The following is a 115,343-nucleotide window of genomic DNA, read 5'->3' on the forward strand; positions in this document are numbered from 1 at the left end:
CGATGCCTACCTTCACCAGCCCAGGCCAGGACCGCAGGAACCGCAACGCCGCCTGGTAGCCGGCCGCGGTCGCTGGGACCTGTACATCTGCCAGTCGTCGTCCGGTGGCATCGATCGCTGCGACGTGGTGGGTGTCGGCGTGGGTATCGATTCCGCCGTAGACCTCGAGGTGATCCTGATTCACCATGGGACTGCGCCCTTCCATCTTGTCGGGTGCGCAGTCCGGCCGGGCGTCAGTCAGTTCACTATCGGGGATCTCGCCAGACTCCTATCAGGACATGACGGCCCGCCGGGCTGCACTCAAACGAGTGAGCCGAGCCGGTCGACACGTCGCAGACAGGACAGCCACCAACCTGCAGTGGCGTCAGAAGAGCCGTGAGCCAGACCCGCCCACCAGACCCATCCTGCGCCCACCGAGCCGAGACCGTCACGCCCATCAAGGAGTCAGACCAACCGGTCCACGAGATCCATAGTGAAGAGCCACAACACCGGCCACGCCTGTCGCCGATCGCGTGCGTACGCCCTTTGCGGTCCGCAAAAAAATGAGTACGCTCATTAATGTGAGCGAGGTGCAGCAGCTTTCAGAGCGCGGACGGCGCCCGGGCGTTCGGGAGATAGAGTCCCGCCGCGAGCAGAACATGCGGCTCAAGCGGGAGCGAATCTTTCGCGCCGCGTCCGACCTGTTGCGTGCGCGCGGGTTCTCCGCAGTGACGACGCAGGAGGTGTCCGCCGCGGCCGGGGTCGCAGCGGGGACCTTGTTCCGGTACGCAGCGACCAAGAGCGAGTTGCTACTCATGGTCTACAACGAGGCACTCCGGGCATCGATAGATGAGGGCGCCGCGCGTGCGGCGTTGACGCCGGATCCTGCCGCCGCGGTCTTCGCCCGCCTGCACCCGCTCGTCGTCGCTGCCGCACGTGAGCCGGAGAACAGTGCTGCGTACCAGCGGGAGCTGCTGTTCGGCCCTCACGACGCGAAGTTCCGGGCCGAGGGCATGGCGTTGATCTTCGAGCTCGAGGCGTCCCTCTCCGACACGCTACGACGCGCCGCTCCGACCCTCAGCGACGGGGAGGCACGCGTCGCAGGATCCTCGCTGTTCGCCGTAACTCATCTCGCGATCGCTCGGATGACGGCCTCGGACATCCCCGAGGCTGACGCGATCGACGACCTCAGACGTCAGGTCACGCTCATCGTGACCGGCGTGCTGCACACACCCCGGCGGCCGGATCCGCCGCCCGAGAAGGAATGAAGGAAACAGAACAATGAGCAACATCACACACGTGACCGTCCTGGGAACCGGAGTCCTCGGCACCCAGATCGCCTTCCAGACCGCCTACAGCGGCTTCCAGGTCACCGCATATGACATCAGCAGCGACGCCATCGAGGCAGCCAAGAAGCGGTTCGACGCTCTCGTCACCACCTACAAGGACGACGGAGTCGCGGGGGCAGCCGAGGGGAAGGCGGACGAGGCGCTCACCCGCGTCCGGTTCTCCTCCGACCTCGCCGACGCGGTCGCGGACGCGGATCTGGTCATCGAGGCGATCCCCGAGGTACTGTCCATCAAGCAGGACACCTACCGAAGGCTCGGCGAGCTCGCACCGGAGAAGACGATCTTCGCAACGAACTCGTCGACACTTCTGCCCAGCGACCTCAAGGACTCCACCGGACGCCCCGCCAAGTTCCTCGCGCTGCACTTCGCGAACCGGGTCTGGAAGTTCAACACCGCCGAGGTGATGGGCACCGCCGACACCGATCCGGCCGTGTTCGACGAGGTCGTCGCCTTCGCCGGCAACATCGGGATGGTTCCGATCCCCGTGTACAAGGAGAAGTCCGGCTACGTCCTCAACTCGCTACTGGTGCCGTTCCTCAACGCCGGGTACGCACTCGCCGCCGGCGGATACGCCGAGCCGAAGGACATCGACAACGTGTGGCGGATCGGCACGGGAGCGCCGATGGGCCCCTTCCAGATCACCGATGTCATCGGCCTGGCCACCCCGTACAACATCCTCGCCCACGGCGGGGAGGAGGACCAGGCGCTCGCGGCCTGGCTGAAGAGCGAGTACATCGACCACGGCAAGCTGGGCGTCGCCACCGGCGAGGGCTTCTACACCTACAACTGACCCACGACCGCGGCAGAACAGTCCACGAGAGGACGTGCAAGCCAGATGTACTACAGCAGTGGAAACTACGAAGCCTTCGCCCGCCCCCGCAAGCCCGAGGAAGTCGAGAACAAGACCGCCTGGTTCGTCGGCGCCGGGCTCACCTCGATGGCCTCGGCGGTGTTCATGATCCGCGACGGGCAACTCTCCGGCGACAAGATCACAATCCTCGAGCGCCTGGACCTGCCCGGCGGCGCGCTGGACGGTATCAAGAAGCCGGACAAAGGGTTTGTCATCCGCGGCGGGCGCGAGATGGAAGACCACATGGAGTGCCTCTGGGATCTGTTCCGCACCATCCCGTCGCTCGAGGTCGACGGATCCGTCCTCGACGAGTTCTACTGGCTCAACAAAGACGACCCAACTACTCACTCAACCGGGTCACACACCGGCAGGGCGAGGAGTTCGTCACCAACAATGAGTTCGGCCTGAGCGAGAAAGCTACGAATCGCTCGTGCTGCCCATGTACCGCTGGCTCCTGGACCAGGGCGTGAGATTCGAGTTCTCCACCGAGGTCACCGACATCGACTTCGTTTTCGACGGCGACCGTAAACAGGCCACCCGCATCCACTGGACAAAGGGCGGCGTGCTCGGCGGCGTCGACCTCGGTCCCGACGACCTCGTGCTCGCCACGATCGGTTCGCTCACAGAGAACTCCGACGACGGCACCCACCACAATGCGGCCAGACTCGACGAAGGTCCCGCGCGGGCGTGGGACCTGTGGCGGCGCATCGCGGCCAAGCACCCCTCTTTCGCCAACGACCCGTCATCGCTGCGACGCGCAATGCGTCTCCCGTCACGGCAACGGATCGCAACCACGACCCGCCCACGGCGCCTCGCGGGACGGAGGGCAAGTTGACACAGTTGCGCTGCCATGGAACCGCGCTGGCTCTCTCGATGACCACCGGTGAAACAGTGCCGCTCCAGGCTTGCGCCTGGTGTTGCCTGGCCTCCTCGTGATCGGCCCGTCGGGGATCGTCAACGTGGTGCGGGTGTCGAGGCGGTCGGGTCCGACGGCTCGGCGGGGCGCGATCGTCTCGTGTGTTGGCGGACTACGGGAGCTTGGACGCGAGGACGTCGGCCGCCAGGATCTCGGGCGCTGCGCCGAGGAGGTGCTGGTTGGCCATCAGGGCTGCGACGATGGCGCCGTTGGCGTGGGCGTCGCGAGCGGCCTCGTCGGGGAATGCATCGAAGATCCAGAAGGTGTCGGCGTGGGTCCTAGCCGCGAACCAGACAATCGTTCCTACTTCTTCGTTGGCGAGTGCGACAGCGCCGGCGAGCAGATCGGCGAGCGCGTCGTGCTGTCCATCGGCCGCGACGATCTTGGCGACGAATGCATACGGAAGTGATGCTGGTGTGGACATGAGGGGTTCTCCTTGAAGTCGGGGTTCTTCGTGGGGCGAGTTCAGCGTATGACGAGCGAGGGCCGGTGGGGAGTGGCGTATACGACAGTATTGCTATTGTTCGCGCCATGCGTATCGGACTGATCGCGATCGACGGCTGCTTCGGTTCGGCTGTCGCGTCGGTCATCGACATCGTGCGGGTGGCCGACGGAGCCCGCGGCGATGTCGACCCGCGGATCGACCCGATCGAACTCGCCATCCTCGGACCGAAACGGCGAGTGACCACGACGGCATCGATGACCCTGTCGGTAGACCACCCGCTGTCGGAGTCCGGAGAGTTCGACGTGGTCGTCGTCCCTGCGCTTGGAACCCTCACGGCCGCCGCTACCAACGACGCCCTCCAGAGCCGAGATGCACGTTCGGTCATCGCCTCACTCGGGCGCCTCGACGACGCGACCACCCGGATCGCCGCGGCGTGCACCGGCGTGTTCGCCGTCGCCGAGACCGGACGGATGCATCATCGGCGGGCGACGACCAGCTGGTTCCTGGGGCCGGAGTTCCTGAAGCGCTATCCGACCGTCGCCCTCGATCTCGACACCATGGTCGTGGTCGACGGGAACCTCGTCACCGCCGGCGCCGCGTTCGCCCACATCGACCTCGCGCTCTCACTCGTGCGATCGATCAGCCCCGACCTGGCCCAATATGTCGCCAAGCTCCTCATCATCGACGAGCGTCCGTCGCAGGCGGCCTTCGTCGCCTACGAACATCTCCGGCACGAGGACCCGATCGTCGTCGAGTTCGAACGCTTCGTGCGCGCCCGCCTGGACGAACCGTTCAACGTCGCCTTCGTCGCGCAGTCGCTCGGCACCAGCCGGCGCACCCTCGAACGACGAGTCCGTGCGGCGCTCAACCTCACTCCGCTCGGCTTCGTCCAACGGCTTCGCATCGAACGAGCTCGGCACCTCTCAGCAACCACGGACCTCACCTCCGCCGAGATCGCGCTACGGGTCGGCTACGCGAACGCCGAGACTCTGCGCTCCCTCCTGCGCAGGGAGCGACGCCGTTCCTGACCTATCGCCATGCCTGTAGCCGGTGTCCTAGCGCTCGGTTGGAACCACCTCTCAGCACGTCGCGTCGACGCTCCTGCGTCGCCCCTGGACGACCCACTCGACACGCCCGCAGCACAGGCCATGTGACGTGCCCCGGCTTCCGGACGGTCGGGGTTGGGTGGCTGTGATGTCGCTGCGTTCTCGTCGAGGAGGTCAGCAGACCCGATCAGGGTCGATTGGGATGAGCCGCGAAGGCGGTCAGGTCAGGGCGGCCGAAGCCGGCCAGCGGGGTAGCGTCGGACACGTCGAGGTCCTTCGGATGGATGGCGTAGGAACCTCCATCGTCGGGAGACCTCGACGTCTATCTGCGGACCGACGCGCCCGGCCGACCTACACCGTCATCTGGGAAAAGCCTGTAATGGTCGCACGGAATGCTCAGGCTGGGGAGAAGCGGTAGAAGTATTTGGTGACGTAGAGTTCGTCGACGATGGTGGTGACCATCAGGATGAGGTCGGGGCCGTCGGTGAACAGGTTGCTGTTCATGTCGAGGTCGCTGTCGGAGTACTTGCTCACCCAGGTGCCGTCCACGAGTCGCTCCATGCGGAGATATGGCGCCACGCTGCTGACGATGCGTCCGTCCTGGTCCTCGATCGAGTCGGTCAGGACGCCCTGCTCCTTCTCGGCGGAGGTCCAGGGGACCTTGGCGCCGCCTCGCATGGAGAAGTGGACCTCGCCGTCGGAGTCGGTGATCTCGAGCGTTTCGCCTCCGGCGGGGGAGATGGTTTCCGGGGTGTAGAGCGAACGGTCGCGGAAGATGATCGCGTAGCTGCCCGAGCGGTGTCCGGCGTCCTGTTCGGAGAAGCCGGTCAATTCCCACCGGCCGAGCAGCGCTGTCGGGTCAGTCGTCTGGGGAGCGGGCATGCCAAGTCCTCTCAGTGGGGGTCGGGTCAGGGGGCCAGCGCGGCTCGAAGCTCCATGGAGTTGTCATCGTTGAAGCGCCAGGCCTCGGCTTCGTTGCCGAGGTGGTAGGTCACGGTTGCGGACTTCGCCTCGAGGTCGCACTGGATCACCCCTGCGACAGGTTCGCCGGGTTGGTCTTCCCGGTTGTCGAGCCAAGTGTTGTTGACTACCGCTTTTAGAATCCCAAACGTCTTGGGGTGGATGTCGCCGACGTTATCCTCACGCTGAGGCCCATAAGCGGCGGCAAGGAGTTTTATTGTGTTTGACTCGTAAAAGAGGATAAAGGCAGCGTGGTCTGCGGGATATTCGGCGAGAAAATAGCGGTCGTTGGCGAGTTTCTCGACAAGAGCTTCGACTGTTTCGTTATCAACTGTCAATGTGGTTGGCATTGCTGTATCACTTTATCTTTGATCGGCTAAACGTTTGGCCTGCCTCGTTTTTGAATCTCTCGGTTATGGTTTCGGGGAGGCCAAGTGAACTGTATCCAACGGTAACTTCTGATGCCCGAGAGCCATCCGGTGGGTGGCTTAAAACTATCTCACCTCGGACCACCGCCGAGGCTCGATCCTCCAGCCCGAGATCGAGTTCGTGCTGGTTAGCGTTGATTCGTTGCTTAGCAATCTCGATCAATGCCGCAAGCTCGCCGGGCGTGTGGGCCGAGCCGATGTGCGCGATCATCTGGCGCCGACCGCGGATCTTCTCCCAGATCTGCACGCCGATGGCCCCGGAGGCGGTCTTGGACTGCACCACGTACAGATCCACCTCCTCCAAACTCCGCTCGATTAGTGACCCGCGCGCCACATGCTCGAACTCGTGACCTGCAGCGATCCTAACGAATTGGCTAGAAACGACGTCAACTTGTGGAACTCAGGTCTGACACGGGGTGATCCTCGCTGATGCCCTGCACCCGTTTGACGAATTCGTCGCCGGGCTGAACCTCGACTGCGTCGACACTCTCGTCGGCTCGTTCCTCAGCGTCGAGTGCGGTTTCGAGCACGGTCTTCGTCAACTGCCCGAGCAGTCCGTTCGGGCCCATCAGTTAGACGCCTTGTTCCTCGGCCTGGGCCAGTAGTTGCTGCGCCAACTCCAGCTGGTTCATCTCGTCCGCCATGGGCTCCAGTGTTTCCGTCATGGTCGATCCTTCCGCCAAGCTCGCTGCTCGGCGTGTCAGGCCAACCCGGATCACGTCAACACCGACATCCCCGAGCCGGTGACCGCAGAAACGAGCCTGCCCCGCACTCAGGCGGGGCAGGTTTCGATTTGCTCAACTTACGTGGAGCTAAGGGGACTCGAACCCCTGACCCCCACACTGCCAGTGTGGTGCGCTACCAGCTGCGCCATAGCCCCTTGCACGGCCCTGACGGGGACCGCCACCGAAGACTACAGGCGAGAGCGTGAACTCTCGCCTGTAGCGATCTTGTGGAGCTAAGGGGACTCGAACCCCTGACCCCCACACTGCCAGTGTGGTGCGCTACCAGCTGCGCCATAGCCCCGTATTCGGTTGTACCGTTGCGCTCCGGTTGACCCCTTCGCGCTGAAAGAAAACTACACCATCGCGCTCGACGCCAACAAATCGGCTGGTAGACAGCGTGACTGTGGCGGGAGCACGCACCGTGCGCAGCTCCCGCCACCGCTCCGTCTATCCGACGAGTTCGGTCACCCAGTTCTCGTCGCCGAGGGCGTCGATAACGGTCCCCTCGTACACGACAGCCGGCGTGCCGGCCGCTCCGGTCGTCGCGAGCAGACGGCGTCCCGCCTCCGCGTCGGCCGAGGCCTGATCGATCCGGGCGCCGTCGGTGATGCACTGCGCGACGTCCTCGGAGGCACCCGCGTCGCGCGCCATCTGCGCGAGACCCGCGTTGTCGATGTCACCGTCGCCACCCTCGGCCGGTTGGTTGTCGGGCGACAGCAGGGCGTCGTGGAATGCGGAGAACGCGCGGGCATCGCCGCTCTCGGCGACGCACTGCGCCGCCGCCACCGCGCGGGTCGAGTAGTCGCCGCTGCTCGACGCCCGGTCGAGGAAAGCGAGCATCCGGTACCGGATCGCCAATTGGCCGTCGTCGATCGCCTGGGCGAGCTCCTGCGAGTGCTTGTGTTCGAGTTCGGCGCAGTAGGGGCACAGCGGGTCCTCGAACAGGTCGACGGTCCGTGGGGCGTCGGGGCGGCCCAGCAGGATTGCGCCGTCGTCCTCGATCGACACTTCCACCGCGCCGTTCCGCACGGAGCCGTAACCGTCGTTGCGGGGATCGCCGCTGCCCGACGACCACAGGACACCACCGATGACGAGCGCACCGATCACCAGGATCGCGATGCCGCCGAGAATGTAGGTGACCCTGTTCGACGTCGGCTGCGGTGTGTACTTGCCGGATGAGACCTTCTTCGCGCTCACGGATGCTGCCCTCTACTGCTCGTCGGTGGGGAAGGACGATCTCACTCTGCCATCGACGGCTGAGGGGCCGCTGAGAGGGAAGCACATGAACCCGGACCGAGCGCGAACCAGGTGCGCGGCCGGACGACCAGCCATATCGACATCGCCAGGAAGCCGACGTCGCGGGCGATCTCGATCGCGTAGTCGCGGCCGTCGACGCCCTCGACCACACCTCCTCCCCCGAAGCAGCCGCAATCGATCGACAGGCCGCGCGCCCACGCCGAGGCGATCGCGGCGACGAGCGCGACCAGCCCCAAGGCGCTGACGAGCGCTGCGAAGCGCGTCGCGAGACCGACGAGCAGGACCAGGCCCAGGGCCAGTTCGAGAACGGGGAAGGCGGCGGCGAACGGCCGCACCCAGCCGGTGGGCAAAATCTGGTACGCCCGTACCGCCACGACGGTCTGCGTCGGATCCGAGAACTTCACCCAACCGGAGACGAGCCACACTGCCGCCAGACCGTATCGGGCGAGCGTGGAGACGAGACCGACCCACATGCCGGCGACAATACCGGGCGGTCGTCTCACCGCGCCGTGTCGTCGGTCACCTGTGTCGCCTGCTCGACGACCCGGGGGCGTCCGACGACGAACCACGGCAGCGTCGCCGCTAGCATGATCACACCCGTGACCGCGAAGGCCGTCGAGTAGGACAACCGGTCCGCGAGGAAGCCTGCGGCGACCGGACCGATCACCGCGCCGACATCGGCGACCATCTGGAAGGTCGCGAGCACCGGCCCGCCCCGGGCCTTGCTGCCCACGACGTCGGCGACGGCGGCCTGCTGCGAGGGATTCGACAGCCCGGACCCCATACCCGCCACGAACGAGGTGATGAGGAACCAGACGACGCTCTCGGTGAATCCCATGGCGATCGTGCTGACCCCGCACACCACCAGACCGGCCAGGACGAAGGGGCGCCGCCCGAACCGGTCGGACAGCTTGCCCGACTTGATGAGGACGAGTGCGTTGCCCACCGCGAAGGCGGTCAGCGCGACACCCGCGAACGCCTCACCCTCGTCGAGCGCCTCGACGACGAACAGAGGCACCATCGCCACGCGGACCCCGAACACCACCCAGCCGTTGGCGAAGTTCGATCCCAGCGCCGCGCGGTAGACCGGCGAGCGCAGCGCGTCGCGCAGGCGCATGACGGGCACGCCGTCCCCACTGTCGGGACGGGCGAGTTCCGACGAGCGCAGGCTGATCCCCACGACCGAGGCCGCGACGAGCAGCGCCACGGCGTAGATGAGAAAGGGTGCGCGCAGCCCCAGTCCGATAAGGGCACCGCCGAAGAGCGGGCCGAGGATGTTGCCCATGAGGAAGCTGGTCGCGTACAGGCCGGACACACGCCCGCGGGCGTCCGGGGGCGCGATCCGCACGAGCAGACCGAGCGCCGACACCGTGAACATCGTCGACCCGATGCCGCCGAGGGCCCGGAAGACGAGCAGCTGCCAGTAGCTCGCCGCGAATGCGCACGCGCCCGTCGACAGGGCGACGATGAGCAGGCCCGTGATGTAGACGGGCCGCTCCCCCAACTTCTGCACCAGCGACCCGCTCGCGGGTGCGAAGAGCAGTCGCATCGCCGCGAACGACGACACGACGACCGTCGCCGCCGTCACACCGACGTCGAAGCTTCGCGCGAATTGGGGCAGCGCGGGAGCGACGAGACCGAAGCCGAGCGCGATCACGAAACTCGCGACGACCAGAACCCAGATTTCCCGCGGCAAAGCCGCATCACGTGTCCGCATGATGCCCACGATGTTAGCGAGGCGCACGACCTCGCCCGGTCGCGCGGTGGGCGAGCGGGCTCAGGACAGGACGGACGAGACGAGTTCGCGTGCCGCCTGCTGGACCTCGGCGAGATGGTCGGGGCCGCGGAACGATTCGGCGTAGATCTTGTAGACGTCCTCGGTGCCGGACGGGCGGGCGGCGAACCACGCGTTCTCGGTGGTGACCTTCAGGCCACCGATCGCGGCACCGTTGCCGGGTGCCGCAGTGAGCGTCGCGGTGATCGGTTCGCCGGCGAGCTCGGTGGCGCCGACCTGCTCGGACGACAGTTTCGACAGCACCGCCTTCTGCTCGCGCGTCGCCGGGGCGTCCACGCGCGCGTAAGCGGGGTCGCCGTACCGATCGACGAGTTCGGCATAGTAGCGGGACGGGCTCTTCTCCGTCACCGCGGTGATCTCCGCCGCGAGCAGGGCGAGGACGATGCCGTCCTTGTCGGTGGTCCACACCGAGCCGTCGCGCCGGAGGAAGGACGCACCGGCGCTCTCCTCCCCGCCGAAGCCCAGCGAACCGTCGCTCAGCCCGGAAACGAACCATTTGAAGCCCACCGGCACCTCGAGCAGGTCGCGGCCGAGGCCGGCGGCGACCCGGTCGATCATCGACGAACTCACGAGCGTCTTGCCCACCTTGCTCGACTCCGCCCAACCGGGGCGATTGCGGAACAGGTAGTCGATCGCGACGGCGAGATAGTGGTTCGGATTGAGCAGACCGGCGTCGGGGGTGACGATGCCGTGCCGGTCGGCGTCGGCGTCGTTGCCGGTCGCGAGGTCGTAGGCCTCGCGGTTGCCGATCAGCGATGCCATGGCGTTCGGCGACGAGCAGTCCATGCGGATCTTCCCGTCGGTGTCGAGCGTCATGAACCGCCAGGTGGCGTCGACGAGCGGATTGACGACGGTGAGGTCAAGGGCGTGCCGTTCGGCGATCTCGCCCCAGTAGTCGACGCTCGCACCGCCCATCGGGTCGGCGCCGATCCGTACCCCGGCAGCACGGACGACGTCGAGATCGACGATGTTCGGCAGATCGTCGATGTAAGCGGCGAGGAAGTCGTGTCGTCCGGCGGACGCGAGCGCCGACGAGAGCGGCACCCGCTTCACCCCGTCGAGTCCGGCGGCGAGCAGTTCGTTGGCGCGAGCGGCGATGACCGACGTCGCGTCGCTGTCGGCCGGACCACCCGACGGGGGGTTGTACTTGAAGCCACCGTCGCGCGGAGGATTGTGCGAGGGGGTGACGACGATCCCGTCGGCGCGGGCACCGGAGCCGGAATTGTGCTGCAGGATCGCGTGACTGACGGCCGGAGTCGGGGTGTAGCGGTCGCGGGAGTCGACGACCACTTCGACGCCGTTCGCGACGAGCACTTCGAGCGCGCTCGCCCAGGCCGGTTCGGACAGGGCGTGCGTGTCGCGGCCGAAGAACAGCGGGCCCGAAGTGCCCTGCTGGGCGCGGTATTCGACGATGGCCTGGGTGGTCGCGAGGATGTGGGCTTCGTTGAACGCACCGTCGAGGCTCGAGCCGCGATGACCGGACGTGCCGAAAGCCACCTGCTGCGAGGCGTTCTCGGGATCCGGTTGCACGGTGTAGTAGGCGGTGACAAGGTGTGCGAGATCTTCGAGATCCGCCGCGGTGGCCGGCTGTCCCGCTCGTTCGTGCGCCATGTGCTCTCCTCGTCGATGGTGGTGTTCTCATCTTGCCGCCGATCCGCGGCACGCGCGGGATGAGTACCCCGATCCGCGCGTCGGTACGGATACTGACGAAAAGGTCATCACGGCCATGGGACCAAAGTTTCTGACCCGAAAGTAGTATTGGCGTTCACAATTAGGTGGGCTAACTTCAGTGAACGAAATGAAGACGATGCCGGGGAGGACATTTTTTCGTTTCGCTCTCGCTGTTTCGGCGCCGTCTCCGACGTCTCCGGGACCGACAGCGACCGTGCCCGTCGTCGAGAACACTCACCCTCTGAGTCTCGACGGCGGGCACTGCCGTTTCCCGAGGCTGCCGATCAGGCTCACCCGGACAACAAGAAACCCGGGTAGGTGATCGATGGTCGATCACCTACCCGGGTCGATGGTGGAGCTGCCGGGAATCGAACCCGGGTCCTCCGCCGCCTCGCGAGGGCTTCTCCGTGTGCAGTTCGCTATGTCTCTACTCGGATCTCCCGTTCTCGCGAACAAGACGAGATGACGATCCCAGTCGCTGTTTGTTGTCCCGCACGTCTCCGCGACCGAGCCGTACGGTAGAGCTCTCTAGTCGATGCCAGGATCCGGGTCGAGAGCAAACCCGGGCTGACAGAGACGCGCTCGCTTAGGCAGCGAGGGCGTACTCGCGCTGAGTGGACTCGGCGCTTAATTGGTTGCAGCGACGCTTACGGTGGTCTCTTGCCTGCACCGACACGCTTCCCCTTGCTCAACGTACGCAGTCGAAACCGTTCAGCCCCGTACGCGCCTGCGACCTTCGCAGGACTACCTACTGTAACGACCCGAAGGCCCGATGTCATTCCCACTCTCGAAAACGATTCGTTGCCGGGTCATGAGCCTACTCACACCGCCGCTCACCGGCAACGGAACCGGGTCGGGGTGACCCGAGTCCGGCGTCGCCGGGTGTCACCCGTAGCGCTCCGTCCGGTGACGCGCTTTCCACGATGCCGGGTCCAGCGCCTCCAGGATTCGTGTTCTTCCCACCCCACCCCGGATCAGCCGGGCAGGCTGACGAGTGCGACGGCCAGTCCGGCTGCGAGCAGGCCGAGCAGTTTCACCCGGCTCACGTGCTCTCCGAGCACGATGACGGCGAGTAGCACCGTCACCGCCGGATACAGCGCCGCGATCACGCTCACCAGCGACAGCAGGCCGTGCTGGTAGGCGAACAGCAGTGCACCGTTCGCGATCACGTCGATCACGCCGATCCCGATCAGGATCGGCAGGAGCGACCGGATCGGCCACACCACGGTGCGCCACGAGAAGGCGATCACCAGCCAGACCACGAGGGTGGCGGTCGCGCGGGAGGCGGCGAGCGGCCACAGGCCGGTGCCGGTGCCGACCTGACCGAGGCCGATGAACGACAACGCGAAGGCGATGCCCGATCCGACCGTCCACCACGCGATCCTCGACGTGAAGCGCGGGTGTCCGACACCGGTGACGGTTTCGTCGGATTCGCGGCTGACCAGCCCCACCGCGATCACCGCGACGACGATGCCGAGATAGGCGAGCAGACCGGGCCGGTCCCCCGTCGCGATCCCGAACAGCACGGGGATTCCGGCCACGACGACAGCGGTGACCGGTGAGACGACCGACATCGGCCCGTTCGCCAGTGCGAGGTAGAACCACCAGACGGCGATGCCGCCGGCCACGCCCGCTGCGGCACCCCACGCGAGGGACGCCGCGGTGAGGTCGCCGCCGACGATCGACGCGGCGATCAGGGACACGACGAGCGAAGCCGGGTAGGTGACGGCGACGACGCCGAGTGCGCTCGCGCGACGGGAGGCGGCACCCCCGGCGAAATCGCTGAGGCCGTACCCGACCGCCGCGAGAAGCGCGAGCGCGACCGCGATCAGCGGCTCATGCCCTTCACTCGCCGGCCGAGCTCGCGGGTCACCTCACGTTCGGCGGTCCGGCGGGCGAGATCCTGACGCTTGTCGTAGTCCTGCTTGCCCTTGGCGAGCGCGAGCTCGACCTTGACCTTGCCGTCGGAGAAGTACATCGACAGCGGCACGAGAGTCTGGTTGCCCTCCCGGGTCTTGCCGACGAGCGCGTCGATCTCGCGACGGTGCAGCAGCAGCTTGCGGGTGCGGCGCGGAGCGTGGTTGGTCCACGTGCCGTGCCCGTATTCCGGAATGTGCAGACCCCGCAACCACACCTCGCCGTCGTCGACGGTCGCGAATGCGTCCACCAGGGAGGCCTTTCCCTCCCGCAGGCTCTTGACCTCGGTACCGACGAGGGCGATGCCCGCCTCGTAGGTGTCGAGGATGGTGTAGTTGTGGCGCGCCTTCCGGTTGGTCGCGATGACCTTCCGGCCCTTTTCCTTCACGTGCAGGCCTTTCCGGTCCACGATCGATCGAACAGAACACCGTCCAGCATAGGAACCTCGCACGACACCTTATTCACGCACGTACAGACGCAAGGTCACATACGAGGTGAGAGCGGCCATTCCCACGCCCACGAGGACCAGGAACGGCGAGACCAGAAGGATGTCGCTGTCGGTGATGCGGGCGACGATGTTCGCGTCGTAGACCTCGGTGAGCATGTCGTCGACGAACATGCTCTTGGCGACGAAGAGTCCGCCGATGGCGAGTGCGGCACCCACGATCGCGGCGATCACCGCTTCGAGGAGGAAGGGCAGCTGCGTGTACCAGCGAGTCGCGCCGACCAGCCGCATGATGCCGACCTCGGTGCGGCGGGTGAAGGCCGCGATCTGCACCATGTTCGCGATCAGAAGCACGGCCGCGATCGCCTGGATCGTGGCGATGGCGAACGCGCCGTTGCGGATACCGCCGAGCACGCCGAACAGACGCTCGACGAGATCCTGCTGGTTGAGCACGCTGTCGACGCCGGGCCGGGTACCGAAATCGTCCTGGATCGCCGCGAATCGATCCGGATCGGACATCTTGATCTTGAAGGAGGCAGGGAAGCTGTCGGCACTCACGAGTTCGGCGAGTTCGGGCTGATCGGCGAAGACACGATCGGTGGCGTCGAGGACGGCGTCGTCGCGGCTCAGGTACTGGACCGACACCACGTCGTCGGTGCTCTCGAGGTCGCTGCGCAGGGTGGAGCAGAGATCCTGCTCGCACTCCGGATCGAGCGAGGAGATGTCCTCGGTCAGGAACACCTGCACCTCGACCCGGTCGAGGAAGATCCGTTCCGTTTTGCCCGCCATCTGGACCACGAGCAGCCCCGCACCGAACAGCGCGAGGGAGATCGCCGTGGTGAGGATCATCGCGATGGTCATGGTGAGGTTGCGGCGCAGGCCGGTGGTGACCTCGCTGAACAGGAAGCTGGCACGCATCGGGTGGGATTCCTTCGGTTGCCTGGTGGGGATGCTCGGGTGACGGGATCTAGCGGCCGACGCCGTAGACGCCGCGTGCCTCGTCGCGCACGACGCGTCCGAGATCGAGTTCGACGACCCGTCGCCGCATCGAGTCGACGATGTGGTGGTCGTGGGTCGCCATGAGCACCGTCGTGCCCGTGCGGTTGATGCGTTCGAGCAGCAGCATGATGTCCTGGCTGGTCTCGGGGTCGAGGTTGCCGGTCGGTTCGTCGGCCATCAGCACGAGCGGCCGGTTGACGAACGCACGCGCGATCGCGACACGCTGCTGTTCGCCGCCGGACAGTTCGGCGGGCAACCGGTCGGCTTTGCCGGACAGTCCCACCAGGTCGAGAACCTCCGGCACCGTCCGTTCGATCACTCCGCGCGGCTTACCGATCACCTCGAGAGCGAACGAGATGTTTTCGGCGACCGTCTTGCGCTGGAGCAACCGGAAGTCCTGGAAGACGCATCCGAGATTCTGGCGCAGCTTCGGTACGCGACGCGCCGGCAGCCGGTTGACGTGGAAATCGGCCACGTGGATGTCGCCGGTGGTGGGCTTCTCCTCTCGCAGGAGCAACCGGAGGAAGGTCGACTTCCCGGATCCGGAGGGACCGATGAGAAAGACGAACTCGCCCTTCTCGACGTGCACCGAGACCCCTTCGAGCGCGGGACGCGTGGACGTCTTGTAGGACTTGGACACATTCTCCAGCCGGATCACGTGGACATGCTAACCGTTACCGGACGGTGACCTACGGCACCGGCTCGTCGGTGCTCTACGACGACGGAGCGTCGGTGTCCTCGGTCACCGTCGGATCCTGCTGGTCGTTCAGTCCGGGGATCGTGGGCAGGTCGAACGGGAACTGCCTGTTCGTCGTGGTGGGGGGCGCTGTCGTCGTGGCATCCTGCGGCGGCGTCCCGCCCTGTTCCCTTCCCGGCACGCCGGTCGCCGTCGTCGGCGGGAAGGTCGACGAGGTCGTCGGCGGATAGGGCGTGTCGGTGGTCTCCGGCACGGACTTCTCCTGCGGGGCCGTGGTCGCCGGCGGCACGTACGGCACGTAGGGCGTCTCGGAGATGATCACGGCGGTCGACGGCGCATCGGGGGTGTCCTCGGGCTGGTTGAGGAACAGGTAGGTCACCCACAGCGCAAGCCACAGGGTGCACAACGCGAAGGTCGTGGTCCTGATCCGCCCACCGAGGAGGTGCGACGGGATGCGCCTGCGGTGCTTCTCCTCCGGCTCGGTGGCCGCGCCCCCACCCGACGTCCCTCCACCCGGTGTCACTGTGCCTCCACTCGATCGACCACGCTGGCGGTGTCGAGCTGGGGCGTGACGGTGATGCCCCGTTCACGCAGTGCTCGCGCGATCCGCGCACGCAGCAGACGGCCCACCTGGAACTGCTTGCCGGGCAGCGTGCGCGCGACCATGCGGACGCTGAGCTGATCCACCTCGAGGCTCTCGACACCCATCACACTCGGTTCGTCGAGCAACAGCTCCCGCAGGCGGGGTTCCTTGTATGCGGCGACACCCAGTTCGCGCAGCATCTCGGTGACGTCGGCGATGTCGGCGGTCACCGGGATCGGCACGTCCACCACGGCGCGCGCCCAGTCCTTCGACAGGTTGACGGCCTTGTTGATCTGCCCGTTGGGGACGGTGATGACCTCACCCGCCGTGCTACGCACCCGGGTGACGCGCAACGTGACGTCCTCGACGGTGCCGATCGCGTCCTCGGACGCACCGGTCACGGAGATCTGCACGGTGTCGCCGAAGCCGTACTGCCGTTCGGTGATGATGAAGAACCCCGCGAGGATGTCCTGCACGATGCGCTGGGCACCGAAGCCGAGCGCCGCGCCGAGCACGGTCGCCGGCGCGACCAGGCTGCCGATGGGCAGCTGCAGATAGTCGAACACCTTCAGGGTCGCAACGATGTACACGAACGAGATCGCCATCCACGTGACCACCTGGGCGACCGAATGGCGATGCTTCGTCGCCTCGGACCGCACGAGGTCGTCGGACTGCGTGTAGCGCTCGTCGATGCGGCGCGTGATGCGGCTGCCGATCCAGGAGACGAACCGGGCGATCAGAACCGCACCCAGAATCGTGAGTGCGATCAGCAGCCCGCTCGTCGACAACCAGTCGAGCAGTCTAGCTCCGGGAAGAAACGGCACAGGCCCCTCTCCTGTTTCCGATCACGATTTCTGCTCTTCTCGCATACGCCAGCGGATGCCCGATTCGAGGAATCCGTCGATGTCGCCGTCGAGCACCGCCGAGGGGTTGTTGACCTCGTACTCGGTGCGCAGGTCCTTGACCATCTGGTAGGGATGCAGCACGTACGAGCGCATCTGGTTGCCCCACGAACTGCCGCCGTCGCCCTTGAGCGCATCCATCTCGGCGCGCTCCTCCTGGCGCTTGCGCTCGAGGAGCTTGGCCTGCAGGACACGCATGGCCGCGACCTTGTTCTGCAACTGCGACTTCTCGTTCTGACAGGTGACGACGATGCCGGTCGGGATATGCGTCAGGCGCACGGCGGAGTCGGTGGTGTTGACCGACTGGCCTCCCGGGCCGGACGAGCGGTAGACGTCGACGCGGACGTCGTTCTCGTCGATGTCGATGTGGTCGGTGGTCTCGACGACGGGCAGCACCTCGACCTCGGCGAAGGAGGTCTGGCGGCGGCCCTGGTTGTCGAAGGGGCTGATGCGGACGAGACGGTGCGTGCCCATCTCGACCGACAGGGTCCCGTAGGTGTAGGGCGCCTTGACGGCGAAGGTGGCGGACTTGATGCCGGCCTCTTCCGCGTAGGAGGTGTCGTAGACCTCGACGCCGTAGCCGTGCTTGTCGGCCCAGCGGATGTACATACGCATGAGCATCTCGGCCCAGTCGGCGGCGTCGACGCCACCGGCGCCCGCGCGGATATTGACGAGCGCGTCGCGCTGGTCGTACTCGCCGGACAGCAGCGTGCGCACCTCCATCGCCTCGATGTCGGCGCGCAGGCTCTCGCGTTCGGCCTCGGCGTCGGCCAGGGCGGCGGTGCGGGCCTCGCCCTCCTCGCCCTCGGCGAGCTCGTACAGAACCGGGAGATCCTCGAGCCGCTGGCGCAGGCCCTCGACCCGGCGCAGCTCACCCTGTGCGTGCGACAGTTCGCTGGTGACCTTCTGGGCGTGGTCCTGGTCGTTCCACAGCTCGGGGTCGGCGGCCTGGTGTTCGAGTTCGTCGATGCGCCGTCGCAGCTCCTCGACGTCGAGGACCGACTCCACGGTGCGGAGGGTCGTGTCGAGCTCGGTCAGGGCTGCGGAAACATCGGGATGCACGATTCAACAGGTTACCGGAGCGACGAACCGGCCCGCCGTGGGCAGCGATCGACACGGCAGGGCCCGGTCGGGTCGAGCACCGCGCCGACCCCGGAGTGGACGGCAAGCTGCTCGGCCCCGGACGACGGCGGCTAGCGTTTCCGCCATGACCACCGACTACACCGCCGACCTGGACCTCGCACTCCGACTCGCCGACGCGTCCGACGCCATCACCCGCGACCGCTTCGGTGCGCTGGACCTGAAGGTGGACGACAAGCCGGACCTGAGTCCGGTCTCCGACGCCGACCTCGCCGTCGAGCGCGCCATCCGCGAGATGCTCGGCGAGCAGCGACCGGACGACGCGGTGCTCGGCGAGGAGTTCGGTGGCGACGCGGTCTTCCGCGGGCGGCAGTGGGTCGTCGATCCGATCGACGGCACGAAGAACTTCGTGCGTGGCGTACCGGTCTGGGCGAGCCTGATCTCGCTCCTCGAGGACGGTGTGCCCGTCGTGGGCGTGGTCAGCGCCCCGGCACTGAACCGTCGGTGGTGGGCGGCCGCGGACGGCGGCGCCTGGGTGTCGCACGACGGTGCCGAGCCCCGGCGCATCTCGGTGTCGGAGGTGACCGACCTCGCGTCGGCGTCGCTGAGCTTCTCGAGCCTGAGCGGCTGGCACGAGCGTGGCATCCGTGATCGTTTCGTCGCCCTGACCGACGACGTGTGGCGGGTGCGCGCCTACGGCGACTTCTTCTCCTACTGCCTGCTCGCCGAGGGCGCCCTCGAGATCGCGCTCGAACCCGAGGTTTCGCTGTGGGATCTGGCCGCGCTCGACGTGCTGGTGCGCGAGGCAGGTGGACGGTTCACGAACCTCGAGGGTGCGGACGGTCCGCACGGCGGCAGTGCGGTCGCGACCAACGGCACGCTGCACGACGAGGTGCTCGGTCGACTGAAGTGAGTGGCCGGCCCCACGCACGGATGGTCACGCGTGGGGCCGGGTTCGTCAGCGGACCGGGAGATGCACAGCGGTCTCGAGGTCGGCTTCGTTCGTGACGCCCGGATCATCGAGATAGACGTTGAAGTGGTGGGTGGCCACGTCGTCGTCGACCCGGGCCGCGGACAGGCCGTGTTCGGTCAGGAATTCGGCGATCGCCTCGTGGGCCCGCGGGATCGATTCGGCGTACGGCCCGGTCACGGTGGCGACGACCGCCCGGCGTGAGGGGAACTCGTGGACCGTCAGCGGCTCGCGGGCCGTGGTTCCCGGCGCCACCGGCAGGAACACCGATTCGTCGACGTCCGACTCACGGAACTCGCCGTCGTGTTCGATGCATCCGCCGGGTCCGGTCGGGACGATGCCCTGCTCCTGCAGGGCGGGCATGAAGCGTTGCCACAGTTCACCTTCGGCCGAGTAGTCGGCGACGGTGCCGCGGAGGCAGACACGCCGAAGCCGACGTCGCGCAGGCGCCGAATGCGCGCGGCATCGGCGGTCTGCTCGGGGAGGTATCGGCGGTAACCGCTGACCTCGTCGACCACGGCGGGGATCAGCACTCCCTGCGAGTCGTAGTGCCGCAGCATCCGCACGCTGATCCGGGTCAGGGACGAGAACTCTCCGATGGACATCAACCTGGTGGTGTCGGCCATGGCGCCGAGTCTGCGACCTCACACGGTGTGAGAGTCAACTCGTGCTCGCGACACAGCGGACGATGCTGGGCGACACGCGTCCACCGCGGAACTTACTGCGCGGTAGACAGTGACCTTACTCAGAAGTAAGATCGGGAGTGTCCGCTGCCGCATCGAGAGACTTCTGGTGATCATGAGCAAGCAAGACAGCGTGGGCCGCCACACGCCTCGCGACACGTCCGCCGTCGGCCTCAATCCGATCAAACGCGACGCCATGGGTGCTGCCATGCGCGTGCTCACCCGGATCACGGGTTCCGAACTGGCCGACCGGTACAAGATCCGCGAGACGATCGACCGGATCACGTACCAGTCCACGAAGACCGGCTTCAAGACCCTCGGCGCCGCCACGCGCACCTTCAAGAAGATGTCCGGCGGCGCGAGCGGCCCGCAGCGTCTCACCACCGCGAAGAACGCCGACTTCTTCGATCTCACCCCGACCGACGATCAGCAGATGATCACGGAGACGGTGCGTGAGTTCGCCGCCGAGATCCTGCGCCCCGCCGCGCACGACGCCGACGAGGCCGCCGCGGCCCCGGCCGATCTGCTCGCGCGCGCAGCCGAACTCGGCATCACCATGGTCAACGTACCCGAGGCGTTCGACGGCGCCGCCGACGAGCGCGGCGTGGTCACCAACGTGCTGGTCGCCGAGGCCCTCGCGCACGGCGACATGGGCCTGGCCCTGCCGATCCTCGCGCCGAGCGGTGTGGCCGTGGCGCTCACACAGTGGGGCACCGAGGACCAACAGAAGACCTACCTGCCGGCCTTCGCCGGCGACGATGTCCCCCAGGCGTCGGTCGTCATCGCCGAGCCACGCGCCCTGTTCGATCCCTTCGCGTTGCAGACCAAGGCGGTGCGCTCCCCCAGCGGCTACCGGCTCAACGGCGTGAAGTCGTTCGTCCCGGCGGCGGGCAGCGCCGAACTGTTCGTCGTGGCAGCCGAACTCGACGGTAAGCCGTCCCTCTTCCTCGTCGAGGCGAAGAGCAAGGGCGTCGTGATCGAGGCCGATCCGGGCATGGGCCTGCGCGCCGCCGGACTGGGCCGCCTTCTGCTCGAGGACGTCGCGGTGCCGGAATCGGCACGTCTCGGCGACGACGACGCCGACGTCCGCGCCGAGCAGTACGCCGACGCCGTGCGCCTGTCGCGCCTGGGCTGGGCAGCTCTGGCGATGGGCACCGGTCAGGCCGTGCTCGACTACGTGGTCCCCTACGTCAACGAGCGCGAGGCGTTCGGCGAGCCCATCAGCCACCGGCAGGCGGTGGCGTTCATGGTGGCCAACATCAAGATCGAGCTCGACGGTCTACGTCTGGTCACCCTGCGCGGTGCGTCGCGGGCCGAGCAGGGCCTGTCGTTCGCTCGCGAGGCGGCCCTGGCCCGCAAGCTCGCCACCGACAAGGGCATGCAGTTCGGCCTCGACGGCGTCCAGTTGCTCGGCGGCCACGGCTACACCAAGGAACACCCCGTCGAACGTTGGTACCGCGACCTGCGAGCAATCGGAGTCGCCGAGGGCGTCGTCCTCGTCTGATCGGCCCGACCCGAACAAGGAACCTGTGATGATCAATCTCGAACTTCCCCGGAAGCTCAAGGCTTCCGCGAACCAGGCCCATCAGGTCGCCGCGCAGATTTTCCGGCCGATCTCCCGCAAGTACGACCTCGCCGAGCACGAGTACCCCGTCGAACTCGACACCATGGCCGCGATGGTCGAAGGGCTCAACGACTCCGGCCAGGGCGCGGCGGGTGCCGCGCTCGGCCGCGACAGCAAGGCCAAGCAGGACGGCCCCGCCGGAAATGCCAACGGCGGCAACATGGCCGGACTCCTCAATGTCATCGAGACGTGCTGGGGCGACGTCGGCCTGACCCTGTCGATCCCCTACCAGGGCCTGGGCAATTCCGCGATCGCCGCGGTGGCCACCGACGAGCAGCTCGAACGCTTCGGCAAGGTGTGGGCCTCCATGGCAATCACCGAGCCCGGTTTCGGATCCGATTCGGCGGCCGTGACGACCACGGCCGTGCTCGACGGCGACGAGTGGGTCCTCAACGGCGAGAAGATCTTCGTCACCGCCGGTGAGCGTTCCACGCACATCGTCGTGTGGGCGTCCGTCGACAGGTCGAAGGGCCGCGCCGCGATCAAGTCGTTCGTCGTGCCGCGCGAGGCTCCCGGACTCTCGGTCGCGCGTCTCGAGAAGAAGCTCGGCATCAAGGCATCCGACACCGCGGTGCTCGTGCTCGACAACTGCCGCATCCCGAAGGACAACATCCTCGGCTCCCCGGAGGTGAACACCGAGAAGGGGTTCGCCGGGGTCATGCAGACCTTCGACAACACGCGTCCGATCGTGGCCGGCATGGCCGTGGGTCTCGGTCGTGCGGTACTCGAGGAACTGCGCACGATCCTGAAGGAGGCGGGCGTCGAGGTCTCCTACGACATCCCCGCGAACAACCAGCATGCCGCGGCCGCCGAGTTCCTCGCGCTCGAGGCCGACTGGGAGGCCGCCTACCTGCTCGCGCTGCGCGCGACGTGGATGGCCGACAACAAGAAGCCCAACTCCCTCGAGGCGTCGGTGTCGAAGGCGAAGGCCGGCCGCACCGGCACCGCGGTCTCGCTCAAGGCCGTCGAACTCGCCGGAACCTACGGGTATTCGCAGCGGCCGCTGCTCGAGAAGTGGGCACGCGATTCCAAGATTCTCGACATCTTCGAGGGCACCCAGCAGATCCAGCAGCTCATCGTCGCTCGGCGGGTGCTCGGAAAGTCGTCCTCCGAACTGAAATAACGCTCGGGGCATGGGGTCCGTCCGCGGGCGCCGGAAGGATGGGACCGGTGTCTGCGCACGGTACCGGACGTGTCGGAGGATCCATCGAGGTAGAGCCCTCGCCGCAGGTACGGCGAGGGCTCTACCCGTTCCAGGAAGATCATCCGTGGAAGATTGCCTGGAATGTGAGCTACGTCACGGCTACTGTGTGTGCTGACGCCGACACACAGCTAGGGGGACGGATGCTCGGTCAGGACATTCTCGGCAGGATCACGAGTGGGCGGATCACGCTCGACGACACGATCGGCCAGGTCAAGGACACCATCGGATCACTCGCGGTACTCCATCGCGCAGGTCTGCTGCACTTTCCGCGCGTGGACCACAGCATCGGGACGATCATGGCGGCCAACAAGTACGGCCCCTTCGCCGGCGCCGTGCACGCACAGGCCGAACGCGGTCTCGACGCCGTCGCCCTGATCGACGAGGCCGGCGATGTCACCTACAAGGAACTCGAGGCCCGCTCCAATGCCCTCGTGCGTGCGTGGCAACGCGCCGGGGTGGAGCCGGGATCGGTCATGGGCATCATGGCCCGGAATCACCGCGGTCTCGTGTTGACGATGCTCGCCACCGCCAAGCTCGGTGTGCGACTGGTGATGATGAACACCGGTTTCGCGCCGCGGCAACTCGTCGATGTCGCAGCGCGCGAACAAGTCTCGACGTTCGTCTTCGACAGCGAATTCGCCGAGGTCGCAGCCGCGCTCCCCGACGACGTGCGCCGGTACGTCTCCTGGGCGGACGACGAGGTCCCCGGCATCCCGACGCTGGAGCAGTCGATCGAAGGGCTGGACGGCTCGTCCCTGCCCGCGCCGGAGGTCTTCGGTGGATTCGTATTGCTCACCAGCGGCACCACCGGCACCCCGAAGGGCGCGCCGCGCGGCCGCACGTCACCGTTCGCGTCGGTCCAGTTCCTCGATCGGGTTCCGCTGCGCCCCGGGCAGACGATGCTCATGGCCGCCCCGGCCTTCCACGGCACCGGCGTCTCGCAGTTCGCGCTCGCCCTCGCACTGGGTCAGACCGTGGTGATGATGCGGCGCTTCTCCCCCGTCGACACCTTGGGCCTCGTCGAGCAGCACGGAGCGATCGTGCTGGTGGTGGTCCCGACGATGCTGCAGCGGATCCTCGACCTCGGACCGGAGAAGATCGCCGAGTACGACACCTCGAGCCTGAAGATCGTCTTCTCCGCGGGTTCGTCGCTCTCGCCCGACGTGTGTCGCCGGACGACGGAGGCGTTCGGACACGTGCTCTACAACCTGTACGGCTCCACCGAATGCGCCGTCGCGACGGTCGCGACCCCCGACGACATCCGGCAGGCCCCCGGCACGGCCGGTCGCCCTCCCGTGACGTGTCGGGTGGTGCTGTTCGACGACGACGGCAACCGCATCACCGAGCCGCACGTCCCCGGCCGCATCTTCGTCTCGAGCGGCCTGTCCTTCGCCGGCTACACCGACGGTCGCGACAAGGAACGCATCGACGGGTTGCTGTCGATCGGCGACATCGGGCACTGGGACGAGAACGGCCTGCTCTTCGTCAACGGTCGCGACGACGACATGATCGTCTCCGGCGGCGAGAACGTCTATCCGCTCGAGGTCGAGAACCTGCTCGCCGAGCGGGAGGACATACTCGACGCCGCCGTGGTGGGTGTCCCCGATCCCGAGTTCGGGCAGCGGCTGCGAGCCTTCGTGGTTCCCTCCCCCGACTCCTCCCGCAACGCCGAGGACATCAAGGCGTTCGTGAAGTCGAATCTCGCCCGGTACAAGGTTCCGCGCGAGGTGGTTTTCCTCGACGAGCTGCCGCGCAACGCCACCGGGAAGCTGCTGCGCCGGGTGCTGGTGGAGATGGATCTGCCCGAGGATCCCGAGAAGGGGTACACCACCGCTCGGGGGTGACCCCCTCGAACGAACGAAGGCCGGTCGTCCGAGACGACCGGCCTTCGTGGTGGTAGTCCTCGCCAGCGCTAAGGCCAACACCCCAGATAAACTCAGAATGAGCGATGACCAGGGAATATCGGAACGTAGGCCTTTCCGTTCGCGAATCACGGCACATACCCGGGCCGAGGCGATCGAGCTGTACAACTCTGGCCTCAGTGCGTTGGACGTTGCCGAGCGACTCGGCATAGGCAAGTCCACGGTACTCAAGATCCTGAAGTGCGAAGGGGTAACTGTACGACCGCGAGGAAAGCGAATCACCTGACATCCTCACTTCTGGCAAGACCGCACTGTCGACACTGACATCCAGGAAGAGCTTGGCCGGCAGAATACTTAACTCCTGAGCGACGAAGCGCTGCTTCTATCTCGCGGTGACGTGCCACGCTCGCGGAGTACTCATCAAGCGTCTGACCGGTCCGCGTAAGGTAGATAATGAGATCAGCGATTGAACCAGCAATACGCTCAAGATCGGGCTCAGGACGTCGAACACTTCGAATACTGTATCGGTGCGGGCCGATATTGTTTCTTGAATGCGATGATGATCGATGCTTTGACATTTGCAGATGGTTGCGACTCCCTGCATTTACGTTACCCCCCGCAAAGTCAATAGATCTATATTTCGTACGATAGAGTGGTAAAATGTGAATATGGCCGAAGAAAACAAGTTACGTCAGCTATTTTCCAGACACCAAGAGTTGCTGGTCTCCGCACTTGGCGTTAGCTCAGTCCATGAGCATCCCGTCGCTAAAGGCGACAACTCAGAGCTGGCATGGAGAGAAATGCTTTCAAAGCATCTCCCCAACCGGTACCAAGTGGCAACGGGCATCGTAATTGATCACGAAGGTACCGAAAGTGACTATATAGATATTATTATTTTTGATCGATATTATTCACCCATTGTTTTTCATTTCAATGACGTACTGTACGTCCCAGCCGAGAGCGTATTTGCGGTTATCGAAGCTAAACAGTCACTCAATAAGAGTCATGTGGACTACGCCAGCAAGAAAGCCAAATCGGTTCGTGCGCTCAAGCGAACTAGTGCCCCAATTAGACAGATGAATAGCACCCTAGCAACTAAGGCGGATACTAAACAAATACTGGCTGGAATTGTAACAACTAAGTCCGACTGGTCTCCCGCCTTGGGGGATCCATTCAACCGTGCTTTAGCCGAAGCGGCAAAAACCTCACCGATCGACTTTGGATGTTCTCTTAATGATGGTTCCTTCTCGATAACATACAATGACGCCGGAGAGCCAACGATCGTGAAGAGCGATAGCAACTCGTCGCTAATCAGCTTTTTCGTGGGTCTCGTTTCAGAGCTGCAAGCAATGGGAAATCCGCCGGCTATTGATCTTCAGAAATATTATCAGCGGAGCTAGCCAGTCGAGCCGTACACAGCTTTCCGCGCTTGGCAACGTAAGGCCTTAGGGTTCCGTCGGATAACCGGACCATAAGTACCAATGGCTCCTGGTACTGCTTCGAAGAGCAAGTTAGAGACTGTAGGTCAGTACTTGATGCACCTACTGGCGCAGGATGCGAATGCCAGTCACCTACATAACCAAGGAGTTGATCTCGACTAGCTTCCAGCAAGGCGTCGAGTCGTTTCTGGGCTTCAGCTTCTCGTCTCGTCCAGCTTGTCTCAGTCGCTGCGCTGTCAGCGAGCACGATCACGGTGTCGATCACTATTGAGTCGTGTTCCCACCAGCCGAGCAAGAGGCCGCCAGTCTCCTTCGGCGCAGCCAGTTCAGCCGCGCTGTGCATTTTTCTTGCCGCTGCTCGACTGACTTGAATTATCATCGGACGCTTCAACAATTTTCCCAGAAAGGTTTTCATGCCGAGGTAACCGTTCCTATGCTGCGATAAGGCACGTCTACCTGCGGCTTCATAACATCGACGATAGTGGCAGGCAATGACGAATAACGGTTGAGTTCGTCAAGCGCCACCTGGCAAGCGATGTTGGCGGCTCTTGCGACTGATAGCGGCGGCGTCATTGAGACGGGACTGCCGCAGCCTTGTTCATATCCAGGCTTTTCTTCGCCGGTGATGTCGAGAGGAGCAAGATGTCTCTCGCCATCTTCCAGGGGGAATCGGTCTACTCGCGCGATTCCGCCCTCCCGTTGCACGCACACAGATACTAAAGCTTTGTCCTGAATCTCTGACGCCCATCGCAGTAGTCCGGTAGCCCTGCCATCGGCAGTGGCATCTATGACTAGATCATGTGAAGAAGCGAGCTCTAATGCGTACTCTGGAGTGCTCACTCTAGCGACAAGCGCGTGGACCGTATCTATCGCCAGCCCAACGGCAGCAAGTCTCATACGGACCGCGGTGGCTTTAGGTGCGCCGACATACTTGTCGTCCACAGTATGTCGAATAACGTTACCCGGCCTGTACCGCTCGGGATCGATAAGAGTCAAGCGTCGAACACCCGAGCGGTACATGAGTTCGGCTACATGTGATCCAATTGCACCACAGCCGACTATGGCGACCGTTTTCCCTTCATATTTATTAGCCTGGGTTCCAGCGCGGAGAGTTCGAGTTCTCACGCTTGTGTCGGCACCCTCACAAGACTTCAGCAGTAATGAACCATTGGCATCCCGTACTACTGAGAGAACGATCGCCGCACGACGAACTCCTCGCTGGTATCGCATGAGAACGAAACACGAGTTTCCTTCGTGGACTATGGCCTCAAGAGTTTGTAGCGCATCACCGACTGTGCGTTGTAGATCTGCCCAACTAGAGATTGGTTGCGATATCGCGCCTACTTCGACCACCCACAACAGGTTGCGCTCACGCCGTCGCACACCATGCCGCTTCATGCGTTCAGCGCTGGGCGTCCACCGAAGTTCATCGACGACGCGTACCACTCCAAGATCATTCTTGACGGTACGGTAGAGCCTTTTGTTCTGTAGTGCTGTGTCGTCGTAAAGAACGAACTCATCGGCCGCTGGCAGATAGCGCTCAAGGTCTGCGTCCTCATCACCAGGCCAGCCTCTTGCGGTTGCCGTAAACCATCCACTGATCTTTTCAATGCACTGGACAGGATCACGCCACGGCGCGTCGTGGACGGGGAGGTCGTTCGTCCAAAGGCACAGCTGACCGCTTCGCTCAATATGGAAGGTTGGAACGAAGCCTTCGCCTGCGTCGATGATCGACACAAGTGGAGGTGCGAGAGGAAATGCGTCTGGAATCGCAAGGGCTACCTGCGCGTTCCGCGAGCTCCCGTTCTCGTCCACCCACGGTACTGAACCCTGTAGCGTCTTGCCGTCATCGGAGAAGCCATGTCTTACAAGGGCATCCCTAAAAGAGTCACGCTCTTCAACTAATGCAGCAAGGTAGTCTCCGCTAGGCGTATCGGTCATCTCCCGCCGGCACCCTTGTTGCGCCACTTGTCACCGCGGCTAGGTTCTTATGGCTTCCGTCATCGTTACAGTAGCTAGGAAGATCGAAGACATCGTCGCCATCAGATGTCTTTCCGAGCAACTTGCGCCACTTCACCGCAGAACTACAGTTATCCTCATCTGCTAGCGCGTCGGCAGCCAGATCGGCCGCCTCTCGCATCTTCTCTTGAGCGTTCTCGAGATCGCGATCAGTTGCTTTGGTGGAAATCTTCTGTCCAGGCAGAGTCGGATCGTCAAGTCCATCTCCAGCGACAGTCGGCAACATCTCAGCTATGCCGTTGAGTGTGAGTGTGAGGTACTCAGCAACAGAAGTTGCTGACGGGTTCTCATTTTCGAAATACCAATAAGTCATGAGTTCAAAGAACAGACCGCCCGGTTGATCTGCTAGCCACGTTCGGCGCACCTGACGTACAAGCTTCACGATCGGCACATATATGCCCGCGCCGTTCAGTTGAAACTCACTATTTTTCTCAGTCGTCAGATCATTCAGCTTTAGCGGGTTGGTTTCGACCCACTGAGCGCGCTTCGCATCCTCGGGTTTGTTTGGGATTTCCCAATTTTCCCCACACGCCCTTGCTGGTACTGCATCAACCGTCAAATTAAAATCTGGGAAATCCACTTTAATGGAGCGATACTGTTTTTCGATACGGTCTTCGCCGTACTCCTCAGTAAGAACTTCCTCAAAGGAATCTAGGATCGAACCGGGGGCGAGGCTGGCGTCTACATTGGTCAACCGTGCGAATACATCAACGTCTTTCACATGTTTGATCGAGACCTGTCGTGCGTATGACCCAATTAGCACAGGGTCGATCCCTAGTTTGCTCAGCTCGTCATCGGCCTTGAGAACGTCTCGTACCTCCGCATGAGCTTTGGCTGCGTTCACCTTGTCTTCGTCGGGCTCGATTATCGTAAGCGCGTCATCGAATCGTCCTGCTAGAGTCGCCATTCCGTACCCCCTCCCGGCCACGTCTACGAAGTTCGCTCGACTGGCGCTTGATTATTAGTTTGAGCTCATTGTACCTGAGTATATATAACTAAACAACATGTTTGTCATTAGCACAAGCGCTATAGTCTCAGGCGAATACGCTGGACTCAGTCTCGCGCCTCGTAAACAAAGCTCTCCAGCATCAAAAATAGGGGAACAATCCCCATCGATTGCGATCGGAAGACTGCGCCGATCCACTACCGCCGCTCATATTTCTAACGTTATTAGTCTGCTCCAATAGTAGTTAGAACCACTCGCAAAAGGGATAGGCGTCGGGACGATCGACCTACATAAACACATTGCTCATTTCGTTAGAACACAAAAGCGACCCCTGTTACGAGGTCGCTTTTGATAATGAAAATCATTTCTGGTAGTCCTCGCTCAAGCCAAGACCAACACCCCGAGGGTTCCCGATAGACGTCCCAACCTGGCAGGTCCCCGATAGTCGGTCCGGTCGTTTCTAGAGCCGGTTCCTCTGTGCAGTCGATCAGTCGATCTCGCACGCCACGGGCTGGTGCCGGTGGGTGCATCCGGCAGCGTACTCGGCGGGGGTCTTGTACCCCAATGCCGAATGACGGTGTCGGTGATTGTGGTCGTCCTTGAAGTCCTCGATCACCACCCGGGCCTCGAGCAGAGTGGGCCAGTAGTTGCGGTTCAGACACTCATCGCGCAACCGGTTGTTGAACGATTCGATCAACCCGTTGTTCCACGGCGTACCCGGCGGAATGTAGGACACCCCCACCGACCCAGCACAGAAGTCCCGCAGCGCTTCCGAGATGAACTCCGGCCCGTTGTCCATGCGCAACACCAGCGGCGGCCCACCCCACATCGCGAACGCCTTCTCCAAGCCTTCGATCAACCGCCCGGCGGTGATCGAGCGGTCCACGATGTTCAACAACGACATCCGGGTATGTTCATCGACCATCGACGCGATCTTCACCGTCTTGCCGTCGACGGTCGAATCGAACTGGAAGTCTAATGCCCACACCACATTCGGAGCATCCGCGTCGACGACCGGAACGGAGGACAGGCCGGCACGTTTGCGGCGTGGAGCACGCCGGACCTGCAATCCTTCTTCTTTCCACAGGCGTTGCACCTTCTTCTTGTTCACCTCGATGCCCTGGTCGTAGCGCAGCCATGCCCACGCCCGACGAAACCCGTGCCGCGGATGCTTGCGGGAATACCTGCGCAACTCTGCGCGCAGATCGGCGTCCGGGTCGCCTGGTGTCTGCGCCATCGGCAACCGCCGGTAAACCGATCGGGAGAGCCCAACGACCTTGCACGCGAACCGCTCCGACATCTGTAGGGTGTCGGTGAGCATGGTGATCGCGGCGCGTTTGGCGGTCGGGCTTAGAATTTTCCCTTCGCGATCTCCCGCAACGCGTCCTTCTCCAACTCGGCATCTGCGAGCAATCGCTTGAGCCGGCTGTTCTGCTCCCGCAGTTCCTTGAGCTCCTTCGCCGCATCGGCATCCATGCCGCCGTATTGACGACGCCAGTTGTACAGCGTCGCCGCCGACACCTCGAGCGCGGCGGCGATCTCCTCGCCGTTCTTGCCTTCCGCGGCCAACTCGTCGGCCCGGCGCAGCTTGCGCACGATGTCCTCGGCCGAGTGACGTTTGCGTCCCGCCATGATTCCTATCGTCCCTTCTTCGCCCTTACCAGGGCAATCAGGACTCTAGAACAACCCGGACCAACTCACAGGGGACACGCCAAACCAAGCCCTACCGGAACGTCAACGTCTCCGATCGCGAATCACGGAGCAGACGCGGCGCGACGTAGTGCAGCTCTACGAGAGAGGTTTGACGGGTCGAGCGGTAGCCGAGGAGGTCGGGATCGGACGAACAACCGTCCTGAAGATCCTCAGGGCCGAGGGCGCTGCGGTGCGGCCGCGCGGGGCGCGATACTAGCTGCTAAAACCCGTACTTCTCCTTTCGAAGACGGAACGCCCTTTCTCCACCCTCCATCACAGTTGTGATTGCATCCCGAATCTCGGGTTGGTCAATCGCACCGCTGGACTTGATGGTCCCCGCCGACTGGTCACCCGCCGTGGTGTAACCGCACACAAGAACGAGGTCCGCGTCGCCGTTCACGACAAGGTTGGCATTGTGGCTTGCGAGAATCAGCTGCCGACGGCCCTTGGCCGCCCAAATCTTCGCGACGATGTGCTGCACGGTCTCGCTATCTAGGTCCTCTTCCGGCTGGTCGATGAGCAACGGCATCCCATCTTGCGTCAAGAGGGTCGTCAGAAGTGCAGTGGCTTGTTGACCCGCCGAAGCAGAACTGAACGGAATGTACGTTCCGGGCTTGCTCTGGTACTCGAAGACCGGCTGGTCTACGAGCGGCGTGAGCGAGAGGTCTAGTGGCTCGTCACGCAACCTTGGCCGGATAATACGGGTACTCGGTCCACGATCGGATCGGCGAGTCCGGGGCGAATCGGGTTTTCGGTTCGGCACGGGCATTGCGCCACCGCATATACGCCGCGATCGCAGCGTTCTGCTCGGTGTGACTGCGGTGATCGGTGCCGTTCAGGGCGAAGTACCGCAACGCCGCGAACTCGGATTCGATCCAGTTCAGCCACGACCCGTAGGTCGGCAAAAACACCAACTCGACGTCGTTGTCCGCCGCCCACCGGCGGACGGACAGGTGCCGGTGCGGGGAGAAGTTGTCGAGCACCACGTACAACTTCTCCCCGGGCCACCTGGCCCGCAACACCTTCAGAAGGTCGAGGAACTCGCCAGCTCGTTTACGAGGCCTGATTCGGTAATACATTCTGCCACTCGATAAATCGAGCGCGGCGAGCATGTGCATCACACCGTCGTAGCGGTGATACGTCGCCCGCAACCGAAGCGGAGACGTCGCCGGCCGCCACGATTTCCCTTTCCGGGGTTGCAGGTTCAGCGGACCGAACTCGTCGACACAGACGACCCGGCCGTCGGCCGGCGGGTGATCGTAGAGAGCGAGGATCGTGCGCATCTTGACCAGGAAATCCGGATCGGTCGAGGCCTTCCACGTCGTGGTCGACTGCCAGGTGACCTTGCCGTCGCGCAGGATGCGGCGCAGCGTCTCGCGACTGATGGTCGGCACGATCTTCTGCGCGATCAGGTGCTCGGTCAGTTTGGCCAGACTCCAGGTGGAGAACGCGGTGATCTTCCAATCGGCGGGGGACGTCCGGGCGATCAAGCAGATCTTCTCGCGAGTCTGCTCATCGATCGTCTTCGGCCGTCCCCCGTTCCATTTTGGGTGCAACGCCTCGAATCCCTGCTCGTTGAACGCGTGGACGACATCGCGGACGTAGTCGTCGCTGACCTGCATCAATGAGGTGATGTCCTTGACGGTCTGGCCTTGGGCGGACATCAGCACCACGATGGCTCGTCGCAGTTTGATCGGGTCTTTGGCGGTGCGGCTGATCTTCTGCAGCCGGCGGCCTTCCTCCATGGTCAACGATCGGACGAACACGCTGGGTTGACGTGCCACGACCACCTCCTTGTCTCGACTCGGAGACAGTCTGCCGTGGAGGGGGTGGTCAGCTGGGGATTACCCGGTCAACAATCCATGACGAGCCACTAGCCAACCTTCGGGTGTGACCTTCGGCTTGATGCGCTGTAAATCCTGCACCGTGAATCCGAGCCGACTGAGAGCCGGAGTCATTTCTGAGGTGAGCTCGGCGTCGGGTTCGAGCAGCATGACAAGCTCCAGCTCCGCCAGGATCGCTTCCCAGGTAGTGACGGGCTCCTTGTCGGTCGCGAGGACGTCGAAAAGGTTCTCGATCTTGTTGCCTCGCAAGCCGGATCCAGTCACAAGACCCCTGAACTTTGACTGCACCTCAGCGAAGTTGTGTCCGACATCGAGGGATGCACGTATCAGTTGATCTGAGGCCGCTGACAGCGCGAGGCATTGCGCCTCAAGGGCTTCTGACCGCTCTCTATTCAGCTCTCGAAGCTCCTCGCGCAATCGACCATGCTCGGCTATGGGATTTCCTAGGCGCCCATATTCGAGCTCTTGCATTCGTAGGAGATCGGTCGCAGTCTTGATTTGCGTTTCCAACTCCGCGAGCTGACGCAGCTTGACCTCGTGCGCGGTCGATCGTTCCTTTACCGCGCCATACTTTTCGTTGAATACAGCCAGTCGGTCGGTCACGGCACCAAGGCTCGCGTCGATCGTTCCAGCTGGCGCCACGGCAACTGCCAGGCTATCACCGGTCGCTCGGATAGCGGCCTCGGCTTGCTGAAGTGCTGCGTGGATCGCCGCCACGGCGGCGTCCAGGTCCGCCTTGAACTCCTCGGGGGCGCCTTCTGGAACACTGATCTCATCGATAGCCCTCTGGTACGTCGATCTGAGTGTTTCGGTGCCCTGTTCGAGTGTTGAGAGTTGTTGGCGCCACGTAGCCACAGTGGTTGCAGAGTGATCGTGCCCCGCCTTCTGATTAAGTAACGTTCGATCAGCATCGCTCAGACCCGTAAGGCCGTCTCGCAGCGCCTGCGCCTGGCCAGTCAGAGACTTGATGCGCGCCCTTGATTGCTCCGCTTCCCTTGCCACGCTTCGGTGTCGCTGCAGGGTGCCGTAGTTCTCGCGAAGTCGCCCCTGGGTCTCAACGTGGCGCCGGTCGATGTCTTCGAGCTGCCGAAGGATTGGCGCCTCGAGAAAGCGAGTGAGTTCGTCGAGGCGGATCGCCACGCTCGACAGCTGCTTCTGGCTATAGGCCTGAATCGGCAGCAACCTCTGCACAATCGTCTCGTGAACGGCCTCGAAGTCTTCGTCTCCGACCTTGAGCTCGAATTCTCCTGACTTAGCGTGCCTTCGAACGACGTGTGGAACGTCGTTGATTACGAGGTGGACCTCGACCACCGCGTCGTACGGTACGAGCGTCGCATTAATGAGGCGGCGTTGCCGTGCACGCGGGTCTACAAGCTCGTCTTCCTCTCCGGTGTTCGCAACCTGATCACCAAGCGCCCATCGCATATAGTCGAGCACGGAGGACTTCCCGGTGCCTCGTCCACCGATGAGCGCGGTGTACTGCGGGTTCAGCCGTGAGTCGAGTCGCCCCATAAACTTGCTGTGCGACACAACGACGCGCGAAATCCATACGTTAGGGACCGCGGGTTCAACTTGCGAGATCCGCGACTCGCGAGCGAGGCTCGCTTGTCGGAGTGCCTCGGCGGTTGGGCGCGACCACTTCACCCAGGTTGCAGTGCTGCCGAGTTCGGCAAAGTCAGATCTCCGCGAGTCGGACGTCTGGAACAGCGCGATCGCTCGATCTCCCCAATTTTTATCGAGCCCGTCGAGGATCTTTGCCTCGCCGATCTTCTTCTCAAGGATCGAGATGGAGCCGTCAAGATAGCCGCCGACACAGACAGAGAACGCATCCTTGTACTTGTCCTGGAAAGATTCCCGAAGAATCGTCTTGTGCCCCTTAGGCGTGACGTTGGGAAGCAGGATGTAACGGCCCTTGATCCAAGGCTTCATGTCTAACTGGGCGCAGATCGTCGAGAAGCTGTCGGAACTCGGAAGAACGGTCGTCGATGGCAGCATTGTTGCAGCTGGATCGTACGGTTCATGGTGAAGTGCCTTCAGTACATCATCGAGGCGATCGAGCGGGAAGTCAGCGTCGAGGATCAGGATCGCTTGACACGGGAGGGCAAGAGTTAGCTCAAGGGCAGGAAAGACGACGAGACGTTCTTTCTCGGGGACAGGGAGGCCGCTACTGTCCACCTCGCTGAGTGCCGCCTGCCGGACGTAGGGGTACATCGCGAAGTCGTGGTGATCGGAGATTGCCACCGCGTTGAGCCGTTTCTCGCGCGCCGCTTCGACAAAACTATTGGCCCACGCGATGCGCTCAGGTTCGGCCGTAGGGCGCGGCCCGTCCCAGTTTGTGTCACGCGGCGTGTGGACCTGAAAATCTGCCCTGTAGTAGTGCGTGCCGTCGTCTTGAAGGTCAATCCGATTCAATGGAGTCCTCATCCTTATTCGGCTCCCTGGCTCAGCCCGAAGAACCGCTCGAAGAATGCGGCCAGCTTCTGGATCACGCGCTGCTTCTTCTCGCCATGCCCGCCTGCGCTCGCGAATCGAGACGCAGGAGGCAGGACCTTGGTGATCGCGGTGCCAGTGGTACGGAGTGTGCCGTCGCGAAACGCCGTCTCGACGAACGCAAGGGTGTTATCAGCGCGGAGATTCTCGTCTTCGATAATTTTTGCCAGCTCAGCTTCACGCTTGGCGGCGATGAATGCCTGCCACTCCTCGTCGATCGCGCCGTTGACCGATACGGAGTCGACGAAGTCCTCGATGAGGTCCTTCTTGTTGCGCAGAGTCGGGCTGGCATCGACCGCGCGGGAGATCTCGGCGCGAATCTCTTTATTTTCACCGTCGCCACCGTGTTCCGCGCGGTATTTGGCGACGAGCATGAGGATGTAGTCGACGTTGATCTCGACCTGTTTGATCAGTTCGACTTCGAAGACCACGTCGTCATTGATGATTTCCTTATCGGCGTCCTTGTCTTTGCGGAACTCGGCGTAGAGGTCGAGGTAGACACTGCGGTAGTCCTGGCCCTGGCGCTGCGTCAGGATCTCGTTGCCGGCGAAGTCGTCAAACGAGGTGAGGATGTTCTCGAGCCGCAAAATCTGCCCAAACAGTGCGATGAATGCCTTCTGCGCGGCCTCCCCGATGATCGGTTGCCCAAGCGGGAACGCCGTCAGCATCTCGTTCACTTTCTCGGAGTACTCGCTGTAGTACTCACCGTACGGTTTGAGGATCACCACGCCACGAGCGTCCTTGTTACCGAATAGCTCCAGCGCCTTGTTCGTAGCCTCCTCCAGATCGCGGAAGGCCACGATGTTGCCATATGTCTTCACCGAGTTCAGGATTCGGTTGGTGCGGGAGTACGCCTGGATCAGACCGTGTGCACGCAGGTTCTTGTCCACGAACAGCGTATTCAACGTCGTCGCGTCGAACCCGGTGAGGAACATGTTGACCACGATCACCAAGTCGAGCTCGCGGTTCTTCAGCCGCTGCGACAGATCTTTGTAGTAGTTCTGGAACTTGTCGGCACTGGTGTCGTAGCTGGTGCCGAACATCTCGTTGTAGTCGATGATTGCGTCTTCGAGCGCGGAGCGTGCATCGGTCGGCAGCTCGTCGGTCTCGAAACCTTCGTCATCGATAATGCCGTCGTCGACAGCGTCGTTCGCACCGTACGAGTAGATAAGCCCGATCTTCAGCCGTCGATCCGCCGGCAGCTTGTCCTGCTCCCACTTCAATACGTTGTAGTAGATCCGTGCTGCTTCGATTGAGGCGGTGGCGAAGATGGCGTTAAAGCCACGCACCCGTTTGCGCTCGCGCAGCGCTTCGGCCTGGCGCCGTGTGCGGGTCGCCTGCGGCACGTTGGTCACCACGGAGTGCTCGTAGCTCGACGACCGCTTCGTCTTCTGATCGAAGTGCTCCAGGGTGTACTTGACGATCTCACCGATGCGCCGCGGGTCGAGAAGTGCCTTCTCCCGATCGATTGCCGAGACCTGCTTGTCCTCGGGGTTGCCGACCTTGATCGTGTTGATGTAGTCGATGCGGAACGGCAGCACGTTCTTGTCGGTAATGGCGTCCACGATCGTGTAAGTGTGCAGCTTCTCACCGAAGGCCTGCTCGGTGGTCTTGAACTGCGGATTGCCGCCACTGCCACTGTTTTCGGCGAAGATCGGAGTGCCCGTGAAGCCAAACAGGTTGTAGCGCTTGAATGCCTTGGTGATGTCGGTGTGCATGTCACCGAACTGCGAACGATGGCACTCATCGAAGATGATCGCGACGTGTTCACCAGTGATTGCGTGGTTCTTATTGGCTTTGATGAAGGTTGAGAGCTTCTGGATCGTCGTGATGATGATCCGGGCGGTCGGATCTTCCAGCTGCTTCTTCAGCACCGCCGTTGAGGTGTTGGAGTTCGCCGCGCCCTTCTGGAAGCGGTCGTACTCGCGCATCGTCTGGTAGTCGAGGTCCTTACGGTCGACGACGAACAGCACCTTCTCGACACTCGGTAGTTTCGACGCGAGCTGTGCCGTCTTGAACGATGTCAGTGTCTTGCCGGAGCCGGTGGTATGCCAGACGTAACCGCCGGCTGCGACGGTACCGAGTTGCTTGTAATTGGTAGCGATGTCGATCCGCTGCAAGATGCGTTCGGTCGCCACGATCTGATAGGGACGCATCACCAGAAGGAGCCGATCGGCGGTCAATACGCAGTAGCGCGTGAGGATGTTGAGCAGGGTGTGCTTGGCGAAGAAGGTCTTCGCGAACGCCGTCAGATCTTGGATCGGCTTGTTCTGTGCATCCGCCCACCACGATGTGAACTCAAATGAGTTCGAGGTCTTGCGGCCCTTGCCGGGTTTCTGCCCCTCCTTTAGGTGCTGGCTGCGAGTGGTGTTCGAGTAGTACTTCGTCAGCGTGCCGTTGCTGATGACGAAGAGCTGTACGTACTCGAATAGCCCAGAGCTCGCCCAGAAACTGTCGCGCTGATACCGATTGATCTGATTGAACGCCTCGCGGATGTCGACGCCGCGCCGCTTGAGCTCGATGTGCACCATCGGCAGGCCGTTCACCAGAATGGTCACGTCGTAGCGGTTCACATACCGCCCTCCTGAGCTCTGCTCGTCAGCAGGATCGGCGCGATCCACCTCGTACTGGTTGATGACCTGAAGTCGGTTGTTGTGGATGTTCTGCTTGTCCAGGAGCGTGATGTTCTTCGTCGAACCGTCGTCACGCTTGAGAAGTTGGACGTGATCCTCTTGGATGCGCTCCGTCTTCTCGGCGATGCCGTCGTTCTTCCCAGCGATCTTGTTCTCGAAGAAATCAGTCCACTCCGTATCCGAGAACGTGATGTGGTTCAACGCCTCCAGCTGGCTGCGCAGGTTCGCGACGAGCTGTTCTTCCGACGTGATCGCCAGGTAGTCATACGCCTGCGACTCCAACAGCTTGACCAGTTCACGCTCCAGTGCGGACTCCGACTGGTACGCGGCCTCCGAGGTCGCATCTGGCACATACTCGGCGACGACCGTACTCTCGGCAGAGACAGCGATCGGGTCGTACTTGCGCGGCTTCGCTTCGCTCATGCCGTGACCTCATCGAAGGTCAGCAGCTTGTCGCGGTAGTACTCGTATTGCTTCCGGCGTGCAGCGAGCTCGGCGGGCAGGGCGTCGTTTAGGTCGCCAACCAGCAGATCGAGTTTTTCGAGCAAACCAATAATTCTGTCCTGTTCGGGCAATGCGGGAATCGATATTGGCCAATCACCCAGATTCGCGATCGGAATTCGATCGACCGTCGATCCGCGGACTGTTCGTGCCGCGAGGACGGACTGAAACTGAGGGCTAAGGTATGCAATGGTGAGAAATTTCGGGCGGACCTTGTCGACCTTAGGTCGCAGCAGACCCATTCTCCTACCAAGCGCAGCGGGCTCATCTAATTGCCAGTAGGCAGCCTGTCCCAGCCGAGTCTCGTAGGAGAATAAGGTGTCGCCCGATTGAGGCGCGACGCGCTTAGTCCACCTCGGAAGGTCCACTTCCGAGAGATGCGCTGACGATGTGAAGTCGAAGCTTCCGTCCTTCAACGACGAGATACTCAAGTACCACGGACCTTCAGTCGTCTTCTTCGGAGTCGCATGGGGTCCGTCGAACACCTCAGCGAGGGCGCCGACGGTTGTTTCTCGCCATTCGGGTGTCGGACTCAAGATCAGGGCCCGATAGTGCTCGTATTGGCGGCGGCGTGCTTCCAGTTCTGCTTCCAGTTCTGCTTCCAGTTCCGCTTCCAGCTGAGTGAACTGATCCAATATTCGCACGATTTCCTGCTGCACCTCTAGAGGTGGCACGGGCACACGAAATGCGCGGATCATCGTCAGATTTAGGCCACCGCGCGTACCATCACCCGACGACACATCACGCAAGCGTGAGTACTGAGTCTTTAGAAAGTAGAACAAAAAGTCACTATCAAGTTCCGTGTTCGGAACGATCGACGCGAGCGATTGATTCGTACAGCACTCGAGACGAGTGCGAGCAACCGTCCCGCGAGTCTTGCCCTGACCAGCAAGCGCCATCACCACGGCACCAGCCGGGATCATCTTGGTACTACAGGAGTCGTATCCAGACTGCGTGATGAAAGTGTCAGCTTCGTAGATTGTCCCCTTGTTGACCTCACCAGAGCTCAACCACGGGATTGTGCCACCAGTCCAATACGCCGCTACAGACTTCGACGGTGTTGCACCAGGAGTTACCTCGCTAGTCTCGCCAATTGTCTTGAACGTAACTCCGCTCGGGCAGAGTTCTGAAATCAGTTCGTCGATGCGACTCACCTCGAACCCTCCAAGTCAGCGACGATCTCATCGATAGAGATGCGCAGTTCTTGCTGCCGTGTGACGATGCGCGCGATCTCCGCGTTCAGCGCGTCAATGTCGATAACCTCGCGGGTGTCCTCCTGCTCGACATAACTGGACACGGCGATGTTGTAGCCGTTGAGCGCGATGTCTTCGTTCGACGCAAGTTTCGCGACGTGATCGGCATCGGTACGGGCTGCGAGGGTGTCGAGGATGTGCTGCTGATTCTCCGGTAGCAGCTTGTTCTTGTTGCCGACACGCCTGCACTCCGCCGACGCATCAACAAACAGCACGCTGTTGTCCTTCTTGGACTTCTTGAGCACGATGATGCAGGTAGCGATCGTGGTGCCGAAGAACAGATCTGGCGGCAACTGAATGACCGCATCGACGTAGTTGTTGTCGATCAAGTACTTGCGGATCTTCGCCTCGGCGCCGCCGCGGTACAGTACACCAGGGAACTCGACGATCGCCGCCGTGCCGTTGACGGCCAACCACGACAGAATGTGCATGGTAAATGCCAAGTCGGCCTTCGACTTCGGCGCCAGGACACCCGCAGGGGCAAACCGCTCGTCGTTGATCAAGAGCGGATTAGCGTCGCCCTCCCACCTGATCGAGTAGGGCGGATTGGAGACGATCGCCTCGAACGGCTCGTCATCCCAGTGGTGCGGGTCAGTGAGTGTGTCCCCGTGCGCGATGTCAAACTTCTCGTAGTTCACATCGTGTAGAAACATGTTGATGCGGGCGAGGTTGTAGGTGGTCAGGTTGATCTCCTGGCCATAGAAGCCACCCACGTTCTCTTTGCCAAGGACTTTGGCGAACTTCAGCAGCAGCGATCCTGAGCCGGCGGCCGGATCGTAGACTTTGTTCACTCGCTTCTTGCCCGCGACCGTAATCTTCGCCAGCACCTCCGAGACTTCCTGCGGCGTGTAGTACTCACCGCCGGATTTGCCGGCCTGGGAGGCGTACATCTGCATGAGGTACTCGTAGGCGTCACCAAAGAGATCGATTGAGTTGTCTTCGAAGTTACCGAGCGGCAGGTCCCCGATCGCGTCGAGCAGCTTGACCAGCTTCTCATTGCGCTTCGCGACCGTGTTACCAAGCTTCGAGCTGTTGACGTCGAGGTCGTCGAACAAGCCCTTCAGGTCGTCTTCACTGTCGGTGCCAACAGCCGAGCCCTCAATGTTCTTGAAGACCCGTTCGAGGGTTTCGTTCAGGTTTGCGTCTTGCGACGCACGCTCACGGACGTTCTGAAAAAGCTCCGACGGCAGGATATAGAAGCCTTTTTCGTCGACAGTGTCTTTACGACCGAACTCAGCATTCTTATCGTCAAGCTTTACGTAATCAAAGTCGGCGTCGCCGGCTTCATGCTCAAGCTTGTTCAAATATGCGGTGAGATTTTCAGAGATGAACCGATAGAACAGCATACCGAGTACGTAGCTCTTAAAGTCCCAGCCATCCACGCTGCCGCGCAGATCGTTTGCGATTCGCCAGATCGTCTTGTGGAGCTCGGCGCGCTGGGCTTCTTTGGTGGTCGGTGACATGTTCCTCGTGCTCTCCTGCGAACGCTGACGCGTGCCGCCGTTTCAGTTGAATATCATTTTCAATTTTAGCATACAGCTGCCTCATCCTCGCAGGTCAGCGGCGCGATTGCACCTCGCGCCGTCCCCGCGACACCAAGGACAGATCGAGCTTACTGATCTACTCGGACACGTCGGCGGGATCACCACGACTGTTACAGCTCGTCGTCAGTCGCTGCCGACACCTCCCGCATGCCGTTCGTGCAAGGAGATCGCACCGTCAGCTCGCCCCAGACGGCAGCGAAGATCGTTCGCTGGCGGCCTGCTCAGTGTCGCCCTCATTTTCAGCCGGCGGCGCGCAATCACCCATGGCAGCACCGTGGGCACTCATTCTGGCTTCCCTAGTCATCGCCGTGACGATCCAGACCGAATGATTTGCGCCTACATCAAGACCACGTGAGCCGGTACTCGCCGCGCCACCGCACGTTTCTGTTGGCTCTCGCAGTTAGACTCCCGTCTTGTGTCTACCTCCGCGCCCGGCATCGGCGAGCACTGGGTTTACCGCAAGAGCGACAATGCAGCCTCAGAACGCGTCAAGATCTTGGGCCTCACCGAACAGGGCCGGAAGCAGCGTGCCGAAATTAAGTTCGTCGACGTGTCCGACCGTGTGGAAACCGTGCCGCTTAATCGGCTCCGTACGCCGTGGAGCAACGTGCAATCGTTTGACGAGAGCATGGCTAATTGGGAGAAGTTGGCAGCGCCGGAACTTCATGCGGTGGAGGAGGACGCCATTGGTGAGGTATTTGGCGAGCTTTTCCCGGAGTCGGTTACGACAATTTACGATCGGCGCCCCCACTATGTGGTCTCGATCCACGACGCGGCAACCTTTGAGGACATCGTCGGCTGCTCGATCGCTGACATCGCGCGCCAGTGCTTTTCGTGTCGCGAAGGGGACACTGTTCTGCTTTGTCGAAACGGCGCCTTGCTCAGTGCGGAGCTGGCCTGTCGACGCAACTCCCAACCCATCCTCGATATTGTCTTCACCGAGGAAACCGAGGCGCGTGAAGCATGTAAGCACGGCCGGAGCCGCGAGTATGGACGGCGTGCCAATGATTCCGACCGAACCTCACCCTATTGGGAATGGGACTGGTACCTCGAACACACCCGGCCCCGTCTGGAACTGCTGCGGCAATGGTGCGGCTTTCGAGCTGTCACTGCCGACGAGCGGCGACGGGCGGCTGAGAAAGAAGCGCGCCGTCTCGACCTACTCCTGACCAGAGCGATCGACACCCTCAAAGACCACCACGAGTTGCTTGCAAGCGTCCTTGAACAGGAGCACGAATCCGAGCGGATCACGCCCGAGCGCGTGCGTCCGCAGATTGACCGACCACTGCGACCAGATGAGATGCCGGTGCGGGAAATCAAAGTTCGTTCGCGGCGATGGTGGTAGCCGAGGCTGAGGGCGCCTTGCGCTGGTCTCGGTTCATCAGCACGCACACAGCCGCGAGAGCCATTTCAGTATAACGGCTCTCGGCGCTCTCCGCGGCCAATAACCTCTATGCATTACCGTACAGTCGCATATGCTTGCGGGGACAAAGGTGTTAATCATGGCCTTGCGCAAAACCGTCGAGTATCTCGATGATATTGACCAGACCACAATCACCGAAGGAAAAGGCGAAACGATTCGGTTTGCCGTTAACGGCGTCTCCTACGAGATCGACCTCAACAACAAGAATGCGAAGGAATTCCACCGAAAGCTTGACTACTACATCGCGCACGCGACACAAATCACCGACCACAAGCCGAAAGCGCCCCGCACCGCTCGCGTGAAGGTGAAACGCGATCCCTCGCAGACCAAGGCGATTCGAGAGTGGGCGATCGCACATGGCTACAACGTGGCAACACGGGGTCGTATCTCTGCCGACGTCAAAGCCGCTTTCCACAGCGCGCGGTAGTCGCGGCGCAAGGCATTACTCCGCGTGTATCTCGACAGGCACGGTGGCAAAGTGCCCCGAAAGGAGGTCCATCTTGCGCAGGTAGGCCGGCGCGATCGTCAAGTGGATACGTACGGTCTCCTCGTCGACGCGACGCCCGACCAGGGGTGTCCGATCTCGTTGCGGGTCTGCCGGATCCAGAACGGCATCCCATCTCGTGGCGAGCGATCTGGTAAGTGCCACGATCTCTGCCAATTCGAGAAGTCGTTTCACATGCCAAAATCTGATTCTCAGGTGCGGTCGAGATTCACCCTGTTCACCGCGCCATCATGAACTGGGGATGCTCCTCCACCTCGCGTTCGAATCGAGCACGCACGCGTCCAGTACTGACATGAGTCACTACGGCCCTCAAAAGTTCCGTGCTGCCGCGACCATTCGCTGTACCGGAATAGGAAGCAGACTAGCGACGGCGGTCTCGTCGAGCAATTTCACGAAGTTCGTCCAGACCTGCTTGCGGATGTCAGCCGCCGTGCTTCCGTGAATTGCCGCAAGGTTGTTTTCTACATCCATGACCGCACCAGGCTGCCTCGGAATCGGTGAGCCCCGATCACCGGATGGATGATCGGTTTCGGTTAGGATCCGATCAAGCGGTATGGCGGAGATGTGGTCGGGGTGTTTCATACTCGCATTGTTAACAGAGAACCAGCAGCCAAGCTCAAGAGCACGACGTGTCTGGGTCTCGTTGCCGCGCCACCAGTGCAGGACCGCACCCTTGATCGGGTGTCGTTCAAGGACATCAAGAGTTTGGCGTGGAACAGCCGCACTGTGGATTGACGTGATCCGTGGTGTCGTTCGCAGAATATCTAGGATTGAACTGAACACGTGCATCTGCTCGTCGAGCGGCACCTTCGAATGTCGATCGAGACCAACCTCGCTGACATAGGGCGCGGATGAAATCAGTGCCGCGAATCTCGCAGAGTCGTAACCGAGCTGGGCCTCGGGAAGCCGTGGGTGGCACCCCACGCCCCAGATCGTTACTTGGTCACGGCGTTTCTTCGCGGACTCGTACTCGTCCAAAGATCTGGTTGCCGCGAAGACAACTGCACCGAGCCGCTCAAGGTCTGCCGGTTTCGTCCTTGTATTGATATGCGCGTGGAGATCGAGGGGGGGAAGCTGGGGCGCCATCAGAAGAGGCCTCGCAGTTCCTCGACGCCCCGCTGCAACAATGCAAGTGCGTCCTGAGCCGCGTAATCGTCAGGCAGCGACATGGTCATCACATCTCGCGGGCGGACGCCATGATGTACGAAATCCCGCAACGGCTCCGCGATCGACTTCTGCCGTACAAATTTGTCATACCGACCGCTCGGATCGTCGGAAAGATAGGTGGTCACATCAGGAACACCAGAGGCAATGAAGGCCGCCCGTCGAACGAGACAGCCGAAGCACACGCCACATGATGAGCCAACTGGGGCGCCGCTGTAGCGCGCGTCCGTGTGCGAGCACGAATTGGTGCTGCTCAGGAACTTCGACGCCGTATTGATACCGACAGTGTCCGCAACACGGCGGAACATCTCACCCTTGGTGAGGCTTTCGAATGGATTCTCGATACGACTGTGGCCGCCCACGTTCTGTACCAACTCCGCCAGTTCGCGCAGAAAGCGTGGGTGGGTGGTGTGCGTCGACAGGCTGCCCCGACGATCAGGGCCGAGCGGTGGGTTCAGTGAGGCGAACCCGTTCTCGGCGACCCAGAGCGTTGAGCCCGCACGCTCCGCAACGGCGAGGCCGAGCGCGAAGAAGAGGAACGATCGGGACCGAGTCGATGGCTCGCTACGGAAGGACCTCCCATTGAGACGCTTTGAGGCACGGTGTAAATGGAATTGATGGTGCACCTGTTGGAGACCTGGGACAAGCTCAGCAATCGCTTTAGCGACACCTTGCTGCACGGGCGAGATCGAGGTCGAGCTGTAGTGCGACACTAGAGACTGGGAGTGGCCCTCCCCCAACTCGACAGCGGAGAGCAGAGCACCAGCTGCCGAGTCCGCTCCGCCGCTGAGTAGTACCGTGCGGTCGTAACGCTGCTCCTCGATCGGGAAGCCGACCTTCTCGGCTGCAGGCGCCTGGGTGAATCTGAAGGTCCAGTAGTCGCCTGACAGAAAGCCGACCACATGGGCGAGCTGCTCAGCGTGGGACTCCCAGGTTGCGGGATCAGCAACCTGCACCGTGAGGTCGAAGTCTCGCGCGTTCCAGCTCGAGCCTCGGGCTTTACGGAGCACTGATCGATCGGCAGCAAGGACACCAAGGGCGATTCGGACCAGATCCACATTGCGCGGGTTCACCGCGCCGAGCCCCGACAGGTGAGGGTCAACGACACCGGCGAAGCTCGTGCGTCCGCTACGCTTCCAAAGGAAGACCTCGTCGAAGCTGCCATTCTGTAGGGCGTCGTTGGCGTCGGTTTCTGAGAGACTGAGCAGTAGCCGACTCATGCCGTAACTCCAAAGATTTTCCCGATGTCACGGATGCCGTTCTCGATTGCCTGCGACATCTGCTGTTCGGTCGCACCGCTAACGCTGAGCGTCGCCTGAGCCGCGTACTCCGCCGCCACATCTCGAATCTGCTGCTCAAGATTGCGCCGTTTCTCAAAACTGGCGTCCTTCGCATAGATGGTCGAAGACACCTCAGTGAGCGCGGTCTCGGCAATCGTGGTCTCGATCGACTTCCTGACCACCTCGTCTGGTGTCGGTGGTTGGTCTGCCGGCTGCTCCAGAATCCACTCAACGACAATCGAGACAATTCCGCGCTCCTCGGCGTCGGCAATTGTGCTGTCGGGTTGTGCCCCAAAGGCAGCCTCAATGATCTTGAGCCCAACAGCCACGGGATCGCCAAGTCGTTGGAGCTCGTCGTAATTGAGCCCTGCCTCGCGCAGCGCTTCACGATTGCCGGATGAGTAAGCAAGCGCCAGGCGTCCTGCACGACCAGCTGCGCGCGACACACGGCCGACGGATCGGGTTGCGCCACCAGACGAGCGGCCGCCTCCGCCGCCTCGGGTAACTCCGCCACCTCCACCTCCGGGGCCATCACTACGACCACCACGTCCACGCGAGTTGAGCAATACGCGCAGAGCCGGGCTAATGTCGACTTGGGGCTGCTGCTGCCCTGGCGCGGCCGCGTCGTCCAGCCACGCCGCGATGTTGTCGCGAAGGTCGCTCGGATCCTTGCCGCCGCTACCACCAAACGAGCTGCTAGTTCCCATTGCCACTGCTCCATGCAGTCTCAACGATGTGTACCGACGTCTGAAGCTGCTGCTCGTCCGACCCTGCCTTCCAGAGCTCAAGCACCGGCCGGTAGATATCTGCGTCCAGTGGTCGGAGCTTGATGATCGTGGCTGGCTCGACATTCCCGGCAGGAATGCCTCTCAGCGCAACCACGACATTCGGCTGGATTGCGGGTTGTTGCACGGCAAGGCGAAGCAGACTTTCAACGGTGAACTTTTGGAGGCTTGGTTGGTCGCGGGTTCGACGGCCAAGATGTCCGACCAAAATCTGAGCATCCGCCTCCGGCAACAGTCTTAAGGTCTCATCGGTGACGCCTGCCCGGTCAAGTTTCAGACTCGAAGTTAGCGCAATTGCAAGATCGCGGAGTCGCTCGGGAAGCCCCGTATCGATAACCTCGATCTTGGCGAACGAGGCCGCCAGATAGAGGTAGCCCGCGATAGCCGAAGCATCAAGTGTGGGCGGGAGCTTTGCCCAGCGGCGGAGTGTGTCGCTAAAGTCGTCGTTGCGGGTGGGCTGCTGCGCCGGCTCTTCCAGAGCAGTCTCGCTCTCGTCCGAGTTCTCCTCGGATGGTTCTGACACCTCTTGTTCACCAGTTTCGGCTCGGCCGTTGGCCGCAAGATCGAGCGCCTCAAGCTTGTCGCGGAGCTGATTGGATGCAAGCCACCCAAGCACCGTCTGGAAGTCATCGGTCAGGATGCGTTCCAACACCATGAGTTTGGCGACCTCATCGGCCTCAAGCTCGAAACCACGACGCTTTGCAATCGCCTGGCGGACGTTGAGGTCGTTGAGGAATCGCTTGATGCGTCGTGGATTGCCATGAAACTTCTCGTAGAGGATCGGGGTCAAGCGCGTGGCTGTAACCAGATGCTCCGCTAATGCACTGGCGTCGTCGACCCCAAGATCATCCAGACTGCCGCCATCAATGCGTAGCTCGTCGCATCTGGTGACGAAACTCTCGTATGCTACTTCATCGTCTCCCAACTCGGCCTTTGCCAGTAGCAGGAAAAGGTAGGCCTCGGTGTCGAAGCGGCTCAGTGCAGGAAGCGGAATGGTCGTTTGGACGATCTTGTGTAGATACAGCTTGGCTGGATCCTCATCCTCGTTCTGCGGAGCTGCTGTCTTGAGCTTCTGCTGGATTGCTTCAGCCACGCGGTCCTCGTCGGCCGCGATGATGAACGACATGCCCTCTACCGAGAGGAAGAGGCGGATCGCCTCAAGCGTCTCGACGACGGTGTCAGGTAGGCAGCGGTCGAGATCGTCGACGAGCACGACGACTCGTGACAGGTGCTCCAGCGCAGGATCGGCCAGTAGCTTCTCGAACTCGTCGCGGAAGGCGGCCATGCCCTTCTCGTTGTCGAGGCTCTCAGGTTCGTCACTGACAAGCCCGAAGACGTCGTCCATCTTCGGTAGTTGCATCGTGATGGCGGTCTTCGTTGCCATCTTGACCGCTTTTGACCAGTTGACTTTGCGAACCAGCTTCTTGAAGGCGTCCAGGCCCAGCTTGCCAACGGGGTCTTCCTCGTTGAACTCTTTGCCAAGCGCGCCCAGCACCTCAGCAATTAGGCTTTCTTTCGGCCCCACCGCCGGGTCGTAACGCCACGGTTGTGTCGGGATCACAAGAACTTTGCCCGGAGTGGTGTTTGACCGCTCAATAATCTCTGTCTTGATCAGCTCAAGGACACTCGTCTTGCCACTACCCCAAGCACCCGAGAGCCCGATTGCTACCGGATCAAGTCCGTCATCAAAGATCGCATCCGCAGCGGTCTCAGCTACAGCCTGAAACGCCAGCAGGTCCTGGGTCGCCGGCTCATCAGACCAGAGCGCATATTTAGACGACGGCATATTGTATTGGTTCTCCTCCACGCCACAGGCGCGTCTTCAATTATCGTCGGGTTAAGCTCACCGTACCGGCGAACAGTGCCACTAACTCCGGCCGGTGTCGCGTGTAATGGCAGATCGTGGTCACCGCACCACAGGGCTGGTCTGCTTCGTGTCAGACCTCGACCTCTCACGAACACGATGCTGTTACACGTCGATGATCACTCTGGCGAGTCCAGATCGTCTCGTCGTGAATCCGATACGGAATCCGATTCCTTTTAAGGCAATCGAGGTAACGACCTCCGTCATCCGGGGCCAAATTACTCATCGCCAACGGTGATGAGAATGGCTCAAGCTCGTACCGGACAATGTCCATAGCAGCAACAACCAGTAAAACTAGCAGAATAAGGCAGATAACTAAACGCCGCTTGGCACGCAGGACTTTTAATGTCATGACAATTTAATTGTACGAGATAGTGCGGATTAATCAATATCAATCCGCACTATCTCGCTTCTTTCATGTACTTATCGGGCGTAGCCCCCCTGAATACCCTCAAGACCGTACAGCGTGTAGTTTCTCGCGCGGGACTCACACTCTTTGAGGACGTAGCCCCATTGGTCGCGTGCGCCGGACCTAACCGCAGCCGCCCCGATGCCAGCGCCGACGAAGTTGTTCCATTCGTCCATCGCCCTCTCGGCTGCTGGCTGCCCGGCGTCGTACTCCTCGTGGGCAAAGCCGACACGGTAGGCATCTTGCTGTCCAATACGCGTGGTCAGGGACCCAATCCATGCGCAGTGTCGAAACGCATCGCCCATATTGTTGTGGTGGTTCCGGTTGCCAAACTTCCACATGGTGACATCCTCGGCCCAGGTCCTCGCATCTTGCACGTGGACGCAGGAGACGCCGTTGAGTACCGCACAGTCGACTGCCTCATCCAGTACATCCGCCTGCGCACTGGGAGCAAGTAGTGCTGTAAGTGGGATCGCCAGAACCGCCACGGTGATGCCGCTTGCGAATCGCCGTCTCCAAGTATGCATGTGCCGCACCTTTCGGTCTGTGCGGCCGTCCGCCGGGCCGTGACCGAAGCCAAAGGTTTCGGCCCGGCGGCGACCTTTTCAATAGGGTGCCCGTTCGGCCGGATCTCCCCGGTTGCAGCCGGTAAGGCGAGATCGTGGTCGAGGAGGCGGTTCACAGATTACAGCAGTGAGATTCGCTCCGAAAGACCAAAAGACCTCCCCGCTGCAACGGGGAGGTCTAGGTGCAGGCACGAGTCCTGCGCTGCCAGGGTGCCAACACGCAGCCCGGGCTCCTATTGAAAACGTCTGCCGAGGCGGACCACATCAGGGTAAAGCTTGATGCACAGTCAGGGCAACACGCGACATGCCTATATCAGGATTTCATTGTCATTCATCGACGAGCAGCCCGATTGGCTCGACCCCCAGCTGGTCGGCCAGATGCTCCACCGTTCGCAACGTCAGGTTGCGTTCGCCCCGTTCGACACTGCCGAGATAGGTGCGATGGACACCAAGGACATCCGCGAAGGCCTCCTGGGAGTGGCCGCGCTGCAACCGGATTCGACGCAGGTTGCGCCCCACGACCCGCTGTAGCTGACCCTCCATAGTGAGGATTTACGTTTCCGCGGTGCTACTTGAAGGTCTACAGACTTATAAGTAGCATTTCACGAGACCGGAGCAGAAGGGAGATGATCATGGCTGGCGGAGACTAGAGTTCGACCCAATCGCTCAGGCTGCCTCGCGGCGTTCGTCGTGGGGCAGTTCTGTGTTCAGGGTCCAGGTGAAGGCGAAGCCTGCCTTGGACATGAGCCACCCTGGAGCCTCGACCGCGATGACCCGGCCAGGCACCGAAAGTGGTGTTTGCGATATTCGTGGCGGCACCAATGCACCAACGGTGTCGCTGACGCGCATGTGCGCGATGTCGGTGTTGGTGTAGTCGAGCGTCAGCGACACGTCTCGTCCCGGCTGAGGGAGTTCGAAGAACAGGCGGTGCCCCCATGTCGGCGTCACGGTCCGGAACAGCTGGCGGATACGAACCGGCTTGCCGTTCAGTGCCGCATCGCCGAGATGGACGGTATAGGTTTGCCCGGTCTTCCGTGCTGTGCGTCGGATCGGCTGTAGCGCACCGTCGACCGCGAGTTCGAGTAGTTCGTAGAAGTCGCGGTTGCTAGCATCCATGCCGGGGCGTGCCGTCATGAACCACGCCGAAGTGGCTGGTGCATCCAGCACCAGATCGTTGTACTCATCACGATCTGACACGCAGGCGAAGCGCCGTACCGGTCCCGATGGCACCGTCGTGTACTCCCACTCCACGACGACGTCGAACAGAGGAGCACCTCCGGTGCTCCTCTCTGATGCATCAGAGAGCCGAATCCGCACCTCAACGTCGTGCCAGCGCTCGGCAGCGCGGATGGCTTGGTCGCGGATGTCCCGGTAAATCTCGTGGGCGAACTGCTCATCGCCAAGCCGCAAGCTCATGACATTGGAGGCAATGTCGTCGAGGAGTTCGGGGTTGGCGACCCGCTTCAGATCCTCAGGGTGAATGGCGAACCCTTCGACCACAGCGTCGCGCATAGCCGGCGCCTGCTCCTTGATGATTGCGCGGAACTGCTCCACCGTGGCTTCTTCTTGATCCTTGCGGAAGCTGTACTCGAAGAGCGTGCCGAGCACACCGGCACCAAAGAGGGTGCCGCCAAGTTCCCCAAGCGGCAGCGCATGCAGCCAATTCCAGGTGCCGAGGTCGACCTCGGACAACCACCCGTTGGCCATCATGAGGAGAATGCCGGAGAGCGTCAGGGCTACCGCTAACAGCGCCGCTTTCGTTTTGCGGAGTCGCGCGGCCAAAGACGTTCGTTGTTTTCGTGGCATTACTTGCCACTATTGTAACAAATCCGCAGGTCAGGGCCTATAGCGTATTTCTTCCATTAGTACTGTCAGGCGGACGCCAGTAATCCCATGATGTGCATATCCCGTCGCTTGCCAGCGACCAGATAGCGGCCACGCAGCGTCGCTTCATGCACGAATCCGAGGCGGTGAAATAGCCCCAGCGATGGTTCGTTGCCCTCGACGATCCATGCTTCGATCCGTTCCAGGCCAAGGTGACCGAAGCCCCAGTCGAGCATGTCCTGCACCGCCGAGCGACCGTAGCCATGCCGCCGCTCGTCCGGCCGCCAGATGCACACGCCAACCTGGGCCACGCGGTTCCGCCAGTCGATGGCATGGAGCGAGCACTCGCCGACCAACTCACCGTCAGCACCGACGAGTACGAAGCTGTACTCCGTGGCCGGCTGCGGGCCGGACGTGGCCGCGACCTTGCGGCGAAGCTCGGCCGGGCTGCGCGGTCGCCAGTATGGCGGACCATACGGCGCTAGTTCCTCCCAGTGGGCACAGGAGGCGAGCACCTGCGGGATGTGTTCCTCGGCCAAGGCCTGCAGTACGACTGCCATGACGGCTCCCCACCCGATTCATCCAATGCTTTTACCTGCTCGTTTACCGAATGCTACTTATAAGTCTGCATACCTTCAAGTAGCGTAAAAAGACGCTCGACGGCGTGCCAGGAGGCAACCTCCAGCGGGCAGTAGGTGCGAACCTGCGCGCGCGTATCGCATGGAGCGGGGGCTGCCGCAGGAGAAGTTCGCCGACGTGCCAGCGGTTCACCGGACGTACATGGGTGGGCCGGGAAGGGGCGAGCGCAATCTGACACCGAGAAGGGTGGAGCGGCTTGCGGAGAGAATGGTCATAAAGCCAATGAATCGGATGCAGTGACACCGTCGTAGGTTTCATGCGCACCACCACTGACCTGTGCGTTCTCCTCGTGCCGGTCGTTGCCAGCCTTTCTGGGAGAAAAAGTCACATGAAGGTAATCTCACCCCAGGCCTACACTGCACTCCGCGAAGCTCTGCCGCTCATCGCCTGGTACAAGCCCGATTTCGAGACCTATCTGCGCGCAGCCTTCCGCAGCCACCCAGCGTTGCTCGTCGGTCTTAACTTCCAAGCAGCAACGAAGCGCGAGCTCGCGAGCCAAGTGATGACCCGATTGATGAGCGACGCACCAGGATACCAAGACGTCACGGTCGAGCTCATGTTGGACATCGCAAGCATGGAGCGATTCCCTTATGTCGAGAAAATCAAAGATCAAGCCGACCGTGAAAAATGGCTAGAAAAAGCCGAAATCGCCGTTGCCGAATTGCGGCGACACACCAACGGATTCAAACAGATCCGTCAACAGCATGAGAAGCGCGATGCCGCGCGAGCCGAACACGCCAAATTAATAGTCCGCATCAAGCAATTCAGCGATGACATCGCACAGGTCAGGGCAGAGTTCATGAACTTGCACGCTATGACAAACCCCCAAGAGCTCGAGGTCAAGTCCAGATGCGTGGTGTAACGAGGTCGCCGCGTGATTCCTCGGGTGGTTATGCGGTCAGTGCTGGTGCAACCTCCTCGGCGGGTTCGGTGGCGGTGTCGGCGGGTTTGTCGCCTCGGGCCTGGGAGAGGACGTCGAGGCCGAGGTAGCGGCGTCCTTCGATCCACTCGTCGTGCTGTTCGGCGAGGACGGCGCCGACGAGGCGGATCAGGGCGGTGCGGTCGGGGAAGATCCCGACGACGTCGGTGCGCCGGCGGATCTCCTTGTTCAACCGCTCTTGCGGGTTGTTGGACCAGATCTGCCGCCAGATCTGCTTCGGGAATCCGGTGAACGCGAGGAGATCGGCCCGGGCGCCGTCGAGGTGGTCGGCAACCCTCGGGAGCTTCTCGGCGAGGGCTTCGATGATCCGATCATATTGTGCGTGAACAGATTCCGAGTCAGGCTGATCGTAGACCGAGTGCAACAGCGTGCGCACCCACGGCCACGACGTCTTCGGGGTGACCGCCATCAGATTCGTCGCGTAATGCGTGCGGCAACGCTGCCACGATGCACCGGGCAAGGTGGCGCCGATCGCCGCGACCAGACCGGCATGGGCATCGGAGGTCACCAACCTCACCCCGGATAACCCGCGGGCGACCAGTCCGCGGAAGAACGTGAGCCAGCCGGCGCCGTCCTCGGCGGAGGTGACATCGATGCCCAGGATTTCGCGGTAGCCGTCGGCGTTGACCCCGACCGCGACCAGGGCGTGAACGTTGACCACCCGGCCGTTCTCGCGGACCTTGAGCACGAGGGCGTCGGCGGCGACGAACGTGTACGGGCCGGCGTCGAGGGGCCGGCTGCGGAACGCCTCGACCTGCTCGTCGAGCTCCTTCGCCATGACGCTGACCTGGGACTTCGACAACGAGGTGATACCCAACGTCTCGACCAGTTTCTCCATCCGGCGGGTCGACACCCCGAGCAGATAGCAGGTGGCGACCACCGTGGTCAGGGCACGCTCGGCACGCTTGCGGCGCTCGAGCAGCCAATCCGGGAAGTAGCTGCCGGACCTCAGTTTCGGGATGGCGACATCGAGGGTTCCGACCCGGGTGTCGAAGTCACGGTGCCGATACCCGTTGCGGGAGTTGACGCGGTCGTCGGTGCGTTGCCCGTAGCCGGCGCCGCACAGGACGTCGGCCTCGGCGCCCATCAGGGCGTGGATGAACAGCGTCAGCAGCTCCCGCAGCAGATCGGGGCTGGCGCCGGTGAGTCGGTCTTCGACGAGCTGGTGCAGGTCGATATTGTGGGCAGTGGTCATCGTGTGGTCCTGTCTCGAGTCGACTTGGTAGGTCTCTCGAAGAATCACGCGGTGACCGTCTTTCGTTCGGCTACGACACGCCGGCCATCTCATTCGGATCCAGCTCGTACACCATCCTCATGGACGTAACCGAGCGCGGGAGGAAGTTCGAGGTTGTCCTCAACGGTTTATTCGCGATTTACGATATGGAGCCCAAGCTCGCCTACAGCCTTGAAAATGAACAGATCGATGGTGCAGTTACCTTTGACACCGATGATTACATAGTCGAAGCTAAGTGGACCAAGGATCCTATCGGACGGGATCAACTCGATATCTTTGACAAAAAGGTTCAGCGAAAAGGTAAAAATGCGCTTGGCATCTATATAAGCCTTAACGGATTTACTCGTCCAGCCCTCGACCAATACAAGGAGGGCACCTCATTTCTGGCAGTAGAAGGCCAAGAACTCTATTACGTACTTGAGGACCGCGTGCGATTGGAGCATCTACTCCGAAATAAAAAGCGGCACGCGAATGAGACGGGGAGTTGCATGCTCCATGCGCGCGAGTGGCTAACCAGCTAGATTGGAGCAATTATCCCTCTACTAATTACGCTCTTCGTCCAACGCTCAGCCTCTGCCACGACTTGAAATTTCTAATTTTATTGCGCAGCATAATCAACTGTGCGGGATGATTTTCAGCATTCCTCACATCTCATCCCACGCGATCAGCTTGCCCTCAGATGTTCTATCTGTTTGGGCTCGAGAAGACCGATTACGACCCCTTGAATCATCGCAAAGCGATACAGTTCCACACCCCGGGGAACTCCCCCAGCGCGCTGGCAAAACCCTTTCCACGCTAGTGCCAGTTGACGAACTTGAAGTGTCAGTCTCCGAGGAAATGCTCGTTCCAAATCTCAGCCACCATTTCACGGTCATCATGCGAGACTTCGCCGATATCAGTACGTGGGCCAGAAACGAAAGTGCCGTCAGCCAACGCTTTGATGGCCGCCATCTTTTCGCCCTCGATGAGCTGCATAGCCGGCCCGATGACTGCGCCATGTAGAAAGTTGGCAGGATTTCCCTTATTGATAAGCCAAAAGTAGCGTTGACCCCCGGAATCGTACCTGGTAATGGCAGGCGAAACTGTTGTAGGACGATAAAGTTTCAGGTCCTCTTCCACAAATTCATCATCAACCGACGTGACGGTTGCAATCACCGCACCCGACCGAACGTTGGCGAGCGCTCGCCTATCGATAGCGTGCCCGCCGGTTGCTGAGATCACCAAGCTCGACACCTGCAGCGCTTCGTCGAGCCGCCGGAACACTTGGAATCCACGAGCAGCTGCCTCCGCCATCGCAATTGGCGACTTGTCATGCACAACCGTCGGAATTCCTCGACCTCGTAACACTTCGGCCACACCACTACCGACGCGACCGTAGCCAACTACGCAGGCGGTCCGGGTCTGGAGTATCTGCGCCTGCTCGCGCAGCACCGCCTCGACCGAGAAAACCACCCCAGATCCGACATGATAATCCTCGGGCAGCTTCAGAGGGCTACGTGCGACAGTAACGATCGGCACTTCCGCGGCGTCCGCCGCACTTTCGTATTTTTGTACACCATTCTCAGTACCTTCCATGACGCCGACTACGCGACCATCGAGTCGTGCTGCAATATCGTTGATTGAGCTGGCAAAGTATCCGCCAATGTCGACAAAAATAAGACGAGATTTCTCGGACGTCGACCGACGTATGACGTCCACAACCTCGTCAGTCTTTTCGCTCACCCACTTGCGATTCAGGGGATGAATCTTAAACTTTAACTGAGCGATACGAGCCGCTTCCGGCGTTTCTGCGGTCTTCGGCTTCGGTAGCAGCAACTTGATAGGTGCAATATCACGCAGCGCCGGCAAGAAGACGACCGAATTCGATACCATGTGAGCGACGCAAACTAATTCGACACCCGTTGCGGCGCCAACTCTTCCGGCGAGATGGGAGAAATACGCGCGTAGACGTAGCTCTTCAAAATCGATTACGCTAGCCACATTAGTCTCGTTTCTATCAAGTATGACTTGGGCCCATAGAAGAATATTCTTCAAATGGGCCCAAATATGCCATGACTTTGCTGTACTAGTTATCTTGTCCGTCGCTCATTGTGGCATCTCCCTTCATGTCTAGAATACACTACTTAATAGTGTATTAAGAATAAACTCATCTCAGACGGACATTTTGACTTGATCCCATGAAACACGGTACCGATATTTTGGTTTTGGATTCTCAATCAAGTGCGAAACTCTAACACGACCAGAGGCATCGGGGAGCAACTCAAGTGGTTCTTCAAACTCCCAATTGTCACTCCCCAGATGCTGGCACTTCCAATGAGGTCGCAGGTCCTCCCGGTTAGGGAGTATGGCTTCGAGTTGGATGCGTCGGCACCCTGGTTTGACCGCCTCGCTTACCCATCCCTCGTGCTCAGGGTTGACGCGAACGAAAAAGTGCTCAATCGTCACCGTCTCAGTCTCGTCGGGTTCGACCATTCTGCCGAGGTCGACGACTGCAAGACGACGTCCGTTCGGCCCCGCGATTACCGGCCCTTGGAGTCGGTGTGAGCTGGTGCCGTTCGGGTTCTTGCCGCTACTAACAGTAGGGGCCTTTTCAATTCCAGTTTCGTTATCCCAGACATACTCGCGGAGGAATAAGCGATGAGGTCGCAGTGCCTTTAACTGGAACGTATGCTCGGTACGTATGGCCATCCAGCGAGGGTCGAGAACCTTGTACACGTGTTTGACTTCCTGCACCTCGAAGGCTGAGTCGATAGGTTCCATGCCGCGTCTCCTCCGGATCGACCGGGCAACTCTCGAGATCGTACAGCTCCGCGTGCGATGTGCCGGTGTGAACCTTCCGTCGATTCGCCGGTAGTATCTTGAGCCTTCGATGTAGTGCGAGTTCCGGGGAATCATTTGCCTGGAGTCCTGTCGCTTAACCTTCTTGTAGTCAAGTCGAGAAGTCTGTGTCCGTGAACATCTCGAGGCCTGTCGGACTTCCCGCTCCGCCACCAGTACTCGCATCGCCAACCTCCGCCCGCTTTCAACGTCTTGCTGACCGTGCTCGCCCCAAGCCCCATCTCTTTGCCAACCTGCACGGTCGGCCAGCGGGCTTCGTAGAGCTCGGTCGCGCGGGCGACCAGGAGCGGTGTCATCCTCACGCGCGACCGCAACACCTCATCGGTAGTGTCGCACTAGCTCTGCGATCTCCTCCCGATCCAGCTTGCGGCTGGCGCGTGGTCGTGACACTGACGTGCGTCGCTCCAGTCGCACGTCTGCCGACCCTCATCCGTCCGTCCCGCATCAGAGATCTTCGCGACGAGGTCTTGGAATGGGGTACGTGGGCTTAAAAGCGATTCATGGAGGCGCACGAGGATTCGAACACTTGTTCGGTGAGAAAATCATTCAAGGGTCGGCACATCAAATCGCTGACCTTTTGCATGCACTGGTGCATGGCTTCGATCCTCATGCCGGGGCTCTCACAAAGCTTAGTTGAGCACCTGAGGAAAGGTTTGATCGTGAACGACGTTGCGTTAAGACCGAATTTCTCGTTCTCTCTCCGAGTGCAGCGATCACGTTGTCGGTAAATTCGGAATTCATCAAACCCCAATGACGTGTGGAAAAAACGTTGACTGTAAACTCGCCAACCGAATCGGCCATATCTGGAAGTCGGGCACAGAGCGACTTGACTTGAACCGTACTGGCAACGTCCGAAAGCGCACCGATCGCATTCTTAAGCAAGTTTGCCGCGGTTCTAGCCTGTTTCCGCTTGAAGTCGTTGGCTTGGAGCCCAGTCGCAATCGCATCAAATAGCTCCCAGGCCTCATCAACCTTGCCGCTCTTAGCAAACTTGATCATCAAAAACCCGGCATCACCCACAGCAGTGGGTGCATATTGTCCAGTTGTCGCCCACTTTGCCAGCGCCAGCGTTGCGACAATGGGTAAGTCCGCCGTTACAGGCTCACCTGCAGCAAGCTGCGCAAGCCATGCACGCCGCGTGGTGTCGACTTCGGCGGGACCTATTCGACGGTGCCTTGCGCAAATCGTGCGACTCCCCGTGTCGACGACGAGGACCTCAACACAGTGAGCCATGAGCCTCGCACGCGCCGAATCGTCTGAGACTGAGACGATCGACCAAAGCGCGATGAGTTGAGCGCGGGCAGTGGACCTGGTAATGCCCTCGACTGCTGCAGCAACAACTTCCGGCGTTGCCTCAACAACGTTTGCCTCGATGAGTAACCTCCACAACCTGGCACCCTTCTCTTGGTCACTCTGCTCGCCTCTCAGCGCACGATTGACTAAACCCCGAAGCTCCTCACTGTGAGCGCGCAAAAAGTCAAAATCTACGAAGCCCCGAGCTTTCGCACGCGAAATAAAATCAGAGAGCGTGGCAGGCCTATTGACGGCACCGAGAAGGGCCAGGAAAGCCGAACACACCGCGGCTGAAGAGGAAATCCATTCCTTAGCACCGTCGATGAATACGTTTGCGTCTGGATCCGCAATCCTCGACGGATCATCCGAAATAAATTTGAGCGCCTGGATTGCCCCCTGAATACCTAACATACCGCCTCGTGGCGCTAGCTTGATAAGTTGCTCCCGCCGGAGCCACGGCTCCGGCGATTCCGCTAATCCACTTCGTCGGACAATCTCCGTAAAGACGTGGTCCGGAGTGTTTTCATGACCGACGCAGGAGCGTGCCATCTCGGCCCAGGTTCGTCGTCCTTCATCATGTGAGGTGATTCCTCCGAGACGGCTTGCAAGAAGGCCGATAGTCGGTGAACGTAAAGAACACTCCGATTCAAGCAGATTCGCCAATGCACCACGTTGGAGCTGGTATGGCGCGGCGCGGCCCGTCAAACTGAAGAGTCGCGCCAGAACCTTCACACCGACATCGCGTGCAATCGTTCCTGCTCCCGCAAGCTGGCACACGGCCGATAGACGAGCGCCTGCAACAATACCCTCGTCGTCATTCTCAAGCTCAGCGCAAAGCTCATTCACATAATGCAGCAGTGCTGAATCTGTCTGCACGGTACCGTCATGAATCAGATGGGCAGCGAAGACCTTCCCCAACCAACGGCGAACGGCGGCCGCGTCAGAGTCGTTGTAGTTTACACTGAACAGATATGTCAGATCTTGGATTAGCCTGTCAGAACCGACGAATTCCCAGTATCGTGCGCAGAATTCGAGATAGCCGTGCATTGCGTTTCTACCGACGCCTTGCCGCTTGATCGAATGAAGCGCGCGGACAATGAGTGACACTGCGGTGTCGCTGTCGACGGAGCGGACCGACTCAGCGAGTTCGAGGAGGTTGGTTTGGCTCTGAACGACCTGAGGATTCGTTGCGATTACCGCATCGACGAGATCCGCCGTCAGCATCGTAGCCACCACGGCCGGGTGTCGACGGGCGAGGAACCCAATAGCAGTCAGCGCGGCCTGTTGCGTTGAGCGATGTTGAGCGAACTCGAACAGCACGTCAAGGGCCTGCTCGGGCTGTCTCCTCTTGTAAGCAATAACATTGCGGCAGAATGTATCTAGAAGTCCATCGCCAATCTCGGTGATGTCGACCTGAAGCACATTCGCGACCATGCCGACCAGCTGTGGAGTGGCTGCGAGGATACGGATTGCAGTATCCTTGAGTTGCGGGCTCGGCGCGCTGAGAAGGCGTACCAACTGTCCAGCGATCGTAGTCTCGGTGAAGTCATATCGCGCGTATACCACGAACTGTTCAAGGATCGCTGCTACGAAGATGTCGTGAGGTGAGGCGAGTAAGTAGTCGACGAGTCTGACGAACTCCCTCTCGGGATCACGGGAACCTAATGCCTTGGCAACTGCGAACTCGAAGATCGTCTGGTGGAAGAATCTCAGTAGTGTTCCGTCATCGAGCAAGACCCCGCGCATGACGAGCAGCTTCGCTCCGTCATCGATGTCACCGTAAGGCTGAGGTGTGAGTTCGACCTGACCGAGCCGATCGCGCACACGCGCCATTGGTATATGTAGATCTCCATGGGCAAGCATTGAAAGACCGATACCGTAGGTGATCTGAGTAAGATCCCGATCCCCGTTACCAGTCGTATAGCGACGACGATCGTGAACGAACCGTAAGTCGCGGGCAATTCGGTGATCCCAGTATCGCTGATAGAGCTCCGTGATATCCACATCTAGATTCGGGAAATCCGGTGCTGCAACCTGAAAGAGCATCCGAACTAACAGCGGGTTTCGCCGTACCTGTGGCACGATGAGCCCCCTGCTGACGGCGTTCCGGAGGCGCTCAGCAGGATCTGTGACACCCGCTTCGGGGCAAAACTGAGCGCAAAGCACTTCGGCGGCCTGTTCAGCCTCCGAGTCCGCGTATTCTCGCAGCTCAAAGACCCGAAAATCGGATTCGACAAGCAACGAGGTCTCCCGCGGCCTGGAGGTAACTACCATACGAAAGCCATGTGCCACGAACGTATCCATCGTGAAGTGAAACAGCTCAGCGTCGTGCTCGGTACGAAGTAGCAGGTCTGCTGTATCTATCAGTAAGATCGGCCGGGCGGACTTGACGACGTCAATGACGTCAGCCACAGCGAGACGTTCGTCCGACAGCTCAGAGACGAACCAAGTCGCCGACAGCACTAATGACTGCCGCTTCAGCGCGTGATGGAGCCATATCAACAAGGTGGACTTGCCGGAGCCGGCATCGCCACGAATCAGTATCGGACGTTCATCGCTTTCGCTATCGACGGCGCGCAAGATAGCGCCCTGGATATCACGACTGATATAGTTCACAAGTTCCCCGGTGGCTCCGGCTACGCGGATATCTCCGGCACCTAACACCTCTCTCTGGTAGCGGAGCGAACGCCGTTCAAGCTGCACCCAAGCGGGCGACGACTCCTTTAGAGATGCGTTGCGCTTTCGCGCACAATAAAGAAGCGCGTCTGCGTAGGCCTCGGCAAGCATCGTGATTCTACCGGCAGGCACCGGTCTGAAAACTTCTGTAGAACGATTCAGGGAGCGTTTGGCTGCGGCTTTTTTTCGTTTACCCAGAGCCTCGTCGTCCCCTGAATCCAACCGCAGAGAAAGCGACAGACACAAGGCGTCTCTCGCAACCCCGTCCGGAAGTTCACCAGATGCCTCGGAAACTATCCTTGTTAGCTCCACGCGCGCGAGCTTATTGAGATCGATGAATTCAGCGAGTCCAAGGCGGCTGTCCGAGCGCTCGCAGAGGTAGGCCTGCACCGCAGGGCAACGTGCCGCCGCCTTTTCGCCGAGCAAGGCCTTGTGCGGCGTTGCCCCGACCAGCTGAATCAGCTCTTGGACCACGTCCGGGATACCGCCGACGCCATCTACCTCATCCATAGGGCTCAATTCTATGGCACGCCGAGAAGGATTGGACTCCCAGTCCGGTACTCCGCGCCGTTAACCTTGACTATTTGTCAATTATGTTCATAATAGCAGATGGTACGCGGCCTTTTGAAAGGAGGCCGTAATGGCCAAAATGAAGTATCCGCAAGATCAGTATTATTTTGGAGTTGCTGAGCAGGTTATCGAGCTCCGCGATAGATTCAAGCAGTTTCTGCAGGGATTTACTGGAGATGTCGACGGCACCTTTGATATTCCCTGCGAGTACTTCCACCAATATTTTATTGCGTGGATCGAGCAAGATCTTCGGTCTACTCGGCGGGATGGCGATCTGTCTATCGTATGGGATCACTGGCATGCGACATTGGCGCCGTACGTTCTGTTCACCGCGTATGCGGAATACGAGCTTCATCCCGAGCGCTATGCACATCCAGGTGGGCACGAAGGAACCGAAGAAGGGCGCACTCTTCTACGGCGGAACCTGCAACTGCTACCGCTTGCCGACAACGACACGGAAGGCCCAGACTCCGACGCCCTGTCGGTGATGTCCATCATCTATAACGTCTGGTGCCTACCAGGCATGCAAAGGTAAGAATCCCGATGTTTGGCCACGTACCGAGCCACCTCACGACCTGTGGGGTGGCTATTTCTTTCTGGTGGTATTTAGCCAAACGACCTGCGCGTTCCCAAAAATCTATAAGGATCTGGGAGGATTTGGGCGATTATTGGGTATTTGGGCTCATTCGCATTCCTTGTCAACGTTCACCTTGGGTCATAACGTCGCTTCCATCGCACTCCAGTACTCATTCTGAGGAGAAATCAGTGAGCCAAGAATCCGGACCGCGCGAGTGGCGCTTCACGCAGAGTGCAACGCAAGACACCAACATTCACCGCCAATCAGAGCCTTCCAATGTGACGTTGCCTGTATTAGTGCGAGCCCGCGCACTCGGTGTGGCGGCAGTCAATTGGAAGATCGACCCTGCACCCAACCGGGCGACGCAGGCCATCTGGCACTATGCAGACTCAATCGGCATACTCAACCATGGCGCACGGGTTCGCTGCGCTAACTCCGTCTGCCCACTCGGGCGGCAACTGTAATCGCACGCCTCGGGTCCGAGCGAAAAGTGCAGTGCCTGAAGACGAGACGACTCCTCATCGCTTTGCTGTTCAGACTCGACCTGCCCTCATGTGGGCCTGCCGCGCTACGACACCTTCCCACCAGCTCGATCATCTTCAGGCGATGGCCTCGCGATGGGGTGCTTCGAAACGCGTGCTGAGGCGATCGCCCGCCTCGCAGCAGTTGGCACGACATATCTTGAGGAAAGCTTCTACACTCTCGGCCGCGAGCAGGATTATCTCCACGCAGCCAAGGCCGAAGCAAACGCACCACAGAGGAAGGCCCTCCAGCGACCTTCGTCGTCTCGTTCATGACGCGGCAGTGTTTCACCACCACTGCCGACTACTTGGCCTGGGGGACGCCCTCAGCATTGATCGCGAATTGGCTGACTGAGCCCTTTACCCCACTACACGAACAGGAGATCCCCCATGTCTGCAATCGAGCCGTATGCGTCGAAGTTCCGCTCCTCCACGCTGTCCGCGACTGGAGATCGGCTGGCCCGCCGGACCGCGCACGAGCTGGCTGCCATCGAGCACGCCGCGCAAGTGCGCACCGCGGTAGTTGCGTCGGCCGGCGAGATCCAGCAAGCCAAGATCGACGCCGTCGCGCAGACTGGCGCGTACGCCATGCAGCAAGCTGCGCTTGTCGCGCAGGTGCAGCAGCAACTCGCTCTCGCGGCTCCAGCAGCGGCTGGCGATCTTGACTTCCTCAAGACCATGACCGTCATGGGCATCGGCCAAATTGTCGCCGATACGTGCCGGGCGGTGAACCAATGATCGTTTCGATCGCGATCGTCCTGGCCGTGGCCGGCGCCGTCGTGGCTGGGCTGTGCATCGTGGGCTTCCTTGCGGACGTCCGCGATGCGGCCGACCGCCGGAGCGAGGTCGCTCGCGTTAATCGAGAACGCCGGTTGGCCCAGGCGCGGATCAACCGGCTTACGTCCGCCGCACTTCAGCAGATGACTGAGGCAGCGGCACCGCACCGCGCACCCTGCCAGTGTGTGCGGTGCGCCGGGCAGGGAGGGCAGCGATGACCGACACGACGCCGGACCGTAACGCGAAGCTGGGCGTTCAATCTGACTATGTCTCTACGGAGGAGATCGAGCGAGCCCGGGAAGCCCTGTCCTGCTGGGTGTTCACCACCGCAACCGTGAAGACTCAAGAGTGCGGCTTCGGCTGGACACCGCGTCCGGATGCGCCTTCGACCTATATGGACCTACGCGCCGCGTACTCCCATGCGAAGGAGCGGGGCGGGTCACTGCCAGTATCGTCCGAGAACTCGCTCTCAGTCATCCTGACGTCACCTGATGCCAACGCCGCCTGGCGGTTTGTGCATGACATGGCGCATGTCGAACATGACCTCAGCTTCTCACTCCCCGATGAGTATGAGTTGGCGTTATGGCATCTGTCCGAGTTGGAGCGGGCCGGCTTCAGGCCGCACAGCTTGGAGTACGCCTTCCTCAAGGCCGACACGCTCGGTCAAGTGATTATTAACGCGGTGGCGAAGCGGTTCCCGGACGATCAGGAACTATTTGCCCTCGAATGCCAGCGGTGCGGGTTTGAACAGGGCATCCTGCGCGAGATCCACCGGGTGCCGTCGTGAGTGACGGCTCCCGCGGGCCCGGGGGGCGGCTCCTCAACGTCTGCATCGCCATACTCGTCAGCGCGATGGCGCTCTACGGCGCGATCTACATCGTGTGCGTGATTTGGGTGCCGCTTTGTATCACACTGGCGGTCGTTGCGATTATCAGCGGCTTGTCCATATTCATTTATCGGCGTCTCCGACGTTGGTAAATCAGGGGTAGCCACGTTCCATTCGGTGTTGTGAAATGCGCCAATCATATTGACCATTGCATTTGTGCAGCGCATAGTAAAGCCATGGCCGCTGCATAAATGCAGCACACCAATTGCCATTCATATTAATTAGTAACCACCGAAAGGGGGTGTATTCACTATGTCTAAAAATCAGGACCGCACATCGCACCGACAAAAGCGCGGCAGGAATCGGCACATTCGGATTCGCGGTCAGCTCCGCGCTGATCCGGATCTGGGTCGCATTGCCCGCACGGTGGTTGCTATCGCGATCGCCCAGGCCGAAAAGGAAGCGCAGGAAGAAACCAAACGTCAAACAGAACGCCGGGAGCCTGACAATGAATGACGCCAGCCAATTGGTTTTCGCCAGTTTGTCGATTCCCGCGCCGCTATCAATTGAAGCCGCCCGCGCCGCTGTAGTTGCATTGGCAGGACTCAGTGGTCAGCCGCAAATCGTCATCGAGGCTGTCGGCAGCAACCGGCACGTGCACTGGCGCGTTGGAATGCCCGTGGGCCATCGGCATCAGGTCATCGAGGTACTACGAGTGCATCTACCCGGCCTCGTGGTCGACGAACCGCAGTCCCGCGCAGCCGGCCTCCGGGCAGATGTCGCGGCGAAGATCCGTATTCGATCAGGGGCGGGCGTCAATAGTCAGCTGGCATATGAGTCCACTGAGCCGGTGACCCGGGGGATCCTCGGCGCCTTGGCGGTCGCTGACCGTCAAGAGCGCGTCTACCTCCAAGTCGTGCTCGGACCGCGCAAGTCACCTCAAGCGCCGCCCGCCCAGCTCCGCGGTGACACCCGTACCCAGGCTGCCGCCAAACTTCGTGAGTTTCGCTTCGGCTGTGCCATCCGCGTGGCCGCAACGGCTCATGACGACGACCGAGCCCGCCGGCTGGCGGATCGTGTCATCGCCGCGATTCGCGGCTTGAACGCGCCGAACGCCCAGCTTAGCGCCACCCGGATGGCGACTACTCCGTTCGACCAAGCCCGCGTGCCGTGGTTCTGGACCACAACCCTGAGTGTGAGTGAGGTCGTCGCACTGACCGCCTGGCCAATCGCGCGCCCTGACGCCGCACCGCTTCCCGGCGTGCCGTCGCGGCACCCGAAGTTGCTCCCGGCACCAGCAGACACTCCGAAGGAAGGGCGGGTGTTCGGCGTATCAACCATGCAACCAGATCGGCCGCTTGCGATCTCAGTCCGCGACTCGCTGTCTGGCATTGCTATTACCGGACCAACCGGTGTTGGCAAGTCAAACTTGCTCGGTCAGTTCGCCTTGGCCGATATCGCTGCAGGGCGGGGGGTTGTGGTCATCGACCCCAAGGGCGATCTCATCAACGAGATCCTGGTGCGGGCCGACGAGGCGCGACTCGATGATATTGCCGTCGTCGACGCCACTGACTCTGCACCTATTGGCATTAATGGGCTGGTCGGCGCAACTGATCCCGACCTGGCCGCCGACACCATACTTGGCGTGTTCCACTCGCTGTGGGCCGACGCGTGGGGCCCACGCACTCAAGACGTCCTGCACGCCAGCCTTCTGACTCTCGCCCGACGCGGTGATGCCTCAATCGCGCTGTTGCCGCTCCTACTCACCAATCCCGGTTTTCGGCGCTCGATCGTCGGCCAAGCTGCCCGCGATGACCCGATGGGGCTCGGCGGCTTCTGGGCGTGGTGGGAGGGGCTCAGCGAGAACGAGCAGGCGCAGGCCACTGCGCCGCTCCTGCGCCGCGTCCGCCCCATCTTGCTGCGTCCCGGATTGCGGGGCATCCTTGGCCAGCGCCGCCCCAAGTTCGATCTGTCCGATGTCTTCACCAAGCGCCGAGTCCTACTGGTGAGTCTGGAGAAGGGCAAGATCGGTCCCGAAGCTGCCGCCCTGCTCGGTTCCCTCATCGTTTCGCAACTGTGGACGGCAACGCTTGCTCGGGCCGCGCAACCACCTCACTCCCGGGCTCCGGTCACCATCTTGATCGACGAAGTCCAGGACTACCTCCGGCTCCCTGGTGATATCGGTGACGCGCTGGCGCAAGCTCGTGGTCTCGGGGTGGGCTACACACTGGCGCATCAGCACCTGGGCCAACTCCCGAAGTCAATCCGCGACGCCGTGACCGCGAACGCCCGGACGCGCATCGCCTTCCAACTGAGTCACCCCGACGCTCGCGAGTTTGCCACGCTCACTCGCGGTCAACTTGAACCAGCCGATTTCGAGGCGCTGCCTGCCTACCACGCATACGCCCAGATTCTCCACCAGAACACACCCGGACCGTGGGTCAGTCTCACCACCACGAAACTGCCCGCTCCCGTCCGGTCCGCCGACCTCGTCCGCCAGCGTTCCCGCGAGCGCTATGGCCAACCACTGAGCGAGGTCGAGGCCGATCTGCTGGCACTGACCGAGCGCCGCTCGGCCGGCGAATCCTTTGGCCGCACCAAGCGATCCGACGTGGAAGGAGCGGCGTCATGACTGGGTACACCCCAGGGCAGGGCATTCCGCCCGCTATTCCAGCCGGCTCATCCGCTACACCAACGTCGTCGCAGGTCAGTCGCGAATCGGGGCGCGGTCGGGGGACGAATACTCCGCCGACGATGTCGACGGAGAGTGCCCCAGTCTTGCAATCGGCCCTGCAACGGCGCCGGATCGATCGCGACGAACTCCGACGTATCAGTGAAGTCATGCCCGAGCGTGATCGCGAAGTCCTCCGCCGCATTGACGAACACCGCTACCTCACTACCCACCAGATCCAGTCCTTCACCTTCACCGCTCACGGCAGCGCTGGGTCGGCTGCCCGGACTACCCGCTACGTCTTAGCGCGACTGGAACGACTCGCTCTGATCCGGTCGCTCCCGCGCCGGGTGGGTGGGGTGCGCGCGGGCAGTGCTGCTCGTATTTGGCAACTGGCGCCGGCTGGTGCCCGATTGCTCCGGGACGAGGGGCAGACCTACCGTAGCCATGAGCCGTCACTGCGCTTTCTCCAGCACTGCTTGGCGGTCGCCGATGTCCACCTCGGTCTGCGCAACCTGACCACGATGGAGAGCGTCGAAGCAGTTGAGATTGCCACCGAGCCCACCTCGTGGCGGCGCTATATCGGCCCTGGCGGCGAACAACGTCTGTTGCAGCCCGACCTCGCCAGCGTCGTCCGGACGCGAGACTACGTCGATCGCTGGTTCATCGAAGTCGACCTCGGCACCGAATCACTCCCCACCGTGCTCAAGAAGTGCGGCCAGTACGAGACCTACCGCGCCAGCGGCATCGAGCAGGAGGCGCACGACGCGTTCCCGCTGGTGATCTGGGTCTTCGTGAGCCAAGCGCGCGCCGAGAAAGTAAAGTCCTCGATCCTGCGTTCGCCGCGGTTGACGCCTGAGCTGTACCGCATCGTCACGACTGACGGCTTCGCAACCAGTGCCCAGGAGTGGCTGCAATGAGCGGGCCCCCACGAAACCAAATCATGACCGGTGATGCGCTTGCCCAGTTGACGTTGCTGCCTGACGACAGCATCGACTGCATCATTACCAGCCCGCCGTATTTTCGGTTACGCGACTACGGCCACGGCGACCAGCTCGGCCTCGAACCGCACGTTGACGCCTGGACGACGCAGCTGCGCGCCGTACTGACCGAATGTGCCCGCGTCCTCGTGCCGAGCGGAACGCTGTGGCTCAATCTCGGTGACACCTACAGCACTCACTCCCGAGAAGGTGCTCCTCGTAAGAGCCTGCTGCTCGGCCCGGAACGGCTGGCGCTCCAGCTAATCGCCGACGGCTGGACGATTCGTAACAAGATCGTTTGGGCCAAGACCAACACGGTGCCCTCAAGTGTGCGCGATCGCCTGACTGCCTCGCACGAGGTCGTGTATCTGCTGACACGGTCGCCGCGCTACTACTTCGATCTCGACGAGATCCGCATCCCCCACGTCTCACGACCACCACGCCGCTCATCTCGCCCAGCGAATCGTGCAGAGAAGGCAGGACGAGGTCCGAACACCCATAGCGATCGTGGCCTCGCCGAGCTGCGCGCCAGTGGACGGGTCGGTCATCCGCTCGGCAAGAATCCCGGTGACGTCTGGGCGATGAGTGTCAGCACGTTCCGGAGCAGCCACATCGCCACCTATCCGGAAGCGCTCGTCCGTCGCATAGTGCTGGCCGGCTGCCCCCGTCTCCGGTGCTCCCACTGCCGCCGCCCCTGGACCCGTCAACTTGTCCGGCATCACGATCACGCACGCCGCAAACCCCCGCGCCCAAGCTGCACCTGTGACGCGCCCGCGGAGCCCGGACTCGTCCTTGATCCGTTCATCGGCTCCGGCACCACAGCCGTCGTCGCTGCCCGAACCGGGCGCGACTGGCTCGGTATTGAGCTCAACTCCAGTTATGCCGAGCTGGCGAAGGAACGCATCCGTACCAGCGTGCAGCACAACACAACGAAGTCCACGAAACGAGAGGAGGTGCTATGAACCACGAACCCAACTACGAACCACGTCACGAGAACGAACCCGACCGACAACTTCAGCCCCGCATCTGGGTCGGCAGCCTGGCCGACTACAACGCCGGGCGCCTCCACGGCGACTGGATCGATGCCGCCGTCGATCCAAGCACCCTTCAGGGAGCTGTCGAGCACATCCTGGCCAGCTCCCTGGAATCAGACGCCGAAGAATGGGGCATCTTCGATTACGACGGGTTCGGCGGCTACCAAGTCGGGGAGTACGACCCACTCGACCAGGTTGCTGCCGTCGCTCGGGGCATCGCTGAACACGGCCCCGCCTTCGCCACCTGGGCGGAGATCCACGATGGCAACCCCGAGATGCTCGCCCAATTTGATGACTGTTTTCTTGGCACCTACGACTCAGTCAGCGTCTGGGCCCGGGAGGTGCTCGAGGGCAGCGGCATCGAGGAGGCGCTCGACCGCGAGGTACCTGCCGATCTCCGCGCGTACATCCAGTTTGACTACGACGAGTTCGCCCACAGCCTCCAGCTCAGCGGCGACATCCATGTCGAAAGCGCCCCTAACGGCAAAGTCTGGCTTTTCCGGGTGATCTGATGCAGCCGGTCACCCGTCTTCGAGAGACTGCGGCCGCCCCAGTGAGAATTCTGCTCACCGGCCGCACCACCTCGAAGACGGTGACCGGAACACCCCGGGAACAACCTTCAGGAAGGAGTAGGAGACTCATGAAAACACTGGCAATTCGTCTCGAAGACGAACAGCACGCCCGCTTGGTGATCCTGGCAAAGCTCAGTGGCGTATCGCTCACGGACACCATCCGAGACGCGATCGAAAACCGCATTGCCACTTTGGCGGCCGACCCAGAGATCGCATCCAAGGCCGAAGCGCTGACCGCCGAGATCGACCGTGAAGCCGCCGAGCAGCGCGATGCCATCGCCACCCTGTTCGGTACGACCAAGCGGACATCATCGCGCGGTCGTCAGGGCACGGAGTGAGTACCTATCCATCCAGGGGAGTCAGGTTGAGCTGCAGCCAGCAGCTCCCTGACTCCCACCTATCCTCCGATAAATCGCAAAACGGTAAGGACGACCTTGCCAAATTCTACAACGATTTTAGTACTGCATTTATGCAATTTTGAGAATACAATAGAAGTAACAGGAACGAATGTATTGGAGATAAATTACCATGACGAATACCACTAACGCAGTCCAGCTCGGCAAAGCGCTCAGAAAGCGTAGGAATGAATTTGAGTTGACAATCAAGGAGGTCGCTCGCCGCTCCGGCATGACCGACTCCAACGTGCTTCGTATCGAGCGTGGTGATATCCCCCAACCGAGACCGGAAACGCTCAAGTCATTAGCTGATGTGCTGGGACTTGAACTCTCCGATTTGTTCAACCTCGCCGGTTACGTTCAACCGAAGACGCTGCCAAGCTTTTCCCCCTACCTTCGTAGTAAATACGCCGACCTTCCGGAATCAGCAGCCAGAGAAATGGAAGCCAGTTTTGTAAGAATCGCAGCAAAGCACGGCTATGACCCGCACGGACCTCACGACGGAGAAGACGAAAAAGAATAACGAACAGCCCACTATGAAAAGGAGGCTCGCTATGACACATACTTACAAACCATCGGTACTGACGAGCCTCCGGGCCATCATTCCACAGCGTGACGCGAGCTTCCTCGAAGCATTGCGTACTGCCGAAACCCAGGCAGCCAAGCTCACCGATCTGATCGGTGACGAACGCGGCATTCTTGAGCATCACCTCACGGAGTTGCCGCGCCTTGTCGTAATCCGTGAGAACATCCCAGTCTCGGGTATGAGCTACTGGAATGGCCGACAGTGGGTCATCGTGCTCTCAGTCAAAGAACCCGCCGTGCGCCAGCGCTTCACACTTCTGCACGAGTTCAAGCACATCATCGATCACGGCCATGCAGGCCATCTCTACCGCACCACCCACAAGCTGACCGGCGCCGACCAGGCCGAAGCTGCTGCCGACTACTTCGCTGGGTGTGCCCTCGTCTCCAAACGCTCACTCAAAGCCGCCTGGGGCAACGGCATGCAGCGCGTCGCTGATCTGGCCGCTCACTTCGGGGTCAGTGAACCGGCCATCCGCGTCCGTCTGGCGCAAACCGGCCTCGACAAGACTGACGATGTACTCCCCAGGAGCCGCTGCGCCCGGCCTATTCATACCAGTCGCTACGAGCGCCAGCAGTTCATCCGCGCACCACAATCAACCCGACAAAGGAGTTACGCATGACCGCCGCACCATCGCTCGGAATCAAGCCGCTGGCGGTCCACTATCTCCGGGTCAGTACCAAAGATCAGGCCGAACGAGGAGGGGAGACCGAAGGGTTCTCCATCCCCGCTCAGCGCGAAGCCTGCCTCCGTAAAGCCCAATCACTCGACGCAGTGACCGTCGCAGAGTTTGTCGACGCTGGCGAAAGCGCCCGCTCGGCCAATCGACCAGAACTGAAAAAGATGCTCGACTACGTCAAAGCACACAAGATCCAGTACGTCATCGTGCACAAGATCGACCGTCTCGCCCGCAATCGAGTCGACGACGTCGAGATCAACTTGCAGCTGACCGCAGTCGGCGCCCAGCTGGTCTCCTGCTCAGAGAACATCGATGAAACACCGAGCGGGATGCTGCTGCACGGCATCATGAGTTCGATCGCCGAGTTCTACAGTCGTAATCTGGCCACCGAATCGCGCAAGGGCATGCTCCAGAAGGCGAAGGGCGGCGGCACGCCGGGCATGGCACCGTTCGGCTATCTCAACAGCCGCATCCGTACTGACGACGGGAGGGAAGCAAAGACCGTCGTGATCGACCCTGCGCGCGGCCATTGGGTCACCTGGATGTTCGAGCGCTACGCCACCGGCGAGTGGACAGCCGGCATGATCAAGGACGAGTTCGACAAGCGCGGCGTGACTACCGTGGCCCGGCCGAACCGCCCCAGCCGGCCGATCGCACACTCACACATCACCTCAATGCTCCAAAACCGCTACTACACGGGTGCCGTCAGGTTCGAGGGTGTCGAGTACCCCGGCAGTCAACCTGCACTTGTCAGCGAAGCGCTTTTCGCCGAAGTGCAGCGTGTCCGGGAAGCGCGTCACCAAAGTCGTGAGAAGCCTCGTGTCCACAATCACTACCTGAAGGGGTCGGTCTACTGTGGCCAGTGCGGCGAGCCGCTCACGTTCGAGAAGACCCGCAACCGAGTGGGCACGACCTACGACTACTTTTACTGCCTTGGCCGTCAGCGGCTCAAGAACGGTTGCACCTTCCGCGCCATCCAAGCGCCTCACCTCGAAGATCTCGTCACTGCGCACTGGCAGACCGTGACCCTCGCCGAACGGCAGACCAGCGTTATTCGCGACCTCATCCTTGACCATATGCGCGTCCTGCTGCCCGACGCGGCTCGAACGCGCCAAACAGCCTCAGAACGACTTCAGCAACTCGAACGGGACAGCCGCAAGCTGCTCGACGCGTTCTACGCTGATGCCATCGGTACGCCAGAACTCCGGACCGAACAAGCTCGTATCGCGACTGAACGCGCGCAGGCGGAGGCCAGGCTCGGTGAATTCGATCTTCAGGAAGCACACCTCACCACCAAGCTCGAAGCCTGTCTCACACTTCTCGGCAATGCACATGAGCACTACGTGCTGGCTGATGCCAAGTCCCGCCGAGACCTCAATCAGAGCATCTTCACGCACCTCTATGTCCACGATGACGACATCGTGGCCAGCGACCTGACCCCGGCCTACCAGTTGCTCATGAATGACGATCTGGCCGCCAGGCTGGCTGCCGAACGGAAGCGGGAGCAGAAGAGCGTCGTTAGAACTAGTGACCTCATTGACGTGGCCAAGGTCACCGGGGGTGGCACCAGGGGTGACGAATCGCCTCCACGGGATCTGCCCCCACGCGCCCACAGGATCGCCCCACACGCCCGGATTCCTGGGTTTCTGCACGTCGAACGCCCTAGAGGTGCGATGCCGTGGGAAAAAGAAAGAACCACGGCCCCTGAGGACCGTGGTTCTAACATCATTTCTTTGGTAGCGGGGACAGGATTTGAACCTGCGACCTCTGGGTTATGAGCCCAGCGAGCTACCGAGCTGCTCCACCCCGCGTTGCATGGATGAACCTACACGAGCACGGAAACGGAATGCAAATCGCCTCGTCGGACGCGGATGGGCCTCGACGACAACCGAAATCGCAACCCCGAGGTGTCTCGGTTCACATTTCCACCATGACTATCGCCACATAACGGAGGTGTAACGATCTTGCATCGACCCCCGTTATCACCTTCCTGAGCTGCGAAGACTCAATCGTCCCATCCCATCAGGTGGACAAACACCTCTCCCGGCGGGGGATGACGGGCCGCGGAGCGCTTTGTACTGTCGGTCCCGGCTCGAAACAGCCGAGCCACCACCGGCCCGTCGCCGCCAGTCTGCCCCGCGGGATCCGGTGCCTACGAAGACCCGAGGGGCAGGGACGCAACCGACGTGGTCCCCGATCCGGACGGAGACATTTCTCCGTCGACCGAGATCGACGAGGGCCGTCGCGCTCCGCGAGCGCGGGAAGGACTCCACAGAATGACCAACTTCAGCACGCGTGCATTCCGCACTGCCGTCGTCACCGGTGCACTCGCCGCGGTTCCGTTCGCGCTCGCCACCGGCACCGCGTCCGCCGCCCAGCACAACTGGGACGGCGTCGCCCAGTGCGAGAGCGGTGGCAACTGGGCCATCAACACCGGCAACGGCTACTACGGCGGCCTGCAATTCTCGCAGAGCACCTGGGAGGCCAACGGCGGCAGCGGCCGCGCGGACCAAGCCTCGAAGGCGGAGCAGATCCGTGTCGCCGAGAACGTCCTGCAGACGCAGGGCCCCGGCGCGTGGCCCGTCTGCGGTCAGTACCTGACAACCGAATCCGCGCCGGCTCCCGCCGCACCCGAGGCGCCCGCACCGGCACCCGAGGCTCCGGCACCCGCGGCTCCGGCCGCCCCCGAGTTGCCGGCCGAGGTCACCCAGGCCGTCGATACCGCGAACCAGCTCGCCCAGCAGTACGGCTTCGGCGCCGAGTTCGCGCAGATCGTCGATATCACGCTGGCCGGTCGCTGACGCAGACCGTCTCTGCGAACACGACGAAGGCCCGCGGTGCGAACCGCGGGCCTTCGTCGTGTCGGTTTCCGTTACCGGATCAGCCGCCGGTGGATTCAGCCGCCAGTGGATTCGTAGGCATCGACGGCCTGCTGCACCCGCCGCAGCGCCCGTCCGTAGGCTTCGAAATCGCCGCTGGTCTGCGCGTTGGCCAGCTCCGCGAGTGCCGAATCGAGCTCCGCGACCGCGGCATCGCGATTCGCGGGAGTCGTCGGCGCCGGCGAGGTGGGCTGCTGTTGCTGCTGATCGGAAGGCTGGTTCTCGTCCGTGGTGCCCTCGATCACCTCGCCCCGCGTCTCGTCCTCCACCTCGGCGGTGGGCAGCGCCTCGCCACCGGGAGCGGTGGCCGCGTCGCCGACGCCGGGACCGAACACCTGGTCGAGCGCACCGGCGAGAGTCGGTGCGTAACCGATCCGGACGCCACCGCTGGCACCCGGCTCCCGGTAGCTGACGAGCACGCGCGACAGCTGCGGGAAGGTCGACGTGCTACCCGCCGTCGCGTTGCGCTCGGTGTACATCGGCTGGACGTACAGGATGCCGCCGTCCGCGATGGGCAGGGTGAGCAGGTTGCCGTATTGGATCCGGTTGGACCGTTCGAGCAGGGTCCGTTCCGAAGCCACTCGGGTGTCGGAGATCATCGCGTTCTGCGTCTGCTCCGGACCGAAGGTCTGCGTATCCGTCGGCAACTGCAGGATCGTGAACTTCCCGTAGTTCTCCGGGTCGGATTCGACCGAGATGTACGCCGACAGGAACTGCCGGTTGTAACCCACCATCGCCGAGGTCAGACGGAACCGGGGATCCGCCGTCTCGCGATCGCCCATGAGCAGGTAGTAGGGCGGCTGGTTCGCGCTGGTGTCGACCGTCGGGTCCGCCGGCACCGACCAGAACGCATTGTTCGTGAAGAACTCGCGCGGGTCGTCGACGTGGTACTTGGCGAGCATCTCGCGCTGCACCTTGAACAGATCCTCCGGGTACCGGAAGTGCGCCCGCAGCTCGTCGGAGATCTGGTCCTGCGGGGTCACCGCATCAGGGAAGACACCCATCCACGCCTTCAGGACCGGGTCCTCATCGTCGACCTGGTAGAGCGTCACCGTGCCGTCGTAGGCATCGACCGTCGCCTTCACCGAGTTGCGGATGTACGAGACCTCCTTGCGGGGCAGCAACCGGCCGGTGTTCTGGTCGATGCTGTCCTCGACGAGGCCCTCGAGCGACGCGCGCTGGGCGTACGGGTAGTAGTCGAGCGTGGTGTACGCGTCGACGACCCACTTGATGCGGCCGTCGATCGCGGCCGGGTAGGCGTCGCCGTCGGCCGTCAGCCACGGCGCGACCTTCGTCACGCGCTCACGCGGGTCGCGGTTGAACAGGATCTTCGAGTCGCTGCCGATGGCGCTCGAGAACAGGATGTTGCGTTCGCCGTACTTCGCGGCGAAGGCGAGCCGGTTGAACCAGTTGCCGATGTCGACGCCGCCCGAGCCGGTGTAGGTGTACTTTTCGGTGTCGGTGTCGTACTCGCGCGGACCGGACGAGTCGGCGCTGTTGCCGACGATCGCGTAGTCCGGATCGGCCTCGGCGATGACCTCGCCGTAGTAGATGCGGGGCTGCTCGACGGGGATGACCTGGTTCTCCGCAGCGAGCGACGCCAGGTCGCTGACGAAGTAGACGGGATAGCCGCTGTTGCTGTTGGCGGCCTCCTCCGCCGAGGCACTCGCGGCGGCGTTCACGCGGTTGGCGGGCGCCGCGACGAGACCGTTGCCGTGCGTGTACACGGTGTGGCGGTTGATCCAGTCGGTCTGGTTGCCGGTCAGGCTCGTCGGCGAGAGCTCACGCGCCGCGACGATGTAGTCCTCCATACGACCGTCGAGCTCGTACCGGTCGATGTCGAGCGACTCGGGGTAGCCGTAGAAGTTCTTCAGCTGCGTCTGCTGCGTGAACGTGCGGGGAAGCACGTTCGGGTCGAGCAGGCGGGCGTTCGCGATCGTGGTGATGTCGGCCGGGATGTTCTCGGGCGAGGTGGTGCCCACACCCGGGTAGTCCTCGTACGCCACCTTGTCGTCGGTGATGCCGTACGCCTCGCGGGTCGCGGCGATGTTGCGCTCGATGTACTCGCTCTCCTTGTCGGCAGCGTTCGGGCGCACCGAGAACTGCTCGACCATGAGCGGGTACACCGCGCCGACGAGGATCGACGAGAGCACGAGCAGCGCCGTCGCGAGCGCGGGGATCCGCAGGTCGCGCAGGAAGATCGCGGCGAAGAACGCGATCGCGCAGATGACGGCGATCGCGAGCAGGATGAGTTTGGCCGGCAACACCGCATTGATGTCGGTGAAGCCACCGCCGGTGAAGGTGGGTTCCTTGCGGCTGCTCCACAGCAGTTCGTACCGATCGAGCCAGTAGGCGAACGCCTTGAACGCGACGAACAGGCCGGCGAGGACCGCGAGCTGCACACGCGAGGCCGTCGACATGCTTCCCCCGCGACCGGCGAGGCGGATGCCGCCGAAGATGTAGTGGGTGACGAGGTTCGCGATGAACCCGAGCACGATCGCGACGAAGAACCAGTTGAGCAGGAAGCGGTAGAACGGCAGGTCGAAGGCGTAGAAGCCGACGTCGAGACCGAACTGCGGATCGGTGGTGCCGAAGTCGCCGCCGTTGAAGAACATCTGGACGGTGACCCAGCCGGCCTGGGCGACCAGACCGGAGAGCACACCGAGCACGACCGGGATACCGATCCCGAAGGCGCGCATGCGCGTCATCACGGTGGTGCGGTAGCGCGCCACCGGATCGTTGGGTCCGGTGGTCGGCACGAAGACCGGGCGCGACCGGTAGGCGAGCAGCATCGCCAGCCAGACGACACCGCCGATGAACAACCCGACCGCCAGGAACAGTGCGATCCGGGTCAGGAGAACCTTGACGTATACGTCCCGGAAGTCGACCTCGCCGAACCAGAGCCAGTTGGTGTAGGTGTCCACCAACCGTGGTCCGAGCAGGAGCAGCACTGCGGCCACCACTGCCAGGATCAGCAGAACTCTGCTCCGCTTCGACAATGTAGGTACTCCGGTCGGGGGCCTCATGCCCACGTGCCACGCTCCCAACTCGTCCGGCGGCGCGATCGCACCGCATCTGTACATCTCGCGCTCGACGAAAGCGTGCGAGCACGCCTCGTTCTCACGGAGTGACCGTTTCGCCCCACTCTACGGAATCCTCGTACAGGGGGTCGCACGACGCAGGTCCGGCAGCGCACACCCGCGTACGGGTGCCAGGATAGGCCGGTGAACCAACGTCTTCCCGTACCTTCCGAACAAGGACTCGCGCGCGCCGTCCACGAGATCATCGATTTCGCGGATGTGGAGGGTTGGGACCGCCCTCCCGTCATGTTCGCGCTCGTCCCGACCGTGCTTCTCGCAGCCGCCGAACCCGCCCTCGCCGACCAGCTCGACGAGGGACACGAGTACACCCCGATCGCGCAGGAATCTTTCCCCGACGACGTCGAGGGCGGCAGTCCCGCACTCGAGGAGTTCCTCGCCACGACCACCTGGCCCGGATCGGTTGCCGGGTGCGCTCTCGTGCAGGAGGTGGTCGTGCTGCCGCCGAGCGCGGAGAACGAACTCGACGACGCCTTCACGCCATTGCTCGCCGACGCCCACGCGGCAGACGAGGCGGCCCGGCTCGCAGCGCACAGTCACCCGGAACGACGCGCCGCCCGCCTCATCTCCGCGGTCCTGCGCGACGGGCCGTCACTCTCGCTCCTTCAGTTGCGCCCCCTCGACGACGACGATCCGTTCGCGGGCACTGAACTGCGGACCTACGACAACCTCGCCCCGCACGTCGTGGCCGCGTTGTACGCGACCCTCGAGGCGAGCGACGACGACTACTGAGAGGGCGATCACCGCACTGCCGGCCCCCGTGCGGCGCGCGGGATCGGCTGCCGACGGGCGGGATCAGCTGCAGGCGGGCGCGTCGCGTCCGTCCGCGATCGCTGCCAGCGCGTCGATCGCACCCTCGAGCGTCTCGACCTTCACGAGCTGCACACCCTCGGGGGCGCCGCTCTGCGCCTCCGCGCAGTTCTCGGCGGGCACCAGGAAGACGGTCGCGCCGTCCTCCGACGCCGCGGTGAGCTTGTGGGTGATCCCGCCGATCGGACCGACCATCCCGTCCGAGTCGATGGTGCCGGTACCGGCGACGTCCAGACCGCCGTTGAGCAGGCCCGGGCTGAGCTTGTCCACCACGGCCAGACTGAACATCAGGCCGGCGGACGGTCCGCCGATGTCGGCGAGGTTGAAGGTGACCTCGAAGGGCACCTCGGGAACCTCCTCGGTGGCGATGCCCAGGAAGCCCTTGTCCGGGTCGCCGGGCCGGGAACCGACGGGAACGTCGAACGACTCCTCGGCATCGCCGCGCCGGACGGTGACGTCCACCGACTCACCGGGCGGCACGTCGCCGACCGCGCGCTGGACCTGGCCGGCCGTGCGCATCTTCTCGCCGCCGACGGCGACGATCCGGTCGCCCGCCTCGAGCAACCCGGCGGCAGGGGCGTCCTGGCCCACCTCGGCGATCCGCAGGGTCACCGGCAGGTCGAGATAGTGCAGGGCGGCGAGTTCGGCGGACCGCTCCGACTGGGCGAACTGCGCCTGGTCGACGGCCTGGACCTCGTCCTTGCTGCGGTCGGGCGGGTAGACCTGCTCGCGCGGCGCCACGCCGTAGCGCCCGCTGATCCAGGCGGTGAAGGTCTGCGCGAGGGTGAGATTGTCGGTGACCCCGACGGTCGTCATGAACAGACTGCCCTCGGTCTCGTCCGCCTCGATCCCCTCGAGCGCGACGACCGGGGTGCCCTCGATCTCCCCGAGCGTGTCGAAGACGGGGCCGGGGCCGAGCGCCACGTACGGCGCCCGGACGTTGAACGCCACGACCACAATGACGAGGATCGGAAGCACGAGCGCGAGCGGCAGGACGTAGCGACGATTCACCCGGCCAGGGTAACGGTCGCCCGACCACCCCCTTCACACCACGACCGTGTCGTGTTCGCCATGAGCGTGACCACGACGCCGGTCCCCGCCCTGGACGCCTTGTACCGTTGGATACATGAGCGACACGCCCTTCGGATTCTCGAATCCCGACGACGACCCCGACCGTAGGAAGGACGAGGGTTCCGGTAGCGGCGGAGCCGGTGGCGGCATGCCCTTCGGATTCGGACTCCCCGGCAGCGGTGGGGGCGACAACCCGTTCGGCGGTCAGGGCTTCGATCCCGCGCAGTTCGGTCAGATGCTCAGCCAGTTCGGCCAGATGCTCGCCGGTATGGGCAGCGCCATGGGTTCCGGCGGCGGCTCGGGTCCGGTCAACTACGACATCGCGACGAAGCTCGCACGTCAGCAGATCGGGTCCGTCGACCCGGTCTCGCCCCGTACCGCCGACGCTGTGACGGACGCCGCGCGCCTCGCGGAACTGTGGCTCGACGCGGCCACCACGCTGCCCGCGGGTGCCTCGAAGGTCGTGGCGTGGACGCCCGTCGACTGGCTCGACAACACGCTCGAGACGTGGAAGCGCCTGTGCGATCCGATCGCCGAGCAGGTCAACGGCATGATGCTGAACGGTCTGCCCGAGGAGGCCCGTGCGATGGCCGGGCCCATGCTCGGGATGTTCTCCCAGATGGGTGGGGTTGCTTTCGGCTCCCAGCTCGGCCAGGCCCTCGGCCAGTTGTCGAAGGAAGTGCTCACCTCCACCGACATCGGTCTCCCCCTCGGCCCGGAGGGCACCGCCGCTCTCCTGCCGGCCGCGGTCGAGAGCTTCGGTGAAGGACTCGAGCAGCCCGCTCAGGAGGTGCTCGTCTTCCTCGCCGCACGCGAGGCCGCCCACCAGCGCCTCTACAGCCACGTGCCGTGGCTGCGTCAGCGGATGCTGGCGACCGTCGAGGAGTACGCACGCGGCATCCGCATGGACATGTCGTCGATCGAGGATCTCGCCCAGGGACTCGACCCGTCTGCACTCACCGACCCGTCCAAGCTCGAGGAAATCCTCAAGCAGGGCGCGTTCGAACCCCAGACCACCCCGGAGCAGAAGGCCGCACTCGAACGACTCGAGACGATGCTCGCGCTCGTCGAGGGCTGGGTCGAGACGGTCGTCGCCGACGCGCTCGGCGAGCGGCTCCCGGGTGCCTCGGCCCTCACCGAGACCCTGCGCCGTCGCCGCGCCACGGGCGGACCGGCCGAGCAGACCTTCGCTACGCTCGTCGGCCTCGAGCTCCGGCCCCGGAAGGTGCGCGAGGCCGCTGCGCTGTGGCGACGCCTCACCACCGACGCCGGCACCGAGGCCCGCGACCATGTGTGGGCGCATCCCGACCTGCTGCCGGACTCGTCGGATCTCGACAACCCGACGGCCTTCGTCGATCGTGTGATCGGCGGTGGCACCGGAGCCTTCGAGGATCCGATCGCCCAGCTTCAGGCGACCATGGAACGTGAGCAGGCCGAACGGGATCGCGCGGCCGAGGACGGATCCGGCGAGGACCGGCCCGGGGACGACAGCACCTCCTAGAACGACCCGATAGAGGCACCCGCGCCTGTGGACAAACTGCTCCTCGTGAGCCGTCCACGGGCGCGGATACTGTCAGTCTGTCTCCATGATCACCGCATCGCGCGAGACGACCACGAATCCCGCGCCGGCCGAGGCTGCGGTTCTCCGGGTCGATCCGGAACTGGCCGTGCTCGAGCGGTCCGACGGCTCGCTCCAGCTCGGCTGGGGTCCCGGCACCGCGACCGTCGTCCTGCCACCCCAGGGCATGGACAGTTTCGACCTCGGCGTTCTCGTCCGACTGCTCGACGGCCGGCTCACCCTCGACGAGGTGCTGGACGTCGCAGCCGAGCGCGGGCTTCCGTCCGGACGGGTCCGGCAGGTGCTCGATGAGCTCACCGCGACGGGTGCGGTCCGGCAGGTCCCCGCGTCGCCCGGTCCGGCGCGACCGCGGCGGGTGCGGGTCCACGGCTCGGGTCCGCTCGCTTCGGCGATCGTCGAGGATCTCCCGGTATGGGATGTGCGGTGGGTGCGCTCGTCGTCCGGTGACGAACTGCAGGACCCGGCCGACTGTGTCGTCCTCGCCGACGGGCAGGTGCCCGACCCCCATCTCGTGAACATGCTCGTGCGGGCCGGTATCCCCCATCTCGCGGTGCGGATCAGGGACGGACGCGGCATCGTCGGCCCGTTCGTACTCCCCGGCCGGAGCAGTTGTCTGCGCTGCGCCGATCTCGTGCGGGCCGATCTCGATCCGTCCTGGCCGCGACTGGCGAGTCAGCTGTACGGGCGGCAGGGCCACGCCGGCAGGGCGGTGACGTCGGCGACCGCGGCGATGGCCGTCGGCCAGATCGAGGCGTTCCTCTCCGCAGATCCGTCCGTGACCCCGGCGGTCGACCGCACACTCGAACTGGACCTGCGAACCCACCGCATCGTCACGCGCCGATGGTTCCGTCACCCCCGGTGCGACTGCTCGGCCATCGCTCGGGTCGGTCAGGCATGATGGGGGGCGTGCCAGACATCCCTCGCAGAAGCTCGTCCCGCACTGCCAAGCTCGCGAGCATTCCTCTGGGAATCGCCGGGCGCGCCGCTGTCGGTTTCGGCCGTCGACTCGCCGGTGGAGATCGGGAGGAGATCGACGCCGAGATGACGGCGAAGGCCGCCGAACAGTTGTTCAGTGTGTTGGGCGAACTCAAGGGCGGCGCCATGAAGTTCGGCCAGGCCATGAGCGTGATGGAAGCCGCCGTCCCGGAGGAGTTCGCCGAGCCGTATCGGGAGGCGCTCACCAAACTGCAGGCGGAGGCCCCTCCACTGCCCGCCCAAGCCGTGCACCGCGTGCTCGACCAGCAACTCGGCACGAAGTGGCGTGAGCGCTTCGAGTCGTTCGACGACGTGCCCGTCGCGTCGGCCAGTATCGGCCAGGTGCACCGGGCCGTGTGGTCGGACGGACGCGAGGTCGCGGTGAAGGTCCAGTACCCGGGCGCCGACGAGGCTCTGCGCGCCGACATGCGCACGCTGTCCCGGTTCGCCGGATTGTTCGCCACGATGATGCCGGGTGCCGATGTGCGTGCGCTGCTCGACGAGTTGTCCGCACGCACCGAGGAAGAGCTCGACTACCGGATCGAGGCCGACAACCAGCGAGCCTTCGCGAAGGCCTTCGCCGGCGACGAGAAGTTCGTGATCCCGCGTGTCGTCGCGAGCGCCCCGAAAGTCGTCGTGACCGAATGGCTTTCGGCCACTCCGCTGTCTGTGATCATCAGCGGTGGCACGCGGGAGCAGCGCAACCGGGCCGGTGCGCTGCTCGCGGAGTTCCACTTCTGTTCGCCCGCGCGCGCCGGTCTGCTCCACAGCGACCCGCATCCGGGCAATTTCATGCTTCTCGACGACGGCCGTCTCGGAGTCATCGACTTCGGGGCCACGGCGTCGATGCCCGACGGCTTCCCGCCGGTGCTCGGACGGATGGTCCGACTCGCCCTCGAGGAACGTTTCGACGAACTCACCCGGCTGCTCTACGACAACAAGTTCGTCCTGCCCGGCCGCACGGTCACCGACGAGGAGATCGCCGACTACCTCCGGCCGTTCACCGACCCGATCCACACCGAGTCGTTCCACTTCACCCGCACATGGCTGCAGCGGGTGGCGGGCACGGCCACGGACTTCTCGAGTTCGACCTTCAAGACGGCTCGGACGCTGAATCTTCCGCCCGAGTACGTGAGTGTGTTCCGGGTGCTGCTCGGCTCGGTCGGCATCTGCGCTCAGCTCGACGCCGAGGCACCGTACATGCGCATCCTCAGTGAATGGCTACCCGGCTTCGTCGAGGAGTGACAAAGCCGGGCAACCGTATTCACGCACAGACCAGTTCCTTGCGGGGTTCGGGCAGCGAATTCTTCCGCGGCCGGCCCCGCGGCCGCTTGCGGGCCACGACGACACCACGGTCGATGATCTCCCCGCCCCACACGCCCCAGGGTTCCTCCCGCTCGAGAGCGGCGTCGAGACACTGGGCACGCACCGGGCAGCCCGCACACAGCGTCTTGGCGTACTCGAGATCGGCCGGGGTCTCAGCGAACCAGAGATCGGGGTCGTTGTCGTGGCACGGCAGGGTGTCGCGGTCGCGGTCGTTGCGGGAGACCGCGAAAGTGTCGCTGCGCGACAGGATGTCGGTACAACGCATCTCGTCTCCTTCCGTTCGGTTCGGCAGGCTCGACGGGTATTCGCTCGGCACGTGAGCTCCTTCGTTGGTTCGGTGGAATGCGATGCGAACCCGGCCGGAGAACGAGAAAGGCCACGGTCCGCTGGGCGGGGTCCGTGGCCTGGAGGAGACGAAAGGTCTACCGGGAAACAGTTCCCGATCGACTTCCGACCACGGACGAGACGGCGGCGGCGTGCACACGTCGGCGTGCACGCGGCGCGGCTGCCACTGCGGGTGCCACAGATGTGGCGGTGCGAGTGGTAGCGGCGGCCCCAGCGACACGAGGGGCCGCTGCCGCTGCAAAAGCATCGAAACCGAGCATCGGGGCCACCTCACTTTCTCGTCGCGCACGGACCGTCTCCCGTGACATCGTCATCCAGACTAGATTCGTGAGCACGATCGGCACAAGTTATTTTCTACCTGCGGTTTCGTGCCGCGTTCTTCATCCCCGCACCAAAGTCGGAGGGCATGTCCCTCGCGACCACGAGACTCCTGCCCGACCTCGACGAGGCCGAACGCCTCGTCCTCGGGCTCGATGCGTTGCGCGCCGACGACGGCTCGAACAAAAGCACCTTCCGGGTGTTCCGCGACCGGCCGGGCACTACTTCTGCCTGTGCGCCGAATGAACACGGTCGGGTAGTCGTCAGAGGTCGAGGGTGTCGACGGTGCGCTCCCCCCGCACGAGGGCGAGCACGTCGGCACCGTACTGCTCGAGCTTCTTCGCCCCGATCCCCGGGATGGCGACCAGCGCACGATCGTCGCGCGGCTGCTGTTCGGCGATCGCGACGAGGGTGTTGTCGCTGAAGACGACGTAGGCCGGAACCTTCATCTCCTTCGAACGCTCCCGGCGCCATTCCTTGAGCGCGACCAGCAGATTCTCGTCGAGATCGGATGGGCAACCCTCGCAGCGGCCGAGCATGGTCGAGGTGGTGCCCATGAGCGGCTTGCCACAGACGCGGCATTGCGGGCGCTTCTTCCGCGGGGAGGACGGTTCGGCGATCTTCGACGCGGGTGAACTGTCGGGGATGAGCCCGTGAAGGAATCGAGAGCGTCGCCGCGACCGACGTCCGCCCGCCGTGCGGGACAACGCCCACGACAGTTGCAGGTGCACACGGGCTCGGGTGACACCGACATAGAGCAGCCGCCGTTCCTCCTCGATGCCGGCCTCGTCGGGCGGTGTGTCCTTGTCGCCGGTGACATGAGTGATCGGCAGGGTGCCGTCGGTGAGTCCGACGAGGAAGACGGCGTCCCATTCGAGGCCCTTCGCCGCATGCAGCGACGCGAGGGTGACGCCCTGGACCGTCGGTGGCTGGCGCGCCTCGGCACGGGCCGCGAGATCGCGCAACAGACCCTGCAGATCGAGATCGGGTTCGTGCTCGAGCAGTTCCTCGGTGAGCTGCACGAGCGCGACGAGCGACGCCCAGCGCTCGCGTGCCTGCGCACCCACCGGTTCGGTGTCGGTCAGGCCCAGCGGCACCAAGGTGGCCCGGACGAGGCTGCGCAGCCCGGCACCGCGACCGGCATCCTCCGGCAGGTCGTCGCGCGTACCCACCTGACGCAGGGCGTTGACCGCCTGCCGGACCTCCGCGCGGTTGAAGAAACCTTCACCGCCGCGCACCTGGTACGGGATACCCGCCTGCGTGAACGCCTGCTCGTAGGCCTCGGACTGGGCATTGATGCGGTAGAGCACCGCGATCTCGGCCGCCGGGACCCCCTTGCCCATCAGCTTCGCGACGGCCTTGGCGACCGCCTGCGCTTCGGCGGGTTCGTCGTCGAACTCGGCGAAGGTGGGCTCCGGCCCGGACGGACGCTGACCGATGAGCTTGAGCCGGGTGCCGGCGATGCGGCCCCGCGCCGCACCGATCACGCGGTTGGCGAGGTCGACCACCTCCGGCGTGGAGCGGTAGTCGCGTTCGAGGCGCACGACCGTGGCGTCGGGGAACCGGCGGGAGAAGTCGAGCAGGTGCTTCGGGGTGGCGCCCGTGAACGAGTAGATGGTCTGGTTGGCGTCGCCGACCACCGTGAGGTCGTCGCGCGCGCCGAGCCACGCGTCGAGCACGCGCTGCTGCAGCGGCGTGACGTCCTGGTACTCGTCGACGACGAAGCAGCGGTAGCGGTCGCGGAACTCCTCGGCCACCGCGAGGTTGTCCTCGAGGGCCGCGGCGGTGTGCAGCAGCAGGTCGTCGAAGTCGAGATACATCCCGTCGCCCGACCGGGTCTTGAGCTGCTCGTACGTCTCGTAGACACGCGCGACCCGCTCGGGATCGGCCGGTGGGGTGCGGTGGGCGCGGGCGGCCGCGGCGGGATAGTCCTCGGGCGCGACGAGCGTGCCCTTGGACCATTCGATCTCGGACAGCAGGTCGCGCACGGTGTCGGTGTCGGTCGGGAAGCCGCACCGGTTCGCCGCCTGCGAGACCGCCGCGAACTTGCGATCGAGCAGTTGCCAGGGTGTGTCGCCGACCACCTGCGGCCAGAAGTACCGCAGCTGCCGCAGCGCAGCGGCGTGGAAGGTGCGGGCCTGCACCTGCGTACCGTCGCCACCGATGCCCAGGGCGCGTAGGCGGGAACGCATCTCCCCTGCCGCGCGGGCGGTGAAGGTGACGGCGAGGACTTGGCTCGCGGAGACGTGACCGGCCGAGACGAGATGGGCGATGCGGCGGGTGATCGTGCGGGTCTTGCCGGTACCGGCGCCGGCGAGCACGCAGACCGGCCCGCGTGGGGCGAGCACCGCTGCTGCCTGCTCGGGGTCGAGACCGTCCACCACATCCGCACACATGGCCTCCATCATGACAGCGACCGCCGACAGCGCAGCCCACCGGTGAGATCACCCGGTGTGGTGAGGAACACAGCTCACCCCGTCGCGGAACATGTTCGGCGCCTGTGATGTTCTCGAAGACATGACGCCCACCGACGCACCCGCCCTCACCGTCTACTCCACCACCTGGTGCGGTTACTGCAGGCGGCTGAAGACCCAGCTCGACCAGAACGGCATCCCATACGCCGAGATCGACATCGAGTCGGATCCGGCCGCCGCGGAGTTCGTCGGCAGCGTCAACAACGGCAACCACGTGGTGCCCACCGTCAAGTTCGCCGACGGCAGCACCGCGACCAACCCGTCGCTCGCCGAGGTCCAGCGCGCTCTGGGTCTGTAGCTCCCGCTCTTCCGGTAAGGCCGGTCGCGTTCGTCGCGGCCGGCCTCTCCCGTGTCCGGGCCCGACTCGATCCTGTGCCCTCTACCGCAGTGCCCTCTACCGCAGTGCCCTCTACCGCAGTGCCCTCTACCGCACGGACTGCTACTCCTTGGCCCAGCCCTCGAGCATCCCGCGCGCAATGGAGATCGAACCGGGCAACAACAGCGGGGCGTCCTCGGCGGACGCCCAGTCGCCAGTCGCCAGCGCCGCACGGACCTCGTCACGAGTGAACCACCGCGCCTCGGTGATCTCCCCGTCGCGGAAGTCCAGCGCCTGCTCGGGATCGGCGATCGCCGCGAATCCGAGCATGAGCGATCGAGGGAACGGCCAGGGCTGACTGCCGAGATACCGCACGTCGCGCACCTCGACACCGACCTCTTCACGGATCTCCCGCACCACGCACGATTCGAGCGACTCACCGGCTTCGACGAAGCCTGCGAGAACGGAGAAGCGCCGCTCGGGCCACACCGGTTGCCGGGCGAGCAGCACCCGGTCGTGTCCGTCGTGTACGAGGCAGATGATCGCCGGGTCGGTGCGAGGGAACTCCTGGTGTCCGGTCTCGGTGCTGATCCGCGACCAGCCGGACATCGTCGGACGGGTGGGCGAGCCGTCGACCGCGCTGTAGCCGGCGTTGTCGTGCCAGTTCAGCAACGCGACCGCGCTGACCATCAGATCGGCGTCGGCATCGTCGAGACGCTCGCCGATGCGCCGCAGATCGGCCACCGTGCCCGTCTGCGCCAGGACGCGAGACGCCCAGACGTGGTGTCCGTCGCGGATACCCAGGAAGATCGCGCCCTCGACCGGTTCGGGACCGAGCTCGGACGCCTCACCGAGCACGAGCGCGTTGTCGGAGACACGGACCTGGTTGCGACGATCGACCCGCAGGAGTTTCGCACCGGCCCAGCCGGCGCGCAGGGCGTCCTCGTCCGAACGCAGTTCCTCCGCCCGGTCGACGACGGTACGTGAGAGCAGCGGGGTACCCGACAAAGCGAAACCGGTCACATCAGCACCCTAGCCACGCATGGCGCCCGGCGACGAACCCACCAGCCGGATGTAGAGCAGTTTGTCGTTCGCTTCGAGCGCGTCGACCTCGGGCGAACCGATCCGCCACATCCGCCCGTCGCGGACGACGGCGAGCACGATGTCCTTGAGATGCCGCGGGGATCCCCCGACCTCGCTGGGGTCGACATCGCGTTCGGTGATGGCGAACCCGGCTTCCGGGGTGAGCAGGTCCTCGATCATCTCGACAACGTTCGGCGTGGTCGTGGCGATGCCGAGCAGTCGCCCCGCCGTCTCCGACGAGATGACCACCGAGTCGGCACCGGACTGACGCAGCAGGTGGGTGTTCTCCGACTCGCGGATGGCGGCGACGATCTTCGCGCGCGGGGCGATCTCGCGGGCGCTGAGGGTCACGAGCACCGCGGTGTCGTCGCGGTTCGCGGCGACGATCACCGCCGACGCGTGCTGCACCCCGGCGAGCCGGAGCACATCGGACTTCGTCGCCGAACCCTGGACCGTCACGAGGCCCTGGCCGGCCGCGGACTCGAGAACCACCGGATCGGTGTCGACCACGACGATCTCGGACGGGGGTACCCCGTCGCCGAGCATCGCGTCGACTGCGGTACGGCCCTTGGTGCCGTAACCGATGACGACGGTGTGATTACGCACGCGGCGCCTCCAACGCTGGATCTTGAATGCTTGCCGGGAACTCTCGGTCAGTGCCGACAGAGTGGTACCGACGAGCACGATGAGGAAGAACACCCGGAGCGGGGTGATCAGCAAGATGTTGATCAGGCGCGCTTCGGGTGTGAACGGGGTGATGTCGCCGTAGCCGGTGGTCGAGAGCGAGACCGTGGCGTAGTAGACGCAGTCCAGCAGCGACAGTTCGTCGCCCTGGGCGTCGCGGTAGCCATCGCGATCGAGGTAGACCACGACGACCGCGAGGAACAGCGCCGCGAACGCGTAGCCGATGCGACGCGCGATCGCGAGTCCGGGACTCGTCTGTTCCTGGGGTACGCGCAGCACACCGACGAGCGCGAAGTCGGGGCGCTCGGTGAGCTGATCGGAGCGGCTGAACCGCGCACGCAACCTCCCGGGCATCGCGGTGTCCCACCTTCCTGCTGTCGGCCTCCACTGGTGGCCACCCTCGGTCGTCGCGGTACCGAACGAACTGCGCCCGGTACCGGATCGCAGCGTACCGCCGCGCGCTAGTGTGGCACGCATGTCCACGAAAGCGTCGCAGCGCTCTGCGATCCGGCTGGCAGGTCTACTTCTCGGCGTGGGGGTCCTGCACTTCGTGCGACCGGAACCGTTCGACGGCATGGTGCCCCGCGCCCTGCCGGGTGATGCCCGCACCTACACCTACGCCTCGGGGGTCGCGGAGATCGCCGTCGCCGGCGCGCTCGCCGTGCCCCGCACCCGGCGCCTCGGCGGTTCCCTGGCCGCGGCGCTGTTCCTGGCGGTCTTCCCCGCCAACGTGCAGATGGCCGTGACGTGGCTGCGCAGCCCGAAGCTCTCCCCCGCCGCCAAGGCGGTGTCGCTCGCCCGGCTTCCGCTGCAGGTCCCGCTCGTCACCGAGGCACTGAAGGTCCGCCGCACATCCTCCCGCTGAGCTGACCACACGCGGTGAGTGAGGTCACAGCGAGCGGGTATGCGTCGGTATGGACACCGCACGTGGTCTGAAGGTGGTCGTCGTCGGCGCGACCGGAAATCTGGGAACCGGGATCGTCGAGGCGCTCGGACGCGAACCCGACGTCGCCGAGATCGTCGGCGTCGCGCGACGACCGACGGAATGGACGTCCCCCAAGGCGACCTTCACGGTCGCCGACACCACCACCGACGACTTCCGCCCCATCGTGCGGGGCGCGGACGCGGTGATCCACCTGTCCTGGCTGTTCCAACCCACGCACCGCCCGGAGGTGACCTGGGAGAACAATGTGCTCGGCGCGATCTCTGTCTTCGAGGCGGCTGCCGCGGAGAAGGTTCCCGCGCTGATCTACTCGTCGTCGGTCGCGGCCTATTCGCCCGGACGCTCGACGGATCGCGTCACCGAGGACTGGCCCACACATGGGTGGCCGGGTGCCGCCTATCCCCGCGAGAAGTCGTATCTGGAACGTTTTCTCGACACCCTCGAACTGCGGGCGCCGGAGATGCGCATCGTACGGATGCGGCCCTACTTCCTCTTCAAGCGCGAATCGGCGACCTCACAGCGACGCCTGTTCGTCGGCCCCCTGCTCCCGGGAAACCTGCTGCGCAGCGGACTGCTCCCCGTGATGCCGCTGGTCGAGGATCTGCGTGCCCAGGTACTGCACACGAGCGACGTGGCCGACGCCTTCGTCCGTGCGACCGTCCGGCCCGTCCGCGGCGCGTTCAACCTCGCCACGGAACCGCCCGTGGACGGCGCGTTCCTGGCAGAGATGTTCTCCGCCAGGAAGATCCCCGTACCGCGTGCAGCACTCCGCAAGGCCGTGCGGGCGGCCTGGCACGCGCATCTCGTTCCGGCCTCCCCCGGCCTGCTCGACACCGTGTTGCAACTTCCATTGCTCGACAGCACGCGCGCCCGCACAGAACTGGGCTGGGAACCGCAGTATTCGCCGCCCGAGATCCTCGAGGAATTCCTGTCGGGACTGCGGGAGGGAGCCGGGATGCCCACCGCTCCCCTTGCACCCGATACTGCCGGACGCCGGGCACACGAAGTGGCCACCGGTATCGGGCAGCGCCCCTGAGGTTGCGTCACTCGCCGTCGGCACGCCCTCGCAGATTCCCCGCCTCGAGCACGAGGCGTTCGAGCATCGCCGCATTCGGCAGTTCCTCGGGCGCGACGGTGCGTCCGGTGCGGACGTAGTGGAAGGCCGCTCGGACCTTGTGCAGCGGCAGTTCGGCCGGTCGGCCGGTGAGCCGCTCGGTCCGCGCTGCCATCAACTGGGCCCAGGCGAGCCGGTAGGCGGCGAGCTGCACACCCACCGCGGCGAGCTTCTCGCCTTCCGGTTCGGCGCCGGTCTTCCAGTCGATGACCGTCCAACCGCCGTCCGGATCCTCGAAGACGGCGTCGATACGTCCGCGGATCACGGTGCCGCCCAGGGCCGTTTCGAACGGCACCTCGACCTCGACGGGGTTGCGCGACGCCCACTTCGACCGCAGGAATGCCTCCTGGAGCCGGTCGAAGTGCGAATCGTCGCCGTCCTCGTCGTCGGCACCGGGAAGCTCGTCGAGGTCGAGCAGGCGCGTCGCGCCGAATCTGCGCTCGAGCCACGCGTGGAAGGCAGTGCCGCGACGCGCGAGCGGATTGGGCCGGAACGGCAACGGACGACGCAGACGCGCGGCGAGGGCGTCGGGATCGGTGGCGAGATCGACGAGTTGGCTGACTGACAGCTGTGCGGGCAGCACCACCTCGGCGCTCTGCTCGGCGCGCTGTTCGCGTTCGGCCAGGAGCGCATCGACGTCGGTGGCCCACTCGTCGGGATCGTCGTCGTATTCGGTCGGGAGGTCGGTCCGGTCGAACTCGGCGAGGACCAGTGCCGCGCCGCGTTCGACCTCGGTGCGCCGGGCACCGAGCGGGTCGCGCGGCCACAGTGCGCTGCGCGGTGAGGCCGTGAGCGGGTTCTCCTCCTCCGGTTCGGGTTCCGGAGCCCAGTGGTCGATCGCACCGAGTTCGGGCCGGGCCGTGACGATCTCGTGCAGTTCCTCGAGGAACTGCGAGGGTCCCTTCGGTTCGGATCCGGTGTCTGCCCAGTGGTGGGCGGAGACGAACAGTGTTCGTTCGGTGCGGGTGAGAGCGACGTAGAACAGCCGACGGTCCTCGTCGAGCTTGCGGCGCTTGAGCGCGTCCTTGTGGGAGTCGATGGCCCGCTCGAGCATCTTGCGATCGGAGAGGTCGTCGAGCTCGAGCACGGGCACACCGTCGGTGCTGCCCGGATCGTCGGCGGGCAGCACCCGGTCGCCCCGCAAGTGCGGGGGAAGTTCGGTCGTCGAACCGAGCCAGGTCGCGGCGGCGGTGGAGGATGGGAAGACCCCGGCAGCGACATGTGGGACGGCGACGACCTCCCATTCGAGGCCTTTCGCGGAGTGGACGGTGAGGACCTGCACGCGGTCGGGGTCGACTTCCACCTCACCGGGCGCGAGCCCCTGCTCGATCTCCTCCGCCGCCGCGAGATAGGACAGCAAACCGGGCAGGGTCGCGTTGGTCCGCCCCGCGTAGGACGCGACGACCGAGGCGAAGGCGTCGAGATGCTCGCGGCCGGCGACACCGCGTCGGCGGCCCACGCGGGCCTCGGTCTCGATGCCGATACCGAGCACACGCTCGACCTCGGCGACGAGTTCGGTGAGCGGCTGGCCGAGCCGCTCGCGCAGGGAGGTCAGCTCGCGACCGAGCGCGACGATGCGCGCGTAGCCGAACTTCGAATAGCGGCTGCTGTCGCCGGGATCGGAGATCGCATCAGCGAGACCGGCCTGGTCGGCATATTCACCGGGCAGCGCCGAATCGAGGGCGTCCTCGAGCGCGTCGGGATCGGTCACCGCCCCGGCGACACCCCAGCGTCCCGCGATGGCCAGTTCCTGGGCGCGCTCCCACAGTGCCTTCAGGTCGGCGGCACCGAGCTGCCAGCGGGCGCCGGTGAGCACCCGCACAGCTGCGCTCCCGGCCAGCGGATCCGCCGCCAGGCGCAACATCGCGAGCACGTCGGCGACTTCGGGCGTGTGCAGCAACCCGCCGATGCCGACGACCTCGACCGGAAGGTCGCGGGCGCGCAGCGCCTCGGCGATCGGAGCGGCGTCGGCGTTGCGCCGGACGAGGACCGCAGCGGTCGGCGGTGTGCGTCCGGCCTCGCGGGCGGCGGCGTACTCGTCGGCGATCCGGTCGGCGACCCAGTCGCGTTCCACCGCGACGTCGGAGTGCAACGCGAGGCGGACGTCGCCGGCGGCCGCGTCGGGGCGGGGACGCAACCGGCTGACCGACACCCCGCGATCGCGCAGAGGTTCGGACGAGACGTTCGCCAGTTCGAGGGCCTGCGGCGGATTGCGCCAGCTGGTGAGCAGTTCGCGGGTGGGTGCCGGCTCGCCGTCGGCCGCCGGGAAGTCGGTCGCGAACCGCGGCAGGTTGGCGGCCGACGCGCCGCGCCAGCCGTAGATGGACTGCATGGGATCGCCGACCGCGGTGACCGCGAGACCGGGATCGGCGCCACCGCCGAACAGGGCGGCGAGTAACACGCGCTGGGCGTGCCCGGTGTCCTGGTACTCGTCGAGCAGCACAGCCCGGAATCGTTCCCGCTCCCCGGCTCCCACCTCGCGGTGATCGCGGGCGACCCGCGCGGCGAGCGACATCTGGCTCCCGAAGTCGAGAGCACCTTCGCGACGCAGTGTCTCGGACAGCCGTTCGACGAGCGGAAGCAACTGCAACCGCGCGTGCTGGGTCTCGAGGTAGCCGAGCAGCGTCTTCGACGGTGCTCCGCGCTGCCCCGGGCCGGGCGGGAGGGTGTGCACCAGCTGTTCGAGTTCGACGTGGGCGTCGCGCAGCAGATCCGGCTCGACGAGGTGCTCGGAGAGCTGGCCGGACAGGGCGAGAACGGCCTCGGTCACCGATGCGGGATTGCGGTCGGTGTCGAGTTCGCCGTCCCACGAGCTGACCACGCGGTGCGCGACCTGCCACAGCTCGGTCTCGGACAGCAGCGTCGCCGACGGTTCGATGGGCAGCAGCAGACCGTGCTCGGTGAGCAGGCGACCGGCGTATGCGTGGTATGTGCTCACCTCGGGTTCGCTGCCGAGGATCCGTGCGCGCAACCCGCCGCTCGGATCGAGGTCGCGCAGGAGCGCCGATCCGGCGAGCTTGGCCAGGCGCGCCCGGATGCGGGCCGTGAGCTGCTGCGCGGCCTTACGCGTGAAGGTCAGGCCCAGCACCTGCTCGGGTTCGACGAGACCGTTGGCGACGAGCCACACCACCCGCGCGGCCATCGTCTCGGTCTTGCCGGCACCGGCCCCGGCGACGACCAGCATCGGGCCGGGCGGGGCCTCGATGACGGCGGCCTGCTCGGTCGTCGGCGGCAACTGTCCCAGTGCCTCCGCCAGGCGCTTCGCGCTCACCCGTGGTGCACTCATTCCCCTGTCACCTGCCTGCCTTCGTCGTGTGCCGGGCAGCTCGACAGCACCGGGCAGTGCCGGCACCCGTCGTTGACCCTCGCAACGAAGCGGGGGCCACGGGTCGCGGCCGCCGCGTCGTGGATGATCTCCCGCCACTGCGCGAGACCGTCCTCGTCGAGGGGCGGTTGCACGCGCTGCGTCGCGCCTTCCTTGTTGTGCGGCTTCGCCACGAAGACCAGGCGCGCGCCACCGGGCTCCGATGCCGGTTCGCCCTCGATCGCGCCGGCCGCCGCGGCCACCTGGTAGGCGGCGAGCTGGGCATGATCGCGCGCGGCGTCCTTCGACACCGGGTTCTTCGCGGTCTTGACGTCGATGACGACCGGGCGGCCCTCGGCGTCGCGTTCGAGCCGGTCGATGCGACCACGGAGCCGCACGCGGGGCTTGTCGTCGGAATCGGGTTCGAGGATGCCGTCGACCTTGATCTCGACGCCGATCTCGGTGAGCTCTCCGCGTGTGCCCTGCAGCCACGTCGAGAAGGTGTCGAGCATGCGGCGGGTGCGTTCGAGCTCGCGGCGGGCATACCATTCGGCACCCAGATCGACCGAGTCCCATGCCTTCTCGAGGGCCTGGTCGATGCGGTCGGGAGGGATCCGCCCGGCGAGCGCCTGGACGAGGGTATGTACCAGCGTGCCGGTGACGGCATGGCTGTTCTCGCCGTCGGAACCGCCGTGGCGCTCGAACATCCACCGCAGTGGACACGTCGTGAGCTGTTCGACCGTGGACGGCGACAATCGCACCGCGTCGTCGTCGGGATCCCACAGCGGGTCGGCGGTGCTGGGATCGGCCGTGCCGTACCAGTCGTCGGGGTGGGCGCCGCGCACCCCGGCGCGCGCGAGCCGCGCGAGTTGCTGGGCGGCTCGCTGCTGTCGTTCGGGTTCGGTCTCGGCGATCTCGGGATCGCAGACCACGCTGCGCAGTTCGGCGACGAGGGCGGGCAGGGCCAGCACGCGGGTGCGGACCTCGTCGGGCACCGGTTCGGCCAGGAGGTCGTCGGGCGCGTCGAGGTCGTCGGTGCCGACACCGCGCAGTTCGTCGACGAAACGGGACCGGACCAGTTCGCTGTCGCCGCTCACCGAATCGACGGCGGTCACCAGAAGGTGGGTGCGGGCGCGACTGCACGCCACGAGGAACAGGCGTCGCTCCTCGGCGAGCAGCGGTGCGGTGCGGGAGAGCCGCGCACCGGCCTCGTCGCCGCCGTCGGCACCGGAGACCGCGTCGATCAGGGCCTCGATGCCGAGCAGGGTGCCGCGGGCGCGCAGGCTCGGCCACAGCCCTTCCTGGACACCGGCGACCACCACGACGTCCCATTCGCGACCGGCGGCGGAGTGCGCGCTGACGACCGTGACCGCTTCGGATTCGGCGGCGACACGGGTGCGAGCCGTCGCAGGGATCTCCTGCTCGGTGAGATAGTCGACGAACCCGGCGATGTGTGCGCGGGGCAGACGGTCGACGTAGTCGGCGGCGGCGTCGAACAGAGCCACGACGCCGTCGAGATCGCGGTCGGCCTGCGCCCCGATCGGCCCACCCCAGGCCGACGCGGCGGCCCATCGCCGTTCGAGTCCGGTGGCCTGCCATGCCTCCCACAGCACGTCCTCGAGACCGCCCCCGCGCAGCGCCGCCGAGCGGGCCTTGCGCAGCACACCGAGCACCTTCCTCAGCGGTGCCGCCTCGACGTCGGTCAGCCCGCGGATCAGATGCGAGTTCCCGGCGGTGTCGTCGCCCTCGGTGAGCAGGATGCGCAGCAGTTCGGCGGAGTCGCGGTCGTTGCCCGATGCTAGCTCGACCCGCCGCAGACCACGCCGCAGTCTCCGCAGCGCGACCGGTTCGGCACCGCCGATGGGCCCGGACAGCAGGGCAAGTGCTTCGTCCCCGCCGAAGCCACTGTCGGATACCGCGCGCAGCACGAGCAGCAGTCCCGCGACGCTGTGCTGGCGGGCCAGCGGGAGTTCGGAGGCGGCGGTCGTCATCGGGACGCCCGCCGCGAGCAGCGCGCGACGCAGCGGCGCGAGTACCCGCGGCACGGACCGGACAACGATCGCCATGCGCGACCACGGCACACCGTCGACGAGATGGGACCGGCGCAGGGTGTCGGCGACCAGTGCCGCCTCCTTGGCCTGCGACGAGCACACCGCCACGCGGACCTGCCCCGGATCGCCCTCCTCGACGCGGTGCCCGGCCATACCCCGGTGCGGCGGCAGGCCCGGCAGTCTGCGGGTGATCCCGTCGGCGAGGGACGCCACCTCGGGAGCGGCACGATGGTTGACACCCAACACGATGCGGCGCGATCCGTCGGCCTCGCCGAGGCTCTCGAGGAAGGAGGTGTCGGCGCCACGGAAGCCGAAGACGGCCTGATCGGGGTCGCCGGCGATCGTGCTCGTGCGGGTGCCGGTACCGATCACGCGGACCAGGTCGGCGGCCTGCGGATCGAGATGCTGGGCGTCGTCGACGAGCAGGTGGCGGATGCGGCCGCGCTCGGCGGCCAGCAGATCGGGATCGGTCGCGAACGCCGCGAGCGCCGCGCCGACGAGTTCGGCCGCGTCGAGTGCCGGAGCGGTGGCCTCCGGAGCTTCGAGACCGACGGCACCGCGAAGCAGCATCACCTGCTCGTAGCGCTCCGCGAAACGCCCGGCCGCGACCCATTCGGGCCGATTGCGGCGCTCCCCGAGCGCGACCAGATCCTCCGGGCCGAGACCGCGCTCGTTGGCGCGCAACATCAGGTCGCGCAGTTCGACGGCGAAGCCCGTCATGCCCAGTGCCGGACGCAACCGCTCGGGCCACATCCCGGCGCCGTCATCGATGTCGCCGCGCAGCAGTTCGCGCAGCACGGCGTCCTGTTCGGCGCCGGTGATCAGACGGGGCGGCGGATTGCCGTGCGCCGAGGCCTGCAACCGCAGCACCGCGAAGGCGTAGGAGTGGACGGTACGGACGAGCGGCTCGCGTGTGGCGCGGGGCACTGCGCCGTCGCCGAGCGCGATCAGACCGGCCGTGATCGCCTCGCGCACGGCGGTGGCGGCCCGCCGCGAATGCGTGAGGATGAGCACCGACTCGGGATCGGCGCCGGAGGCGATGCGGTGGACCGCGAGGTCGACCAGCAGGGACGTCTTGCCCGTGCCGGGACCGCCGAGGACCTGCCACGGCCGCCAGCGGAGGGAGGGCGGGGCGTCGTCGAACAGCACGCGCACGTTGTCGGGCCACTCGCGGGCCACCGGCGCCTCGGCGGACCTGCGCACGAGGCGCGCGGCCGGGCGGCGGACGCGATCGGGGATCTGCGGTTCGGACATGCGCGAGACGGTGGCGGGCAGGTCGGTGACCTGCGCCCGTGGTGGGTGCAGGTCGGGGATGCCGGTATCGAGGTCGAGCATGACCCCATCCCACCAGACGGGTACGACAGCGTCCGGGGCACACCGCGGAGTCACGACTGGGATAGTGGTCGGCGTGAGTGCCACGGATCTTCTGCACACCCATCTGTTCGGCCCCGTCGACGGACCGGAGGTCCTCGCCCTGCACGGACTCACCGGTCACGGCCGACGCTGGCGGAACCTTGCCGAACGACACCTGCCCCACCTGCGGTTCGTCGCTCCGGACCTCCGGGGTCACGGCCGGTCGCCGTGGACTCCCCCGTGGTCGTGCGAGGCGCACATCGCCGACCTGAAGGCCGTGCTGGACGCACACACCACCGGTCCCGTCACCGTGGTGGGCCACTCCTTCGGTGGTGCCCTCGCGCTGCATCTCGCCGCCGCGGTGCCCGACAGGGTGCGGGCGCTGGTACTCCTCGATCCGGCGATCGGCCTCCCGGCCGACCGGATGCTCGAGATCGCCGACCTCACCCTCCACAACCCCGACTACACGGACGAGGCGGAGGCGCGGGCCGAGAAGGTCCACGGCGACTGGGGCGAGGTGGCCCCCGAGTTGCTCGACGAGGAGATCGCCGAGCACCTCGTCGAACTCGACTCGGGGCGTGTCAACTGGCGGATCTGCGTACCTGCGCTGGTGACCTCGTGGGGCGAGCTGGCCCGCGGACCCGTCCTGCCGCCGGCCGGTATCCCGACGATCTTCGTGCAGGCCGGGAAGGTGCAACCCCCGTACACCACGTCAAATTTCCGTCGCGACCTGGCGGAACGACTCGGCGACGACCTGACCCTGCTCGAATTCGACTGCGACCACATGATCGACCAGGCGCGTCCCGCCGAGACCGCCGAACTCGTGGCCCGGATGGTGTAGCCGGTGGTCACCACGGACGAGCAGATCGAGCGGGTCCGCGAACTCGTGGCCTCCGTGCCCGCAGGCCGGGTCGCGACCTACGGCGACATCGCCGGTGCCGCGGGCCTGTCGAGTGCACGCACCGTCGGATGGATCATGCGGACCGATTCCGCCGACCTGCCGTGGCACCGCGTGGTCCCGGCGTCCGGGCGACCGGCCTCGCACCTCGCGCGCCGGCAACTCGCGCGTCTCGAACTCGAGGGCGTCCCGATCTCCGGCGACCGGATCGATCTCACCCGTGCTCGACACCGGTTCCCGCCGGGCTCAGGCGAGCACGGCGGCGAGCCACGCGCAGACGACGAGTAGGTCCGGTCCCCGCGCCCACTGCCGGAGCAGATCGACCGGAATCTGCCCGACGGCCGTCTCGAGGATCAGACCGTCGTACCCGATCGGAGGTCGCGTGCGCATCCGATAGGCGGCCGCGCACCCACCGACGATGACGATCACGACGCTCGCCACCGACGCACTCCCGGCGAATCCCGTCACGGCACCGGCGACGACCGCGGCCGACCCCGGGACGGCCGAGAGTGCGCGACGCAGATACGTGTCGCTCGTACCGAGCAGGACGGCGAAATCGGGATCGCGGCTCACGTCGCGCAGACCCGCACCGAAGATCGTCGCCACGGTGAAGACGGCGACGAGCTGCACCACGACAGCGGCGGGCGGCGATACGACCGACATCAGCACCACGACGCCGAGCAGCGCCACGCACGCGACGAGCACGGGTGTGGGCCTACGGACATGGCGGAGCAGATCGGAACGGACGAGTGCCGCGATCCGGCGGCGCGGCAGGGCCCGCGAGCGGCGGGATCCGATGCGCAACCAGGCCTTCCGTTCGACCACGCCTGTCAGCAGCGAAGGATCGAGTGCCGTGAACGACGCCGACACACCGACCGCGGTGTCCGATCCCACCCTCCACTCCGGTGCAGCGATCCTGTCGCATCGACGCAACGCCGAGACCGCCGGTGCCGCAACGGCGATCCACGCCCCCACCACGAACAACGGTCCCGGCGGTGGCACCGCGACGCCGACGGCGGCGACCGTCACCACGCCCGGAACGGCGACGAGGCACAGCCCGACCACGACCCGCACGACCGCGGGCACGAGTACCCGGCACTGCACGAGCATCGGAAGGGCGACGGCACCGACACCGAGAGCGGCAGCGAGACATGTGAACGCGACGCGCCCCTCCGGGGTGGTCACGAACGTCGCGAACCGTCCCGCGAGAGCACCCGCGATTGCACCGCAGATCAGGAGCGCCGCGACTCTCGGGCGGAGTGCCGCACCGCGATCCACCGGTGTGGACAGCAGCCAGAACTCCGTCTCGGTACCGCACGTCACCGGACCTGCGGCCCGGGTGGACGCCGTCCCCGCAGCGACCGCGATCGCGACGACGGCCCATCCCCACGCCGAGGTGCACCCCGAATCGCGCACGATCGGGTCCCCGCACGCGAAGGTCGTCGCCGGAAGGGAGAACAACCACCACGCCAGTCCCCCGCCGACATACAAGCCGAGGACGACCAGCACAGCGAGGGCCGGACGATCCACCAGCGGCGCGCGCCGGCGCTCGAAGGCGTGACGGAGCGCGCGGAGGTCGCGCGCGCTGGGGACGGTTCCGGTCAGCTCCATCGGTCCGCCTCCACCACCTGGTCGGCGACCGCGTCCACCAGCGCGACATCGTGCGAGACCATCAGCACGGTGCCGCCCGCGCGCTTCTCGGCTTCCAGTGTGGACGCCAGCCACCGGCGACCGGCGTCGTCGAGATGCTGTTCGGGTTCGTCGAGGACGAGCAACCGCCGGGGCCGTACCAGCGCGGAGGCCAGCGCGAGCCGGCGGCGTTGCCCGCTCGAGAAGGTCAGCGGCAGTCGATCGGCCGACGCGGCGAGACCGACCGTCTCGAGGACCTGTGTCGCCGCGTCGAACGGGTCGGTCACGCCGTGACCGGTGGCGACGAGTTGCAGGTGTTCGTGCGCGGTGAGATGCGCGAATGTCGCCACGTCGCCGAGGACTGCGGCGACCTGCCGTCGCAGCGTCGGCGAGCTCTCGTCGACGGGGACGCCGTGGATCTCGACAACGCCCTCGTCGAGTCGGTCGACGCCGACGACGCATCCGAGCAGGGTGGACTTGCCGGTGCCGTTCGCGCCGATCACGGCGCAACATCGGCCGGGGGCGACGTCGACGTTCACCCCGGTGAAGACGGTCAGGTCACCGAACGAGCGGTGGGCGTTGCGGACGGACACGGCGGGTGTGCCGTGCGGATAGGGATCGAACATGGAAAATCTCCCGGTGTTCCTCGTCGGACGGAGTGTCGAGGGCGAGGACGGAACCGGGTGAGCGCGGACGTGGCCGTCCGGCGGTGTCGGGGTGGGAGTGGCGGCGGAACCCGCCGCGCAGACGTCGTTCCTCGGAGGTCGGGCCCCGGATGCTGCGACCGAAGGCGAACAGCGGATCCTCCGCGGCGCCGACGAACGCGAGTGCTGCGACGACCACCACCAGCAGGCCTAGGAGCAATCCGGCGGTGTCGCCGGTGGAGACCGCGGTGACCGGAACGACCGCGGCGACGAGCCAGGACATGAGGACGACGAACACCGCCGCGCCGTTCCGCCAGCCGAAGAACATACCCGGCAGTCTATCCGCGACACGGCAGTGCGATCGGTGCCGAACACGGCAGTGCGATCGGTGCCGGACACGGCGAGTACAGACGATCACGAGCGCGGCGGATGAGGCAGCATGAAGACATGAGCACGCTCACCCACGTCGAAGCCGTGATCGTCGCGGGAGGCCGCGCGACCCGCATGGGAGGCGTCGACAAGCCCGCTCTGACCGTCGGCGGCCGCAGGATGCTCGACACCGCCCTGGGCGCGGTCGAGGGGTGCGCGCGGGTGACGGTGGTGGGTCCGCACCGCGACGATCTCGACCTCCACGTGCTGCAGATCCAGGAGACACCGCCCGGCGCGGGTCCGGTCGCGGCGCTGGCAGCGGCGGATCCGGTCGCCGATCTCGTGGTCACTCTCGCCGCCGACCTTCCGTTCGTCACACCGACGACGGTTGCGGCCCTGCTGGAGGCCCTGAACGAGGATGCGACGGCCGAGGCCGCCTTCGCGGTGGACGACACCGGCCGGGTGCAGTTCCTGCTCGCCGCGTGGCGGACACCGGCGCTGGCCGCGCGTCTGGACTCTCTCGGTGGAGACGTCGCGAACCGGCCCATGAAGGCGTTGTTGCCCGAGCGGTACGTCACCGTCTCGGTGTCCGAGGCGACCGACTGCGACACCCCTGCCGATCTGGAGGCGGCGCGCGCCGGATCCGCGACCGCCCGTGTGGCCGCCGATCCGGACCGGGCGCGGAGAATCCTACGGGAAGCGTTGTCGCCGTTGCCTTTCCGCACCGTCCCGGTCGAGGAGGCGCGGGGCGCCACATTGGCGGCTCCGCTCGTCGCGGTGGAGGCGTTGCCTCGCGTCCGCACCTCGGCGATGGACGGTTACGCGGTGGCGGGCGACGGACCGTGGTTGTTGCGCAACGAGATCCGCTACGCGGGCGACGGAGGCTCGCTCACGCTCGGCGACGGGGAAGCGGCCCGGATTGCGACGGGCGCCCACCTGCCGGCCGGCGCGACCGCCGTCGTGCGCGACGAGTTCGTCCGCATGGAAGGCGGTCTCGTCAGTCGCCTACCCGATGCGCCCGTGCGCGACGACGCGCGGCGCCGCGGGGAGGACTGGGAGTCGGGGACGGTCCTCGCCGAGGCCGGCACCGCCGTGAGCCCGGCGGTCGCCTCCGCGGCCGCCAGCGGTGAGGTCACCGAACTCCGGGTGCGAGGTCCTCTACGGGTGCATACAGTGCTCACCGGCGACGAGATCCGACGCACCGGCCCTCTGCGCGAGGGGCAGACGCGCGACTCGCTGGGTCCGGTACTCCCGGACTTCGTCCGCTGGTGCGGCGCCACGGTGGTCGGTGAAGGGCATCTCCGCGACACCGCCGACGGATTCGATGCGTTGTTCACGGGCACCGATGCCGATGCGATCGTCATCGTTGGCGCGACGGGCGGTGGCGCCGCCGATCAGTTGCGCGGTGCGCTGGCGCGGGCCGGCGCGCAGGTGGTCGTCGAACGGGTGCGGTGCAAGCCCGGCGGATCACAGGTCGCGGCGACGCTGCCGGACGGCCGTGCCGTGCTGGGACTGCCCGGGAATCCGGTGGCGGCGGTGTCGACGCTGCTGGTGCTGCTGCCTGCGATCGTCGACGGCCGCACCCTCCGCACCCCGGCGACTCCTGTGACCGCTCCGCTGGCGAACGCCTCGGAGGTCGTCGGCGACATCACGCGGTTGCTCCCCGCCCGCCAGGACGTGCAGGGACGATGGTTGTGCGACAACACGATTCGTACCGCGCATCTCGCCGGCCTCATCGGGCGCAGCGCGATCGCCGTGGTGCCACCGGGAGCGGTGGACGGCGACCGCGTCGAATTGCTGCCGCTCCCCCGCTGATTCAGGCGCGGTGGCGAGCCGCTCCCACGGGAGCGAGGCGCAACGCGTCGACTGCGGAGCGGTAGCGCCGGGCCACGAGGTCGACGACGGGTTCGGCGACACCGATCGGCGCAGCGACGCCGTCGGCGCCGACCTCCGCCAGGCGGTGGTGGAACAGACCGTCGGCGAGAAGATACGACGCGACGAACACCCGGTGTGCGCCGCCGGCGCGGACCTCGTCCACGACGGTCGCGACCCGCGGTTCTCCGGTGGCGATCCATCCGACGCGCACCGGGGTGTGCACGAGCGACGAGACCATGCGGGCCGTCACGTGGACGTCGTGGCGGGCGCGAGGGTCGGACGAGCCGGCGGCCGCGAGAACGACGTCGTCGCCCTCGACCCAGCCGGCCTGCCGCAACCGCTCGACGAGGACACGGGCGAGAGCAGGATCGGGACCGAGCGCGGGGGTGATCGTCACCGCGTCGTTCCCGCCGGCCGCGACCTCGCGCGGAACGTCGGTGTGCACGTGATAGCCGGAGGCGAGGAAGGCGGGGACGAGCACGGTCGGACGGCCGGTGTCGCGCAGGACCTCCGAGGGCGACGGTCCGAGGACGTCGACGAAGGCGACACGGGTGGGGCCGACGCGGGAGGAGACGGCATCGGCGAGCGCCGCGATCATGTCGACACCGCGCGGATTGCGGGTGCCGTGCGCAACGAGCAGGAGCGCCGGGTCGGCGTGTGTACCGGTCATGGATGCATTCCTTCCGGGTCGACGGCGAGGCGGTAGCCGCGCTTGACGACGGTCTGCACGATCGCCGGTGCGCCGAGAGCCGAGCGCACCCGGGCGACCGCGGTTTCGACGGCGTGAGTGTCGCCGCCACCGCCGGGCAGGGCCGCGAGGAGTTCCTCGCGGGAGACGACGAGACCGGCGCGCGCGACGAGTGTGCGCATCAGGGCCATCCCGGTAGGGGGAAGGCACCGCACGGTGCCGTCGACGATCACGCAGCGCCCTCGCGGACTGAGTACGTGACCGCCGGCCTCGATGCGCACAGCCCGCCGGGGCAGTTCCTCGGCGATGTGCCGGGCCAGCGAACCCAGCCGGGATCGGGTGGGCATGCTGACGGGTACGTCGAGTTCGGTGAGCGGTGCCGCGGTGACGGGACCGACGCACACCGCGGTGACGCCGGTCCGCAGCGACCGGAGCATCGGCTCGAGCCAGCCGGTCTCCTTGGCCCGCATGAGCATCGACGCGACGGCCGGTGCACTGGTGAAGCTCACGGCGTCGAGTCCGCGTTCGACGATCTGCTCGATCATCCGGTCGAGCGCGGTGAGATCCTCGGGGGCCGTCCATCGGTAGACCGGGACGGGCACGACGTCGGCGCCCGCAGCGCGCAGCGCATCGCACACGTCGGTCCCAGGCTCCCATTCGGTGCGCTCGCCGTGCAACTGCACCGCGATGCGGCGGCCGGCGACCCCCTCCTTCAGCAGAAGTTCGAGCACCTCGGCGGACGATTCCGAGGAAGGAGACCACTCCTCGCGGAGTTCGGCGGCCCGGATCGCGCCCGTGACCTTCGGGCCACGGGCGAGGATCCGGCTCGAGCCGAGTGCCTGCGCGAGGTCGTCGGCGAGTCCCCAGCCCTCCGCTGCACCCATCCACCCGCGGAATCCGATCGCCGTGGTGGCGATCGTGATGTCCGGGGGCTGCGCGACGATGCAGCGGGTGACGCGCTCGAGCTCGTCGTCGTCGGACAGCGGGATGATGCGGATGGCGGGGGCGTGCACGACCTCGGCCCCACGCCTGGTGAGGAGCGTGGCGAACTCGTCGGCACGCCGAGCGGCCGTCACGCCGATGGTGAATCCCCGCAACGGCGCGTTGTCGTCGCTCACGAACCCTCTCCGGTCGGCCCCTCGTGCCGCTGGTCACGGGGGACGAGGCTGTGGATCTGGACGACTCCCGCCCATACGCGCACCTCGTAGACGGGCAGACGCACCGACGGATCGTCGAGGTACCGGCCGTCGTCGAGGGAGAAGACCTGCTTGAGCAGCGGCGACGCCACGGTGGGCTCTCCGCCCCGGTCGCCCACGATACCGCGGGACATCACCGCGGCGCGGCCGAACGGATCGAAGTTGCTTACTGCGCGCAGCGTTCCGTCGTCGAGCAGGAACAGGGCCACCTGCTCGCCGCCGCGCAGCAGCACGGCCACGCCGCGGCCCGGAATGAGATGGCTGAGCGGACAGGCCGAGGTCCATTCCAGTCGCCCGTCGAACACGCTGTCGCGCGTCGATCCCCCTACGGTGTGCGTCTCGATGACGGTCATCGCTGTCCTCCTTGAAACTGCTGTCCTGAAGTGTGGGTGCCGGGTGTTTCGAGCGCGTTACCCGCTCGTTCCCTCGGGGTAAGCGGTCGTCACGCCCCGGTTCCGGGTCCGATGCCCGGCATACCCACGAGGACGGGGACCTTGCGGGGGCCGCTGTCGTCGAAGCGGACCGTGGGGTCGGGCTGCTCGGGCGCGTTGACGAACGAGACGAACCGCGCCAGCTTCTCCGGATCCTCGAGGACACCGGCCCACTCGTCCTTGTAGCCCTCGACATGCTTGGCCATCGCGGCCTCGAGATCGTCGGCGATACCGAGGACATCGTCGCACACGACCTCCTCGAGGTGCGCGAGACCGCCCTCGAGTGCGTCGAGCCACGGCGCGGTGCGCTGGAGCCGGTCGGCGGTGCGGATGTAGAACATCAGGAACCGGTCGATGTAGCGGACGAGGGTCTCGTCGTCGAGACCACCGGCGAGGAGCTGTGCGTGCTTGGGCGACTGGCCGCCGTTGCCGCACACGTACAGGTTCCAGCCGTTCTCCGTCGCGATGACACCGACGTCCTTGCCGCGTGCCTCGGCGCATTCACGGGCGCAACCCGACACACCCATCTTGAGCTTGTGGGGCGATCGCAGTCCGCGGTAACGCAATTCGAGGGCGACGGCCATCCCGACCGAGTCCTGCACGCCGTAGCGGCACCAGGTGGAGCCGACACAGCTCTTGACGGTGCGCAGCGACTTGCCGTACGCCTGGCCGGATTCCATGCCGGCGTCGACGAGACGCTTCCAGATCTGCGGGAGCTGTTCGACGCGGGCACCGAACAGGTCGACGCGCTGACCGCCGGTCATCTTCACGTAGAGACCGAAATCGCGTGCCACCTCACCGATCACGATGAGCTGCTCGGGGGTGCACTCGCCACCGGGCATGCGCGGCACTACCGAGTAGGTGCCGTTCTTCTGGATGTTGGCGAGGAAGTGGTCGTTCGTGTCCTGCAGACCTGCCTGCTTCGGGTGCAGGATGTGGTCGGAGTCGGTGGACGCGAGGATCGAGGCGACCACCGGCTTGCAGATGTCGCAGCCGTGTCCGGTTCCGTACTGCGCGATGAGCACGGAGAAGGTGCGGATGCCGGTGGCCTGGACGATCTCGAACAGTTCGGCGCGCGACTGCTCGAAGTGCTCGCACAGGGCCTTCGACATCTGCACACCCGACTGGGCGAGCAGTTGCTTGATGCTCGGGAGGCAGCCGCCGCAGGTGGTGCCCGCACTCGTGCACGACTTGATCTGCGCGATGTCGCAGGCGCCCTCGGAGATCGCGCCGCAGATCGCGCCCTTGGTGACACCGTTGCACGAGCACACCTCGGCGTCGTCGGGCAGCGCGCCGGCGCCCGGCTTCTCCCCCACCGGGGAGATCAGCGTGGCCGGATCACCCGGCAGTTCGCGGCCCACCAGCGGTCGCAGCGTGCCGTAGGCGGAGGCGTCGCCGACGAGGATGCCACCGAGCAGGGTCTTCGCGTCGTCGGAGACGACGAGCTTGGCGTAGGTGCCCTTCGCGGAGTCGGACAGCACGACCTCGAGGGCGCCGGGCGTCGTCGCGTGGGCGTCGCCGAAGCTCGCGACATCCACGCCGAGCAGTTTGAGCTTCGTCGACAGGTCGGCGCCGGGGAACTCGGCGGTGCCGCCGACGAGCCGGTCGGCGACGACCTCGGCGGTGCTGTAGCCGGGGGCTACGAGTCCGTAGCAGGTGCCCTCGACGGCCGCGCATTCACCGATGGCGTAGACGGCCTCGTCCGAGGTGCTCCGACAGGTGCGGTCGGTGAGCACACCGCCGCGGCCGCCGAGTTCGAGTCCGGCCTCGCGGGCGAGTTCGTCCTGGGGACGGATGCCGGCGGAGAAGATCACGAGCCCGGCCTCGAGGACGGAGCCGTCGGACAGGGTCACCTGGAGCGCCTCAGGTCCGGCCTCGATCTTCTCGGTGCCCACACCGGTGTGGGTGACGAGGCCGAGGTCGGTGACGAGACGGTCGAGGACACGGCCGCCGCCCTCGTCGACCTGGGCGGGCATGAGCCGGTTGTTGTACTCGACGACGTGCGGGGTCACGCCCAGCAGGCGCAGCGCGTTGGCGGCCTCGAGTCCGAGCAGGCCACCACCGATGACGATGCCGGCGAGGCCGGCGGCCTTGGCGCGTTCGGCGGCGGCGCGGATGCCGTCGAGATCGTCGAGCGTGCGGTAGACGAAGCAGCCGGGCAGGTCGTGGCCGGGCACGGGGGGCACGAAGGGGTACGAGCCGGTCGCGAGGACGAGGCTGTCGTAGGGCAGAACGTCGCCGCCGGCGGTGGTGACGGTGCGGGCCGCGCGGTCGATTCCCACGGCGCGGGTGCCGACACGCAGGTCGACGAGGTCGTCTGCTGCGTAGTCGTTTCCGGCGAGGGCGAGTTCCTTGCGGTCCCAGGCTCCGACGTAGGACGACAGTCCCACGCGGTCGTAGGCGGCGTCGGCCTCCTCGCCGAGCACGGTCACCGACCAGCTGTTCTGCTCGTCGCGGACGCGAAGGGCTTCGACGAAGCGGTGGGCGACCATTCCGTGTCCGACGACGACGACGTTCTTGCGGCTCATGATGTTCTCTTTCTTCGTGCCGGGGATCGGTCAGACTGCGACGCGGGCCGGGGCGGGAGCCTCGGTGGAGGGCTCGCTCGTGGGGGTGGTGTGAGGGCGGCGGAGGAAGACGAACCAGGTCACCGCGATGCACACGAGGTAGAAGATCGCGAATACCCAGAAGGCCATCGTCGCGGACTGCGCCTCGCCGCCGTAGGAGGCACGGAAGACCAGGTTGATGCCGACGCCGCCGAGTCCGCCGATGGCACCGGCGAAGCCGATGAGGGCACCGGACATGCTCCGCGACCAGGCGGCCTTTTCGTCGCGATCCAGTTCGTCGAGATCCTGCGCACGGGCCTCGAAGATGGACGGGATCATCTTGTAGACCGAGCCGTTGCCGAGCCCGGAGAGCAGGAACAGGGCGATGAAGCCGAGCACCATGGCGGTCAGCACACCGCCGGTCGCGGCGCCGGTGGTGCGGTCGTCGAGGGTGCCGGCGACGATGAGCACCGCGGCCGCCAGGGCCATCGCGACGAAGGTGTAGAGGGTGATCTTCCCGCCGCCGATGCGGTCGGCGAGCTTTCCGCCGAGCGGGCGCGAGATGGATCCGAGGAGCGGGCCGATGAAGGCGATCTGCGCGGCGTGCAGTGCGGCCTGGGCGGGGGTGTCGCCGCCGGCGAGGAAGTTGATCTGCAGGACCTGACCGAAGGCAAAGCTGAAGCCGATGAACGAACCGAAGGTGCCGATGTAGAGGAAGGAGATGATCCACGAGTCGCTGAACTTCAGCGCGGTGCCCATGGCCCGCAGGTCGGCCTTCTGGTCACGGAGGTTGTCCATGAACAGTGCGGCGCCGAGCGCGGCGACGGCGCACAGGACCAGGTAGACCGCGCACACGATCCAGGGCTCGGTGTTCCCGACGGTGGCGATGACGAGCAGGCCGATCAGCTGAACGGCCGGGACACCGATGTTCCCGCCGCCGGCGTTGAGTCCGAGGGCCCAGCCCTTCAGGCGCTGCGGGTAGAAGGCGTTGATGTTGGTCATCGACGACGCGAAGTTGCCGCCGCCGACGCCGGCCAGCGCCGCGACCAGCATGAACGTCGTGTAGGAATGACCCGGGTTCAGCATCAGGTACAGCGCCCCGATGGTGGGGATCAGCAGTACGAGGGCGCTGAAGATGGTCCAGTTGCGGCCACCGAAACGGGCGGTGGCGACGGTGTAGGGGATGCGGAGGATCGCGCCGACGAGTGTGGGGACGGCGACAAGGAAGAACTTGCCGGCGGCGTCGATGCCGTACACCTCGGTGGGCATGAACAGCACCATCACCGACCAGATCGACCAGACGGAGAAGCCGACGTGCTCGGCGATCACCGACCAGATCAGGTTGCGCTTGGCGACCTGCTTGCCGCCGGCCTCCCACGCCTCCACATCCTCGGCGTCCCACCGCTCGATGTTGTGCTTGCGCGCGAATTTGTCTCTGAGACTTTCCTTTTCGATGAAGGTCGTCATCGCCGTTCCTCCTCGGGTCCGTGTTGATCCCCAAGGTAGGAAACGGGTGTTGCTACGGTGCTGCCCGCGGTGTCCGTCGCGTCAAGAGTTGCTCACCCCGGCCCCGGTCGCCCTGTGAGGTGTTACAGGAGGAACCGCACGAGGTCGGCGGTGTGCGCCAGGCCCGGGAAGGCGTCCTCGGTCGAGCGCGGGTGCAGCGCGTGCACGGCCAGCCGGAAGATCACCGCGCGCAGCAGCATCTGCGGCCATTCCGGCAGATCCTCCCAGCGGCCGATGAGCCCTTCGTCGGCACCGCCCCACGACAGCGCGTCGACGACGGCGACGGCGGCCGCCCACGAGGCCGGGCGCCAATAGGGAGTGATGTCGGTCAGACCGGGCGCCGCACGCCCGGCGAACAGGACCGTGCCGAACAGGTCGCCGTGGACGAGCTGATCAGGCAGGTGCACGGGCTTGCGGAAGGTCGCGAGCTGGTTGATCAGGTCGAGACTCTTACGGCCGTCGGGGGTCACCGTCTCGGGCGCACCCGCCGCGCGGGCGCTGCGCAGGGGCACGGTTTCCCAGGCCGCGCGGTCGGCCGCGACGAAGACGTCGACGTCCTCCCAGGGTGCGACCGGAGGTTGCATGAGGAAACGGGGACGTTCGAGCTGCGCGGTGGCGGTGTGCAGCCGCAGCGACAGCGAGACCACTTCGTCGTGCCTGGGCTCGGACGTACCGACGATGTAGGTGTCGGCGCGCCATCCGGAGACCACGTAGCGACCGTCGGTGGACCGCACCGGACGGGCCAGCCGCACACCGTCGACGGTCAGGGTCTCCCGCACTTTGGCGGACCAGGCCGCGCGAGCATGATCGGCGACTCGGGACAGCACCACGTCTCCACACCGGAAACCGCCGTCCCAGTCGGGCCCGAGCGGGACCGGTTCGACGTCGCGGAGACCGAATGTGGAGCACACGTGCTGAGGCGGTTCGAGTGAGCTCACGCAGCTCAACCTACCGCCGCACACCGCTCGGATCGGGAAGGCACTCCGCTGTTTCAGGTCACAACGAGGTCACCGTCAGTACACCGGTAGCGAGGGATCCACCTGCTGCGCCCACGCGATCACCCCGCCGTGCAGATGTGTCGCGTCCGAGAATCCGGCTCGCACAAGCACTTCGAGCGCCTCGGCCGATCGGATTCCCGTCTTGCAGTACAGCACGATCGGCGTGTTCTGCGGCAGGTCGGCGAGGACCTCACCGGAGAGGATGCGGTCCTTCGGCACGAGCCGGGCACCGTCGATGCGGACGATCTCCCACTCGACGGGTTCGCGCACGTCGATCAGCGCGATGTCGCGGCCCTCGTCGAGCATCCGGCGCAACTCGCTGGGGGTGACGGCCGAGCGAGCCGACGCGGCGGCATCGGGAACGATCCCGCAGAAGGCCTCGTAGTCGACGAGTTCGGTGACGGGCACCCGTCCCGGATCCCGGCGCAGGGTCACCGTCCGGAACGACATCGCGAGCGCGTCGTAGATCAGGAGGCGACCGAGCAGCGGCTCGCCGATCCCGGTGACGAGTTTGATCGCCTCGGTCGCCATGACGGTGCCGATCGTGCCGGGCAGGACACCGAGTACCCCGCCCTCCGCGCAGGAGGGAACCATCCCCGGTGGCGGTGCCTCGGGGTAGAGGTCGCGGTAGTTCAGGCCGCGTCCGTCCGGGGCGTCCTCCCAGAACACCGATACCTGGCCTTCGAAACGGAAGATCGATCCCCACACGTAGGGCTTGCCCGCGAGGACCGCGGCGTCGTTGACGAGATAGCGGGTCGCGAAGTTGTCGGTGCCGTCGAGGATGAGGTCGTACTGCTCGAACAGCTGCACGGCATTGCTCGACTCCAGGCGCGTCTCGTGCAGGCGCACAGTCACACCGTCGTTGATCGCCAGGATGCTGTCGCGGGCACTGTCCGCCTTGGGCCGTCCGACGTCGGAGCGGCCGTGGATCACTTGGCGCTGCAGGTTGGACGTCTCCACGTCGTCGAACTCGACGATGCCGATCGTGCCGACCCCCGCCGCCGCGAGATACAGCAGGGCCGGCGAACCCAGGCCGCCGGCGCCGATACACAGCACCCGCGCGTTCTTCAGGCGACGCTGGCCGGTGACCCCGACATTCGGGATGATCAGGTGACGGCTGTACCGCGCGACCTCCTCGCGACCGAGCTCCGGGCCGGGTTCCACCAACGGCGGAAGGGATCGGCGCGTCGACGGTGTCGTTGCGGTCACGGGTTCTCCTGTCGCGATGCGTCCTGCGTCACCGTCCATGGTGCCATTCGCGGAAGCCTCCCCCGACAGCCCTCCGACGGTTGTGCCCCCGACAACTGTGCCCCGGCGGCTATGCCCGCGGGTACGGCCAGGGATTGAACCGGCACCGCAGTCCGTCGGCCGGGACGGCGCCGTCCGGGTCGAGGCGGGCGATGTCGTCGTTGGCGGTTCCGAAGGTCTGCTGCATCATGATCGGCGCGAGACCGCCGTCGGTGGTGCAGGCATCGTGTTGCGCCAGGCCGATGGCGTGGCCGACCTCGTGGTTGACGACGTACTGGCGGTACGACCCGATGTCGCCCTGGAAGGCGACGGCCCCGCGCACCCACCGCGCTTCGTTGAGGAACACCCGCTCCATCGAGGGGTTGAAGCACGATCCCTCGAGCGGGATGTCGTAGCCGCATCCTTCGCGAATGGTCATCTGCGAGGTGAGGGAGATCCGGAAGTCCGGCTCGCCGGTGTCGATCCGGCGGAAGGCGACCGCCTCGTCGCCGATCCAGCTGCGCGGGTCGGCGAGGGTCCGGTCGACCATCGACGCGAAGGCCGCGTCGCCGCCGTAGCCGGTGGTGTCGATGCCCTCCTCGAGTTCCACCGTGTAGGTGAACACACGGGTCTGCCCCGCGCCGACCTGACCCGTGGTGCCGGGCACGACCCGCCACTCCCGCGCACCGACCTCCGTGAACGGGCCGCCCTCCGGCAGCGCACCGGACTCGAGCGACTCGGGGAAGGTTCCCTCGGGTTGCGGGGCCTCGACGATGATCTCGGTGACCTCGCTCGCGTCGGTCTGGTCGGCGGGCTCCTCCGCTCCGGCGCCACGCGCGGCGTCCCACAGCACGATCAGGGTCACGACGGCGAGGATCGGAACGGCGTAGGCGCGCCAGCCGTAGGTGGCGACGAACCTGCCCACGCGGGTCTGCTTGCGGACGTCCCGTTCGGGTCGCGGTCGGCGCGGCGGCCGGTCCGGCCGTCCCACCGGGTCCCACACGGCACGCAGGGGCTGGTGCGACCGGCGACCCGCCTCGGGTCGTTCCGTTCCTCGCGACCGGGACGAACCGGGCAGCGTCGGGGAAGGATCTGTCGGCGAGGAGCCCTGCGGGCCCCTGCTCTCGCGCACTCCTCCACGCTCGATCACGGATGTCAGGATGTCATATCGAGACCATTTCGATATCCGAAGCGCCGAACCTGCGCCCCCATTCGTGCACCGGGAACGGATACTGGGCGGTAGGCCGATCCGTTCGACACGCGACTTCACCTGTAACGTGCAGAGACGAGGAGCGCCGAGGTGGTACAGGCCACGTTCGGAAGTAGTGCAGATTGGGAGTAAGCATGACCGACGTCACCGAACGAGCATCCGGCCGGGGTTCCAACGGCAAACGGGGCGCCCGGATGCCGCGTGACGAGCGTCGTGCCCAGTTGCTCGAGGCTGCCAGCGAGGTATTCGTCACACGCGGTTACCACTCGGCCGGCATGGACGAGATCGCCGAGTGTGCCGGAGTGAGCAAGCCCGTCCTGTACCAGCACTTCCCCGGCAAGCTCGAACTGTATTGCGCCGTGCTCCAGAACTACGTGGACACCCTCATCAACGGCGTACGCCAGGCCCTGCGGTCCACCACCGACAACCGTCAGCGCGTGCGCGCCGCAGTGCAGGCCTTCTTCGATTTCGTCGACAACGACAGCCAGGGATTCCGGCTCGTCTTCGAATCCGATCTGATGGGCGAACCGCAGGTGTCGCGGCGAGTGGAGCAGGCCACCGAGGCGTGCGTCGACGCCGTCTTCGACCTCGTCAGCCACGACTCCGGTCTCGATCCGTACCGGGCCCGCATCCTCGCGGTCGGCCTGGTGGGAACGAGCCAGTTCACCGCACGCTACTGGCTCGACGCCGCACGCCCGATCCCCAAGGAGGACGCCGTGGACACCACGGTCGCGCTGGCCTGGGGCGGTCTGAAGCACGTGCCGCTGCAGCCGGAACTCCGTCGTCGCTGACGACACAGAGGCGCACCGTCGTCGCTGACGACATATGAGCACCGTCGTCGCTGACGACACATACCGAGAACGACGAACGGGCCGGGGCGACATGCCCCGGCCCGTTCTCGTCGGTCGCTCTCAGTTGGCGGCGAAGCCGACCTTGCCCAGCGTGGCAGGACCGATGTCCACGTAGCTGATCTTGGCGGCCTGCACGAGAACCTTGCGGCCCTTCTCGTCGACAAGGGCGAGCACCCCGTCGTCGGCGCCGTTCAACGCGGCCCGGACGAGCTTCTCCACCTCGTCGGGCGTCTGGTCGCTGACGACGACAACTTCGCGCGGGCTGTCCGCGACGCCGATCTTGACCTCCACGGTGGACCTCCGATTCTCATGCATTGAAACCGAGCTGGTACTGCTATCAGCCCCAGGCTAATGCAGTCCGAGCACCGACATCCGCTCGGCGTGCTCGACCTGCATGCGATCGAACAGCGCGGCGATGTTCGCCAGGTCACCGGACGCGAGAATCACCAGCTCGGCGAGTTCCTCGTTCTGCGCGAGGACGTACTGCGCCTGGGTGATGGCCTCGCCGAGCAGCCGGCGTCCCCACAGCATCAGGCGGTCCTTCTGCAGCGGGCTGCGCTCGACGACCTCGCGGACCTCATGCACCACGAACTCCGAGTGGCCGGTCTCGGCGAGGACCTCCCGGACCACCGTGGACACCTCGGGAGCAAGCATGTCGGCGATCTCACAGTAGAAATCTGCGGCGATCCTGTCACCGACGTATGCCTTCACGAGAACCTCGAGCCACGTCGACGGAGTGGTCGAGGCGTGGTAGGCGTCGAGGGCTTTGCGGTAGGGCTCCATCGCCGCGTAGATCTCCACACCACGATCGGTGAGCGCGGTGTGGAGCGTCTCGAAATGGCTCATCTCCGCAGCTGCCATGCTTGCGAGGGCGACCCGCCCGCGCAGGGACGGGGAGAACCGTGCGTCCTCGGCGAGCCGGTAGAACGCCGAGATCTCGCCGTACGCGAGCAACGCGAAGAGCTCTGCGACACCGGGGTGATCGGCGGGGACTGCGGGTCCGCCCGGCGTCGTGCCGGACTCGGAGGTGGACTGCGGCGTATCGGCTCCCATGACGACGAAGCGTAGTACTACCTCGTGGAATGCGCCGGAACCGGTACAATGGATCGGGAAGCCCGCGCTTCGAGCCGCCGACCGTGGCCCGCGAGCTTCCCAGATAATGTGCGCGCACCCGAACTGCGGATCGCTGCCGCGCTTCGCCGAGCCTGGTGGAAACCGCTCGCGCTGAGGTGCAGGCCGGTCGCCTTTCCCTCTCGTGCGTGCGTGCCGAGACCAGGAAGGCCGGACCCCTGAGCAAGATCACCATCGACCACGAAGACGACGCGAGCGAAACGACCGTCTCCGCACAACTCGACTCCACCCACGTACCCCCAACCTTCGGCGAACTCGGTGTCCGCGACGAGATCGTCCGCGCCCTCGCCGAGGTCGGCATCGAACGCACCTTCGCGATCCAGGAACTCACCCTGCCGCTGGCCCTCGCCGGCGACGACCTCATCGGGCAGGCCCGTACGGGTATGGGCAAGACCTTCGGCTTCGGCGTTCCGCTCCTGCATCGCATCGCCACCGAGGGCTCCGGCACGACCACCCTCGACGGCACTCCCCGTGCACTCGTGATCGTCCCGACCCGCGAGCTGTGCATCCAGGTCACCAACGACCTCGTGAACGCTTCCAAGTACCTGCCCGGCAGCCGCAAGTCGGGCCTCGAGGTCCTGTCGATCTACGGTGGGCGCCCCTACGAGCAGCAGATCGACGAACTGAAGAAGGGTGTCGACGTCGTCGTCGGTACTCCCGGCCGTCTGCTCGATCTCGCCAACCAGGGCCATCTGATCCTGGGCAAGATCGGCGTGCTCGTCATGGACGAAGCCGACGAGATGCTCGACCTCGGCTTCCTGCCCGACATCGAGCGCATCCTCACGATGGTCCCCGACCGTCGTCAGACGATGCTGTTCTCGGCCACCATGCCCGGCCCGATCATCACCCTCGCCCGCACGTTCCTGAACCGCCCGACGCACATCCGGGCCGAGGAGGCCGAATCGTCGGCCGTGCACGAGCGCACCCAGCAGTTCATCTACCGGGCGCATGCACTCGACAAGGCCGAACTCGTCGCCCGCGTACTGCAGGCCGAGGGTCGCGGCGCCACCATGGTCTTCACCCGCACCAAGCGCACGGCGCAGAAGGTGGCCGACGACCTCGTCGAGCGCGGTTTCGCGTGCGGCGCGGTGCACGGCGACCTCGGTCAGATCGCGCGTGAGAAGGCACTCGACAAGTTCCGCAGCGGCAAGATCGACGTGCTCGTCGCCACGGACGTCGCCGCCCGCGGCATCGACATCGACGACGTCACCCACGTCATCAACTATCAGTGCCCCGAGGACGAGAAGACCTACGTCCACCGCATCGGCCGTACCGGTCGCGCCGGACGCACCGGTATCGCGATCACCCTCGTCGACTGGGACGACGTGCCGCGCTGGCAGCTCATCGACAAGGCTCTCGATCTCGGTATCCCGGATCCGATCGAAACCTACTCGAGCTCCCCGCACCTGTTCGAGGAGCTGAACATCCCGTCCGACGCCACCGGACGCGTCCGCAAGGCCGCTCCCGCCGCCTCGGAGAACGGTGAGAAGCGCGAGCGCGTCGAGCGCGAGGGCGGATCCCGCCCGAAGCGCAACCGGGTCCGCCGTCGTACCGTCCGCGGAAAGTCTGCCGACGGCTCCGCAACGGATGTGGCCGCAACCGGTTCGGACGACTCGGTGAAGGCCGAGAACGAGCCTGCCGCAGCGGAGACGGGTGAGGACACCGGGGCGGCCGCTCCGGCACGTCGTCGCCGTCGTCGCCGTCGCACCCGCTCGGGCGAGGGCCCGGCCGGTCGCGCAGAGCAGCAGGACACGTCGAACGTGGAAGCGGTCTCGACGTCGTCTGCCCGATAACCACGTGCTCGCGCCCGAGCGCCGCACCCGCACCGATCTTCTCGTCGCAGCCGCACTCGTCGTCACCGCTCTGGTGGCGGCGAGTGTCGTCTGGCTGAACTCGGATGCGCGGGGCACCACGTCGACCACCTGGGACGGCCCTGTCCCCACTCTCGCTGCCGCGCAATCTCTTCCGCGCACGCTCGCCGAACTGTGGCGTGCTCCGAGTACGGCGACGACCGCACCGGTGGTGTCCGGCGGCACGGTCGCCACGGC

General features: G+C 64.5%; 99 protein-coding genes, 3 tRNA genes, 1 other RNA gene and 5 pseudogenes (1 of these 108 running past the window's edge). 41 read left to right on the forward strand and 67 right to left on the reverse strand.

The window, feature by feature from the left end; all coding sequences use genetic code 11:
• Positions 1–187, reverse strand: a 187-nt coding sequence (locus K3M35_RS16630; protein ID WP_220666731.1) for an IS110 family transposase, incomplete at its 3' end; no start/stop codon positions are given.
• A gap of 373 nt (positions 188–560) precedes the next feature.
• On the opposite strand from K3M35_RS16630, the gene K3M35_RS16635 reads away from it, so the two are divergent.
• From K3M35_RS16635 to K3M35_RS16645, 3 genes and pseudogenes are all read left to right on the forward strand, one after another.
• Positions 561–1,247: a TetR/AcrR family transcriptional regulator gene (locus K3M35_RS16635; protein ID WP_230811593.1), complete on the forward strand. Its 687-nt coding sequence runs from the start codon at positions 561–563 to the stop codon at positions 1,245–1,247.
• Between the two features lie 13 nt (positions 1,248–1,260).
• Positions 1,261–2,118 (forward strand): 3-hydroxyacyl-CoA dehydrogenase, encoded by an 858-nt coding sequence (locus K3M35_RS16640; protein WP_024101447.1) that lies wholly within the window; start codon positions 1,261–1,263, stop codon positions 2,116–2,118.
• Positions 2,119–2,163: 45 nt separating this feature from the next.
• A pseudogene (locus K3M35_RS16645) lies at positions 2,164–2,908 on the forward strand (oleate hydratase); the annotation flags it as partial.
• A gap of 298 nt (positions 2,909–3,206) precedes the next feature.
• Here K3M35_RS16645 and K3M35_RS16650 read toward each other — a convergent pair.
• Positions 3,207–3,518 carry a putative quinol monooxygenase gene (locus K3M35_RS16650; RefSeq protein WP_006247389.1) on the reverse strand — a complete coding sequence of 104 codons (312 nt, stop codon included), beginning with the start codon at positions 3,516–3,518 and terminating at the stop codon, positions 3,207–3,209.
• Positions 3,519–3,625: 107 nt separating this feature from the next.
• Here K3M35_RS16650 and K3M35_RS16655 point away from each other — a divergent pair, with 107 nt between their 5' ends.
• Complete coding sequence (locus K3M35_RS16655) at positions 3,626–4,567, forward strand: GlxA family transcriptional regulator (protein ID WP_039586057.1); 942 nt, start codon at positions 3,626–3,628, stop codon at positions 4,565–4,567.
• 414 nt (positions 4,568–4,981) lie between these two features.
• On the opposite strand, the gene K3M35_RS16660 is transcribed toward K3M35_RS16655, so the two are convergent.
• The 18 genes and pseudogenes from K3M35_RS16660 to prfB form a co-directional block, all read right to left on the reverse strand.
• Positions 4,982–5,467, reverse strand: a complete 486-nt coding sequence (locus K3M35_RS16660) for a hypothetical protein (RefSeq protein WP_033097161.1) — start codon at positions 5,465–5,467, stop codon at positions 4,982–4,984.
• Positions 5,468–5,493: 26 nt separating this feature from the next.
• Entirely contained in the window at positions 5,494–5,895 is a 402-nt protein-coding gene (locus K3M35_RS16665) for a hypothetical protein (RefSeq protein ID WP_006550362.1), read from the reverse strand.
• Positions 5,896–5,902: 7 nt separating this feature from the next.
• Positions 5,903–6,268 carry a hypothetical protein gene (locus tag K3M35_RS16670; RefSeq protein ID WP_143543586.1) on the reverse strand — a complete coding sequence of 122 codons (366 nt, stop codon included), beginning with the start codon at positions 6,266–6,268 and terminating at the stop codon, positions 5,903–5,905.
• 208 nt (positions 6,269–6,476) lie between these two features.
• Positions 6,477–6,617, reverse strand: a pseudogene (locus K3M35_RS26680) (IS256 family transposase); the annotation flags it as partial.
• Positions 6,618–6,780: 163 nt separating this feature from the next.
• Positions 6,781–6,853: transfer RNA gene (locus K3M35_RS16680), tRNA-Ala, on the reverse strand.
• A 73-nt stretch (positions 6,854–6,926) separates the two neighbouring features.
• Positions 6,927–6,999, reverse strand: a tRNA-Ala gene (locus tag K3M35_RS16685).
• A gap of 146 nt (positions 7,000–7,145) precedes the next feature.
• The gene (locus K3M35_RS16690; RefSeq protein WP_220666732.1) at positions 7,146–7,895 is read right to left on the reverse strand and encodes a DsbA family protein; all 750 of its coding nucleotides are present in this window, start codon (positions 7,893–7,895) and stop codon (positions 7,146–7,148) included.
• A gap of 41 nt (positions 7,896–7,936) precedes the next feature.
• Positions 7,937–8,428, reverse strand: coding sequence for a MauE/DoxX family redox-associated membrane protein (locus K3M35_RS16695; RefSeq protein WP_024101455.1), 492 nt, complete (start codon positions 8,426–8,428; stop codon positions 7,937–7,939).
• 26 nt (positions 8,429–8,454) lie between these two features.
• Positions 8,455–9,672, reverse strand: a complete 1,218-nt coding sequence (locus K3M35_RS16700; protein WP_033097228.1) for an MFS transporter — start codon at positions 9,670–9,672, stop codon at positions 8,455–8,457.
• 60 nt (positions 9,673–9,732) lie between these two features.
• Positions 9,733–11,361 (reverse strand): phosphoglucomutase (alpha-D-glucose-1,6-bisphosphate-dependent), encoded by a 1,629-nt coding sequence (gene pgm / locus K3M35_RS16705; protein WP_217579635.1) that lies wholly within the window; start codon positions 11,359–11,361, stop codon positions 9,733–9,735.
• 410 nt (positions 11,362–11,771) lie between these two features.
• Positions 11,772–12,140, reverse strand: a transfer-messenger RNA (tmRNA) gene (gene ssrA / locus K3M35_RS16710).
• Between the two features lie 255 nt (positions 12,141–12,395).
• Complete coding sequence (locus K3M35_RS16715; RefSeq protein ID WP_220666782.1) at positions 12,396–13,253, reverse strand: EamA family transporter; 858 nt, start codon at positions 13,251–13,253, stop codon at positions 12,396–12,398.
• The gene (smpB, locus tag K3M35_RS16720) at positions 13,250–13,726 is read right to left on the reverse strand and encodes an SsrA-binding protein SmpB (protein WP_024101458.1); all 477 of its coding nucleotides are present in this window, start codon (positions 13,724–13,726) and stop codon (positions 13,250–13,252) included. Before smpB ends, K3M35_RS16715 begins: the two co-directional genes overlap by 4 nt.
• A 69-nt stretch (positions 13,727–13,795) precedes the next feature.
• The gene (ftsX, locus tag K3M35_RS16725; protein ID WP_006550352.1) at positions 13,796–14,701 is read right to left on the reverse strand and encodes a permease-like cell division protein FtsX; all 906 of its coding nucleotides are present in this window, start codon (positions 14,699–14,701) and stop codon (positions 13,796–13,798) included.
• 49 nt (positions 14,702–14,750) lie between these two features.
• Positions 14,751–15,440, reverse strand: coding sequence for a cell division ATP-binding protein FtsE (gene ftsE, locus K3M35_RS16730; protein ID WP_006550350.1), 690 nt, complete (start codon positions 15,438–15,440; stop codon positions 14,751–14,753).
• Positions 15,441–15,495: 55 nt separating this feature from the next.
• The gene (locus K3M35_RS16735) at positions 15,496–16,002 is read right to left on the reverse strand and encodes a hypothetical protein (protein ID WP_006550348.1); all 507 of its coding nucleotides are present in this window, start codon (positions 16,000–16,002) and stop codon (positions 15,496–15,498) included.
• A complete protein-coding gene (locus tag K3M35_RS16740) occupies positions 15,999–16,886 on the reverse strand; it encodes a mechanosensitive ion channel family protein (RefSeq protein ID WP_006550346.1) in 888 nt (295 codons plus the stop codon). Before K3M35_RS16740 ends, K3M35_RS16735 begins: the two co-directional genes overlap by 4 nt.
• Before the next feature lie 21 nt (positions 16,887–16,907).
• Positions 16,908–18,026, reverse strand: coding sequence for a peptide chain release factor 2 (prfB, locus tag K3M35_RS16745; RefSeq protein WP_006550345.1), 1,119 nt, complete (start codon positions 18,024–18,026; stop codon positions 16,908–16,910).
• A 145-nt stretch (positions 18,027–18,171) separates the two neighbouring features.
• Between prfB and hisN the strand changes: the two genes are divergently transcribed.
• Complete coding sequence (gene hisN / locus K3M35_RS16750) at positions 18,172–18,957, forward strand: histidinol-phosphatase (RefSeq protein WP_006550344.1); 786 nt, start codon at positions 18,172–18,174, stop codon at positions 18,955–18,957.
• 45 nt (positions 18,958–19,002) lie between these two features.
• Here the strand turns inward: hisN and K3M35_RS26235 are convergent, their stop codons facing one another.
• Together K3M35_RS26235 and K3M35_RS26685 are read right to left on the reverse strand one after the other, a co-directional pair.
• A complete protein-coding gene (locus K3M35_RS26235; RefSeq protein WP_259444142.1) occupies positions 19,003–19,377 on the reverse strand; it encodes a GyrI-like domain-containing protein in 375 nt (124 codons plus the stop codon).
• A 116-nt stretch (positions 19,378–19,493) separates the two neighbouring features.
• Positions 19,494–19,640: pseudogene (locus K3M35_RS26685) on the reverse strand (MerR family DNA-binding transcriptional regulator); the annotation flags it as partial.
• A 166-nt stretch (positions 19,641–19,806) separates the two neighbouring features.
• Here K3M35_RS26685 and K3M35_RS16760 point away from each other — a divergent pair.
• The 5 genes from K3M35_RS16760 (at position 19,807) to K3M35_RS16780 (ending at position 25,787) form a co-directional block, all read left to right on the forward strand.
• Positions 19,807–21,201, forward strand: a complete 1,395-nt coding sequence (locus K3M35_RS16760; protein ID WP_019288455.1) for an acyl-CoA dehydrogenase family protein — start codon at positions 19,807–19,809, stop codon at positions 21,199–21,201.
• 28 nt (positions 21,202–21,229) lie between these two features.
• Positions 21,230–22,444: an acyl-CoA dehydrogenase family protein gene (locus K3M35_RS16765; RefSeq protein WP_064851514.1), complete on the forward strand. Its 1,215-nt coding sequence runs from the start codon at positions 21,230–21,232 to the stop codon at positions 22,442–22,444.
• 221 nt (positions 22,445–22,665) lie between these two features.
• Complete coding sequence (locus tag K3M35_RS16770; RefSeq protein WP_052040031.1) at positions 22,666–24,369, forward strand: acyl-CoA synthetase; 1,704 nt, start codon at positions 22,666–22,668, stop codon at positions 24,367–24,369.
• A gap of 97 nt (positions 24,370–24,466) precedes the next feature.
• Entirely contained in the window at positions 24,467–24,673 is a 207-nt protein-coding gene (locus tag K3M35_RS26925) for a helix-turn-helix domain-containing protein (RefSeq protein ID WP_220666733.1), read from the forward strand.
• A gap of 382 nt (positions 24,674–25,055) precedes the next feature.
• A complete protein-coding gene (locus K3M35_RS16780) occupies positions 25,056–25,787 on the forward strand; it encodes a DUF6602 domain-containing protein (RefSeq protein ID WP_220666734.1) in 732 nt (243 codons plus the stop codon).
• On the opposite strand, the gene K3M35_RS26930 is transcribed toward K3M35_RS16780, so the two are convergent.
• The 4 genes from K3M35_RS26930 to K3M35_RS16800 form a co-directional block, all read right to left on the reverse strand.
• Positions 25,753–26,241 (reverse strand): Mov34/MPN/PAD-1 family protein, encoded by a 489-nt coding sequence (locus tag K3M35_RS26930; RefSeq protein WP_220666735.1) that lies wholly within the window; start codon positions 26,239–26,241, stop codon positions 25,753–25,755. The genes K3M35_RS16780 and K3M35_RS26930 overlap by 35 nt on opposite strands.
• Positions 26,238–27,767: a ThiF family adenylyltransferase gene (locus K3M35_RS16790; protein WP_220666736.1), complete on the reverse strand. Its 1,530-nt coding sequence runs from the start codon at positions 27,765–27,767 to the stop codon at positions 26,238–26,240. Before K3M35_RS16790 ends, K3M35_RS26930 begins: the two co-directional genes overlap by 4 nt.
• Positions 27,751–28,752, reverse strand: coding sequence for a nucleotidyltransferase (locus K3M35_RS16795; protein ID WP_220666737.1), 1,002 nt, complete (start codon positions 28,750–28,752; stop codon positions 27,751–27,753). The genes K3M35_RS16790 and K3M35_RS16795 overlap by 17 nt, the downstream gene beginning before the upstream one ends.
• Before the next feature lie 526 nt (positions 28,753–29,278).
• Positions 29,279–30,423, reverse strand: a protein-coding gene (locus K3M35_RS16800) for an IS3 family transposase (RefSeq protein ID WP_374107770.1) whose coding sequence is annotated in 2 segments (ribosomal slippage) — positions 29,279–30,159 and positions 30,159–30,423 — 1,146 coding nt in all. Because the reading frame shifts where the segments join, the coding sequence is not laid out codon by codon here.
• A gap of 121 nt (positions 30,424–30,544) precedes the next feature.
• Between K3M35_RS16800 and K3M35_RS26935 the strand changes: the two genes are divergently transcribed.
• A complete protein-coding gene (locus tag K3M35_RS26935) occupies positions 30,545–30,700 on the forward strand; it encodes a helix-turn-helix domain-containing protein (RefSeq protein ID WP_374107772.1) in 156 nt (51 codons plus the stop codon).
• A gap of 3 nt (positions 30,701–30,703) precedes the next feature.
• On the opposite strand, the pseudogene K3M35_RS16810 reads toward K3M35_RS26935, so the two are convergent.
• The 6 genes and pseudogenes from K3M35_RS16810 to K3M35_RS16835 form a co-directional block, all read right to left on the reverse strand.
• Positions 30,704–31,153, reverse strand: a pseudogene (locus K3M35_RS16810) (AAA family ATPase); the annotation flags it as partial.
• A gap of 7 nt (positions 31,154–31,160) precedes the next feature.
• Entirely contained in the window at positions 31,161–32,267 is a 1,107-nt protein-coding gene (locus K3M35_RS16815) for an IS630 family transposase (RefSeq protein ID WP_308257081.1), read from the reverse strand.
• Positions 32,268–32,327: 60 nt separating this feature from the next.
• A complete protein-coding gene (locus tag K3M35_RS16820) occupies positions 32,328–34,751 on the reverse strand; it encodes an AAA family ATPase (protein WP_220666741.1) in 2,424 nt (807 codons plus the stop codon).
• A 2-nt stretch (positions 34,752–34,753) separates the two neighbouring features.
• Entirely contained in the window at positions 34,754–37,873 is a 3,120-nt protein-coding gene (locus K3M35_RS16825; RefSeq protein WP_220666742.1) for a type I restriction endonuclease subunit R, read from the reverse strand.
• Entirely contained in the window at positions 37,870–39,105 is a 1,236-nt protein-coding gene (locus K3M35_RS16830; protein WP_220666743.1) for a restriction endonuclease subunit S, read from the reverse strand. The genes K3M35_RS16825 and K3M35_RS16830 overlap by 4 nt, the downstream gene beginning before the upstream one ends.
• Positions 39,102–40,667: a type I restriction-modification system subunit M gene (locus K3M35_RS16835; RefSeq protein WP_220666744.1), complete on the reverse strand. Its 1,566-nt coding sequence runs from the start codon at positions 40,665–40,667 to the stop codon at positions 39,102–39,104. Before K3M35_RS16835 ends, K3M35_RS16830 begins: the two co-directional genes overlap by 4 nt.
• Positions 40,668–41,163: 496 nt before the next feature.
• Here K3M35_RS16835 and K3M35_RS16840 point away from each other — a divergent pair, with 496 nt between their 5' ends.
• Complete coding sequence (locus K3M35_RS16840) at positions 41,164–42,093, forward strand: hypothetical protein (RefSeq protein ID WP_220666745.1); 930 nt, start codon at positions 41,164–41,166, stop codon at positions 42,091–42,093.
• A 157-nt stretch (positions 42,094–42,250) separates the two neighbouring features.
• Positions 42,251–42,598, forward strand: a complete 348-nt coding sequence (locus K3M35_RS16845; protein ID WP_220666746.1) for an Lsr2 family protein — start codon at positions 42,251–42,253, stop codon at positions 42,596–42,598.
• 387 nt (positions 42,599–42,985) lie between these two features.
• Here the strand turns inward: K3M35_RS16845 and K3M35_RS16850 are convergent, their stop codons facing one another.
• The 8 genes from K3M35_RS16850 to K3M35_RS16885 form a co-directional block, all read right to left on the reverse strand.
• Complete coding sequence (locus K3M35_RS16850; protein WP_220666747.1) at positions 42,986–43,762, reverse strand: TatD family hydrolase; 777 nt, start codon at positions 43,760–43,762, stop codon at positions 42,986–42,988.
• Entirely contained in the window at positions 43,762–45,060 is a 1,299-nt protein-coding gene (locus K3M35_RS16855; protein ID WP_220666748.1) for a hypothetical protein, read from the reverse strand. Before K3M35_RS16855 ends, K3M35_RS16850 begins: the two co-directional genes overlap by 1 nt.
• Positions 45,057–45,566, reverse strand: a complete 510-nt coding sequence (locus K3M35_RS16860; RefSeq protein WP_259444144.1) for a hypothetical protein — start codon at positions 45,564–45,566, stop codon at positions 45,057–45,059. The genes K3M35_RS16855 and K3M35_RS16860 overlap by 4 nt, the downstream gene beginning before the upstream one ends.
• A gap of 250 nt (positions 45,567–45,816) precedes the next feature.
• A complete protein-coding gene (locus tag K3M35_RS16865; protein ID WP_308257082.1) occupies positions 45,817–47,712 on the reverse strand; it encodes a P-loop NTPase fold protein in 1,896 nt (631 codons plus the stop codon).
• Between the two features lie 480 nt (positions 47,713–48,192).
• Positions 48,193–48,666, reverse strand: a complete 474-nt coding sequence (locus tag K3M35_RS16870) for a hypothetical protein (RefSeq protein WP_220666750.1) — start codon at positions 48,664–48,666, stop codon at positions 48,193–48,195.
• Positions 48,667–49,071: 405 nt separating this feature from the next.
• Positions 49,072–49,287 carry a helix-turn-helix domain-containing protein gene (locus K3M35_RS16875; protein WP_220666751.1) on the reverse strand — a complete coding sequence of 72 codons (216 nt, stop codon included), beginning with the start codon at positions 49,285–49,287 and terminating at the stop codon, positions 49,072–49,074.
• 123 nt (positions 49,288–49,410) lie between these two features.
• Positions 49,411–50,526 (reverse strand): hypothetical protein, encoded by a 1,116-nt coding sequence (locus K3M35_RS16880; protein WP_259444145.1) that lies wholly within the window; start codon positions 50,524–50,526, stop codon positions 49,411–49,413.
• An 89-nt stretch (positions 50,527–50,615) separates the two neighbouring features.
• On the reverse strand, positions 50,616–51,128 hold the full coding sequence (locus tag K3M35_RS16885; protein ID WP_220666753.1) for a GNAT family N-acetyltransferase: 513 nt from the start codon (positions 51,126–51,128) through the stop codon (positions 50,616–50,618).
• A 335-nt stretch (positions 51,129–51,463) separates the two neighbouring features.
• Between K3M35_RS16885 and K3M35_RS16890 the strand changes: the two genes are divergently transcribed.
• On the forward strand, positions 51,464–52,069 hold the full coding sequence (locus K3M35_RS16890) for a hypothetical protein (protein WP_220666754.1): 606 nt from the start codon (positions 51,464–51,466) through the stop codon (positions 52,067–52,069).
• A 28-nt stretch (positions 52,070–52,097) separates the two neighbouring features.
• On the opposite strand, the gene K3M35_RS16895 is transcribed toward K3M35_RS16890, so the two are convergent.
• A complete protein-coding gene (locus tag K3M35_RS16895) occupies positions 52,098–53,342 on the reverse strand; it encodes an IS256 family transposase (RefSeq protein WP_094979751.1) in 1,245 nt (414 codons plus the stop codon).
• A 119-nt stretch (positions 53,343–53,461) separates the two neighbouring features.
• On the opposite strand from K3M35_RS16895, the gene K3M35_RS16900 reads away from it, so the two are divergent.
• Positions 53,462–53,902: a restriction endonuclease gene (locus K3M35_RS16900; RefSeq protein WP_220666755.1), complete on the forward strand. Its 441-nt coding sequence runs from the start codon at positions 53,462–53,464 to the stop codon at positions 53,900–53,902.
• Between the two features lie 301 nt (positions 53,903–54,203).
• Here the strand turns inward: K3M35_RS16900 and K3M35_RS16905 are convergent, their stop codons facing one another.
• The 3 genes from K3M35_RS16905 to K3M35_RS16915 all read right to left on the reverse strand — a co-directional run bounded on the left by K3M35_RS16905 (position 54,204) and on the right by K3M35_RS16915 (position 60,698).
• The gene (locus tag K3M35_RS16905; RefSeq protein ID WP_220666756.1) at positions 54,204–55,361 is read right to left on the reverse strand and encodes an NAD(P)-dependent oxidoreductase; all 1,158 of its coding nucleotides are present in this window, start codon (positions 55,359–55,361) and stop codon (positions 54,204–54,206) included.
• Positions 55,362–55,532: 171 nt separating this feature from the next.
• Entirely contained in the window at positions 55,533–56,141 is a 609-nt protein-coding gene (locus tag K3M35_RS16910; RefSeq protein ID WP_220666757.1) for a hypothetical protein, read from the reverse strand.
• A 684-nt stretch (positions 56,142–56,825) separates the two neighbouring features.
• A complete protein-coding gene (locus tag K3M35_RS16915; RefSeq protein WP_220666758.1) occupies positions 56,826–60,698 on the reverse strand; it encodes an NACHT domain-containing NTPase in 3,873 nt (1,290 codons plus the stop codon).
• A gap of 130 nt (positions 60,699–60,828) precedes the next feature.
• On the opposite strand from K3M35_RS16915, the gene K3M35_RS16920 reads away from it, so the two are divergent.
• From K3M35_RS16920 to K3M35_RS26940, 12 genes and pseudogenes are all read left to right on the forward strand, one after another.
• Positions 60,829–61,293: a hypothetical protein gene (locus K3M35_RS16920; protein WP_220666759.1), complete on the forward strand. Its 465-nt coding sequence runs from the start codon at positions 60,829–60,831 to the stop codon at positions 61,291–61,293.
• A gap of 953 nt (positions 61,294–62,246) precedes the next feature.
• On the forward strand, positions 62,247–62,594 hold the full coding sequence (locus tag K3M35_RS16925; protein ID WP_220666760.1) for a hypothetical protein: 348 nt from the start codon (positions 62,247–62,249) through the stop codon (positions 62,592–62,594).
• 253 nt (positions 62,595–62,847) lie between these two features.
• A complete protein-coding gene (locus tag K3M35_RS16930) occupies positions 62,848–63,420 on the forward strand; it encodes a hypothetical protein (protein WP_220666761.1) in 573 nt (190 codons plus the stop codon).
• Between the two features lie 351 nt (positions 63,421–63,771).
• Positions 63,772–63,975 carry a hypothetical protein gene (locus K3M35_RS16935; protein WP_220666762.1) on the forward strand — a complete coding sequence of 68 codons (204 nt, stop codon included), beginning with the start codon at positions 63,772–63,774 and terminating at the stop codon, positions 63,973–63,975.
• Entirely contained in the window at positions 63,968–66,091 is a 2,124-nt protein-coding gene (locus K3M35_RS16940) for a type IV secretory system conjugative DNA transfer family protein (protein WP_220666763.1), read from the forward strand. Before K3M35_RS16935 ends, K3M35_RS16940 begins: the two co-directional genes overlap by 8 nt.
• A gap of 146 nt (positions 66,092–66,237) precedes the next feature.
• Positions 66,238–67,050 carry a replication-relaxation family protein gene (locus K3M35_RS16945; protein ID WP_220666764.1) on the forward strand — a complete coding sequence of 271 codons (813 nt, stop codon included), beginning with the start codon at positions 66,238–66,240 and terminating at the stop codon, positions 67,048–67,050.
• 23 nt (positions 67,051–67,073) lie between these two features.
• Positions 67,074–68,072, forward strand: coding sequence for a site-specific DNA-methyltransferase (locus tag K3M35_RS16950; RefSeq protein ID WP_259444146.1), 999 nt, complete (start codon positions 67,074–67,076; stop codon positions 68,070–68,072).
• Positions 68,069–68,656, forward strand: coding sequence for an antirestriction protein ArdA (locus tag K3M35_RS16955; protein ID WP_220666766.1), 588 nt, complete (start codon positions 68,069–68,071; stop codon positions 68,654–68,656). Before K3M35_RS16950 ends, K3M35_RS16955 begins: the two co-directional genes overlap by 4 nt.
• A gap of 128 nt (positions 68,657–68,784) precedes the next feature.
• Positions 68,785–69,054 carry a DNA-binding protein gene (locus K3M35_RS16960; protein ID WP_220666767.1) on the forward strand — a complete coding sequence of 90 codons (270 nt, stop codon included), beginning with the start codon at positions 68,785–68,787 and terminating at the stop codon, positions 69,052–69,054.
• A gap of 190 nt (positions 69,055–69,244) precedes the next feature.
• Positions 69,245–69,634, forward strand: coding sequence for a helix-turn-helix domain-containing protein (locus tag K3M35_RS16965; RefSeq protein ID WP_220666768.1), 390 nt, complete (start codon positions 69,245–69,247; stop codon positions 69,632–69,634).
• 31 nt (positions 69,635–69,665) lie between these two features.
• Positions 69,666–70,316 carry an ImmA/IrrE family metallo-endopeptidase gene (locus K3M35_RS16970; protein WP_220666769.1) on the forward strand — a complete coding sequence of 217 codons (651 nt, stop codon included), beginning with the start codon at positions 69,666–69,668 and terminating at the stop codon, positions 70,314–70,316.
• Positions 70,313–71,329 (forward strand): annotated as a pseudogene (locus tag K3M35_RS26940) (recombinase family protein); the annotation flags it as partial. The gene K3M35_RS16970 and the pseudogene K3M35_RS26940, both read left to right, overlap by 4 nt.
• Before the next feature lie 165 nt (positions 71,330–71,494).
• Here the strand turns inward: K3M35_RS26940 and K3M35_RS26250 are convergent.
• Both K3M35_RS26250 and K3M35_RS16985 read right to left on the reverse strand, forming a co-directional pair.
• Complete coding sequence (locus K3M35_RS26250) at positions 71,495–72,001, reverse strand: hypothetical protein (RefSeq protein ID WP_259444148.1); 507 nt, start codon at positions 71,999–72,001, stop codon at positions 71,495–71,497.
• A 106-nt stretch (positions 72,002–72,107) separates the two neighbouring features.
• Positions 72,108–72,184: transfer RNA gene (locus K3M35_RS16985), tRNA-Met, on the reverse strand.
• Positions 72,185–72,649: 465 nt separating this feature from the next.
• Here K3M35_RS16985 and K3M35_RS16990 point away from each other — a divergent pair.
• Positions 72,650–73,174: a transglycosylase family protein gene (locus K3M35_RS16990; protein WP_006550275.1), complete on the forward strand. Its 525-nt coding sequence runs from the start codon at positions 72,650–72,652 to the stop codon at positions 73,172–73,174.
• Positions 73,175–73,269: 95 nt separating this feature from the next.
• On the opposite strand, the gene K3M35_RS16995 is transcribed toward K3M35_RS16990, so the two are convergent.
• Complete coding sequence (locus tag K3M35_RS16995; RefSeq protein WP_174556232.1) at positions 73,270–76,284, reverse strand: UPF0182 family protein; 3,015 nt, start codon at positions 76,282–76,284, stop codon at positions 73,270–73,272.
• 192 nt (positions 76,285–76,476) lie between these two features.
• Between K3M35_RS16995 and K3M35_RS17000 the strand changes: the two genes are divergently transcribed.
• Positions 76,477–77,082 (forward strand): PPA1309 family protein, encoded by a 606-nt coding sequence (locus K3M35_RS17000; RefSeq protein WP_064061581.1) that lies wholly within the window; start codon positions 76,477–76,479, stop codon positions 77,080–77,082.
• A gap of 63 nt (positions 77,083–77,145) precedes the next feature.
• On the opposite strand, the gene K3M35_RS17005 is transcribed toward K3M35_RS17000, so the two are convergent.
• Positions 77,146–78,171 (reverse strand): PDZ domain-containing protein, encoded by a 1,026-nt coding sequence (locus tag K3M35_RS17005; protein ID WP_019288460.1) that lies wholly within the window; start codon positions 78,169–78,171, stop codon positions 77,146–77,148.
• Between the two features lie 115 nt (positions 78,172–78,286).
• Here K3M35_RS17005 and K3M35_RS17010 point away from each other — a divergent pair, with 115 nt between their 5' ends.
• The 3 genes from K3M35_RS17010 to K3M35_RS17020 all read left to right on the forward strand — a co-directional run bounded on the left by K3M35_RS17010 (position 78,287) and on the right by K3M35_RS17020 (position 82,030).
• A complete protein-coding gene (locus K3M35_RS17010; RefSeq protein WP_024101466.1) occupies positions 78,287–79,732 on the forward strand; it encodes a zinc-dependent metalloprotease in 1,446 nt (481 codons plus the stop codon).
• Positions 79,733–79,817: 85 nt separating this feature from the next.
• The gene (locus K3M35_RS17015) at positions 79,818–80,708 is read left to right on the forward strand and encodes a hypothetical protein (RefSeq protein WP_006550270.1); all 891 of its coding nucleotides are present in this window, start codon (positions 79,818–79,820) and stop codon (positions 80,706–80,708) included.
• Positions 80,705–82,030 (forward strand): AarF/ABC1/UbiB kinase family protein, encoded by a 1,326-nt coding sequence (locus K3M35_RS17020; RefSeq protein WP_220666770.1) that lies wholly within the window; start codon positions 80,705–80,707, stop codon positions 82,028–82,030. Before K3M35_RS17015 ends, K3M35_RS17020 begins: the two co-directional genes overlap by 4 nt.
• Before the next feature lie 19 nt (positions 82,031–82,049).
• Here K3M35_RS17020 and K3M35_RS17025 read toward each other — a convergent pair whose 3' ends face one another.
• Complete coding sequence (locus K3M35_RS17025; protein WP_259444149.1) at positions 82,050–82,376, reverse strand: WhiB family transcriptional regulator; 327 nt, start codon at positions 82,374–82,376, stop codon at positions 82,050–82,052.
• A 661-nt stretch (positions 82,377–83,037) separates the two neighbouring features.
• Positions 83,038–85,179: an ATP-dependent DNA helicase UvrD2 gene (locus K3M35_RS17030; protein WP_220666787.1), complete on the reverse strand. Its 2,142-nt coding sequence runs from the start codon at positions 85,177–85,179 to the stop codon at positions 83,038–83,040.
• Between the two features lie 112 nt (positions 85,180–85,291).
• Between K3M35_RS17030 and K3M35_RS17035 the strand changes: the two genes are divergently transcribed.
• Positions 85,292–85,546 carry a mycoredoxin gene (locus tag K3M35_RS17035; protein WP_024101470.1) on the forward strand — a complete coding sequence of 85 codons (255 nt, stop codon included), beginning with the start codon at positions 85,292–85,294 and terminating at the stop codon, positions 85,544–85,546.
• A 141-nt stretch (positions 85,547–85,687) separates the two neighbouring features.
• Here K3M35_RS17035 and nudC read toward each other — a convergent pair whose 3' ends face one another.
• Together nudC and K3M35_RS17045 are read right to left on the reverse strand one after the other, a co-directional pair.
• The gene (gene nudC, locus K3M35_RS17040; RefSeq protein WP_006550265.1) at positions 85,688–86,587 is read right to left on the reverse strand and encodes an NAD(+) diphosphatase; all 900 of its coding nucleotides are present in this window, start codon (positions 86,585–86,587) and stop codon (positions 85,688–85,690) included.
• 9 nt (positions 86,588–86,596) lie between these two features.
• Positions 86,597–87,685, reverse strand: coding sequence for a TrkA family potassium uptake protein (locus K3M35_RS17045; protein WP_006550264.1), 1,089 nt, complete (start codon positions 87,683–87,685; stop codon positions 86,597–86,599).
• Between the two features lie 121 nt (positions 87,686–87,806).
• Between K3M35_RS17045 and K3M35_RS17050 the strand changes: the two genes are divergently transcribed.
• Both K3M35_RS17050 and K3M35_RS17055 read left to right on the forward strand, forming a co-directional pair.
• Positions 87,807–88,196, forward strand: coding sequence for a MauE/DoxX family redox-associated membrane protein (locus tag K3M35_RS17050; protein WP_033097208.1), 390 nt, complete (start codon positions 87,807–87,809; stop codon positions 88,194–88,196).
• A 49-nt stretch (positions 88,197–88,245) separates the two neighbouring features.
• Complete coding sequence (locus K3M35_RS17055) at positions 88,246–89,310, forward strand: NAD-dependent epimerase/dehydratase family protein (protein WP_019288469.1); 1,065 nt, start codon at positions 88,246–88,248, stop codon at positions 89,308–89,310.
• 7 nt (positions 89,311–89,317) lie between these two features.
• Here the strand turns inward: K3M35_RS17055 and K3M35_RS17060 are convergent, their stop codons facing one another.
• Entirely contained in the window at positions 89,318–92,674 is a 3,357-nt protein-coding gene (locus K3M35_RS17060; RefSeq protein ID WP_071935395.1) for an ATP-dependent helicase, read from the reverse strand.
• Positions 92,671–95,997, reverse strand: coding sequence for an ATP-dependent DNA helicase (locus tag K3M35_RS17065; protein WP_220666788.1), 3,327 nt, complete (start codon positions 95,995–95,997; stop codon positions 92,671–92,673). Before K3M35_RS17065 ends, K3M35_RS17060 begins: the two co-directional genes overlap by 4 nt.
• A 154-nt stretch (positions 95,998–96,151) precedes the next feature.
• Between K3M35_RS17065 and K3M35_RS17070 the strand changes: the two genes are divergently transcribed.
• Together K3M35_RS17070 and K3M35_RS17075 are read left to right on the forward strand one after the other, a co-directional pair.
• Positions 96,152–96,937 carry an alpha/beta fold hydrolase gene (locus K3M35_RS17070; RefSeq protein WP_006550259.1) on the forward strand — a complete coding sequence of 262 codons (786 nt, stop codon included), beginning with the start codon at positions 96,152–96,154 and terminating at the stop codon, positions 96,935–96,937.
• Positions 96,938–96,940: 3 nt separating this feature from the next.
• The gene (locus K3M35_RS17075; RefSeq protein ID WP_006550258.1) at positions 96,941–97,282 is read left to right on the forward strand and encodes an MGMT family protein; all 342 of its coding nucleotides are present in this window, start codon (positions 96,941–96,943) and stop codon (positions 97,280–97,282) included.
• On the opposite strand, the gene K3M35_RS17080 is transcribed toward K3M35_RS17075, so the two are convergent.
• From K3M35_RS17080 to K3M35_RS17090, 3 genes are read right to left on the reverse strand one after another with little or no spacing between them, the layout of a single operon-like run.
• Positions 97,241–98,605 carry a DUF6297 family protein gene (locus K3M35_RS17080; RefSeq protein WP_220666771.1) on the reverse strand — a complete coding sequence of 455 codons (1,365 nt, stop codon included), beginning with the start codon at positions 98,603–98,605 and terminating at the stop codon, positions 97,241–97,243. The two genes, K3M35_RS17075 and K3M35_RS17080, sit on opposite strands and share 42 nt — an antisense overlap.
• Positions 98,596–99,249 (reverse strand): ABC transporter ATP-binding protein, encoded by a 654-nt coding sequence (locus K3M35_RS17085; protein ID WP_006550256.1) that lies wholly within the window; start codon positions 99,247–99,249, stop codon positions 98,596–98,598. Before K3M35_RS17085 ends, K3M35_RS17080 begins: the two co-directional genes overlap by 10 nt.
• Positions 99,182–99,595, reverse strand: coding sequence for a DUF6412 domain-containing protein (locus tag K3M35_RS17090; RefSeq protein ID WP_006550255.1), 414 nt, complete (start codon positions 99,593–99,595; stop codon positions 99,182–99,184). Before K3M35_RS17090 ends, K3M35_RS17085 begins: the two co-directional genes overlap by 68 nt.
• A 119-nt stretch (positions 99,596–99,714) precedes the next feature.
• On the opposite strand from K3M35_RS17090, the gene K3M35_RS17095 reads away from it, so the two are divergent.
• The gene (locus K3M35_RS17095; protein ID WP_220666772.1) at positions 99,715–101,451 is read left to right on the forward strand and encodes an NTP transferase domain-containing protein; all 1,737 of its coding nucleotides are present in this window, start codon (positions 99,715–99,717) and stop codon (positions 101,449–101,451) included.
• A gap of 1 nt (position 101,452) precedes the next feature.
• Here K3M35_RS17095 and K3M35_RS17100 read toward each other — a convergent pair whose 3' ends face one another.
• The 8 genes from K3M35_RS17100 to K3M35_RS17135 form a co-directional block, all read right to left on the reverse strand.
• Entirely contained in the window at positions 101,453–102,181 is a 729-nt protein-coding gene (locus K3M35_RS17100) for a sirohydrochlorin chelatase (RefSeq protein ID WP_019288475.1), read from the reverse strand.
• Entirely contained in the window at positions 102,178–103,317 is a 1,140-nt protein-coding gene (locus tag K3M35_RS17105) for a uroporphyrinogen-III synthase (protein WP_006550252.1), read from the reverse strand. The genes K3M35_RS17100 and K3M35_RS17105 overlap by 4 nt, the downstream gene beginning before the upstream one ends.
• Positions 103,314–103,748 carry a nitrite reductase small subunit NirD gene (gene nirD / locus K3M35_RS17110; protein ID WP_006550251.1) on the reverse strand — a complete coding sequence of 145 codons (435 nt, stop codon included), beginning with the start codon at positions 103,746–103,748 and terminating at the stop codon, positions 103,314–103,316. Before nirD ends, K3M35_RS17105 begins: the two co-directional genes overlap by 4 nt.
• An 89-nt stretch (positions 103,749–103,837) precedes the next feature.
• Positions 103,838–106,354 carry a nitrite reductase large subunit NirB gene (gene nirB / locus K3M35_RS17115; protein ID WP_064061970.1) on the reverse strand — a complete coding sequence of 839 codons (2,517 nt, stop codon included), beginning with the start codon at positions 106,352–106,354 and terminating at the stop codon, positions 103,838–103,840.
• Between the two features lie 30 nt (positions 106,355–106,384).
• Complete coding sequence (locus tag K3M35_RS17120; RefSeq protein WP_220666773.1) at positions 106,385–107,839, reverse strand: NarK/NasA family nitrate transporter; 1,455 nt, start codon at positions 107,837–107,839, stop codon at positions 106,385–106,387.
• A gap of 122 nt (positions 107,840–107,961) precedes the next feature.
• Positions 107,962–108,816 carry a TIGR02569 family protein gene (locus K3M35_RS17125; RefSeq protein ID WP_006550248.1) on the reverse strand — a complete coding sequence of 285 codons (855 nt, stop codon included), beginning with the start codon at positions 108,814–108,816 and terminating at the stop codon, positions 107,962–107,964.
• A 75-nt stretch (positions 108,817–108,891) separates the two neighbouring features.
• Positions 108,892–110,124, reverse strand: a complete 1,233-nt coding sequence (gene moeZ, locus K3M35_RS17130; RefSeq protein ID WP_051121492.1) for an adenylyltransferase/sulfurtransferase MoeZ — start codon at positions 110,122–110,124, stop codon at positions 108,892–108,894.
• Positions 110,125–110,194: 70 nt separating this feature from the next.
• Positions 110,195–111,253, reverse strand: a complete 1,059-nt coding sequence (locus tag K3M35_RS17135; protein ID WP_374107771.1) for a DUF3152 domain-containing protein — start codon at positions 111,251–111,253, stop codon at positions 110,195–110,197.
• A 194-nt stretch (positions 111,254–111,447) separates the two neighbouring features.
• Between K3M35_RS17135 and K3M35_RS17140 the strand changes: the two genes are divergently transcribed.
• Positions 111,448–112,104, forward strand: a complete 657-nt coding sequence (locus K3M35_RS17140) for a TetR/AcrR family transcriptional regulator (protein WP_006550245.1) — start codon at positions 111,448–111,450, stop codon at positions 112,102–112,104.
• A gap of 120 nt (positions 112,105–112,224) precedes the next feature.
• Here the strand turns inward: K3M35_RS17140 and K3M35_RS17145 are convergent, their stop codons facing one another.
• Both K3M35_RS17145 and K3M35_RS17150 read right to left on the reverse strand, forming a co-directional pair.
• On the reverse strand, positions 112,225–112,455 hold the full coding sequence (locus K3M35_RS17145; protein WP_006550244.1) for a DUF3107 domain-containing protein: 231 nt from the start codon (positions 112,453–112,455) through the stop codon (positions 112,225–112,227).
• Between the two features lie 57 nt (positions 112,456–112,512).
• Positions 112,513–113,217 (reverse strand): ferritin-like fold-containing protein, encoded by a 705-nt coding sequence (locus tag K3M35_RS17150; protein ID WP_006550243.1) that lies wholly within the window; start codon positions 113,215–113,217, stop codon positions 112,513–112,515.
• A gap of 206 nt (positions 113,218–113,423) precedes the next feature.
• Here K3M35_RS17150 and K3M35_RS17155 point away from each other — a divergent pair, with 206 nt between their 5' ends.
• Both K3M35_RS17155 and K3M35_RS17160 read left to right on the forward strand, forming a co-directional pair.
• Entirely contained in the window at positions 113,424–115,088 is a 1,665-nt protein-coding gene (locus K3M35_RS17155; RefSeq protein WP_019288483.1) for a DEAD/DEAH box helicase, read from the forward strand.
• A gap of 4 nt (positions 115,089–115,092) precedes the next feature.
• Positions 115,093–115,343, forward strand: the 5' portion of a protein-coding gene (locus K3M35_RS17160; protein WP_220666774.1) for a hypothetical protein. 955 nt of this gene lie beyond the right edge of the window; only the first 251 of its 1,206 coding nucleotides appear in the window; it begins with the start codon at positions 115,093–115,095; its stop codon lies off the right edge, out of view.

It is taken from the genome of Rhodococcus sp. DMU2021 (genome assembly GCF_019641445.1).
Classification (GTDB): Bacteria; Actinomycetota; Actinomycetes; order Mycobacteriales; family Mycobacteriaceae; genus Rhodococcus; species Rhodococcus pyridinivorans.

Excerpts from the sequence above, each read along its gene's own strand:
- K3M35_RS16640 (WP_024101447.1), top strand. The coding sequence starts at position 1,261 with ATGAGCAACATCACACACGTGACCGTCCTGGGAACCGGAGTCCTCGGC.
- K3M35_RS16650 (WP_006247389.1), bottom strand. The coding sequence starts at position 3,518 with ATGTCCACACCAGCATCACTTCCGTATGCATTCGTCGCCAAGATCGTC.
- K3M35_RS16655 (WP_039586057.1), top strand. The coding sequence starts at position 3,626 with ATGCGTATCGGACTGATCGCGATCGACGGCTGCTTCGGTTCGGCTGTC.
- K3M35_RS16660 (WP_033097161.1), bottom strand. The coding sequence starts at position 5,467 with ATGCCCGCTCCCCAGACGACTGACCCGACAGCGCTGCTCGGCCGGTGG.
- K3M35_RS16665 (WP_006550362.1), bottom strand. The coding sequence starts at position 5,895 with ATGCCAACCACATTGACAGTTGATAACGAAACAGTCGAAGCTCTTGTC.
- K3M35_RS16695 (WP_024101455.1), bottom strand. The coding sequence starts at position 8,428 with ATGTGGGTCGGTCTCGTCTCCACGCTCGCCCGATACGGTCTGGCGGCA.
- K3M35_RS16700 (WP_033097228.1), bottom strand. The coding sequence starts at position 9,672 with ATGCGGACACGTGATGCGGCTTTGCCGCGGGAAATCTGGGTTCTGGTC.
- pgm (WP_217579635.1), bottom strand. The coding sequence starts at position 11,361 with ATGGCGCACGAACGAGCGGGACAGCCGGCCACCGCGGCGGATCTCGAA.
- ftsX (WP_006550352.1), bottom strand. The coding sequence starts at position 14,701 with ATGCGTGCCAGCTTCCTGTTCAGCGAGGTCACCACCGGCCTGCGCCGC.
- hisN (WP_006550344.1), top strand. The coding sequence starts at position 18,172 with ATGACCACCGACTACACCGCCGACCTGGACCTCGCACTCCGACTCGCC.
- K3M35_RS26235 (WP_259444142.1), bottom strand. The coding sequence starts at position 19,377 with ATGCCCGCCCTGCAGGAGCAGGGCATCGTCCCGACCGGACCCGGCGGA.
- K3M35_RS16765 (WP_064851514.1), top strand. The coding sequence starts at position 21,230 with ATGATCAATCTCGAACTTCCCCGGAAGCTCAAGGCTTCCGCGAACCAG.
- K3M35_RS16770 (WP_052040031.1), top strand. The coding sequence starts at position 22,666 with ATGCTCGGTCAGGACATTCTCGGCAGGATCACGAGTGGGCGGATCACG.
- K3M35_RS26925 (WP_220666733.1), top strand. The coding sequence starts at position 24,467 with ATGAGCGATGACCAGGGAATATCGGAACGTAGGCCTTTCCGTTCGCGA.
- K3M35_RS16780 (WP_220666734.1), top strand. The coding sequence starts at position 25,056 with ATGGCCGAAGAAAACAAGTTACGTCAGCTATTTTCCAGACACCAAGAG.
- K3M35_RS26930 (WP_220666735.1), bottom strand. The coding sequence starts at position 26,241 with ATGAAAACCTTTCTGGGAAAATTGTTGAAGCGTCCGATGATAATTCAA.
- K3M35_RS16790 (WP_220666736.1), bottom strand. The coding sequence starts at position 27,767 with ATGACCGATACGCCTAGCGGAGACTACCTTGCTGCATTAGTTGAAGAG.
- K3M35_RS16795 (WP_220666737.1), bottom strand. The coding sequence starts at position 28,752 with ATGGCGACTCTAGCAGGACGATTCGATGACGCGCTTACGATAATCGAG.
- K3M35_RS16820 (WP_220666741.1), bottom strand. The coding sequence starts at position 34,751 with ATGAGGACTCCATTGAATCGGATTGACCTTCAAGACGACGGCACGCAC.
- K3M35_RS16825 (WP_220666742.1), bottom strand. The coding sequence starts at position 37,873 with ATGAGCGAAGCGAAGCCGCGCAAGTACGACCCGATCGCTGTCTCTGCC.
- K3M35_RS16835 (WP_220666744.1), bottom strand. The coding sequence starts at position 40,667 with ATGTCACCGACCACCAAAGAAGCCCAGCGCGCCGAGCTCCACAAGACG.
- K3M35_RS16845 (WP_220666746.1), top strand. The coding sequence starts at position 42,251 with ATGGCCTTGCGCAAAACCGTCGAGTATCTCGATGATATTGACCAGACC.
- K3M35_RS16850 (WP_220666747.1), bottom strand. The coding sequence starts at position 43,762 with ATGGCGCCCCAGCTTCCCCCCCTCGATCTCCACGCGCATATCAATACA.
- K3M35_RS16855 (WP_220666748.1), bottom strand. The coding sequence starts at position 45,060 with ATGAGTCGGCTACTGCTCAGTCTCTCAGAAACCGACGCCAACGACGCC.
- K3M35_RS16875 (WP_220666751.1), bottom strand. The coding sequence starts at position 49,287 with ATGGAGGGTCAGCTACAGCGGGTCGTGGGGCGCAACCTGCGTCGAATC.
- K3M35_RS16885 (WP_220666753.1), bottom strand. The coding sequence starts at position 51,128 with ATGGCAGTCGTACTGCAGGCCTTGGCCGAGGAACACATCCCGCAGGTG.
- K3M35_RS16890 (WP_220666754.1), top strand. The coding sequence starts at position 51,464 with ATGCGCACCACCACTGACCTGTGCGTTCTCCTCGTGCCGGTCGTTGCC.
- K3M35_RS16895 (WP_094979751.1), bottom strand. The coding sequence starts at position 53,342 with ATGACCACTGCCCACAATATCGACCTGCACCAGCTCGTCGAAGACCGA.
- K3M35_RS16900 (WP_220666755.1), top strand. The coding sequence starts at position 53,462 with ATGGACGTAACCGAGCGCGGGAGGAAGTTCGAGGTTGTCCTCAACGGT.
- K3M35_RS16910 (WP_220666757.1), bottom strand. The coding sequence starts at position 56,141 with ATGGAACCTATCGACTCAGCCTTCGAGGTGCAGGAAGTCAAACACGTG.
- K3M35_RS16915 (WP_220666758.1), bottom strand. The coding sequence starts at position 60,698 with ATGGATGAGGTAGATGGCGTCGGCGGTATCCCGGACGTGGTCCAAGAG.
- K3M35_RS16920 (WP_220666759.1), top strand. The coding sequence starts at position 60,829 with ATGGCCAAAATGAAGTATCCGCAAGATCAGTATTATTTTGGAGTTGCT.
- K3M35_RS16925 (WP_220666760.1), top strand. The coding sequence starts at position 62,247 with ATGTCTGCAATCGAGCCGTATGCGTCGAAGTTCCGCTCCTCCACGCTG.
- K3M35_RS16930 (WP_220666761.1), top strand. The coding sequence starts at position 62,848 with ATGACCGACACGACGCCGGACCGTAACGCGAAGCTGGGCGTTCAATCT.
- K3M35_RS16935 (WP_220666762.1), top strand. The coding sequence starts at position 63,772 with ATGTCTAAAAATCAGGACCGCACATCGCACCGACAAAAGCGCGGCAGG.
- K3M35_RS16940 (WP_220666763.1), top strand. The coding sequence starts at position 63,968 with ATGAATGACGCCAGCCAATTGGTTTTCGCCAGTTTGTCGATTCCCGCG.
- K3M35_RS16950 (WP_259444146.1), top strand. The coding sequence starts at position 67,074 with ATGACCGGTGATGCGCTTGCCCAGTTGACGTTGCTGCCTGACGACAGC.
- K3M35_RS16955 (WP_220666766.1), top strand. The coding sequence starts at position 68,069 with ATGAACCACGAACCCAACTACGAACCACGTCACGAGAACGAACCCGAC.
- K3M35_RS16960 (WP_220666767.1), top strand. The coding sequence starts at position 68,785 with ATGAAAACACTGGCAATTCGTCTCGAAGACGAACAGCACGCCCGCTTG.
- K3M35_RS16965 (WP_220666768.1), top strand. The coding sequence starts at position 69,245 with ATGACGAATACCACTAACGCAGTCCAGCTCGGCAAAGCGCTCAGAAAG.
- K3M35_RS16970 (WP_220666769.1), top strand. The coding sequence starts at position 69,666 with ATGACACATACTTACAAACCATCGGTACTGACGAGCCTCCGGGCCATC.
- K3M35_RS16990 (WP_006550275.1), top strand. The coding sequence starts at position 72,650 with ATGACCAACTTCAGCACGCGTGCATTCCGCACTGCCGTCGTCACCGGT.
- K3M35_RS17010 (WP_024101466.1), top strand. The coding sequence starts at position 78,287 with ATGAGCGACACGCCCTTCGGATTCTCGAATCCCGACGACGACCCCGAC.
- K3M35_RS17015 (WP_006550270.1), top strand. The coding sequence starts at position 79,818 with ATGATCACCGCATCGCGCGAGACGACCACGAATCCCGCGCCGGCCGAG.
- K3M35_RS17020 (WP_220666770.1), top strand. The coding sequence starts at position 80,705 with ATGATGGGGGGCGTGCCAGACATCCCTCGCAGAAGCTCGTCCCGCACT.
- K3M35_RS17025 (WP_259444149.1), bottom strand. The coding sequence starts at position 82,376 with ATGCGTTGTACCGACATCCTGTCGCGCAGCGACACTTTCGCGGTCTCC.
- K3M35_RS17030 (WP_220666787.1), bottom strand. The coding sequence starts at position 85,179 with ATGGAGGCCATGTGTGCGGATGTGGTGGACGGTCTCGACCCCGAGCAG.
- K3M35_RS17035 (WP_024101470.1), top strand. The coding sequence starts at position 85,292 with ATGACGCCCACCGACGCACCCGCCCTCACCGTCTACTCCACCACCTGG.
- K3M35_RS17045 (WP_006550264.1), bottom strand. The coding sequence starts at position 87,685 with ATGCCCGGGAGGTTGCGTGCGCGGTTCAGCCGCTCCGATCAGCTCACC.
- K3M35_RS17050 (WP_033097208.1), top strand. The coding sequence starts at position 87,807 with ATGTCCACGAAAGCGTCGCAGCGCTCTGCGATCCGGCTGGCAGGTCTA.
- K3M35_RS17055 (WP_019288469.1), top strand. The coding sequence starts at position 88,246 with ATGGACACCGCACGTGGTCTGAAGGTGGTCGTCGTCGGCGCGACCGGA.
- K3M35_RS17060 (WP_071935395.1), bottom strand. The coding sequence starts at position 92,674 with ATGAGTGCACCACGGGTGAGCGCGAAGCGCCTGGCGGAGGCACTGGGA.
- K3M35_RS17065 (WP_220666788.1), bottom strand. The coding sequence starts at position 95,997 with ATGTCCGAACCGCAGATCCCCGATCGCGTCCGCCGCCCGGCCGCGCGC.
- K3M35_RS17080 (WP_220666771.1), bottom strand. The coding sequence starts at position 98,605 with ATGGAGCTGACCGGAACCGTCCCCAGCGCGCGCGACCTCCGCGCGCTC.
- K3M35_RS17085 (WP_006550256.1), bottom strand. The coding sequence starts at position 99,249 with ATGTTCGATCCCTATCCGCACGGCACACCCGCCGTGTCCGTCCGCAAC.
- K3M35_RS17090 (WP_006550255.1), bottom strand. The coding sequence starts at position 99,595 with ATGTTCTTCGGCTGGCGGAACGGCGCGGCGGTGTTCGTCGTCCTCATG.
- K3M35_RS17095 (WP_220666772.1), top strand. The coding sequence starts at position 99,715 with ATGAGCACGCTCACCCACGTCGAAGCCGTGATCGTCGCGGGAGGCCGC.
- K3M35_RS17100 (WP_019288475.1), bottom strand. The coding sequence starts at position 102,181 with ATGACCGGTACACACGCCGACCCGGCGCTCCTGCTCGTTGCGCACGGC.
- nirD (WP_006550251.1), bottom strand. The coding sequence starts at position 103,748 with ATGACCGTCATCGAGACGCACACCGTAGGGGGATCGACGCGCGACAGC.
- nirB (WP_064061970.1), bottom strand. The coding sequence starts at position 106,354 with ATGAGCCGCAAGAACGTCGTCGTCGTCGGACACGGAATGGTCGCCCAC.
- K3M35_RS17120 (WP_220666773.1), bottom strand. The coding sequence starts at position 107,839 with ATGACGACCTTCATCGAAAAGGAAAGTCTCAGAGACAAATTCGCGCGC.
- moeZ (WP_051121492.1), bottom strand. The coding sequence starts at position 110,124 with ATGGACGGTGACGCAGGACGCATCGCGACAGGAGAACCCGTGACCGCA.
- K3M35_RS17140 (WP_006550245.1), top strand. The coding sequence starts at position 111,448 with ATGACCGACGTCACCGAACGAGCATCCGGCCGGGGTTCCAACGGCAAA.
- K3M35_RS17150 (WP_006550243.1), bottom strand. The coding sequence starts at position 113,217 with ATGGGAGCCGATACGCCGCAGTCCACCTCCGAGTCCGGCACGACGCCG.